The sequence below is a fragment of the Patiriisocius sp. 208BN25-11 genome (genome assembly GCF_058147145.1).
Map to the genome: position 1 here is coordinate 519,043 of NZ_JBYVJY010000001.1, position 94,337 is coordinate 613,379.

The window sequence follows — 94,337 nt, forward strand, 5'->3', positions numbered from 1 at the left end:
GCTAACCCTACTTTCTCTAAATAATGGTGGGCTTTTTCCATACGCTCTGCACGTTTTACGCCTTGATAATATAGCGGCATAGCCACATTATCTAATGCAGATTTATAATTTATTAAATTAAAGGATTGAAAAATAAACCCTAAAAACTGATTTCTGTATTTAGCCGCAACTTTTTCATTAAGGTTTTTGATGTGTTTCCCATCTAAGGTATAGGCACCTTGATCTGCTTCGTCGAGCATCCCTAAGATATTGAGCAGCGTCGATTTACCAGATCCCGAAGAACCCATGATTGATACCATTTCACCTTCTTTCACAGAAAAATCGATGCCCTTTAAAACGTGTAGCGAATTGCTACCCATGTGATACGATTTATGTAAGTCGCTTATTTCAATCATGTTGGTTGTGTTGAATTACAAAGTAACAGCCTTTAGGCTGCTTTTGTGTGAAAATCTTGTTAAGACTTGTGAAATTTTTAGCCCATAAAAGTCTTACTATAAGACTCGCCAATAGATAATTTGTTACGTTTTTTAGGAAAGAAAAATGAAACTATTGTTGTTTCGCTTTTTTGCGATTTCTGTAGACCATGTATCCAATAGTACCCACTAAAAGATAAGGAAATACCATTAGGTACATGATGCCATTATTAATACCCTTTGCTGCTGCTCCACTTTCTTCACTTTCTAACACAGCACGGCACATCGCACACTGCGCATCTGCTGGAAGTAAGGCTAACAAGAACAATAAAAGAAGGATCCCTTTTTTCATATTAGTTGGGATAATAAGGTGAAATCATTACAAATACAATCACTCCCGTGATGGCAACATAGAGCCATAATGGAAAAGTTATTTTTGCTATTTTTTTATGCATTGCAAAATCTCCTCTTAATGCTCTTACATAAGTCACCAATACAAACGGAATTACTGTAATAGATAACAAAATATGCGTTAACAGCAGAAAATAATACACGTACTTTATAGCACCTAGTGCTTGGGATTCGGCATCAGACACTAAACCATCTCCATTTACATCACCAAACTTTGTAGAGTCTGAAGTCATATGATAAGCAACATACAAGGCTAAGAAAACCACCGATAAACCAATGGCAATCTTCATAAAGACCTCATGTGATTTTCGGTTTCCTTGTTTAATTTGTATCAACGCCATGATTAGAATAAAAGCCGTAAGCGCATTGATACTTGCATATATAGGAGGTAAGAATCCTAGTCTTTCTACTCCTGGGATACGCACAGTAAACAATACTGCTACCACCACAGGAATGGCAATGGAGAGTATCCAAATCCAACGGTTGTATTTTTTTTGAGATGCGTTTGAAAGTGCTTCCATTATAGTATTTTTTTAATGTCTTCAATTAACATATCGATACCTTCTTGTTCTAGTCCGTTATAGTAGAACAAAGGGTTTCCGTGTTTGTCTTTTCTAGAGCGCACCGTTCCGCTTTGATCTATGAGTGCAAATAAGCCAGAATGTGAAAAACCATCTGCTTCATCTTCATCTTCTGCAGCAAATAATTTAAATCCCTCATTTGAAAGTTTAAAAATTTGGGTTTTATCGCCTGTTAAGAAATTCCAATTTGGGTGATTGGCACCATATTGATCTGCATAGGCTTTTAATATTTCTGGGGTATCGTATGCTGGATCTATGGTAATAGAAGCAATTCCGAAATTTTCTTGGTCGGCAAAGGCTTCCTGTACCTGTAACATGTTTCTGTTCATAATAGGGCAGATAGTGGTACAGCTTGAAAAGAAAAACTCAACAACATAGACCTTGCCTTTATAGAAATCGTTTGTAATGGTATCGTTTTTCTGGTTAACAAAGGAAAATGAAGGCACATCCTGTAAACCCAATAGTAAGCCAGAAGTATCCTTAATAATATCGGCATCTTGAGCTTTAAAATTACTCATCCTATCATTATCGACTACTGTACCTCTTAAAATTCTATCATGAATTCTTGGGATAAAAATGACCCCAAAGATTAAAATAACTGCCGATAAGCCTATGTACTTTGTTTTCATTTCTCTTGCTGTACTAAAATTTCGTTACGTCTACTATTTTCTTTGGTTTCTCTTCTGTACTCTGCCAATACTACTTTTACATCATCACTCATTCTGTTATTAATATCACCGATATCTGCAGAGTTGTAGCCATAGACCATTCCGTCTGGCACATCTTCATCATCGTTTCTTCCTCGTAAATTCACATCTTTATCTACAATGAATACATACTCACTAGATAGTGCAGTGTCTAATTGATACCCACTCTTGAGCGACGCAAACACTTCTTGGATTGCAGCTTCGGTTCCAAAAGCATATTTCCATGCTGTGGTGGGTGCAATTTCTGAAATTTTACTGGTTAGAATCTTGGCTCCGTTTCTTGCCTCTTCAGGCAGTAAAATCAAAAATTGGAACTCGTTGTATTCGTGATTCTTTTTGTAAATCTTATGAGCTAGATTATACGTATAGGCTTTTGTCTCAAGCGGTGTTTTTCCAAAAAACCCAAGGACAGTAATTTTATTATCTAATGTTACAGGGGCTCCATTTAGGTCTTTAAATTGAGAAACAGGATTTATATTTTCAACTAGTACAGGTAGTTTCCCGAAGTTGTTCACTCCTGTAGCAAAGAACATATAGATGGCGATGGGCAATAGAAATAACACCCCTAGCACTAGTTTCTTTTTAATAGTATTTTCGTTTGTTTCCAAAAGCTTTATTTAGTGTTGCAAAAATACGCTACAAAACAATGGTTGCCAAAGCAGCAAGGTTAATATTCATTTAAAATTTCAGCCCAAACAATACAGAGACAACATAAAAAAATCCCACTGAAACAGTAGGATTTTTTTTATATCATATTTCCGCTCACCTAGGCATGTAGTTTTAGTGAAGTATAAAGAAAATTAAAAGTCGAATTTTATGTAATTTTCTTTGTAAACCTCGAAGATATAATCTCCTTCAATAAGTAAGATTAATACTAGGTAACAGATTAAGAATATTGCGGTCCAAACTACCATACGACGTAACCCTTTTGTTTCGTCGCGCATGTGCATGAAATCCCATGTAATGTAATATGCTTTTACAATGGTAAGTAAAATAAAGATTAAGTTTAGAGGCTTCATGTAAATGAATGGAGACAAGAAAATGTTCCCCATGGTTGCAAAGAACCCTCCTTCGAAAGGAGACATAAAAGCAGTCATTAATGATGCAGGCTTTACAATACCTAACCAAACCTCAATAATGGTTACTATAGAAAGGAAGATAAAAACTCCCCAAATTTTTTGTTCGTTAGTTTTGAACTTGAGCTTTCCTTTAAAGATCGCTAAATTATGTTCGTGATGTGCCATTTTATAGTGTACTATATATTATTAAACAAGGTAGAAGAAGGTAAATACAAATACCCATACTAGATCGACAAAGTGCCAATACAATCCTACTTTTTCAACCATTTCATAACTCTTTCTACGTTCGTAGGTACCAATTACTACATTAAAGAATATAATGATGTTAATGATTACCCCAGAGAATACGTGGAATCCGTGAAATCCAGTAATAAAGAAGAAGAAATCTGCAAATAATGGATGTCCGTATTCATTGTGTTTTAGGTTTGCACCTTCTACAACCAGTTTACCGTCGTTTTGAATTTTCGCAATCGACTCTGCTCTTGACAATACCGTTGGATGACCATTCTCATCAAGGTATTGTGTACGGATTAATAAGTTATCGTTTGCTAAGAAACCAGCTTTCACTTCTTCGAAGTTATAGGATGTTTGATCATTTCCAGACATGTACCATACTCCTTCACTTGCTTCATGCGCAACGTCTGTAGAAGGTAATGTTTGTGCAAAACTACCAATAGCTACACGGTTACCGTCTGTGTCTAAGAATTGTAATATTTTACCTCCTTTGGTTTCTACAGCACCATAATCTCCTTTGATAAATGTTGCCCACTCCCATGCTTGTGATCCTACGAAAATAGCACCTCCAATAATGGTTAAGAACATGTACATGGCTACTTTACTCTGCTTCATTTTATGCCCAGCATCTACGGCTAATACCATAGTTACAGAAGAGAAAATAAGAATAAAGGTCATAAACGCTACGTAAAACATAGGCGCTGGTACTCCGTGTAAAAACGGAAAGTGTGTAAATACTTCATCGGCGATAGGCCAAGCATCTACAAACTTAAATCTTGAAAAGCCATAAGCAGCTAAAAAACCAGAGAATGTCAAGGCATCAGATACGATGAAAAACCACATCATCATCTTACCATAACTAGCTCTTAAAGGTCGGTTTCCACCTTCCCAAACACCGCCTTCTTGCGCTGTTGTTGCAACAGTAGTTTCCATAAAAAGAAATCAATTTTTAATTGGGTTCAAAAATACATTAAATTTTTATCTCACGAAATATAAAAACAAAAACAGATAGATCCATAATATGTCTACAAAATGCCAAAAAGTGGCAGCAAGTTCAATACCAAGGGTTTTTCCGTTTGTGTACTTTAATTTGTAATGATTATAAATTACAACTAGTATACAAATAAGACCAGCAATAATATGGGCTAGGTGTAATAACACCACTAAATATATAAAGGATGTAGTAATACTACTTTCACTTCCTGTAAAGAAATATCCATTTTCGATAATTTGAGAAAAGCCAAGAAATTGTAAATACACAAAAACTACTCCCAACACAAAAGTTGTTATTAGCAAGCCCATACCCATAGCATTTTGCTCGTTCTTCACAGCCTTTTTTGCCATGATAAACGTAATACTACTCAAAATCATTACCGCAAGACTGATATAAAACGCTTGTGGAATTTCAAAATCTGTCAACCAATCGGCGCGCTCTTTGCTAATGATATAGGCACTTGTTAGTCCAGCAAAACTCATCCCTAAACTAATCATCCCAAAAAGAAGCATGTTCTTTTTAGCGCTGCGTATTTTTTGTTCTTCTGTTCCTTGCGTGTAGTCCATTTTCTTTTCTGAAATTTTAAAGGGTATTACCTAATAAATTTATCTGCCACATATATAATTTGCAATAATGTAATATAACTCACACTTACCAACATGAGTTGTCGTGCTGCTTTATCTGTTTTTTGTTGGTACAATCTAATTCCGTAATAGATAAACCAAATTCCTAATCCACCAATCAACACTGCCGAAATTGGCGTGATATAAAAAGCTCCTGTAACACCAAATGCTGGAATTAAAGATGCCAATACAGTACATACACTATAAAATATGATTTGTACTGCAGTACCTTTATCTCTTTTTCCTGTAGGCAACATAAAGAAACCTCCTTTTTTGTAATCTTCAAATAAGAACCAACCAATGGCCCAAAAATGAGGAAACTGCCAGAAAAACTGTATCATAAACAAGGTGCCTGGCTCAATTCCAAAATTATTGGTTGCTGCTACCCATCCTAACATAAAAGGGATGGCGCCTGGAAAAGCCCCCACAAAAACAGACAAGGGTGTTTTTGTTTTTAATGGCGTATACAACAACACATACATAAAAATTGAAATCGCACCAAACATAGCGGTTTGTGGATTGATGGTATACAATACTGCAACCCCAATAATGGTAAGTACGATGGCAATAGCAAGTGAAGTATTTACAGACATCCTCCCCGCTGGTATAGGCCTGTCTTTGGTTCTGTCCATCAAGGCATCCAAATCACGCTCCATAATCTGGTTGTACACGTTGCTTGCTCCTACCATGCAATAACCTCCAATACAAAGTAGCAGCAAGGTCATAAAATCTACTGTGGTGGCACCTAATAAATATCCTGCAATAGAAGAAAACACAACACTTACAGACAACCTAAGCTTGGTGATTTCTGTGAAATTTTTAACCCATGAAGTGGGTACTGTTTGTGTTTGTGTAACTGACAATAGGTATGGTTTTAACCCAAAGGGTCATTTTCAGACTGCAAAGATACGGTACATCTCTATTTTTAACCAATTTATAACAGATTATCTACGTTAAAAATTACAGCTAATTTGTAATTTGGTGTGCTTATCAAAACACTCAACACATGCGTAGTATTATTTTCAGCCTAGTTGCCTTCTTTTCCTTCCCGATATTTTCTAGTGCTCAGGAAAAAGAGAGCATTTTTTCGATGCAGAAAATTTCAGAAAACATTTACATGCTAAAAGGCAAAGGAGGTAATATTGGATTAAACATTGGTCCAAAAAGCACCCTAATGATAGACGATCAATTTGCCAACCTTACGCCTGGTATTTTAGAACAAATACATACACTTAGTAAAAACCCTGTACAGTATTTAGTGAATACGCATCATCATGGAGATCATACAGGAGGGAACGCTAATATGAGTGAAGCAGGAGCGACCATTGTAGCGCACGATAATGTGTACAAAAGACTTACAGAGCAGCAAAAAGAAGCTGCCATGCTACCAAATATTACCTTTTCTGAAGATGTTACGTTTCACTTTAACGGCGAGCCTGTTATGGTGTTTCATGTTCACAATGCCCATACAGATGGGGATGCTATTGTATTTTTTACCCAAAGCAATGTGATGCACACGGGCGATGTTTTATTTAAAGGCAGATATCCTTATATAGATTTAAAAAGTGGCGGAAGTGTGCAAGGCTATATCAAAGCCTTAGAAAATATTCTCATGCTCACCGATGCAAATACTAGAATCATTCCTGGTCATGGGGATTTAGCTGGCCCTAAAGACCTTGCCATCACGATTAATATGCTGAAAGATATTCACAAAAAAGTATCAGACTTACATTCAGTTGGAAAAACCGAGGAAGAAGTACTTTCCTCAACAACAATTACTGAAGCATATGACGCCAAAGGCTTTGGGGATGGCTTTATCAATACAGAGCGTATGCTAAAAACGGTGTATGCAGATATAGCGAAACAGAAAAAGAAGTAACTTCTTTTAAAAATCGTAATACCAATTAAAAATATCGGTACGAATTCCAAAGTTTACCCAGGTGGTATTCTCGTCAAAGAAATTGGTTTGCTGTTGTTCTGGAGAAAAATCTCTAGCAATTAGACTTGCATAAATTTTTAGGTTGGTCGCTGGATTAATAAGATACCCCCCTTGTAATTCTGCATGAAAAAAGGTGGATGTATTTCCTTGTCCGACCTCATTTCCTAAATCACTTACTCGAACGTCTTCGGTACCGTAAATATCACCTCCATAAAATCTATCGTCGGTAGCAGTATCAAACTCCACTCCTCTTTTGGCAACGATCACTTTTAAGTCTCCAAAAATGCGACCGCGATTGTAGCGTGCTATCCCAATAAACTCAGAGAAATTAGCTCCTAAAGTATGTGCGAGTGATTGGTTGTTATGTCCGTAATTTAATATCACACTATTGTGTGAATAAGTATAGGGGCGCACTCTATTATATTCTGCTTGCAACATCAAGCCTTTCATATTTAGAGGTTCATAGTATTTTACCCCTAACTGAAATCCTGTTTTGTTTTTGTAACTCCCATTACCGCTAAATACATCATCGCCAGAAAATTCATCAATAATCCATTGTCCATACGCGTTTATCTTATCGGTGAACTTATACTTAGAACTCAAACCAATAATTGCGTTTCCACCACGAGAACCCACACTAAACTCTATTGCTCGGTAAAAAATAATGGGATTTATGTAGTTAAAGTCGAAGCCTTGGTTGTTGTCATTTTCCCAAATAACCGTTTCAAACAAACCAATATTCCAACGTTTGGTGATGTTATAACTCAGGTAATGATTTGCCATATACTTTGGCCTATAGGTGCCACTTTCGGTCACTTCTGGGCGCACATCACGTAAAAACATCCAGGTGTTGGTGTATTTTAATTTCCAGAAGGTGGTATTTAATTTTATAAATGGATACGGACTTGCATTGTCACTTAAAAACAAAGAACGGTACCCATCACCGATAAAGTTTTTACCATGACCTAATTGCGCATTGAACCATTTGCTTGGTGAGTATGACACATATCCAGTAGCCAAAGGATAATCATATGAATCTGTTCTAAAGTCTTTTGCAATACCAAAGCCAGGTATAATAGCTGGATTTCCACCATCGGGTTTAATCGACTCTGCATACCTATTAAAATAGCCCGCAAAACGCCCTTGACTTTCATAAACTACGGCATAAAAGCTTATGTTTTTTCCAATACCACCTTGCAATTGAGCTAAGCGTGTATTGTTGTAGGTATTTATATCATCTCCAATGTCTTTACCCGCTTGTAAATCTACTCCAGGATCTACCGTAAGCCAATAATCTTTGCCACGGAGACGCACCATATTTTCGTTCCAAAGCTTTCTTCCAAACCAAGATGTTTTATCAAAAAGGAGCGGGGCTTGTTGTTCTTTGAAATTGTAGTACTTGTTTACCTCGCTGTAGATATAAGGTTTTTGCGCAGTATGATTATTTGTTCCCACACGATTTAAAGCTGCATCAAAACGTGCGTATTCATGATGCGATAAAGGCACATTAATATTACTTTCAAACAATGGGTCATCGTATGCAAGATTTTCAATGGCATCATATTCATTTACTAACGAGTCGTTTTGCTTTTGTGTTTCTGAAATATTAGATGAATTTACATTTTTTTGGGTTTCTAAAATTTCCGAAGCAGTAAAAACAGCTTTTTGAGGTTGTTGCAAGGGGATTGCAATGGGCATTGTAAACTGCACATAGGTAGGATTTCCGTTATAGGTGGCAGGCGTGATTTTTGGAATGGCTTCAAACACTCTTTTTGTTTCAGTTTTCAACGCATCGTAAATAGCATCTACATATAATACTTTAAAATTTCCAGAAGTATTTACTTCAAAAAAGACCTTAATGCTTCCTTGATAGTTTTCTTTTGAAACAATTTCAGGTGTTTTAAACGTGCTATATACAATTTGTTGTAGTTCATTGTAAAAACAAGTTTCGAGTGCCTTTATTTCGACATTTTCGCAAGCAGCAAATACTGGGAATTTCTCAAATGAAGTAGCAGTATTTTGAGCAACTGCTATATATGATGCAAGAAAAAATACAATAAGAGCAGGAGTTTTCATGAAGGTAGATTTTGGTTTGGAAAGATACAATTTTTTAAACACAGCGTATAATTCCAAAGAAAAAGCCTGCTCGATAAAAGAACAGGCTTTTTTTGTTTGTGTCAATGATAAATATTTAATTTACTTTAAATGCAATTGGAACCATATAAGAAACTGGGACATTATGCGTCCCCATTTTTCCTGGAGTCATTTTTGGTAATTTACTTAATACACGTATTCCTTCTTTTTTCATGGCTGCATTTGGAGCACTGGCAACTACTTCTTCAACATCTCCATTTTTATTGATTGTAAATTGCACATAAATATTATGTGTTTTATTTTTCTCTAATCCAGAGAAACGATCTGATCTAAATTTTTTACTTATAAAAGCATTAATTTTTGAATTCATACAAGCCTTTTTCTCTTCATTAGTACCTAAAGACTCACATCCAGGAAATATAGGCACAAACTCTACTTGATTTAGATTTCTAGTTTTACCTGTATCTATTGGAGGATCTGACACCACAGGTGTAGTTGGTATTTCTGGGGTAGTTACGGCAGTTGCAACTGTTTTAACAGGCATATCTACTAGGCGTGCGGTGTTTTTAACCACCTTTACTACTTCTGTAATGGTTTGTACTTTCGGCCTTGCTTTTACTACCTTGGCTATAGGCTCAGATTTTGGCATTTGTTTCTCTACCGTGTAGACCTTTACAGGAAATTCATCTAATGTAATTCCTTCTTTGGGTGCAAAACTCCCAGGACTTCCCACATTAATTTCCATAGCAAAAATGGTTGCTATTAAACTAAAAATTAAACCTATTTGAAAAAAAATCACTCCGTGAGATTTACGGTTGACACTTTTTTTGGCTTCCCTTTTACTAAGCATTTTTGGTTGGTTGCTAGTTACATTTACTGATGGTTTCATAATATATGTATTTAAGGGTTCATAATACTATGTTAACATCAAGGGTCATGCCACGGTGTAGATCCCGAAAGCTTTCGGGACGAAAATGAAAAACCAAAAAAAATCCCATTCATAAAATGAATGGGATTTTAAATTCTTTAAAAACTAGTTTCCTAATTTTCTATCTGGAATCTAATTGGCAGCGAGTATAAAACCCCTACTGCTTGACCACGTTGCTTACCAGGTGTCATTTTTGGTAATGCATTAATGGTTTTAATAGCTTCTTGTTTTAATTTAGGGTGTGGTGCACGTGCTTGAACATTGGTAATGTTACCAGTTTTATCAATCTTGAACTGCACATAGATTTGTTGAATTCCTTCCAAACCTAAATCACCTGCTAAGTCTGTATTAAATTTCTTTTGTACAAACTTCTGAACTTTCTCAGACATACATTTTTTCTTAGCAGCATTGTTTCCAGCGCTTTCACATCCAGGGTAAATTGGCACATTTTCAATAACAGCAAAAGGTACATCATCAATTACTTCTTCTACAGCCTCTTCAATTTCTTCAATCTCAACGATCTCTTCTTCTTGACTTACCTCTGTAGATTCGATAATAGTTTCTTCAATTTCTTTTTCATCTTCTACTACTTCAATTACCTCTGGCGCTGGTGGCGGTGGAGGTGGTGGCGGTGGCGGTGTTAAGATTTCCGTAATTGGAATGTCTTCTTCAAGATCATCTCCTACGTTTAACGTATCTAACGATAAATCTCTGTCATAAGACTTCCACTCTACTGCTTGCCAAGACAAAAACAACATAAGCGCTAAGCCTGCTAAAAAGTAGACACCACTCCATTGCTTTAAATCTGCTTTTGGATTTTTTTTAGGTTCCATAATTGAAATTTTAGAATCGTTGTTAAAAATATAGAAAATCTATTATACTGTAAAACAATACTGCGTTAATTACTAAATAAATTTTCGGATACGATGTATTACAAACACTCCTAGGACTAGTCCGCAAAGATTTGCCATAACATCAAAAATATCTGCACCGCGTGTAGGTACAAATTGCTCTTGTAACACCTCAATAAGTATGCCGTATAATAGAGCTCCTAGGAATAAAAGAAAATAGATTGTAGTATCTGAAACACGTTTCTTTTTTGATACTGCATAACAGGTCCAAACAATAAAAAGAAACGCATGTATAAAAACATGCACAACTTTATCTACATGAGGTACTCCAATTTTTGGTGCTCCAGAAATTGGAGTTAATAATGCTATTGAAATTAGTATTGTATAGAGTGCTCCTGCAATAAATAGGTATTTAGGCTCCCACAAGTGCTTTATAGTCTGCCTCATCTAATAAGTCTTCTATTTCATCTGGATTTGAAATCTTAATTTTAATCATCCAGCCTTCTCCGTAAGGATCACTATTCACTTTTTCAGGCTCAGATTCTAAGCTATCATTAAACTCAATAATCTCTCCAGACAATGGTAAGAATAAATCTGAAACTGTCTTTACAGCTTCAACGGTACCAAATACCTCTTCGGCATCTAGAGTTTCATCTAATGTTTCTACTTCTACATATACAATATCACCAAGTTCTCCTTGGGCAAAATCTGTGATTCCAACTGTGGCTACATCACCATCAATAGCAATCCATTCGTGATCTTTTGTGTACTTTAAGTTTGCAGGAATATTCATTTTCAAATAATTATGTGTTATATATATTTTTAATTTCCGAAGTTATAGCGCAAGGTCAAACCACTACGAATTGTTGTTTGTGGAAACGCAGTAGAGATGGCATACTCTGAGAAGGTATGATCATAATAAAATGCTGCCGTTAAGTTTTTACTCAAAGCATAATCCATTAAGAACTGAATTCCATAAATAGTTTGTCCTGCAGTAGTTTGATTATTTTCAATATCCAAGTAACGAATAATGGTTCTGTTATCTCTTCTTGAAAGATCTAATTTGAAATTTAAGTCACTCTTAAGTACTTGCTTTTTACCCCCAAAATTAGTTCCGATACGTAGGTCTTTAATTCTATATCCAAGACCTAAAATAATTTCATCACCTTTTATTTCGGTTAAAAGGTTATTCGCAAAACTAAGACCTAAGGCTCTATCTTTTCTATACTCTGCACTAATTTTTACAGAGTTTTTCATTTCAAGATCTACTTTTAATAGTGGTGAAAATTGCTCTGTCAAGTTCACATTTGTCAAAAATTGTTCGCTCTTAAAATCACCTGCTTGATCTGTAGATGCTGTTGCTGGGTTACCATCTCTTGCTCTATCATAATCTAGATTGGTTTGGAACTGATTCACTGTATACCCAGCTCTATAACCATGTTGTAACGAGAATCTCTTAAAGCGTTTCTTAAACCATCCCAATCTCATAAAACCTGTGTACTTAATATCCCAGTTTGGTAATGGTACATCTCTAAAAATGCCTGTTTTTTCACTTCCTGCATCACTTCCTTTGTAGGCTGCTAAGAAAGAAGGCAATAATACATCCTGACTTGTAGGTCCAAAACCAATAGGATATCCCGTTTCTGGATCTACTGGGAAACTATCGGTACCATAAAAATCGCGTGCTAATCTATTTGCTACAATCAACCTATTGCTTCTAAAAGAATCAAAAGCTTCAGAAGCCTCATCGGTGGTGCTTTGAAATGCAGTACCAATTAACAAGGTCGAAATATTAAAGTTACCTCCAGTTACAGGAGTTAACGAATTATACTGACCGTCTTCTATGATATAGTTTTCTGAATAATTCTCTGCATAAATTCTACTACCATTAATATCTATCTTAAGGTCACGTATAGGCTCTAAGTTAATTTGAGCATCTAACTGTACACTTTCATTTTCTGTGTACTGTTCGTTGTATTCTGGATATAATGTTAACCAACCATTTCGAGCTGCCTCATCTCGAACCTCTGCTTGACTTCCAAAGGTAAATCCAGCAGTAGGCTTCAACGTACCAACAAAACCAATAGATGGTGTATATCCTGGCAAGAAAATACCATTTGTTTCTTGATAATTAAATTGCATTTTCTTGATCATGGTAGCTAATCCAATAACCGTATTCACTGCCTTATCACCAGTACTCAGACCTCCACTATTCATTGAGCCTCTTTCTCCTCCAGCACCTAATTTATCATCACTTTCTTTACTTGTTGCCCCTAGAGCGCCAGATCTACTGTCTTCGTTACCTACCTTACCATTTCTACCGCCATCTCTTCCATTACCATCAAGACCTGGTTTTCCATTTCGTCCACTACCATTTCTACCTCCACGAGCATTGGATTTTTTTGCTTTTTTCTTTGAAAGACCTATATATCTATAGAAAGCACTCATATCAAATGTAGAATTGATACGATGCGTACTTGCATTTTGAATAGAATTACCCAGATCATAGGTTTGAATCGAACCATCTTGTAATTCGATATCTATGTTATTGAATAAATCACTACCATCTTGCCATTGGAAATCACCTGTATACGAATACGTAGCTCTAATCCATTTTAGGAAAGGAAATTTCGCCGTAGGCAAATCATAATTTAATTGCAGTGATTGGAAGTGTTGATTAGGGTCTCCAACATCAAAGAATCCATCAAAAACTCCAATTTCATTATTAGCAACTCCTTCATCATTAATGTAGTTGGTCACAATTCTATTATTGGACGTTGTAAAATTAAATCGTAGTGACTTTGTTAAATTATAATTGATGGCATAATCCCAATCAAATAAATAATTTCTTTGATACAACACAGGTAAGCCTAGGTTGCCATCTTCTAAATCTAATTCTCTAAACTTTTGTTCATTATGCTGACGCACAATATTAGAGTTCACTGCAATACTTGTAGGTAAATAATTAAGATTTAAATCTTTTAAGAATTGCCAGTATTTACCTGTAAAAAGAGAATCATTCTTTTTAAACGGTTCTAATGTTTTAGGGGTGAAGTTGTAAGCATAAGTACCTCCCAAACGCACATTTTGATCGAGTGCATCTTCAATTTCAAAATCATTATGATCTACTTGATTATAGGACGCAGAAAGTGTTATGTTCTCAATATCATAAACTTTAGGCTTTCCTTCTCCCGTTCGCTCTTTACGAACACCAATTAAGTTAATACTCTGTCGCTTGGTATAATCAACAGATTGATCTAAAATAGCATCTCTTCTATCAGGATCGGTTTCATTATCCAATCTAGTTTGTAACTCAACATCTTGATATTCGGGATCAAATTGCGGAGTAATTAATTTTTCAGAACGACCATAATTAAAAGGTAGTTGAACCCCCCATTTTTTTGGTAACATTTGTCCAAGGTTCAAATTCGTTACCAAGTCGTACTCTTCTATATCTTCTCTGCTACGTTCATTAGGCCCTTGTTCTAGAGAACCAAAACCTATGGTGCTAATTCTACCCGTGGCACTCACATTTGCAAAATCGGCTAAGTTTGCGTCCATGGCAGCAACAGCAGCCCATCCTCCTTGATTTTGCAATTCAGACAAACGCAATTCATTAAACCAAACTTCACCACAAATATCTGTATTGGTTTCATTTCTAACTCCAATCATTGCCACACGTACATCACCAAAACTTGGATTTCCTTTCATACCTACTCGAAGGACATTTCCGGGTAACCCATCAATATCTCCTTCTTCAAAAAAGTGTAATTGATTAGGAGTATAGGTTGCCGGATCACCTAACACCAATGTCTTAACGTCTTGTAACAAACTAAGAGGTAAGTCTAATCTATTTTCGACTGGCCATATTTCTTCAGCACTCGTGGTTCCAAAAGGCGTAGGTCTTAACGGAATCTGAACTTCATAAAAACTTTCGGTTAAATCATTACCCATTCTAATAAAGGCTACCATATCACCATCTGCCAATGCAGTTTCGTTGGTAATAGACTCGGCATGGATAAACATTTCTAAATTTTTGTATTGACGCATATCAACACTAAAATTTTTATACACCCCTCTACCATCATTGGGTTCTAAACCACAAACACGTAATGCTAATGACTGCTCATCTTGTCGAATGATATTGTTATTATTATTAAGTTGTTCACGCACCACACCAGGAGGCAATCTATAGGGTATAGGTTGTCTGTTTTCGTTATCAATAATATTTACGGCTTCAACTTCAAATACGGTATCATCTAATGCTGGGTCTTCCAAAGTTCCTTCTTCAAGGGTTTGTAGGTATCTTCTGTAATCACCACGCACTAATTCTAAAGTTCCAAAACGAAGGGTTGTTGGTTGCTCAAACCCAGACATATACATACGCATAAAACGTATTGATCTAAAGTCTGATATCCCATTTACAGCTCTATCAAAATCGGCTACTGGGACTTTAAACTGCACCCAACGAACATCTAGAGAGCTATTGTCTGGTAATGTTAAAGTACTTTCACGAACATCTGTTACAAAATCATTGGTAGCAGGGGTTAAGGCATTTCTATTAATAGGGATGTTATATTCATAATAGCTATCTACCGTATTCATGGAGTTGTCACGGTTAATATCTTCCACATCAGGCTGTGTGGTAGAACCTCTGTCTGTATTGGTTACGTCTACAGGCGAATTCCCTTCTGTTCCATTGTACAATTTATAGCGGCTTCTAATATCACCCGTGGCTTGTAAGAAATATTGGTAATTATCGTTTGCAGGATCGGGTAAGCCACTAAATGCGGGAAACATTGCTGCTTCTTCAGCACTATTTAAACCATCGTATCCAACATCTTGATTGGTACGATCCTGGCCTTCTGTATCAAATGTGTATACTAACGATTGATTGGTAGGTACTTTACCCCAAACTGTTGGAGTTGTGTTTGTAGTAGAACCATCTTGAGGTAGTCCATTTTCGTATTGTTTACGACCATCTTTTAATACGTCTTCGGAAATATTACCTAAATTAAAACTTAGCGTACCTCCATTATTGGTATTATTTTCTTCATAAATGAAGGGATCCATTACCCAAAACTGAATAAACTCAACATTACTTCTCTCAAAATCTGTTGTTGTTAATTGTCTAGAAATACCGCCAAAATTATCTACAGGGTTTGGTAACTCATTCGTGCCAGCTGCAGCAGGATTAAAGTTATATTCGCCACGTTCACTAGGATAGAAAGAAAGGTCTAAAGAAAATAATGCCTGTGTTTGTCCTTGAATAATGTCCTGTTCTGGGAAAATTTCATCTCTAAAAACACGTCTTGTAAATGGATTTGATAAATCTTGATCTGTAATACCGTCTGGTCTTTGACTGCTATAAAAAACAGGGTCAATAGTATACCAGTTTAAACGTGCACGTTTGTAGTTAGAATCTAAAATACTATTTCCAATTTCCCCTCCAAAACCATCAGGAGGAGCAGCGAGATTCCAGGTAAGAGGTGAGCTAATATCGAACTCTGTTTGAGATGATTCAAAATCGTCAATATACACTGTTGTTCTTCCTCCAAAATCAGACACCTCTGGCGCGCTTGGTAACAAATAAGCAAATTCACCACGGATTGAGAAATTAGACTCTACATCGGTATCAATATTAGGAAGCTTATTAACCAAACGTGTTAAAAATGGAACTTCTGTTGCATAGTTAACATTCACACCAAAAATTTGGTTGTTTATAGGCTCGGCATCAAAATTTGATTTTTGAGTTAGCGGACGCTCATTTAGTTTTAAATAGGTACCTCCAATAATGAAGTTTTCATTAAACTTGTGTTCAATATTTAGTCCTGTAAAACGCTTTGTTTGCTGTCCGAATAAGGTATTATTTTCTACCGTAATATTTACTGGTGTATTAGAAGCCAATAATGCTGGATCTAATATTTGAACGGTACCTGCTTGATAATTTACAGTATAATCTACTCCTTCAGCTAAGGTTCTTCCCCCTGCAGTTACCACCACAGATCCTTGAGGAATATTGAAGGCTCCAATTGGAATACCATTTCCTCCACTTGATTTATAACGTCCTTTTAACTGAAACTTATTCTTGTCACTGTCTTCCTGTTCTGCCTGTATTTTTGTGGAACGATACATTGAACGGAATACATATTTTTCTTGGTTGGCATTATAACTTGAAGGCATATCATACTGAGTAGCTCCAGCATTTGTTTCATCTTCAAGTTTATCAAATAAGAACTCCCCAAAAGGCTCAACACTTGTAAAAATGATACGTCCATTTTGAGTATCAACGGTTAACCCTGGAATAAAATCGAAGAACCCATCTCCTCCTTGTTGTGGATCATTATTAAAATTCAACCTATCTAAATTAAACACTTTTAATAGGATGGTTTGATCTACATCATCTGGTAAAGCAATAGCAGGATTGGTGATAGAACCTTCAGAAGGTATAATATAATTTAATGGTGACGGATCTCTATATTGGATATCTAATCTAAAGTCTTCTTGTTCTAATTGAAAAGCACCTAAACTGTAGATGTTTTTCATCATTAAGTCCCAAATAGGTTCAGAAACATTTGTTATGTTACTCTTTAGTAGCTTAACGATTAAGTTTTGTGGTATTCCTTCAATATCATCCATCCCGGGATTTCCAGGCTCACCTGGCTCTACAATTCCTCCTGTGGCATCTACACCATCGGTAGAAAATTCTCCAACTTGAAATACTCTCCCGTTTACTGTATACTGGAAAGAAACAGCAATAACTTCATCGTTATTTAAACGCTGATTTAAAGAAATATACCCTAATTGAGAGTTAATGGTAAATTCATTAGGCTGTAACCTTCTTGCATTTTCTAGGGTTAAAAAATCTACCCCATCTTGAACTTGAACACCACCAAAACCTTGTTGTACTGTAGCAATATCACGAATTTGATCGCTTAAAATACTCTGCACACTTGGATCATCAATTCCAAAGGGGTTAAAATCATTATTTGCATTATCTGGAAATGCAGATGCAGGTCTATTTAAAAATCCTCCAGGGATGTTATCCAATCCCACATTAGAAATATCCGATTCTCCAATATCTTGAACTGCAACAATATTACGTACATCTTGTGTTTGGTTCCCACGATTGGTAATCCAAGCTTCTACACGTGTAATTTGAACATTGGAACGAATAAAAGGATACTGTTCTAAAACCCTATCGTAGTTATCTCTAAAATAATGTCCTAAGAAAAAGTGACGATTTTCGTCATAATCTAAAGCATATATCTCATAATCTGTAACAGTACCTCCACCCTCTGTGGTTACATTTCTAGTTTCAGATTGTTGTTCAGAAAACACTCCAGTAATGGTTGTCTTTCCAAACTGTAATTCTGTTTTTACACCAAATAAACTCTGGGCACCAGGAATTAATGTACTATTTAGGGGCATGCTTACATTACCCACTTCTATAGATCGAATAATATCGTCTTCGGTTGGGGTATACTCCAATTTCACTTGATTTTGAAAATCAAAGGTAGATTGGGTGTCGTAATTAGCAGTAACTTGTAGACGCTCTCCAACTTTACCTAATAAACTCAAGCTAATTCTTTGAGCAAAATCAAAAGAGAGGTTACTTCTGTTTCTTGGAGAAAATGCTGGATTGTCTTGTTTGGTATACAAAATACCTAAATCCATTTCTACCGTTCCTTGTGGTATTATCTCAATAGTGTCTCCTCCAAAAACCGATTCAAAAAAGCTAGATCTAACATAAAACTTGGGTAATAAGTTTTTTTGTGCTTCTTCAGAACCTTCTTTTCTACCATCTGCAGCATCGATTTTTTCTTTAAAATAATCGCGCATTTGCTCCTTCAATATCAAATCTCGGTACTCTTCTGGAGTTAAGATTACAGGCAAACCTATATTAAAATCCCCTAACATTTCGCTGTAATAATAGCGATCTGTAACAGGATCATAGGTGTATAAACTCTCTATGCTTGAAGACGGAGGAAGCTCAATACGCCCCATAGAAGCGCCTGTAGCTGTAGAATCCTGTGCAACTGCACTGGTAAACCCTCCAATAATGATACTTAAAAATACGAATTGCTTATAAAAGCTATTTTTAAACATGGTAAAATTTGTGCCCAATACTTATAATTTTTTTAAAGCCTGCTTTATAATTTCCTCAATAGTCGCCTGAGGGTATTCTTTAATCACTACATCACAAACTTTTTCAGCTTGTTTGCGTGAAAAACCTAAAGTCTCCAAAGCAGATAACGCTTCATTTTTGTTCGTATTGCTTGAAACTACAGAAACATCTTCCAAGCCATACACCTTTAAAATTTTATCTTTCAAATCCAGCAACACACGCTGTGCTGTTTTTGCCCCAATTCCCTTTACAGATTGAATGGTTGCAACATCACTTCCCGCAATTGCATCAATTACTTGTTTTGGAGACAATGAAGACAACATCGTTCGTGCTGTGCTTGCTCCAACACCAGAAACTGAAATTAACAACCTAAAAATCTCTCGCTCAGCCACACTAGAAAACCCATATAAAATATGCGCATCTTCACGCACTTGTAAATGGGTAAATAATGTAATGTCTTCTGAGGAGGGAAGCTGTGAAAACGTATGCAGTGAAATGTTTACAAAATACCCAACACCATGACAGTCTATAACTACATCGGTTGGTGATTTTTCAACAAGTCTTCCCTTTAATTGGGTAATCATACGTTATCAAAATGTTAATGCCGTCAAATATAGTATATTTTATCGGCTTAGATACACGGCTACATCCTAAATTTTCTTCGGAAATATTACTGGTTTTTAGCTGTTTTAGCTCTCTTTTCTTTTTGCTGAGCATCTACTACAGAAACGGCCGCCATATTTACAATTTCTTCAACACTCGCCCCTAGCTGAAGTATATGAACTGGCTTACGCATTCCTAACATAATAGGCCCTACAGAATCAACGCCGTTGATCTCTTTTAAGAGCTTATAATTACTATTGGCCGCAACCAAATTTGGAAAAATAAGTGCATTCACTTTCTTACCTGCTAATTTAGAGAACGGAAATTTGCTTTGTAACATTTCAGCATTTAAAGCAAAATCTACTTGTAGCTCTCCATCAATATGCATATCTGGATTGGTTCTATGTAAATACGCTACAGCATCACGCACCTTGGTGGCATGCGGATCTTTTGAAGAACCAAAATTTGCATAACTTATCATTGCTATTACAGGAGTTAACCCAAACATCTTCATGGTATAATTGGTCATCTGCGCAATCTTAGCCAATTCTTTTGCGGTTGGATCTATATTAATGGAAGTATCACTAATAAAAATTGGTCCGCGCTTGGTTAGCATCATGTTGGTTGTAGCCACTTTATTAACTCCGTCAAAACGACCAATGGTTTCAAGTACCGGACGCACTACAGCTGGATAGGCTCTTGAATACCCAGAAATCATGGTGTCAGCATCTCCTTCATTTACCATCATCGCAGCAAAATAATTACGCTCTCTCATTAATTTTTGCGCATCAAATAAGGTCACACCATTTCGGCGTCTATTAATAAATAATTTTTCGGCATAGCGCGCTAAGGTTTCTGCCTGTTCATCTGTTTTAGGGTCAATTATTTGCACATCGGCATCAAATTCAATTTGCTCCATGAGCTCCTCAATAATAGCTTTTCTACCTAGCAATATTGGAATTCCAATTCCTTCTTCATGTACAATCTGAGCAGCCTTGAGTACATTTAAATGATCTGCTTCTGCAAAAACAATACGCTTCGGGTTTCGTTTTGCTCTGCTGTACAATAAGCGAATGATCTTATTATCAGACCCCATACGCTCATTTAATTCGTCCCTATATTTTTGCCAATTGCTAATAGGCGCTGTTGCTACCCCACTGTCCATGGCTGCTTTTGCCACCGCAGGAGGAATATGATCAATCAATCTTGGATCAAAAGGTTTGGGTATGATATAGTCTTTTCCAAAAATTAATTTTGTTTCACCGTAGGCAATATTTACCTGTTCGGGTACCGCTTCTTTTGCAAGTGCTGCCAATGCTTTTACAGCAGCCATTTTCATTGCTTCATTAATCTTGGTCGCACGCACATCTAAAGCGCCTCTAAAAATAAAAGGAAATCCAAGCACATTGTTTACCTGATTAGGATGATCACTTCTACCCGTGGCCATAATAATATCTTCTCTAGAAGCTACGGCCTCCTCATAAGAAATCTCTGGCGTTGGATTTGCCATTGCAAAGACAATAGGGTTTTCCGCCATAGATTGCACCATAGCAGGTGATACAATATCTCCCACCGAAAGTCCGAGAAAAACATCAGCGCCTTTCATCGCATCTGCCAAAGTATTGTAGTTTTTATCTGTTTTAAATTGGGCTTGTAGAGGAGATAAATCATTACGACTCATGTCGAGTAATCCATCAATATCAAACATGGCAATGTTTTCAATGTTGGCGCCTAAGGCTACGTATAAATTAGCACAAGACACTGCTGCAGATCCTGCGCCAGAAATCACAATACGAATATCTTCAATAGATTTCTCTGCTAATTCGAGGGCATTTAACAAGGCAGCTGAAGAGATAATAGCAGTACCATGCTGATCGTCATGCATCACAGGAATGTCTAATTCTTCTTTTAGTCTTCGTTCGATTTCAAAAGCTTCGGGAGCTTTAATATCTTCTAGATTAATCCCTCCAAACGTAGGGGCTATGTTTTTAACCGTCTCTACAAAAGCATCTATGTCTTCTGTATTTACTTCAATATCAAACACATCAATATCTGCAAAAATCTTAAAGAGCAGGCCTTTTCCTTCCATCACAGGTTTTGAAGCTTCTGGACCAATATTCCCTAAACCTAGAACTGCAGTTCCATTACTTATTACTGCAACTAAATTTCCTTTAGCTGTGTATTTATAAACATTTTCAACATCTTTAGCTATTTCCAAACAAGGCTCTGCAACACCTGGAGAATACGCTAATGAGAGATCACGTTGGGTTGCATATTTCTTGGTTGGGACTACTTGTATCTTTCCAGGTTTTGGCTTGGCATGATACAATAGTGCTTCACGACGTTTACTTTGTTTGCTCATAACAACTAATTGTTTTTACTCGTAACCTACAAATGTAATAGAGTGGACTTAAAATGGGGTGTTAATTTAAAGATATTTCATGGGTTTTGCTCTTCGGAAATTGAACAACTCCACCTACATTCGCATCATCAATAATAGTGATTGATTCTTAGGGTTTCAGAAAGCTAATATTTCGGCGTAACCCTTCAAACTTAGTTCGCTTTACAGCACTTTTTTTAAAAATTTCTGAGAATACCTCTTGTGTAATTTCTTCCCACTCTTTTTTGGATTTGGAAAGTAATTCTGGATGTGGATGAAACAAAGGTTCTTTGTGTGCTTTGCTAAATCGGTTCCAAGGACATACATCTTGACATACATCACAGCCAAACATCCAATCCTCAAACTGACCACTCACATTCGTTGGAATTTCGTTCTTGAGTTCGATGGTAAAATAACTAATGCACTTGCTACCATCTACTTTGTATGGATCGACAATTGCTTGGGTAGGACAAGCATCTATGCATGCCGTGCAACTCCCGCAATGATCGGTCACAGGTGTATCATACTCCAATTCTAGATCGATAATTAGTTCTGCAATAAAATAAAAAGAACCCGTTTGTTTAGAGAGTAGGTTGCTGTGTTTTCCTATCCAACCCAAGCCGCTCTTAGCAGCCCACGCCTTATCTAACACTGGTGCGCTATCCACAAAAGCGCGTCCATGCACCGCGCCTATTTGTTCTTGAATGGTATGTAATAATTCTTTAAGCTTGTCTTTAATTACAAAATGGTAATCGGTGCCATAGGCATATTTTGATATCTTATAACTGTCTTCTCGTTGTTGCGTTTCAGGATAGTAATTGAGTAACAAAGAAACAACACTTTTAGAACCTTCTACTAGTTTGGTGGGATCGAGGCGCTTGTCAAAATGGTTTTCCATATACTGCATTTCACCATGCATGTTATTTTTCAACCATGCTTCGAGTCGCGGCGCTTCTTCTTCTAGAAAACCTGCTTTGCTAATACCACAAGACATAAACCCCAAGCGCTTGGCTTCGGCTTTGATAAATTGGGTATGATTATTTTTAAGAGAAATACTAGCTTCTTTTTACAAACTCCAAGATAGCATTTTTTGGTTTCAATGTAATCAATGGGTTTATTTCTATAGGTGTTGTTTTTTCTGAAATTTTATAGGTCGAAACTAATGTCGCAATACTCAAAATCATTTCATACATAGCAAAATTGTTCCCAATACACATTCTAGGTCCCGCACCAAAAGGAAAATAATGTGACGAGAAGTCTTTGGGTGCTTTTCCAGAAAATCTAGCTGGTATAAATTCTTCTGGAAAGTCCCAAAAGGTTTTATCTAAGTGAATTTCTTTAATTGAAAAAAGTAAATTAGAGTTTTTCAATAAATCCTTGCCTTCAAAATGATCCTCTTCTACATTAATTCTATCTATGAAATATGCAGGCGGATATAGACGCATGCTTTCTTCAACAACATTTTTTGTATAAGGACAGTTCTTTAAAAGCTCCATTAGATTTGAACTAGTTGCTTTGGCACTTTGCACTTCCCGAAATACTTTTTCTTGTTCTTCAGGATGTGTCGCTAAGAGCAAGGTTGTAAACGTAAGTGCATTTGATGTGGTTTCATGTCCTGCTACAAAAAGTATTAAAATTTCATCTATAAGCTGTTCTTCATGCATTGGACTTCCATCTTCATAACGAGCATCGAGCAGCATATCTAGCAAATCATTATGGCGTTTACCACTCTGTTTTCTATCCTGAACCAATTGTTTTAATATAGATCTAGACGCCTTGGTTTTAGACACATTCCTTCGAATCTTCCCACTAGCTTTAAACCACCAAGCTAAGTAAGGCTGTCGTAATTCTTTAACCAACATGTTTTGAGCTTCCTCGGTAATATGTTGTAATTGGCTAATTTGAGCTGCATCTGCCGCATCACTAAACAACGCTTTCACAACTGTTTGAAATGCCAGATCATTAAAGACTGGAAAAATATCAAAAGGAACGTTGGACTTAATTTTTAAAATTTCAGTAGTAATAGCCTCTTGAATAGTCTCTAAAAGTGAAACTAACTGCTTTTTATGAAACGCAGGCTGAATTAGTTTACGCTGTTTTTGCCATAGTTCACCTTCGCTAGTCAACAAACCTTTACCAACGTACTTAGCTAAGTCTTTTGTCTGGATGGGAGACTTTGTGTAATTTTTTTGATTGGATTGCAATACATGTTTCAAAAAACCAGCATCTCTTGAAAAAAACACTGCATTACCAAACCCCAAATTTAATTTAAAAGTATCTCCTTTTGCCTCAAAGTTATGATGATGAAAAGGCAAAGGATTTTTTAAAATCTTTGCTGCGTATCTCAAAAAAGTGAATGCAGAAATTTCAGGAATTTTATTTTGAGACATACATTTTATTTTTAAAGTAACATACCTAATTTTTAAAACAACCCACCCTGAACTGAACCCTTTATTTTACCAAGATGTCTATAGGCGGCTTCGGTAACTTCTCGTCCTCTTGGTGTTCGCATAATAAAACCTTGCTGTATTAAAAAAGGCTCATACACTTCTTCGATAGTTTCAGGGCTTTCGGAAACAGCTGTTGCTATGGTGGTAATACCAACCGGACCACCCTTAAACTTATCTATAATGGTATTGAGAATTTTGTTATCCATTTCATCAAGGCCGTGTGCATCTACATGCAATGCCTCTAATGAAAACTTAGCAATTGCAATATCTATGGAACCGTTTCCTTTTATTTGAGCAAAATCTCGTACTCTTCTCAACAATGCATTTGCAATTCGAGGCGTTCCTCTACTTCTTCCAGCAATCTCTATAGCTGCTTCCATAGATATTGGGACATCAAGAATATTAGCACTTCTTTGTATGATGGTGGTGAGTAGTTCTGTAGTGTAATATTGTAATCTGGATGCAATCCCAAAACGCGCTCTCATGGGTGCTGTTAACAGACCAGATCGAGTGGTGGCGCCTACTAAGGTAAAAGGAGCCAAATGTATCTGAACAGAACGAGCATTGGGTCCTGTTTCGATCATGATATCAATTTTGTAGTCTTCCATGGCAGAATACAAATACTCTTCTACAATAGGACTTAAACGATGTATTTCATCTATAAACAAGACATCACGTTCATCAAGATTTGTGAGAAGTCCTGCCAAATCCCCTGGCTTATCTAAAACGGGTCCAGAGGTAACTTTTATACCGACTTCCAATTCGTTTGCTAAGATATGCGCTAAGGTCGTTTTACCGAGTCCAGGAGGACCATGAAACAACGTATGATCTAATGCTTCTCCCCTAAGGTTAGCGGCTTGTACAAAGACTTGTAAATTCTCTAACGCTTGATCTTGACCAGTAAAATCATCGAAACTAAGAGGCCTTAGTTGCTTTTCAATTTCAACATCTTTAGATGATAAATGTTCTTGAGAAGGGTCCAGATGTTCGTTCATAACACAAATATACAAAGGGATTGGCTAGAAAGATACTACAAGATGGTAAGATATAAACAAAAACACCTTCAATATATATTGAAGGCGCTTTAATCATAATGCTCGAAATTCTCCTCAAAACTTCAAGTTAGTTTATAGTATCAAATGTAGGGGGATTCTTAACTTAAAGCAATACCTAGTAATGGGTATATTAGCAATTTAATAGATATTTAACATTTCAGAAAAACAAAAAACCCTCTCTAAAAAGAAAGGGTTTTGATTGTATTAATATCTAATGACTAGTGGTGTAATTCTTCTTCACCCTCTGCCATTGGTATGTGCTGAGGAATAAAGTCTTCACCAGGAATCATATAATCTGTTCCATCTGCATTAGGCTTACTGTAATCGTATGCCCAACGGTGTACTTCTGGAATTGGTCCATCCCAGTTTCCGTGGATATGCTTTACTTCTGCTGTCCATTCTAGTGTAGTAGATTTCCAAGGGTTTTTAGGTCCTTTTTTACCGTAATACATAGAGTGGATAAAGTTGTATAAGAATACCAACTGCGCTGCAGCGGTAATAATTGCAAAAATTGTGATGACAACGTTTACATCTGCTAAGTCATCGAAGTAAGGGAATGCCGTGTTCGTGTAGTAACGTCTTGGCAATCCTGCCATTCCAATAAAATGCATTGGAAAGAATACACCATAGGCTCCAATTATGGTTATCCAGAAATGAACAAAACCTAAGTTTTTATTCAGCATACGACCTTCAAACATTTTAGGAAACCAGTGGTATACCCCAGCAAACAATCCATACAATGCAGAGATACCCATTACCAAGTGGAAGTGAGCTACTACGAAGTATGTATCATGTACGTTAATATCTAAAGCACTATCTCCTAAGATAATTCCTGTAAGTCCACCCGTAATAAAGGTAGACACAAAACCAATAGAGAATAACATGGCAGGGTTCATTTGGAGGTTACCTTTCCAGAGGGTGGTAATCCAGTTAAATGATTTTACCGCAGAAGGAATCGCAATTAATAAGGTTGTAAATGTAAATACAGATCCTAAGAATGGGTTCATTCCTGAAATAAACATATGGTGACCCCATACAATGGTAGATAAAAATGCGATTGCAAGAATAGATGCTACCATGGCACGGTACCCAAAAATTGGTTTACGCGCGTTGGTTGCCATAATCTCTGACACCATACCCATGGCAGGTAATATTACAATATACACCTCTGGGTGACCTAAGAACCAGAATAAGTGTTCGAAGAGTACAGGTGATCCACCTTGGTTGTGCAACACCTCTCCAGCAATAAATATATCTGATAAAAAGAAAGAAGTACCAAAACTTCTATCCATGATCAACATTAAAGCTGCAGACAATAATACTGGGAAAGAAACAATACCAATAATAGCAGTTACAAAAAATGCCCAAATGGTAAGTGGAAGACGCGTCATACGCATTCCTTTTGTTCTAAGGTTGATTACTGTTACTACATAGTTTAGTGATCCCATTAAAGAAGATGCAATAAAGATAGCCATAGAAACTAACCATAATGTCATCCCTGCACCAGATCCAGGTATTGCCTGTGGAAGTGCACTTAACGGTGGGTATATAGTCCAACCTGCAGACGCCGGTCCAGCTTCAACAAATAAGGATAATACCATGATCAAACTTGATAAGAAGAATAACCAATAAGAAACCATATTTAAGAATCCTGAAGCCATATCTCTTGCACCAATTTGCAATGGTATCAAGAGATTACTAAAGGTACCACTCAATCCAGCAGTAAGTACAAAAAACACCATGATGGTACCGTGAATGGTTACCAGTGCTAAATATACACTAGGGTCCATTACGCCTCCTTCTGCCCATTTACCTAATAGTAATTCGAATACTGCAAACGGCTCTTCTGGCCATGCTAATTGCATTCTCATTAAAATAGACATTGCTATTCCAATGATACCCATAAACAAACCTGTAATTAGGTATTGTTTGGATATCATTTTATGATCTGTACTAAAAATGTATTTAGTAATGAACGTTTCTTTGTGATGATGCCCATGATCATCGTGGTGATCTACTGCGTGTACTTCTGCGTGTGCTGACATATCTTAGCTATTTTTTATTATTTTAACGATGTAGCAATAGTTGCTTGTTCTGCTATCCAAGCGTCGTACTCTTCTTGAGTTTCTACTACAATCTTCATCTGCATGTTATAGTGGTTGGTACCACAAATCTTGTTACACAATAACAAGTAATCAAATTCATAAGGCTCTAAAGCTTCTTCACCTTTAGCAGCCAATTCTAAACTATTTTCTCTACGAATGTTATTAATCTTTTGTACTTTATCTACTACATCAGAATCTAGTCTCATTTCTTCGGTAGTAATCGTCGGAGTAAAAGAGAATTGTGTGATCATCCCTGGCACACAGTTCATTTGCGCTCTAAAGTGAGGCATGTACGCTGAGTGCAATACGTCTTGTGAACGCATTTTAAATAATATTTTTCTACCTACTGGTAAATGCAATTCATTTACAACTACATCATCTTGCGCATTTGGATCTGCAGTATCTACACCCAATTGGTTAGCTCCTTCGATTAAACGAACGTTAGCTTCTCCCAAAGTGTTATCTGCTCCACTATATCGAGCTCTCCAATCAAATTGATACGCATACAACTCAATTACCATTGGATCATCTTCTTCACTTACATTCATGATGTCAGTCCAGGTAAACAATCCGTATAAGATTAATCCAGCTAAAACAATTACTGGAATGATGGTCCAAATAAATTCTAGTTTATCGTTATCTGCAAAGAAGGTCGCTCTATTATTTACATTTCCTCTGTATTTAAAAGAGAAATAGCTTAACAACCAAAGTGTAATGAAACCAACAAAGAAAATGATAATCATAGAGATTAACATCAAGTTATCAATCCCTGGTCCATGCTCTGAAGCAGCTTTAGGAAGTAATACATCTCCCCACAACCAAAATGAAACAATTAAAATACCATAGGTGATAAACACAAATAATAACATTAACCATCCGTTTGCGTTATTGTCTTTATCTGTAGCAATCTCTGAGGAGTCACCTAAATCTGCGGCAGCTTTTGACATTCCGAAAATCTTACCCATTTGTAACACGGTGATTCCGAAAAGAATAATTACTAATACAACTAAAAATGCAGTCATCGTTATCTGTCTTCTAAATAATTAATAATGGAAATTTTTACTTTCCTTCATGAATGGGTTATTCTTCACTAATAGTGGTGCTTTTGTCAATGCTGTAAATACAATAAAGATGAAAAGACCTAAGAAGAAAAGTACTGACCCAATTTCTGGCACACCAATAAACCAACTAGCTCCAACGGTACCAGGCATTACCATCACAAAGATATCTATATAATGTCCAACAAGTATTACAATACCTGTCATTACTACGAACCAATTTACACGTTTGTAATCGCTATTCATTAATAGTAATAATGGGAATATAAAGTTCATGGCTAACATGCCAAAGAATGGTAATTTAAAGTCTTCAATACGTGTTAAGAAATATGTTACTTCCTCAGGAATGTTTGCATACCAGATTAACATGAATTGGGAGAACCATAAGTAGGTCCAGAAAATACTAAATCCGAACATGAACTTGGCTAAATCATGAATATGACTATCGTTCACAAACTCTAAGTGCCCTTGAGATTTCAGGAAGATCGTTACCAAGGCAATAGTTGTAATAGCACAAACCATCATTCCAGCTAATACGTACCATCCAAATAAGGTAGAGAACCAGTGTGGATCAAAACTCATAATCCAATCCCAAGACATCATAGATTCTGTATATAAAAAGAATACTAAGAATCCAGCTGAGATTCTAAAGGTCTTCACAAAGTTACGGTGATCGTTTGCTTCTGCATTATCTCCTTGTCGAGAAAACTTAACAGCAAAGTGACGGTATAACATCCATCCTCCTAAAAAGATAGCCGCTCTAATGAGCATAGCCGTTCCGTTTAACCAACCTGCTTTTCCTTGTAATAAGGTATCATGCGCCACTACCTCTGCATCATTCCATACAAAAATGTGGTTCATGTGAAGCACACCAGACATAGCTAATAATACAAACATAATAATACCTCCTGGTACTAAGTATGCCGTAATTGCTTCCATTACTCTAAATAATACTGGAGACCAGCCGGCTTGTGCACAAAAGTTTACAGCATAAAATGCCAACGCACCTAATGCAATCATAAAGAAAAAGAAACAAGCAACATACAATGCTGACCAAGGTCTGTTTTGTAATTGATGCAACGTATGTTCTAAATGTTTTTCTTCATCTGCAGCACTATGAGAAGCTCGGTGTGCTTCATCGCCATGTGCCTTTGCAGTATCGTGACCTGCACTTGCATGAGCATCACCGTGATCATCACCATGTGCCGCCATCATTTCTTTTACCTCTGCAGTCGTACCAGGTGCAGACAAAAACCCTGCGCCAATACCAACAGCACCAATCACCATCAAAATGATTGCGAATAATTTCAGTTTACTAGGTAGCGTATAATTCATATCTAAGCTATTCTATTGTTCTTTTGATTAGTGTGTTTCTTCGTTATGTACTTCAGTAGCATTGTGAACTTCTTCCACTTCTACAACTTCAATAACTTCAACTTTCTTTGGTTCTGCCAATGGCTTTCCTTCAAGTGCTGCTTTCAAGTTCATTACGTGTTGTGTAATTTGCCATCTTTCTAACTCATTGGTCTGAGAAGCGTACGATCCCATAGAGTTTAATCCATACATCTGAACATGGTATACACCACCTTCTGTAATCACTCTACCTTCTGCAGCATAACTTGGAATACCCAGAATCTTTTCACGCTGCATTAAAATACCATTTCCATCTCCTTTATCACCATGACAAACTGCACAGTAAATAGTATACAATTCTTTACCTGCTTCTAGGTTTTCTTCTGTAACAACTAAAGGGTTTTTTAATTCTGCCTTCGCTCTGTTTAATTCATCGGTAGTATCCTTGTACTCATAAGGAGCATATCCTCTTGGCACTGTTCCTTCTACGGGTAACATTGCTTCTTGTTTTCCTGGGAAAATTTCATATTCACCATAGGTTTCATATCCTACTGGCTCATACATGTTTGGCATATACTGGTAACTCGGTGCAGTATCACCTCCACAAGAAACCATCACTATCATTGCTACTAAAGCAATACTTATATGGAGTATCTTTTTCATATTAATGAGCATCATCAGATTCTACTATACTTATTTCTACAGCTCCTGTATCTTTTAAGAAAGAAGCCATTTTATCTACATCGTGATTTCCTGCATCCACCGCCATTAAAAAATGGTCATCTGTCGTTCTTACGTCAGGATTTTCAGCTTTTTTAAATGGCCATAGTTTACTTCTCATATAAAAAGTAATCACCATTAAATGGGCTGCAAAAAACACAGTCATTTCAAACATAATAGGTACAAAAGCTGGCATGTTTTCGATGTAGCTAAAACTTGGCTTACCACCAATGTTTTGAGGCCAATCTTCAATCATAATGAAATTCATCATTGTAATTGCAACTGCAAGACCAACACAACCATACATAAATGATGTAATAGCTATACGTGTAGGCTCAAGACCCATTACTTTGTCTAGTCCATGCACCGGAAACGGTGTATAAACTTCTTCGATATGATAATGAGCTGCACGCGTTTCTTTCACCGCATGCATCAAGATGTCATCATCATTATAAATTGCATGTATCACTTTGGAAGCCATACTACTAGTTGTTTTTAAGTTTAGAAGCTTGTCCAGCCCAGTCGTCGCGCTTTGCTCTTCCTGGAAACTCGCCTATAATTTCATCAAATAAATGGTAATCCTCGTTGGTCATCCTACTTACTTGATCAAAAGTAAACAGTCCCATTGAGTTTAATTTCTTTTCCAATACCGGTCCAACACCGCTTATCTTCTTCAAATCATCTGCTGTTTGTGTTGCAGGATCAAAAGTTCCAAGTTTGTTCAGTAGATTCCCTACTTGTGCTTGATCGAAACCAGTGTCGGTTTTTAAAGTTTCCGAAGTACTTTTTTCTGAAATATTAGAAACCGTAGCTGTTGCTGTTACTTCATCATAATGCTTTACATCATCACCGTGTTCTGCACGTAAGCTCTTGTGGTATGATCCAGAACTTTTTAAGATAGATTTTACCTCTGCCTGTGCAATTACAGGGAATGTTCTAGAATACAATAAGAACAATACAAAGAAGAAACCAATGGTTCCAATAAAGATACCGATGTCTACAAAGGTTGGTGAGAACATCGTCCATGATGACGGTAAGTAATCACGGTGTAACGATGTTACAATAATTACAAAACGCTCAAACCACATCCCTATGTTTACTACAATAGAGATAATGAACGAGAACATGATACTTGTACGTAATTTCTTGAACCACATAAACTGTGGAGAGAATACATTACAAGACATCATCGCCCAGTATGCCCACCAGTAAGGTCCTGTTGCTCTGTTTAAGAATGCATACTGCTCATATTCTACTCCAGAATACCAAGCAATAAATAGCTCTGTGATGTACGCCACACCTACGATAGAACCTGTAATCATAATTACAATGTTCATTAATTCGATGTGTTGAATGGTAATATATGCTTCTAGGTTAGACACTTTTCTCATAATAATAAGAAGTGTGTTTACCATAGCAAATCCAGAGAATACAGCTCCAGCAACAAAGTATGGAGGGAAAATCGTGGTGTGCCATCCTGGTATTACCGAGGTAGCAAAGTCAAACGATACAATGGTGTGTACAGAAAGTACCAATGGTGTTGCTAAACCTGCTAATACCAAAGAAACCTCTTCGAAACGTTGCCAGTCTTTTGCACGTCCACTCCAACCAAATGAAAGGATACCGTAAATCTTTTTTGTAAAAGGTGTAATTGCTCTATCACGAATCATCGCAAAATCTGGAAGTAAACCTGTCCACCAGAACACTAGCGATACAGATAAGTACGTAGAAATTGCAAATACGTCCCAAAGTAGTGGAGAGTTAAAGTTTACCCATAACGAACCAAATTGGTTTGGAATTGGCAATACCCAGTATGCTAACCAAGGACGACCCATGTGAATAATTGGGAATAATCCGGCCTGGATTACAGAGAAGATAGTCATCGCCTCTGCAGAACGGTTAATTGCCATTCTCCATTTTTGACGGAAGAGTAATAGTACTGCAGAAATCAAGGTCCCTGCGTGACCAATACCTACCCACCACACAAAGTTGGTAATATCCCAAGCCCAACCTACGGTCTTGTTTAATCCCCAAACTCCAATACCGGTTGAGATGGTGTAAATAATACAACCTAATCCCCATCCAAATGCAACAAGAGCAATAGTGAATACTATCCACCATGATTTGTTGGCTTTACCTTCAACAGGAGCGGCTACATCGACAGTTACATCGTGGTAGTTCTTATCTCCTATAACTAAGGGTCTTCTAATAGGTGCTTCGTAATGCGACGCCATATCTTTATATACTATTTCTTAGTTAGTTACGATTCTTTTGAGTTTCTCACTTTGGTCTGGTAGAATACGTTAGGTTCTGTTCCAACGGCTTCTAACAAGTGATACATTCTCTTATCTTTCTTCTCTTTATATACTTGACTCTCGTGGTCATTAATATCTCCAAATACCATCGCTCCCTTATCACAAGCAGAAGAACATGCTGTTTGGAATTCTGCATCTTTTACAGGACGTCCATCACGCTTCGCTTCAAGGATTGATAATTGTGTTTTTTGAATACACATAGAACACTTCTCCATCACCCCTCTAGAACGTACGTTCACATCTGGGTTTAACACCATTCTTCCTAGGTCATTGTTCATATTGTAGTCAAACTCATCATTCTCGTTGTACAAGAACCAGTTAAAACGACGTACTTTATACGGACAGTTGTTTGCACAATATCTTGTACCTACACAACGGTTATATGCCATATGGTTCTGACCTTGACGACTGTGTGATGTTGCAGCAACTGGACAAACCGTCTCACATGGAGCGTGGTTACAGTGCTGACACATTACAGGTTGGAATGCCACCTGCGGATTTGCAGAAGGATCTTCCATTTCACCAAACTGAGAAAGAGACTCGCTCAATCCAGACATGGTTACTTTCTTATTCATATCTCCATCGAAGTTCTCTTCTGAAGAATAATATCTATCAATACGCAACCAGTGCATGTCGCGACTCTTACGTACTTCTTGCTTCCCTACTACAGGAACATTGTTCTCTGCATGACAAGCAATCACACAAGCACCACAACCGGTACATGCATTTAAATCGATCGCTAAATTAAAGTGATGCCCAACAGAACGATCAAAAGATGTCCACAAATCTGCCTCTGGAGATGTTACAGGAATTTCTTCGTGATCTCTAGAAACTTTTGGCATTGGGTTCCAGTCATATTCTCCTTCATGATTTAACTTCGTAGTATTAAATACCTCTAAAGAAGTTTCACGAATGATATCTCTACCCATCATGGTATTGTGTAACTGTACACAAGCAAACTCATGCATTCCAGCTACTTTTTCTAAGGACACATTAGTTTGTACCGAAGAAAAGTCATTATATAACGCATAGGCATTTACACCTGTTTGCATTTCTTCTTGAATGGCAGCTGTTTTACCATATCCAAGCGCTAGACCAACAGATCCTTTTGCTTGTCCTGGTTGGATTAAAACAGGTACGTTTTCAACAACTACATCACCCATCTTCACATTTACATAGCTACCGTTTAATCCACCGTTTGCTACGTTTTCGTTTACAAGTCCCATTTCTGCAGCATCCGCTTTAGAAACAGTCACGTAGTTATCCCACGATGTTCTTGTAATTGGATCTGGCATCTCTTGCAACCAAGGGTTGTTGGCTTGCTGTCCATCTCCTAAACTTGTTTTTGTATATAGGGTAAGTTCTAGTCCACCACCTTGAGAAGCCGCTAAAGCTCCGTTTGATGTTGCACTGCTTAGTGTTGTTGTTCCAGCTGAAATTTCCTCATTCGAAACACTTGCTGCAGATGTTACCACACCTGCCTCTAATGCTTTGTTCCAAGAAGTTCCACCTAGTACACCAGACCAAGTATCTTTAATATAATCATTGTACTTAGCAGTATTACCAGTCCATGTTAACAAACACTCTTGAAATTGACGTGTTGAGAATAACGGACGAATAGTTGGCTGCATTAAACTAAATGAACCTTTTTTGATTTGTGCATCTCCCCAAGACTCTAAGTAATGTGGTGCTGCAGCAACCATTTGTGCTAACTCAGCCGTTGCGTCTTTCTTCATTGCGAAGGCCAACGACATTTCTAATTTTTTATATGCTTCAGCAAATTTCGAACTGTTTGGGAACGAATACACAGGATCAACTCCTACCGTAATCAAACCTTTTACAGAACCATTGATAACACCTTGCATGACAGCAGCTACTTCTGCAGCGCTACCTTGACGTGTCATTCTTGGTGCAGCAGCATCCATAACAACACTGTTTGCATTTGCTTGCAATACCATTGTTTGTGCTTCCACACTTGGCAATCCGGTTACAATAACTCCTTTGCTACCAGCTTTTGCTAATTGCGCTTTGGCATTTGCTACTGCTGTTGCAACCTTCTCAGACAATCCTGAAGTACTTCCACCTGTTAAAGCTTTTAATACTTTTAGTTGATCAGAAGGCTTCACAGGCACACGCTTATCTGCGTTTGCACCTGTTAATGTCATATTTGCTTCAAACTGAACGTGGCGAGACATTTTACCATTTTTAGGTACACGCCCTTTAGCGTAAGCAGCATCATAGCCACCACCTTGCCAGTCACCTAAAAAATCTGCTCCTACAGAAACAATCACCTCAGCTTTGCTAAAGTCATAATCTGCCATCGCTCTCATTCCATATACCGATTGGAATGCATCCAAAGCTTCAGAAGAAGATACGGTATCGTATACTACGTGACGTACGTTTGAAAATTTTGTTGTAAACTCTTTAATAAGCTTAGAAGTAGAAGGACTTGCAAAAGTTTGTGTTAGTAACACCACTTCTTTTCCTTGCATTTCATTCATCTTTCCTGCAACAGCTGCATCAAAATCTGACCAAGAAACTTCTTTTCCACCTAGTAGTGGCGCTTTTACTCTATTGTTATCATACAAAGACAATACCGATGCATGCACACGTGCATTCACGCTTCCGTTGTGCATTGATAAGTCGTTACGCTCAATTTTGATAGGACGACCTTCACGTGTCTTTACTAATACGTTTGCAAAGTCAAATCCATCTGCAATGGTACTTGCATAATAGTTAGCCACACCTGGAACAATCTCGTCGGGTGCTACTACGTAAGGAATAGACTTAATTACTGGACCTTCACAAGCCGCTAACGATGCAGCAGCAGTTGTAAAACCAACATACTTTAGGAAATCACGACGTGTAGTTGAAGAAGCCTCTAACGTTTCTTTATCACCCAAAAATTCGTCTGTTGGTATTTCAGTAACAAACTCATTTTGTTGCAACGCCTCAACAATAGTGCTGTTTTCATTCAGCTCCTCAACACTTTTCCAGTATTTCTTGTTTGATGCCATAGTTATTATTTACGATTTTGATGTACGATTGACGATTTTTTGATTGACTCTTTATTTCGTCATTCGCATATCGTACTTCTAAAATTTTACTTTTATTCTTTTTTCTAAATTACTATCAAGATTTAATATTTCCGAAGAAACTAATCTCTTAATAGTGACACTTACCACATTCTAATCCACCCATCTGCGCAGCGGTTAACTGCTCAACACCATATTTCTTAGATAATTCTGCGTGAATTTTTTCGTAGTACTCGTTGTCTTGAACCTTTACATTGGTCTCACGGTGACAGTTAATACACCAACCCATTGTAAGCGGTGAGTGCTGATACATGATCTCCATTTCCTCTACCGGTCCATGACACTTCTGACAATCTACTCCGGCCACTGTTACGTGTTGCGAGTGATTGAAATAGGCAAAGTCTGGTAAGTTATGAATACGCACCCATTTTACCGGCTCTGTTTCACCTGTATACTTTTGGTTCTCTTCGTCCCAACCTACAGCTTTGTATAATTTTTGAATCTCTTTGTTGTAATCTACACCATACTCTGCCAAGCCTTCTGCTTGAACACTTTCTGCTACCTCACCAATGCTTTTGTGACAGTTCATACAAACGTTTAAAGAAGGAATTCCAGAATGCTTGCTCTTTCTTGCAGATGAGTGACAGTAGTTACAATCTATCTCATTTGATCCTGCATGAATTCTATGTGAATAGTGTATAGGCTGGACTGGCGCATACCCTTGATCTACACCCACACTCATTAAGCCTCCATAGATAAAATAACCAGAGCCGAGCAACGCTATAATTGCAGTTACTAATAATAAGAATTGGTTTTCTACAAACGACTTCCAGATAGGTGTGCTGTGTTCTTTTACTGGCAATGTTACACCGTTTGCTTCAGCAAATTTATTTAGGGTTCTAGTTACTAAGAACAACATGGTTACTAACAACAAGAATACTAAAGCTAAGATTCCTAGGATAATGTTGTTTGAAACCCCACTTCCTCCAGTTGATGCAGTATCAGGACCAGGGGTAGGAGGAGTAATTATTTTCTTCTCAGTGTAAGTGTAGGCGATTATATTATCAATATCTACATTCGACAATGCTGGGAAAGCCGTCATTGGAGACTTATTGTACTCCTCGTAAATAGCGTTTGCACGACTATCACCAGACGCGATGAGCTCTGCACTATTTTTTATCCATTTGTACAACCATTCTGCCTCGTACTTATCACCTACACCATACAAAGCAGGACCCGTTGCCTTCTTGTACAATTTGTGACATGCAGCACAATTTGCTTTAAATAGTTTCTCACCTGCGGCCATATCGCCACCATTTGGAGCAGCTACAACGGCATCTCCAGCTGGAGCGTCTTGCGCAAATACATTTGTAGAGAACGAGAGCATTACTGCTAACGCCATTACTGAGAAAATCGAGGAAAGCCTTCTTAAATTCACCTTTTGCATACTAATGTTAATTATCGTCAATAGTTTGGCACATAATTGGTTAGTTATTTATCGTAAAATATACGCCTTTTATGGTGCCATAAATAACTGTGCAAAAGTACCACATAAAGCCCAAATTTGAAATCTAAATAATTTGTTAATCACTAATTTATAATTATTCTAAATAATAAAACAAGGCTTCAGAAAGTTAAACTCTTGTACATTTGCACTAACAATTATATTCTATGAAAAAGCAAAGTCTATTCAACTTATTTATTACCAGTGTTTTACTAGTTGTTTTCACAGCAACATCCACTGCCCAGTCGGCCACAGTAACTGTAAATGCAGATGCCAAAATCGATGAATTACTCACGATAAAAAAGCGTTTAGAAAAGGAAAATAAATTGGATGGTGGCTATACCATTCAGTTGTTTTATGGAGACCTCACTAAAGCAGAAAGCACCTTAAAAAAATACAGAAGCACCTACGGTTCTTGGCCCGCTTCTATAGAATATGAAACTCCGAATTACAAAATATGGGCTGGTAATTTTAGCTCTCGTATTGAAGCCGATAGAGCCCTTATGGAGGTTCAAAAAGGCTTTCCAAATGCGTTTATTTTGGAGAAGAAAAAATAAGACCGCTTGCACCTTCGCAAAGCTATGGCGCACATGGTCGCTGTTAGAGGTTAGACCATTCGCTTTGCTCATTGATAGAAGATAGACTAGACCGAATGTTGAATCTTGAATGTTGAATGTTGAATGTTGAAAATTTAAAAAGTTTACTCCTAAACACCTACACTTTTAAACCTATAAACTCTTAACCTTATAAACTTCCTTCAACAACTAACATTTCCGAAGAAAATAGTACACAGTAGCAGTTGGTAGATGAAATAGTGAAAATTGAACTTTAAAAGCCCTTCGACAAGCTCAGGGTGACAAAAGGTGTTGAATGTTGAAAAAGTCTACTCCTAAACACGTACACTTTTAAACCCATAAACTCTTAACCTTATAAACTTCTTTCATCAACTAACATTTCAGAAGAAACACAAAGCACAAAAAAAGCCTCCATTCTAATGAATAGAGGCTTTGTATATATTGCTACTATGTCCTAAAAACTATTTCAGCTTTTTCTTTACAGCTACTTCATGGAAACTTTCAATGATATCACCTTCGTGAATATCGTTGTAGTTCTTTATTTGCATACCACAATCATATCCTTTGGCAACTTCTTTTGCATCGTCTTTAAATCGCTTTAAGCTTTCTAGCTCTCCAGTGTATACAACCACACCTTCGCGAATTAAACGTATTCCTGCGTTGCGAATAATTTTACCAGTCAATACCATACAACCTGCGATAGTACCCACTTTAGAAATCTTGAACGTTTCGCGGATTTCGGCAGTACCTGTAATCTCCTCTTTCATTTCTGGAGACAACATACCTTCCATAGCATCTTTCAGGTCGTTGATCGCTGCATAGATAATACTGTAGGTACGGATATCGATTTCTTCTTTATCTGCTATTTGACGTGCATTCCCCATTGGACGAACGTTAAATCCGATAATAATCGCATCCGAAGCAGAGGCTAATAACACATCACTCTCGGTAATAGGACCAACAGCTTTGTGAATAATATTTACTTGAATTTCTTCGGTAGATAATTTCTGGAAACTATCTGTTAAGGCCTCTACAGAACCATCCACATCACCTTTTAAGATAATGTTTAATTCTTTAAAGTCTCCTAATGCAATACGACGTCCGATTTCATCTAGTGTGATATGACGTTGTGTACGTACAGATTGCTCACGTTGTAATTGGGTACGGCGACTTGCAATATCTTTTGCTTCACGCTCGTCTTCAAATACATTAAATTTATCACCTGCCTGTGGCGCACCTGTAAGACCAAGTATCGATACTGGTGTTGAAGGTCCTGCTTTCTTAATTTTCTTACCGCGTTCGTCATGCATGGCTTTTACCTTACCACTATGCTGACCCGCGAGTACATAATCACCAATTTTAAGCGTACCGCCTTGCACTAAAATAGTAGAGACGTATCCACGACCCTTGTCTAAGAATGCTTCTACAACAGTACCGTTAGCCGATTTATTTGGATTAGCCTGTAGCTCTAATAATTCTGCTTCAAGCAATACTTTTTCTAATAATTCTGGAACTCCTTCACCTGTTTTTGCAGAAATATCGTGTGATTGTATTTTACCACCCCAATCTTCTACCAACAAGTTCATTGCCGCTAATCCTTCTTTAATTTTATCTGGATTTGCGTTAGGCTTATCAATTTTGTTTATTGCAAAAACTATTGGAACTCCAGCAGCTTGCGCGTGACTTATTGCTTCTTTTGTTTGAGGCATGATATCATCATCGGCAGCAACTACAATAATAGCTAAATCTGTTACTTGAGCACCTCTGGCACGCATGGCAGTAAAGGCCTCGTGACCAGGTGTATCTAAGAACGCTATTTTTTGTCCGTTTTGCAATTGCACTCCATAAGCACCAATATGCTGTGTGATACCACCAGATTCTCCTGCAATTACATTTTCTTCACGAATGTAATCTAACAAAGAAGTCTTACCGTGATCAACGTGACCCATTACGGTTACAATTGGAGCTCTGTGTTCTAAATCTTCTGGAGCATCTTCAACTTCTTGAATTGCTTCATCAATATCGGCAGTAATAAACTCAACTTCATATCCAAATTCTTCTGCAACAATAGAAAGTGTTTCGGCATCAAGACGCTGGTTCATAGTCACCATCATTCCTAGTGACATACATGCTGAAATAATTCCAGTTACTGGAGTATCCATCATCGTTGCCACCTCACTTACTGTAACAAACTCGGTTACTTTTAAAACCTTGTTGTCAAGTGCTTGTTGTGCTAGTTCTTCTTCTGTTTTTTGACGGTGAATATCACGCTTCTCTCTTCTATACTTGGCACCTTTTCCTTTTGAAGACTTTCCTTGTAGTTTTTCTAAGGTTTCACGTACTTGTCTTTGTACTTCTTCTTCACTTGGCTCTTCTTTTGGCACGTTAGTACGTTGCCCACCTCTGCGATTTCCTCCTCTGTTATCTCTATTATTACCACCACCGCCGGCTTTTGGAGATTCTTTACTAATACGTCGTCTACGTCCTTTTTTCTCTGCGCCTGGTGCTGGTTTTTTCTTTTCTGGTTTTTTAAATTGTGTTAAGTCAATTTTCTGTCCAGTAAAGTTAGGACCATCCAGTTTTTTATACTGCGTTGTTACCTTTTCACTATCTTCTGGTTTAGGCTCTTCAACTTCTGCTTCTTTTTTAGCAAGTGCTGCTTTTGGCTTTACTGCCTTTGCAGCCTCCTTATCAAGTGCTGTTGCGGTCTTTTTTGAAGCAGCTTTCTTAACAGGAGCTTGTTCTTTAACAGGCGTTTCTTCTTTTACAACTTCGGCTGTAGGTGTTTCTGCTACTGGCTCTTTTGCTGCCGGAGCTTCCTCTTTTGCAACAGGTGTTTCTTCAACAACTGGTGCTTCTTCTTCTGTTGCTTTTACATTTCCTTTAGCATCAAGCTCTACCTTACCTACTTGCTTAGGTCCTTTAAGCGTAGCTTTGGCCTCGATAACTTTTGCTTCTTCTGCAGCAATTGCGGCAGCAGCTTCAGCATCGGCTTTACGTTTTTCTTCCTCTTCACGTTCGCGTTCACGATCTTTAAAGAGTTCTTCTTTCTCTTTACGTTTTTCTTCACCGACCTCTTTAGATTCTACCTTTTTTTCTTTATCCTTTGCGAACTCTTCAGATAAAAGAGCGTACTCGGTATCAGAAATTTTGGTAGTAGGACGTGCCTCTATCTCCACGCTTTTAGATTTCAAAAAATCTACTGCACGATCTAGAGAGATATTAAACTCCTTAAGGACCTTATTGAGTCGTATCGATTTTACTTCAGCCATAAAAATGCTTGTCTGTTCTTTTTTTCTACTTTAGAATGAGAGGTTAAAAATACTAAATATGTACGCTAGTCCTCAAATTCTTCTCTTAATATATTGATAACTTCTTGAATCGTCTCTTCCTCTAGGTCGGTACGCTTTACAAGATCGTTAAAATCATAATCTAACACACTTTTGGCGGTGTCAAGCCCAATCTTATGAAATTCTGCGATGATCCACTCATCAATTTCATCACTAAATTCTCTTAATTCTACATCTTCTTCAGCTCCTTCACGCAACACATCAATTTCATAACCAGTCAATTGACCTGCCAATCTAATGTTATGTCCTCCACGACCAATGGCTTTACTCACCTCTTCTGGTCGTAAAATTACCTCAGCACGTTTTGTCTCTTCATTAATTTTTACAGAAGTAACCCTCGCAGGACTTAAAGCACGTGTAATAAAAAGTGTTAAGTTTTCTGTGTAGTTAATAACATCGATATTTTCATTTCCTAACTCACGAACGATCCCGTGAATTCTAGAACCTTTCATACCTACACAAGCACCTACTGGGTCGATACGATCATCGTAACTATCTACCGCTACTTTTGCTTTTTCACCAGGAATACGCACTACTTTCTTTACAGTAATTAAACCATCAAATACTTCTGGGATTTCTTGCTCAAACAATTTCTCCAAAAATATAGGATTAGCACGCGACATAACAATTGCAGGCTTGTTTCCTTTTAACTCAACACTCTCAATAATACCACGAACGTTGTCTCCTTTTCTAAAGAAGTCTGAAGGAATTTGCTTGTCTTTTGGCAAGATAATCTCATTTCCTTCGTCATCCAACAAAATTACGGCTCTGTGACGAATGTGATGCACTTCTGCTGTATAAATATCACCTTCCAAGTCTTTAAATTGCTTGTAGATAATAGTATTGTCATGCTCATGAATCTTAGAAATTAAGTTCTGGCGTAATGCCAAAATAGAACGACGTCCAAGATCGATAAGTTTTACTTCTTCAGAAACATCTTCTCCTACTTCAAAATCGTCTTCAATTTTCTGTGCTTCTGTCAATGATATTTCTTCATTTGGATCCATTACATCTCCATCGGCAACGACTACACGATTTCTCCAAATTTCTAAATCCCCTTTGTCTGGGTTCACAATAATATCAAAGTTATCGTCACTCCCGTATTTTTTCTTTAAGGCATTTCTAAAAACATCTTCTAGTATCGCCATGAGCGTTACTCTGTCAATTTGTTTATCGTCTTTAAATTCTGAAAATGAATCAATTAACGCTAAATTTTCCATATCATTTTAATTAAATGTTACCATAACTTTTGCTTCTACAATATCTGTGTAAGGCAGCACCGCTTTCTTTTGCACGGTTACTTTTCCTTTTCCAACGGGTTTTGGCTCACGTGCTTTCCACTCAAGCGTCACCTCATTGTCTGTTGTTTCTGTAATTTTACCCTCTAGTGTTTCCCCTTGTGTAGTCTTTACTTGCAAGGTTCTTCCTAGATTCTTTTTGTATTGTCTTGGCATACTTAATGGGCGTGATACCCCAGCCGACATTACATCTAATGAAAAATCTTCTTCCTCTCTATCTAGATTGTGCTCTACTGCTCTACTAATTGCAATACAATCTTCAACCTTCACTCCTTCATCGCCATCAATGATAATAGCAATTTTATTATCTGAAGTCATCTCCATGTCAATTAAAAACAAATGCGTGTGTTCTTCCAGCGCTTCGTTTAATAATTGGGTTACTTTTTCTCTCATTAAATTTTGGTTATAAAAAGAGGGGACTAGCTGTCCCCTCATCTTTTTCGTCATAAATTCGGTGCAAATATAGTACTTTATTTCATATTAAAAAAACCATAGTACGACACATTATTTTTTTGTATCTTCATAGTAAATTAAGAGCTTCGGAAATGTTAGCGATCTATATTATTTTCTGAAATTAAACTTCGTACAAACCTGTGCAAAAATTTCAATTTCTAATGTGATGGAACCGCTCCTATTTCCGAAGCATTTTTAACACTAACCTCAAAAAACAGCCTATGAAACGCATCCTCGTTCCAACAGATTTTTCATCACAAGCAGAAAACGCATTAAAAGTAGCCGTTGAAATTGCTACAAAACACGATAGTGAAATCTACTTATTACACTCACTTGACATGCCTTCTCAAATTAGAGGGATTCAAAACAATGCAAGCATGCCAGAGTCTTTATACTTTATAAAACTTGCCGAAAAGAGTTTTGAAGAACTTTTAGAAAAAGACTATTTAGGACCCATTGAAATTCATGAAGCGATTGGGCATGATGAAATCTACAACGACGTAAACCAAACAGTCGAAGAAAAAGACATCGACCTTATTGTTATGGGATCGCACGGTGCAAATGGCTTTAAAGAACTATTTATAGGTAGTAATACCGAAAAAGTAGTACGCACCGCCAAAGTTCCAGTTTTGGTGATTAAAAATGAGCACGACAAACTAGAAATAAACGACTTTGTATTTGCCACAGACTTTGGTGAGGAGAGCCGCTGGAGTTTTAATGAGGCTCAAAAATTTGCAAAGGCAGTAGATGCTAAAATGCACTTGTTGTATGTCAACACCCCTGCCGGATTTAAAACAACAGAAGATTCCATGGACCTCATGCAAAATTTTGTAAAAGGTATGGGAGCAGAGAACTACACCTTAAATGTGCACAATGCATTTTCTGTCGAGAAAGGGATTTTACAATTCACTAAAATGAAAGACGCTCAACTTATTGGAATGAGTACTCACGGACGTAAAGGCTTATCACACTTTTTCAATGGAAGTATTAGTGAAGATTTGGTAAACCATGCAAATATGCCGGTGATTACGTTTAAGATACAGTAAAAGGAGACCGCTGTCGCTGCTAGATGTTAGACCGCTGCGCTGTTAGACCGTTCACTTTGTTCACTGTTGGATGTTAGACTATTCGCTGCGCTCATTGCTAGAAAAAAGACTCACTTCGTTCGTTGTTAAAAATGGCTTTTATGAGATATAGTATTAGTATATGTTTGTTATTGTTATGTATTGCTTGTGGGACACCTACTAAGAATACCAAGCCTAGTACAAACTCAACTACTAGTAAAGAGCAACCCAATGAAATACCTAAGGTAGATCCTTCACAGGATGCGCCTAAAGAAACCGCTCCTATCCTTCCAGATGGAGCGGTTTTTGGTAATTTTAATGGGGATGACATTCCGTTTTTTACACATATCACTCGTGTGAATACTGCAAGAGAAGTTACAACTATTGGATTTCAAAATAGAAAATATCCTATCCTTGAAGTTCCCAAAACAGTAGGTGGAAAAGTAAACAAACTCACGCTCGACAATGATAGAGATCTATTGCTCTTCACAGCAAAAATTAGTGACCCAAATTTTAGCAAGTATTACTTGTATGTACTAAGAAACAATGAATGGAAATTAGTCATGAACGGGTTTGCCATTCATAAAAGTAATAGTCCTGAAACATTAGATGTAATTCGGGTGAATCCTAATAACCCCAACGAATTATTGCGCCACTATTCGGTCTTTGATATAGACCCAAACAGTGAAGAAGGTTATGTATGGAAATTGCAGGAAGAGTCTGTAGCGAAGCTGGCTTGGTGACTTATCTTAAGTCAATCAAAGTCACAGGCTTTCTGCTCATCTTCGGAAAACGCAATGTGTTTAAGATTTTCTTATCTTCAAATACGACACTAGGCGTTACCCGTAATTTAGCTCTAAAGTGATCTTTAATTTCTTGTAAAAAGGCATCGCTCTCTTTGGAAGTTGCAATCTTGATTAGAATCTCATCTGTCCCAACCTCGTTGTGCGATATTTCAATAACAAAAGCATCAATTCCATCTAGTTCGTTCATGGCATTAAACATGGCTGGAGGATAGATGGTCGTTCCTTTGTACTTAATCATTTGTTTTTTTCGTCCTACCACAGGTCCCAAACGCATGGTCGTTCTTCCACAAGAACATGGCTCTGTATGTGCTTGCACCATATCACCCGTTTTAAAACGCAGCAATGGCATGGCCTCTACACCTAGTGTTGTAATCACCAATTCTCCTATTTCACCTGGTGCTACAGGTTTGTTTTGATCGTCTACAATTTCAGCTAAAATAAGCTCAGGATGATGATGCCCACCTTGATGTGCACCACATTCATTAAAAGCAGTACTCATCTCTGTACTTGCATAGGTAGAATATAGTTGTATGTCCCAAGAAGCCTTTATTTTAGTTGCTAAAATGTTATGAGAGAAGTCTTCATTTCGAATAGGCTCTCCAATACAAATAGCGCCTTTTACACTACTTTTTGATAAATCAATACCATTAGACTGTGCAAACTCAATCATTTTTAACAAAAAGGAAGGCACGCAAATAAGATACGTGGGATGAAATTTTTGTATGCTATCCCATTGTAATTCTGGAATCCCACTTCCTACTCTAATAATACCTGCACCTAATTTTCTTGCACCTAAAAAATAAGCAAGCCCCGCCATAAAACGTCTGTCCATGGTGGTCATAAGTTGCATGACATCTTCTTGTTCTACCTCGGCGCAGGCAAAAGAAATAGCTTCGTTATATGCCAAACGCTCTAGGTCTTTTTCAGATAAGGCAAAGGTAACAGGAGCGCCCATGGTACCAGAAGTGGTTACATAATCAATTATTTTTCCTTTTGGAACACAAATAAAATCATCGTTATGTTCTTGCAATTGATCTTTGGTAGTAAAAGGCAATTGCTGAAGGTCTTCTAGTGTTTTAATTTCTGAAACCGCAATTCCTTTTTCTTGAAACACTTTTTTATAATAGGCAGAATGTTCGCCTACATAAGCAAGCATTTTTTGCATTTCAATTTCTTGAAAGGCTTTAATTTCTGACAAAGATGCTGTTTCTATGGTTGGGGTCATGTATTGATATAAAATTAAAACTGTCTACTAATTCTCGACTGCGCTCGAACAGACATTAATAGCGACCGTAAATGTAGGGATTTATCTTTTAGATTTTCTAGTCGCTTTTTTAATATACTTGGCTACACTTTCTTGATCTGGAAGCGTTGTAATTTCTTTGGTTTCTGAAATTTTAAAGGCCGCCAATGCTTTCTTGTACTCTTTATGCTCGTAATAATACCTTCCTGTTAGATAATGCGCCTTCCAATAATCTGGATTCTTTGTTTGTACCTCTTCTAAAAAGACTTCTGAAACATCGGTATCATTTTCCAGGGCAGCTTCTAGGGTTCTCTCCAAGACACGGTAGGCTTCGTAATCTTTATAGGTTTGCGTGTATAAAAAAGGGTCTTCTGGAATTAACAACCCCGTTTCAGCCAAGGTTTCTGTCTGTGGGTTTTCTTCTCTATTTGCAAAAACCTCATCCAAATCATAGGCGACAAAAGCCCCTATTTGATATGGATTTGAAGACACCCACACTTTTTTCTGTTCGGGTTTAAAGACGATACCGTGGTGCGCCAGCAATTGATTAAGAGCCTTCTCATTTCCGAAGCCAATAGAGGCGTCATCTTTTCCTTCTCTATTGCGCAATAATGCCACTGCATCTGCAACCGTTATGGTTCCTTCATCTTCTTGTAAGATTTCATTCATGCGCTCCAAACGGTATAAGCTATGACTTTCGGTAATTGCTTTTTCATTTCGTTTGTCATCTGCATAGACCTCACTTTGAAAGTGGTTGCTACAAACCAATTGATTGGTATTAGGAACTTCATACACCCCAAAGTTTTTTGGCGAAACCTCTATCAAGATAGCTTTTCCATCCTTAGCACTTCCCACCATGATACTTTCACTAACAAACACCTCGCGCTTTTTTGCAATGGCAATGGCTTCTTCAATGGTACTAGCATATTGCAAAATCTCTTTACTCAATAAAGAAATAGGGGTTTTGGCTATGAGCGGAATTTTAGATTTTGAAGCATTAATCGTTACAGTAAGCCCTTCGAGATTCATTCCAGAAGCTACTCCTGTAAATCCGCCCCAGGTTACACTCATGTAGGGATGTCCTTGATCAGGATTGATAAACGCGATGATCTTTTGTTCTGCAAATTCGTCGCCAGCATAAAAATCGAAGTTTCTTGCAATAATCAATTCTCCATCTTCTGTTTTATCTCCCCATGCCGCAAAAGAAGAACAACCTACCAAGGCTAAATCTTGTAACGCATGTCCAATATCGTGTGCGCCATGCATGTACAAGACTCTAAGATATGAAGGTGCTAAGTGCTCATAATCTTTGGACACGTATTGAGAGATTCCATAAATTTCAGATTTATATTCTGGAGTGACATGCAGGTACATTTTACGATTGTACCATTTTAAAAATTGTCGTAAAAAAGACTGCCATGTTCCTGGAGGTACTAGATCGTCAATTTTGGTTAAAAAAGTGCGCTCTTGAATTTCAATAAGTTCTTGGGTTAGGCTCCCCATGAGTAAGCCTCTTTCAAAAGGATCTCCTTCTACATAGAGTTCCCATTGTCCTTGTTTGTTTTTGGTAAGGAAATTATTCCCCGCATGGTAGGTGCTATCGTTTACTTTTTTTCTTGATGGAATATTAGCGTTATACTCACTAACATCTGGCAGGTCGTTCAGAGACTTTTTAGTGCCACATGAAACGCAAGATAGTAGGAAGAGGATATTTCCTATAAAGAAAAAAAGTCTTTGCTGTTTCATCCTTGCACTTTTACCAATTCATTGGCTTCTTCAACTTTAGACACCAAATATTCTTGTCCGAGAATAGAAGAACAAGTAAGCATCCCACTAATAGTCACTCCCAAAATGCCGTGCATATTTAGACTAGCGCCTGTAAAATAGAGGTTTTTAATTCTTGTCTTTGGAGAAAGCATGGCAAGCATAGCATTTTCTACATCTTTAACGTACCCATACATAGCGCCTTCGTTGCAGGCAATATAATCGCGATAGGAAAGTGGTGTAGAGGAATATACCGATTGAATACACTCGCGAATATTTGGAAATTTCTTTTCAATCTCAACTAAGAATTTTTCTTCCTTTTCTTTTTTAAACTGCTCGTAGGTTTGACCACGTTCATTTTTATCTGCTGCCGTGTTAAACGTATTTTCCCAGGGGCGTAACTCATCAAAATTCATGAAGGTCATTGCCGTAATGGTATCTCCAAAACCATCGCTGTTTTTTCGAATACTCATCGAAATCATATACGCTTCTGGCCAGTTTTCTTCTTTGTAATCGTGTAAATCCCAAACTTTATTGGCATCTTTATAGTGGTAATAGTTTTTATTGTGATACGGAAATGTTCCGGGCTTTAAAACTAGATATAAACTAAAGGCAGAGATGGTACTTTTTAAGCTCTCGATACGTTTTACATAACTCTTACGAAGGTTATCTTCACCCACCATTTTAATGGTTACTTTGGGCTCTACATTAGAGATAAAGAGATCGCCATATACGGTAGCTCCGTTGGCAGTTTTTACTGCTCTTACTTGTTTATCCTCTACGACAAAGTCTACTACTTCATGTCTCTTGTAGGCTTCCCCGCCATGTTCTTTTAACCTTCGCAACAATGCCTTGGTTATTTGAGAACCTCCATCGTAGCAACGATAGCTACTTTCTATATAACTATTTACAGACAAGGCATGCACAAAGAACGGTGTACTGTATCCGTTTCCTGCATACAATACATTTGAGCCAGACAATACGGCCTGTAATTTTTTATTTTCTGTAATAGATTCTATGTATCCCTTGGCAGACAAGGTAAATAAATCACTGTCTTCGTAATTGGGTGCGCCTGCTTGTACATTGTACAGTGGAAAACTATAGCAAGTATCCTTTAATTTTTTACAGTAGGTCCTAATACCCGCTTCTTCTTCTGGAAAGTCTTTTACTAGTTGCGCGATAAAGTTCTCATATCCTTGTCCGTGGTAGTATGATTTTGGGTCACCATCAAAAGAAATGACATCAAAACCATCATCGTCCAATCGTTTAAACTGGACATCTTTTAATATATCTAGATAGGTAAAATATTTATGCAGATTCTGACCTTCATCGAGGCCTCCTATGTAGTGAACGCCTGTATCAAAAATAGTTTTATCTCGAGAAAACGTTTGTAAGTTTCCTCCAAATTGGTTGTTCTTTTCTAGAACACAAACACTGCGTCCTTCTTTTGCTAGTGTAATAGCAGAAACAAGTCCGCCCATACCACTTCCTACAATAACAACGTCGTACTTTTCTTTCATACCTTAGGCATCAATTCTTTTTAAAATTTGCAATGTATTGGTTAGGTGCAGCGATTCAAAACTTGCAAAATGGTTGTTCATATTCTTGAAGTCTTGAGGAGTATTGCGCAAAATTACAAAATTTAATGCTTTTACATCTCTTTGTGAAAAGATGTCTTTTGAAATAACATTCCCATCAACTATAAGTGTATCATGCACACTATTTCTTACCTCTTCTAGCGTGATAATGAATTGAACTTTTCGATCTGTATTTGTTATAAAACTATGGTTTAACATCCTACATACCTCAACATCTTCAATAACAGAAGTAATTGATCTCCTTGCACTATCCAAAGCCAATAAAAAATCTAATTGCCCTTTACTTTTTGAAACATGTAACACTTTAGCATCTTTTGGAATGATGTTCAGTAATACATGATACTGTTCGGCATTGGTTTTTATATCTTGTTTTACTTCTTTGTATATCGCATTACCTTTGTACCGATAGTCTTCTAGAAGCGTTTTATGAAAATAGGTAGGACCTTCTATCTCGGTTCTAAAACGAGTAAATTCTTTTCTATAAAGTGATGTAATATTTTTTGTTCTAGCACTGTAATCTACTCCCAAAGAAGCATCTGCTGCTTCAATTCTTTTTAAAATCTCAAGGGTAATACTCCCATCGCGAATCGGAAAACTTCCCTTTGGCAACACCTCGCTATTACCGTGAATTAAAACGGGCACAATGTCGAGGTTTAATCTTTCGGCTAAAAAGAAAGAACCTTTATGAAATCTTCGCACTTTATTGGTGGTAGAACGCGTCCCTTCTGGAAAAGCGATTAAAGAAAACCCTTGATCTACTTTAGGTTGCAAATGCTCCAGGGCTTCGTCGATTCCTTTTGAGACAGGATAAAATCCAGCTTTTCTTACAGCTTTTCCAAATACGGGTGAGTTGTAGACCCAATCGTTTACTAAAAAAATAAGTTTGGGATGCAGCATCCCCATGGCAAGAATATCGAGAAAAGAGGTATGATTGGCAATTAAAAAAGCAGGCTTTTTAAAATCTTCATGATGCGGATTAAGCACTTTCTTTTTCACAAAAGGGTTGGTGTACAATACACTTTTCATGAGCTGCGATATAGCTTTTCTAAAAGAAGCGGGCGCTACTTTAAAAAACACAGAGCTACTCATAGATAAAATAAATCCGCCCAAACCAAAATAAGTAAAAGAAGCTACAGCATGCAAAAGATATCGCAGTGTAATAGGGCGTTTTTTAGGGCCCCCAATAAACAAAGTAAAGAGCAAGGGCTGCACTACAAACGCCAATAACATGGCCGAAAAAATTCCAATAATCGATACGACAGCAATGGTGTATAAGGCTGGGTGTTTTGCAAAAATAAGTACTCCAATTCCCAGTAAAGTGGTAAGTACAGAAAGCACAATAGAGGTCTTGTGAGTTCCCACGGCTTTTTGACCTGTTCTTAGTTCTGTAAGGAGTCCGTTGGTTATAAAAATAGCATAATCGATACCAAGTCCAAAAATAAAGGTCGAGATAATGATATTAAATATATTAAACTCCAAGCCAAATACCCCCATCATTCCCACCGTAATCATCCATGTTAGAAATACTGGAAGAAGCGTTACTATGGTTAATGACAAGCTTTTATAGTACAAGAGCAGTAATACCAGTACCACCGCCATAGAATAGCCAATTAATTTATTGAAATCTGTTTTAAGCGACCCTAGCAAAGACTCGTTCATTTGCTTTCTATCAATGAGCAAGATGTTAGGATTCTCTTTAAATGCTGCCTGTACTTTTACTGCTTGACCCTCTTCTAGTTTAATAAGAGAGGTCACCGTAGTAATATCTTCTTTTACTGTGATAAAATCTTCTAATGTAATTGCCGAAAGACTTCTATAATCCTCTAAAGTAATGGGCTCAAAATCTTTTGACAAACTATTGTAAAATTGCCTAAATGTGGTGGGCTTAAAACCTAAAGCACTGCCACTGTTTATCATATTTTGTTGTAGTGCTTGCTGCTTTTCTGAAGACCAAAATTGGTTCCATTTCTGGTTTAAAACTTCTTGTTTCTTAGTAGCGTGAACCAAAGCTCCTATCGAACTAAAACTCAAAATTTCATCCTGTTGCGATAAACTACCTAGCTTTTGATATACAACATCGTTATACTGAAGGGCATCCTCTAAAGTGCTTGCATGCGCAATAACATACATCGATTTAGACTCCAAATTCGTGAGAGCATCTAAGTTTTTCTTTGCTACAATGCTCGCTTCCGGCTCAAAATTGAGTTTTGCAAGATCATTATTAAAAGTAACCTTGTTATAGGTAAACAGACTTACCACAAACAACGCAACAACGCCAATAATCAATCCTTTGTCTTTATGGAAATCATACTGAGACAAACGATCTAACAGGGTGCTTTTTTTAACTTCGGAAATGTTAGTGCCTTGATACACTTGCGGAATAAACAACAAAGCAAACACCGAAGCTCCCAAGACACTTACTGCAGCAAATATGCCCAAATCCTGCAAGGCTTGAGAATCTAAAAACAATAAACATAAAAATGCCAAAGCAGTAGTTAAGGCACTCATTACAATAGGCTTTGCAATATCTCTATAGAGATGAGCTACACCAGCATGATTGCGAATGTGTGTTAAAATATGAAGCGAATAATCTAAGGTAACCCCCAATAGTACCGATCCAATTCCTAAAGAAATAGCAGATATTTCTGTTCTAATAAGATACAATACCGCCACAGAAAGAAGAGCCCCTAACACTGTAGGAGTAAATAAAATAAGAGGAACCAACAACTTTTTGTAGAAAAGCATAAAAATGACCATCAATATCGTTACTGCAATACCAATGGTTAGCTGTATGTCTCCCTTAATTTGTTGTGCATTTGCAACAGCAATGAGTAAACCTCCAAAATATTCACTGGAGGCTTTGGTTGCAAAGTTGGTATTTAGGCTATTTTGAATGGCATATAATAGTTCAGCAAATACCTCATTATTTGCAGCATCTGTAGCGGGAAACGTGGGAGTAATAAACAACAACAGGTGTTGTTCGTCTTTGCTTACAACAAATCCATCTTTTAAAGTGAAATTTTCATCTACACCCAAACGCTGTAGTTTTTGAAGCCCCATTAAAGATATGCCTAGCGGATCTCTTAAAATAGTTTTTCGCGCTACAATTCCAGAGGGCGACACTAATGTTTTGTAGTTCGCTTCGGTAATCTCTGCAATGCTATCTGGATGTAATTTTTGACCAATATTTTTATAATCATCGGCAGTTAGAAATTGCGGCAAATTGTTGTAGACAAAATCTAAGGTAGCATCAATTCCCTCATCACTCACATTTCCTTGGATGTCCTTTACATAGCTACTTGCCTGAGCATCTAAGCTATCTAAAAAAGCACTTGCATAGTGCGTAAGATCGTTCACTGTACCAGCCTTATCTCTTGTAATATGTACAATGATTTTATCTGTAAAATTTACAGACTGTAATACTTTTTGAAGTTCACGTGTTTTTTCATTGGCAGGTAACAGCTTGGTAATATCTTCTTCAAAGGTGATGCGAGAAGCCACATATCCTAGTGCAGCAACGAAAAGCAATAAAGCAACCACAGCAAGTATCTTATGCTTCTGAATGGCAAGATATATTTGATACAAGCCTTTAGCCATGAGCGATGTCTTTTTTCTTAGAAAACAAAGAGAACAGTAAAAGGCCAACAGATCCAGCTAATACCGAAGCCATAAGGGCTAACGAAAAACTGCCTACTACATAAACCTTTAGATGAGAGACCACATCAAAATTTTCGGTGATGCTTTCTTTGGTGAGCTTGAAAGGTTCATTTAGCAACCAACCTCCAACTTTTAAGCTTCCATAAATTACCAAGGGAATAAAAGGAGGCAAACTCACATTAGAAAAAGCAAAGGCGATAGCCTTATTTAATTTTAAAGCAACCGAAAGAAAAATCACCAAGGCGGTATGAAATCCCCACAAAGGAGAAATACCAATAAAAACCCCTAATGCAATGGAGAGTGCTTTCTTGAGCGGACTATCATGTACACCAAATAAATCTTCGGCTATGAATTTCTTAAACCCCTTTTTTTTAAAACGTCGAAACAGGTCGCGAGGTTTTATGTAAAACAAGGTAACTATGACAAACCAAGTATTTAAAATACTGATGCGGGTAAAATCTTTAAAAGGTCTAAAGTGCGATACACGCTCGCTTTCATCGTACAATACTTTTACAGGGATATTTTTAACCGCAACCCCTCGCCAAGCCGCTTTTACAATCACTTCTATTTCAAACTCAAATTTATTGGTCCAAAAAGTAAGGTCTTTTATCTCCTCTAAAGGATATAAGCGAAAGCCAGATTGGGTATCTTCCATTTTAATCCCTGTTTGAAACCAGAACCAAAAGTTTGAGAATTTATTTCCAAAACTACTCTTTTTAGGCACTCCTTCTTGTTCCATATTTCTGGCGCCAATAAGCAATAGGTTTTTATCTTCGGAAGCTTCAAGATATTGGGTAAAGTTTTCTATATCACTTGCAAAATGTTGCCCATCACTATCAATAGTGATAGCATACGTGTTTCCTTTTTCGATGGCTCTCTTAAAACCAACTTGAAGCGCATTTCCTTTTCCTTTATTTTCTGGAAGTGTAATGATATCTAATGCGGGGTAGTTTGCTAAAATTTCAGCAGTACCATCGGTAGCACCATCGTTTACAATAATAAGATTTTGGGTGATTTCTACTACACTATCAATGACACGCACCAAAGTTTTAGCGTTATTATACGTAGGCATAATAACACAGCATTGTGAGTTTAATAAAGATTGCGTAGTAGTTGAATTCACCTAGCGAAATTGTCAAACAAAAGTAAGAAAATGCTGAACAACAACATACTAGAATTACATTAAAAAAGTGCCTTTTCTGCTGCTGTAAAATTTGAAGATTGTTGCACAAAACCATTTACAAAATCACGAACAGCTCCAGAGTCTATGGTCGAAAACTTTTTGAGAATGAATTCCTTATCCTCATCAATATGTTTGTTATATTTTAGAATTTTAGGAGCATTTTCCTGCACACTTATACGCAGGGTGCGCAACTCTATATTATCTGGGTGCTCTTGAATTGATTGCTCTAAGATGGCAGCACCCTCTTTAAACAACTTCTTTTTGTTTTTAATTCCTTTTACATGCTTTGCTTGCAACATAAAAACAGCGCCTTTGTAACCTGATAATAGGGTTTTCTCTTCGGAAATATTCTTCAAACGTTCAAACAGCACTTGGGTAGCTAAGGGGTCTTTTTCTAAGCTCCCGTATTGGTTTCTCACTTCAGAAACTTTTTGAGCCTTCCCAATTGTTGCAACAAAAAATAATATGTAGAAAAGATATTTCATTTAAGATAGGACAGTAAACGTTGCATTCATTTTTAATGCCAAAGTATCATTAAAAGAGGACGTGTTTTTTACTTTGTAACCCGTTTCTGTTTTAGTGATCGTAATCGTTAAAGTTAAATCTGGCGTAGCATCTGGATTGATAATAGCCATAAATTTAATATTAGAGGTCTGAGAAAGAAACAAGCTAGTTGCTGTGGCTTTCTCTGTGAGTTCTTTAATAATTTGAATCATACAAACTCCTGGCATTACAGGATTGCCTGGAAAGTGACCCCTAAAAACTTCGTGATCTTTGTTTAAGTGTATTTCAGCTTTTACTAGATCTTCTGTAGCATTAAACTGAGAAATGGTGTATAAATCTTTAATGAGCATGTGCTTACTTCTTAAAATAATTTAGCGCAATGTCTAAACTAATATTTTGGTGGTTGATTGTTATTGTATTTGCAACTTCTTGGTACACATCTTCAAACAAAAACACGACCTTCTCTTTTGAAGAAGAGGCATGAATGATTTTTGTGAGTTGGTTCGTGTCTCCAAAAAAATAATAATTATATCTTTTAGCTGCTGGCACTTTATAAATAGTTGCCTCAATTCCATCTAATTGAGACTGTACCAACACGGTTTCTTGAATTATTATTTTAAAATCTTTTTTAAGGGTATTGACAATAATTTTCTTGTCTAAATCTTCTAAAACAAAATTCTTTGTAAAGGTATCACCTTCATACTCAAAATCAAATATTTTACTACCAAATTCGGTAGTAAAAACAACCCTATGCGTTTGGTCTCCAGTTTTTTTAATCACTAAAATTCCACCAAAATACCTGCCGTAGATATCAATTTTCGCTTTGTAAATATAATCTTGACTGGCATCTGCAAAATAAGGGTTTCGTATTTCAGTTTTTGTTGGAGGCACTTCTGTGAGACCTTTCGTGAAAGCTGGTGCACAAGAGGCGAACAAAAGCAATAGACAACTACTGATTAAAAACCGAAGCATCGATGGGAGTGTTTAGTTTTCGGTTTGAAAAAGCAATACGCGTATAATCTAATGAAGGTTCTATCATTTTCACCTCGGTAACAGCACCATCTTTAGTATCAAACAAAAGTTCGAAACTGGCAATATATCCTGCTATTTTTGAATCTTTTGGAATAAACACTGCTTTGTTTGCCCCTTTTACTTTAAAATAGCTCACGCTAAAATCGGCATCGTTAAATAGATCTCCTTTGACACTGTTTACAATAAGTTCATTGAGTTTTTTAAACATTTTACTGCTTCCAATGTCAATATCGCTTTTGGTGCCCCCATCATTTATGAGCAGCTTGTCTTCTTTAAAAATCACGGTATACTGATAGGGTTTTGTGTATTCCCAGCGTACCAATCCAGGCGCTTTAAATTGAAGTTTCCCGAAGGTCTCGATATCATTGTCTAGGAAGTCTAGATGCTTGTATTGTACAAAATCACTTTGTATGGTTTGAGACGCCTTTGAAGTGGCTTTTACCTGCTCCTGAAAAACTAAAATTTCCGAAGCACTCATGGCCGCCTCTTGTGCCATTAGAAGCGATGAAGTTATCGCAAATACAAAAAGAACCAATAGGTTACGCATAAGGTTGAATATTTAACAATGTGTCTACTGTGACAGACTGCATTTGTTTTGTTTCCAAAAATAGCAATAAGCGTTCCAAAACAGCAATAGATTTTTCACTAGTATCATGTAATAAAATAACATCCCCTTTTTTGAGGTTTTTGGTCACTCGATTATAACAGAAATTTTCGGAATACGGTAAGGCATCTAAAGAGCGTTTGTTCCAACCCACCGAGGCATGCTTTGTAGTTTCTAACGCCTTCTTAATTTTAGGATTCGTTACCCCAAAGGCAGGACGATACATGAGTGGCGTATGACCAGAAACTTCTTGCATTAAGGTATCTGTAACTTCAAGCTCTTTAATGACCTGTTGGGTTTTAAAAAAGCCGAAGCTCTTGCTATGACTATAGGTATGATTCCCAACAGTATGGCCAGCTGCCAGTATGTTTTTAAACACTTCTGGATGTGCCTCTACTTGGCTTCCAATACAAAAAAAAGTAGCTTTAGCTTGGTACTTTTCGAGTAAAGCTAACACTTTTGGCGTGTGTATAGGGTCGGGACCATCATCGAAGGTGATTGCCACATGATTTTCTTGTACATCGGGATTGCTATGCAAGGATGTAAAAAAATAATTCCATTGTATTAAGCCAGATCCACAGACCGTAAGTAAAAGCCAAACAGCGCCTAACCATATAAAATATGTAAGTGGAAAGGAAACAAAAAAACGTGCGATAATGAGACCTACAAAGGCAGTAATAAAAAAGTATTTAACTGTTTTGTGGTTTAGCATGAACAAAGCATCACGAAGGTGTGATTCTCTCCACGATACTGATTATAGATCAAGATGTTTTTTATAGGTTTTGCAGCTATATCGTTTAAACGAATAACGTCTGGCACCTCTTGTGTTTTTAAAATTTTAGCACCCAACCAGTTTCCGAAACCAGAAACCGTTAAATGTTCGCCAGACAAATGTTTGTAATACAACTGCTGTGTATTGGCAAATATTCCTTGTGTAAGAGTGTCAAAATATCCATCAAACTCAATATCTCCATTATTACCCAACAACACAGCATCTACATCATTGACCGTCATATTATTTTGAGCTAAAAAAGCAGTTGCCTTTGCTTCGAGGGTGTCTTTTGATAACGTGTTATAAATATCTACATCGACCAATTCTGCATAGGAACCCTCTTGTTTGGTATTTGAGAGCACCATAAAGGTAGCACCTTCGCTAAAAACAGCGCCTTTTGTATTAGATTGTAAAATATCTAAGTTATCTACAACTTCTTCTTGTTTTACATGATCAATAGCAGAGTACACATGAATCATGTGCGGCCCTAACTCGTCAACTCCACCTACCATGATGGTATTTGCTTCTTCTAACATAAGTTGTAATCTTGCATCTACAAGGGTAGACTCAAAAGAACTGCTAGAATGCACGTAGGTAAAATTATATCCTTTGCATTGCATGCCTAAGGCTATTTGTCCGCCCACAGTATTATGTGTTGACTGTATAAAAGAGGTGGGGGTTAAAAACTGTTCCTTGTTATCGATAATACGTTTTACAAAACGCTCAGACTCTACAACGCAGCCCATTCCGGTTCCTGTAATAATAGCATCTACCGTTTCAAGGCCTGCTTCTTCTAATGCAATTTTTGAAGACACCACACCCATTTTAATACCCTTTGCCATTCTTCGGGCTTCTCCAGCAGAAAAATATTCTTTGTAATTAGGTGCAAGGGCATAAATACCAGGCTCGGTATAATTTGTGATCTCGGTTAAAAACTCACTATTGTCGAATGTTTTTTGGGTAGAAATAGCCCCTACTCCATTGATATATACCTTCTTCATTAGGGTTGCTTTGTGTATAAAACCGATGTACAGTTACCGCCAAATCCGAGTGAATTTGACAAAACTGTGTTTAATTCTTTTTTTACCAAACTCGTTTCGGGAGTAATATTGAACTCCTTCATTTGGGTTTTAAAATTAAGATTTGGGAAGATGATATTGTTTTGTAAAGCTAACACAGAGAATACTGCTTCTACAGATCCTGCAGCCGCTAAGGTATGTCCTGTAAATGCTTTGGTAGAGCTAAAAGGAGGTAACTCATCTCCAAATACTCTTATAATAGCACGTCCTTCACTTAAATCGTTGTTTGGAGTTGCCGTACCATGCGCGTTAATATAATCTACATCGCTTGGCTTCATTCCAGCAACTTCTAGTGTACGTTCCATAGCCGCTGTAGCACCATCTCCATTTTCTGAAGAAGCTGTTTGATGGTAAGCGTCATTGGTATTGGCATAGCCCTTAACATAGGCTAATATTTCTTTGTTTTCGGCTTTAGCGATTTCTTCAGACTCTAGCACGATGTATGCCGCTGCTTCGCCAAGGTTGAGTCCTTTTCTATGTTCATCGAAGGGTGTGTTGTAGGAGTCACTTAATATCATCAAAGTTTTAAACCCATTGATGGTAAATTTTGACATACAATCGGTGCCTCCCACAATGGCTCTATCTAGCTTTCCAGCTTTGATAAGTCTAGCACCTAACATGATTGCATTTGCAGCAGAAGAGCAAGCTGTACTTATGGTCGTTACCATACTCTCATCTAGTCCAATACAATTGGCTATTTTTTGAGTACCATCGCCTAGGGGATGACCAGAGATGAATTTTTGATACTCAGGATCGTCTAAGTAGTGGTAGTAATGGTCTTCTGTTTTGTCCATTCCGCCTACAGTACTCGCAGAAATCAATCCTGTTTTATAGGCTCCCATGTCTTTAATATTGGCATTTGCAACAGCTTGTTTTGCAGCTACAGCACCAATAAGACTGGTTCTAGAAAAATTATGTGTTGGAGGCAACGCTAGCATTTGCTCCAACTGTTCATTGCTATACTTAATTTCACCCACCAAAATTTCATTTTCATGAATGGTGTTGATGTTCTTTATCTTGGCAATTCCTTTTTTGCCTTCGATTAAAGAACTAAAGTTTTCTTCCACATTGTTTCCAATTGCAGAAAGAATTCCCATACCAGTAATAGCAATTGCTTTACTCATATTATCTATTTGATTCGATAAATGCAGCCATTGTATTTACAGATTCGAAGATGGCTTTACCGTCTTTAGGATCTGTTAATTTAATTCCGTAGTCTTTGTCTAGCATTACGATAAGCTCTAGTGCATCGATAGAATCTAGCCCTAAGCCATCACCAAATAATTGCTCATCATCACCAATCTCTTCAATGGTTAAATCTTCAAGATTTAATTGCTCAATAATTTTTCCTTTCAGTTCTTCTTTTAATTCGCTCATAAGGATGTATATAATCTATTTATTTCGTTAGTTGTATGCGTAATCTCACTATGCCCTGGTTGCACCAGATACATAAAAGCTTCATAATTTTCTCCATCTACATCTACCCATCCGCACAGTACTTTATGTGCTTTATTTGAATTTATTAACACGCTTGCATAGTCAAATAAATGCTCGGCGTTAAAAGTGTCAAAGATAAAAAAACTATTCTCAGAAAACAGCCTATGTTTAATACTAATCTCACCTATACAAATGTTGGGTAAGGTGTACACAAAAACCGCCGGACTCGGGTAAAAGTTGGCAGCATCATCAATCGATTCTTGATGCTTTCTATCGGTATCCAAACTCGATGCTTTATTAGAAAGCACCACAGCAATATTATTATCTTCAGGATCTAAACCAGCTTCACGAAATAAAATTTCAGAAGTAAGCATCGCCGCTTTGCTCAAGGCATCCATCTTAAAAAATTTTCTATAGCTAAGATCTATTTTTTTATAGAGTTCTTTAAAGGCTTCGGAAATATCCGTCTCCAATGTACTCGCTATTTGTTTCCCATTAAGAGAAAGTTCGCCATTTTTTAAATGAGCATACTGCTGAATATAGTGTTGTTTCAAGTTCACTAGTTTGCTTTTTTACATACAAGCATGGTATGATATTCTCCTAGGGCAATGTCTTCGTCCACAACCATCCCAGCCTCTTCAACAAGTGATATCAACACTTTTGATGGGTACATTTTACTATTTCCATTTGCCATTACTGTAAAATAAATAGAGGTTGCTTCCAAAATGAATTTTGCATTGTCAAATTTCTGCCTATCAGTATACGTTTCAATTATAATAAGTCTCGTTTCTGGACTCATTGCCTCTACGGCAGTTTTTAAAATCGTTCCAATTTCTTGTTCTGAAAAACAATCTAAAAACTGGCACATCCAAATAACATCTGCTTCTTTAGGCAATGTTTTTTCCTTTTTAGAGAGCCAGTCTATTTCTTGTCCGGCAACTCTGTTCTCAAAACCAGCAGCCTCTGTGTTTTTTAATGCTTTATTTAATTGCCCAGGCAAATCAACTAGCGTCATTTTTACTTCAGGATCTTGGTGTAAACATTGCAAGGCAAACTTTCCTGTATTTGCACCAACATCTGTGACTTTTTTGGGATTGTAAGTAAACAGCTTTTGAAGCGCTTCATTAAAGATATCATCACTGTAATGATGGTCAAATTCAAACCAAGATTGTTGTACTTGAGAAGGCAACTGCGATAAGCCTTCGTAAATTGTTGGCCAAGAACCTAATTCTTTTAATCCAGCCGGAGTTCCTTCTTTTATAGCTTCTGGCAAATGAGACAAGCCTTTATAACACACATCGTTCGTAAAATTAATATTTACGTTTACCGTTTCATTATAACTTAAAAAATAACCCGTTTTTGTTAATTTAAAACGATGTTGCTCATCTTGTTCAACGATGTTTGCACTTTCGGCTATTTCTAACAAAACTCCAACTCCATATGCTGTCAAAGAGAGTTCTTCTGCAATTTGCGCAATAGTAACGCCTCCTTTTCTCCTTTTTGCAAATATAAAATCGAAAATACCCAAGGTACGTAATGAAACTGTTGCTTGGAAAACAAAGGGTGCAAATGCAATTTTTTGCGCCTCTTGTATAGCATCTACTGCGTGTTGTTCTTGTGGCATACTTTTATTGGTTAGTTGTAAGATTGTATTTCTCAAACACAACTGCTGTATTACAGCCTCCAAAACCTGAGGCAGTTTTTAAGAAGGTGTTCAATTTTTTTGTGGTTGTTCTTTGTATAATATTCATTGGTTGTGACACCCCCAAGGTTTCAAAACCCAAAGAAGCATATAGTTTATTGCGATACAGTGAGTGCATCCCAACAATGGTTTCTAATAACCCAGAGGCCCCTAATGTATGTCCAAAATATCCTTTTAAACTATGCACTGGTGTTTCGCTTAAGCCAATTCTGCTAAGTGCGATAGATTCCATTTCATCATTAAAACTTGTAGCAGTTCCATGAGCTGAGATAAAATCAACCTCGGCAGCTTCTAGTTTGGCTTCTTGCAAAGCATTTTTAATACTGCGATATAAACCCTCACCTGTTCTAGACGGACCCGAAATATGATTGGCATCATTACAAGAGCTATCTCCCAAAATGGTAACTGCTTCGGGTGCTACATTTTTTGCATCTTTGGTGACCAATACACTTGCGGCTACTTCTCCAATATTAATTCCTGTTCTGTTAGCATCGTAAGGCTTGCAAGGTTCTTTACTAAGCGCCTGAAACGAATTAAAACCACTCAAAATAAACTGCGTGACCAAATCGCCACTAGTGACAATCACGTTATCGAATCTACCTGCCTCAATGTATCTCTTGGCAACAGCAATTGCTAAAATACCAGAAACACAAGCATTCGAAACTAAAATAGGTTCGGTTTTAAAACTAAAATGGTTTTTTAACGCTACTCCTAAACTAGCTAAGTAACTTCTACTTTCTGGAAATTTGCTTCCCTTTTCTAACACATCGATATTCCCTTTCGTGGTAGAAATGATAAGCCCAGTTTTTTCGGTTAAAGAAATACCACTTTGAGTCAGCACATCTTGGACAGACAAGACCATCATTTTCTCGAGCTTAGTGTGGTTTTGGGCTGCGGAAATTTCCGCGAAAGCGCTATCAAGCAAAGCATCTTTTACAATAGATGCATAAAAAGGATCTGGCAAAATTGCTGAGTTCTTTATTTTAGACATCCCACTTTTCTCTTGCTCAATAGCATCGATTACAGCAGTACTGGTAAATCCCAATGAAGAAATAATATTGTTATATGAAGCGTAGGTTTTAGTCATCTAGTAATCCTACTTTTCGTTTCCATTCTATAATAAAATCGGGGATGGTTAACCAAAGATCCCCTTTAAGTTCTACAAATACTTGTACCGTTTCTCCTGTACATGCCAGCTTACCTTCCGGATTAAATATCTTGTACTTAAAAATTATTTTGGCTGCATCGCAATCAACATAGGTAGTTTCTACGGTAGCTACATCTCCATAGTACAATGGTAACTTATGCTCGCTACTCGATTTTATGATAGGAGTAGAAAAGCCTTTGTCTGCCTGATCTAAATAGGCAATGCCATGTTCTCTACCAAAAGATTCGCGACCGTCTTCAAAATACTGGATATAGTTTCCGTGCCAAACAATTCCTAAGGGATCTGTTTCCACAAAACGCACCCGAATTTTACTCGTATGTGTCAATGTCTTTTGATTAGACGGCTTGTTTCTTTTCATTGTATAGGATAGCGATTAATGTCGTTGCGAGGAAAAACAAAAATAACAAAGAGATTTCAGGAATTATGTTAACGAAAGAAGCATTTCTTAAAAAAACATCATAGAACCCATTTAGACCCCAATTCATAGGCGATATTTGAGAGAGCGTTTGCATAAATGACGGCATAATAAACACAGGAACCCAGACACCTCCAAGCGCTGCTAAAATCACCACAAAGGTAGCACCAAAAGGAGCCGCTTGTTCTTGGGTTTTTGCAATTGTTCCTAATAATAATCCCAACCCTATGGCCGCAAGACCGGCAAAAAATGCCATCACAAAAAGCATAGGAATCCTTCCAGAAACATCCAGTGAAGGTAGGTCTAATAGTGGAAATACAAACAAGCCTACCAATACCATCAATGCAAACTGCACCAAGCATACTGCTAAATACACAAGTGTTTTTCCTCCTAATACAGTAGCATAGGATACGGGTTGCGCACGAAGTCTCACAAAGGTACCTTGGTGTTTTTCTTTTACCATATTGATAGAGAGCGGCACAATAATAAAAAAGATAGCAAATAAGGCCCAAGCTGGCACATTGTGTTGCGCACTATTAGGAATCAATTCTTCGGCATCCTTTTTAGGCATTTCTTCTTTGTAGGTGATAAAAGGTTCTGTCTCAAACGCCATGTCGTCCTCTCCAATCTCATCTTGAAAGGCTTTATACAGGGTCTGCATCTCTATCATAGAGATCATTTTATCAATCCCATTCTTTACTTGTGTTTTAAAAGAACCTTGGGTTGCAGGATCAAAATACAAGGTAACTTCTTTGGATGTTACGCTTTCTTTTGTCACCGTAATATCATCTTCTTCAACGCCAAATGCCATGAGCATCTGAGCCACATTGTCCTGTACTTTGGTTTGTAAATCTTTAGAAAGGTCTTTGGGAATCACTACTGCAAGTTGATACTCCCCAGTAAACACCAAGTCTCTTGCTGCTTCCTGATTTGGATTGCGAATAATTTCAAAGCTATCTGAAGACGCCAATCCCTTAGCAATAGATTGGGAAACACTTCCATTATCAAGGTCTACCAACAAGATTGGAATTTTAATACTATTTACAGCTTTAAAGCTACTATCCTGTATAAGGGTAATGGTAATAAGCAATGCTAAGGGCATTAAAAACAAAATCAAGATGCCTCCCAAATCTCTTGAGAGCAACTTAAATTCTTTATGTGCAGAGGCTAGCAGTTTATGCATCTCTTAAGGCTTTACCGGTTAATGCTATAAACACATCCTCTAAGTTATGTGCATCTGCTTGTTTTTCAATTAATGCTTTAGGGGCTCCCTTGGCAACAATAACGCCTCTATCAATAATAGCAACGCGAGTACAAAAGTGTTCGGCTTCATTTAAATGATGAGAGGTGTAAATAATGGTTGTTCCTTGGACATTTATTTTCTGTAGATGTTCAATAATAACATTCTTAGACTGCACGTCTACGCCAACCGTAGGCTCATCAAGAAACAACACCTTGGGTTTGTGCAGCATACTCGCTATTAAATTTACACGACGTTTCATACCACCCGAAAAGGTTTTAATACGTTTGTGCGCAAAAGCATCTAAGCCTAATATTTCAAGCTCTATAAGTATGTCTTGTTTTAAAGAGGTACCCCTACGACCGTACATACTGCCAAAGTAATACAAGTTTTCATAGGCAGTAAGCTCTGGATACAGCGCGTATTCTTGAGGAACAATCCCTAAAATTTGCTTTAGTTCGTTTTTGTTTTCTTTAAAATTGAGGTCATTGATTGTAAAACTTCCCGAAGTTGGTTTTATCAGAGAACTCAACATAGAAATGAGGGTGGTTTTTCCTGCTCCATTCGGACCTAGGAGTCCGAAAATTTCTCCTTCTTGTATTTGTAAATCCAAGTCTCTCACCGAGAAGTGATCGGCACCTTTGTATTGTTTTGAGAGTTGGTTTATGGCAATCATGAATGATGATCTTTAAATAGCTTTCTTCAATTTTCTAAAGAAATCTCTTTCTTTGTAGGCGATGTTCTCTAATTGCGTGGCTACAGCATCATATTTATCGGTGGCTGTGCTCGTACTTCTATTTCTGTAAATTCTTGAAGCTTCTAGGGCAAAGTCCCGCCATTCATCTCCAATAGCTGTCATTTCTTTTGATAAGTTCATCAGTTCATCATTCCCCATTAACTTTCCTGCTTCTTGCAAAAAGGCACCATAAATATATCTAAAACCTCCACCACCAGTTCCAATCTCTTCCTGCATACGTACAATTTGTCCTAAGTAGTGATTGGCTTTTTTGGCACCGTTCTTTGTGGGCCACTTGCGTATTAATTTTGCCACGGTTCGAATGCCTTTCCACCCCACTATAGGAACTGGAGCCAACATTTCTCTACAGGTATGTTTGATTCCTTTGGTAATCGCCTTTTCTAATTCGAATGTCTTCGGAAATGTTATTGGGTAGTAGATGTGTCCTTTTGGCGGCAATGCTCCCTTAGCAAAACGTACACGTTCAAGCTCCTTACTAGTGAGCGTTGTAACATGCTCCATTACAGGATCGCTAATAAGGTAGGTATCCTCTTTTTTTCCATACACCACTAAATTATGGGCATTGAAATGAAAACGATACTCATCTGGGAAATAGGTAAGATTATATACGCCAACTTGTAAGCCTACAGGATTGTTATTGGCAAGATTTTCATCCAATCTAGCTTTAGCCTTTGCAGGATCTTTAAATTTTTCACGCTTCACTTTTACACCCACGCGTTTTGCAAAACGATTGAATATAAACCCAGGCATGGCACGATAGGTTACTACAGGCGCATAATTCACTTTCAAAAAAGGAATGTAGCAAAACAGTAGCCCAGAGCCAATTCCAAACACCATAGGTTCGCTAATATCAAAACCATTGTGTTTCATTAAGTTTGAAACCACTCCATTCTCACAATGTGCAGATTGGTTGTGCGTAAAATCAATTTCCATAGTTATTGTGAGATATTTTGTAGTTGATCTAAAGAAATATCAAAAACCTCAGCATATTTCTTGAGTTGCTTTTGAGATAGTTTTTTAAACACCGAAGGTTTAAAATGTCTTTTCACACGCCATTGCCAAGTACCTACATAACTTGCAAGAATAGGAAGGTCCATTTTACATACTTCCATGTAGTATTCTATCGGACTCGTTTTACCGGCAAGCACTTTTTGTTTTGCAGCATCGATACGTTTTGTTATTTCTTCGATAGCATTATCAAGTGCAATTTTTTTGGGATCCCATCCAGAACTTAAAGCAGTGGTGTATTCGCCATTTTCATCAACAGCGTAGCATAACTCTTTAGAGTTTACTTTAGCAAGGCTACTTTCGTCTTGTGGTACTTCTTTTTTTCTCAAACTTCTTGAATGATTAAATTCATCGTACAATCTACGATTAATTCTTCATTGTTAAAAGTACTTGTTTGCATGGTACACATAATAAATTTACCTGTATTTAGTCTACTTAGCAAAGAGGCTTTTGTAATTATAGTATCTGAAATTTTAGGGACTGCATAAATTGTTGCCTTTTTAATCACACTAATAAACCCTAATACTTTAGCGCTAGTCCCCTCAAGGTCGTCTTCGGCAAAGAATTTTTGCCCAACGATAGAAGAACAGGTTTGTGCATTGTTTTCAATAAGTCCGCTTTCAGATAAGTTTCCAGAAGCATCCACAAAAGGACAATCCTTATCAACTATAAAACTAGAAGACACCGTATCTCTTGTCAATGTTAACAATTCATCCACCATAAGCATAGGCGGCCTATGAGGTAAAAAATTATGTACATCAAGCTCATGTAGGTTATCTTTCATAAAAAGTTAAGCTAAAGCAGTTTTCATTTCTCCAGTTGAAATGAGTTCTCCATTACAATAGGTCTGTATTTCTACAAGTGTAATCCCCATAAATTCCTGAACAATAGTCACAGTAGTTTCTAAAGTATCTTGAATTTTTGGAAGTTTTTCAATACTAATTTTTTTAATGGCTCCAATATATCCCGTAGGAGCTGGTTCTTGTTTTAAGAAAAAATCATAGCCAGTGTGTAATGCAACACTTTGTGCCATGTGTTCTATAATACCTGGTTCTCTAAAAACGCCATTATGAGTAAAAAGATTGTCTTCGGCAATTGTTAAACCTGCGGTAATAGTTTCGGGAGTAAAAGAAAGTAATGCATCTACCATCACAAAAGGTTTTTTTTGAGGAATCAAACCTTCAATTTTGGTTTTGTCTGTTATTTTTTCAAAAACCATAGGCATTAGCAAACAGTTAATAGTGCATTAAAGTAAGAGAAACGTGCACTCTCTGGTATAATGAGCCAAATTTTTTGACCCTTTTTAAGCTTTCCGCTGCTCATTAATTCTTCTAACATCAAATAAATAGAGACAGATCCAACGTTACCCACTTTATTGAGATTCATAAACCACTTATCCCATGAAATTTCGACGTCTCTACTTTTCATTTCATTATACAAACGCTCTTTAAAATAATAGGATGATATATGCGGTAAATAATAATCTATATCATCTACAGAAACATTGTGCTTTTTCATACTTCGCACCATACTCTCTACGCCTTTCACTAAGATATTATCTCCTAAGATTCTAGTATCTTGTTTTAGAGCAAAAACAGATTTTTGTGTCCATTCATCAAGAGGAATTTCATTCCAAGAGGTTAAGGTACCATCTTCATTCTTATCGGAACCAGAAAACATACAAGCATCTAACTCGTTTGCGAATGAATAACCATCCATCCATTCTATTTTTAAGTTCACATCACCAGTTGGAGTGTTCTCTAATAATGCAGCTCCAGCTCCATCGCTTAGCATCCAACGTAAAAAATCTTTGTTAAAAGCCAACATTGGGTTTTCTTCCAGTGTTTTTAAGTGCTCTACTTCATCTTCATAAATATCACCACGAAGCCATCCAGATACACGTTCGGAAGCACCACAAACTGCATTCTCAACATCTCCACTTTTCAGGGCCATAAAGCCATACTTCAATGCATTCATACCACTACAACATGCACCCGTTGGAGAATTAATCTCCATATTACTACCTTCTAACTCACCATGTACCATAGCTGCATGAGAAGGAAGTGTTTGGTCTGCACTACCGGTACCAAATGAGAGTAACTCAATATCTTTTGCAGTAAAATCTTTATCGAATAATTGCACTACAGCTTCTTTGGCTAATTGTGCGTTGGTGTGTGTAGGGTTTCCTTCTGCATCTAGAGCATAGAAACGTTGTTCGATTTTATTATTACGTAATACAATGCTTTTTGCTCTAGAAGCTTTGCCATTTATAATACCTAAACGTGACTCCATAGTCGCATTATCAACAGGGGTATTCGGCAAAAACTTACTTATCTTAGTAATGTAAACGTCTTTCATCAATCTTACTTTGTAGCTACAGAAGCGTAGTATTTCTTTTCTTGTTTAATTTTCCCATACAATGGGAGATAAGTAAGCAAAAATACAATAAAAACTATAGGAGCAATAACCCAAATTGCAAATATCATGTAATAATTAAAATAAGGCAGTAGCTTCTGTCTTTTAGGTGTATTAGGGCCTCCTCTTTTAATAAGCATGTTGGCCCATTTAGAGAATATTACATTCCCTCGTTTATCGGTAGCAACTAGATAAGGATTTACATGCACAGCATCCAATTCTAACAAAGAATCTTGCAGCTCATTGAAGTTGTTATCAAGTATAGAATTTTGAATTGGTTTTGCAAACCTAGCAGCATCTTTAATGTCGTTATCTGAAATACCAGGTTTTGGAAAAACACCCCATTTTCTATCTTTTTTACCCCCTAACAACCAATACTCGATAGTAATAACGCTAATATTATTAGGAGCCTTATCTACCAATGCAATATTCCCTACAAGATTTGCCTGACAGTCAAGCAATAGTTTTTTCATCTTCTCTTGCGCCATAATCCACATATTTCTAGCTCCAATAACCGTAACCACAGGGGTATTTGCTAGCAATTGCTTGGCTTCAGGAGATTTCAGAAAAGAAGTGACTGGAATAGAGGGAGTTAAAAACCAAACTTGATAACCTAAAATTACAAGGTCGTATTTCTTTGATAACACCTCTTGAGATACGGGTTGCAATTCGCATGGTATTTGCAAAAAAGACTCTGGAAATGTATCAAAGAAAGCGATCCTTCCCCAAGGAAACGGATAAGGAGCAACTGGTTTTATTTCATGGTAGGTTAGGTTTATTGTATCAGTATCCATGGGTGATACAATATTATCTACAATATCGTTTAACTGCCCTGTTTGCGAATAATGAACTACCAGTACTTCTTTCATTGTTTGTTATTAGTATTCCAAAAGTCGAAATAGTTAAACCATTGTTTAGGGTACATCCCTAAAATCCATTCTAGGCTTTGGGTGTATTGTTTTAACAACCCTTGCGCATCTCTATGCTTTACTTCAGCATCTCGCGCATATAAGTTATAGGCTTTCTTTTCACCTTTCATAACATACACAAATAATACAGGAACTTTCAATCTTGAAGCAAGCTGATAAGGCCCTGCAGGAAATCTTGCGGGAGCTCCAAATAATGCTTCTTCCATGTATTTGGTATTTTGCACATAACGGTCACCCGTAATGCATACAATTTCATTTCTTGCTAAAGCAGCATTAATTTCAAATACATGCGAAAAATCTTCTTTTAAAACAATAAAATTAGTTCTTGAATTGCGTGTATACTTCTCTAAATAATCCTGAATTTCCTGATGCTCACTATTCGAGACTAATAAACTCACGGTAACCTCAGAGTCTAATTCTGCAAAGAAGTATTCAGATATTTCAAAGTTACCTACATGTGCACTTATAAGTACAGCTCCTTTTCCTTTGTCGTAGGTGTTTTTAATATATTCACGTCCATCAAAATGGTACTCAAAAGAATTTTCTAGACCCGAGGATATAGCAACTTTATCAATAATAGTTTGTCCAAAAGTAAAGTAACTTTTATAGACATGTACTACACTCTTAAACCAAGAGTAGTGTAATCTTCTTCGGAAATAATAAAAAATTGATTTTGTGTTAGAAGGCGCAAAAATGCAATAGTAGAAAACAACAAAAAACAATAAGGAATATGCTGCTGTAACTCCAAATGTTTTAATTAGAAAAACAAATATGCGATAACCTAAAACCGACCCCTTAGATTTACCTTCCCAATCTGAACCCATATAAAAGTTCTTTTTTAACTTACTTTTTTCTCGATAAGATCATAGAAATCTTGCAATTTCACAACGCCTTGAAAATCTTCACCGACAAGTTTTACCCCAAAATTTGATTCAACAGCTACCACCAAATCAACAAAATCCAAGCTATCCAACTCAAGGGTTTCTTTTAAGTCGGCATCTGGGGCAATGTCCTCTTCTTCTACTTCAAACTCGTCTACAAGAAAGTAGTTGATTTTTTCAACAATTTCTTCTTTATTCATAACTTGGTATTAATCTATTTTTTTAATAACTAATGCTGAATTTGTTCCACCAAATCCAAAAGAATTTGACAAAAATACATCTATTTTTTTATCTACAGTTTCCTTTACAAGATTTAACTTTTTAGAATCTTCATCTGGTTCATTCAAATTAATGTTAGGTGCTACAAATGAATGCTGCATCATTAACATAGAATAGACCACTTCACTTGCTCCAGCCATCCAACATTCATGACCTGTCATAGACTTGGTTGAACTTACCAAGGGACCATTTTCTCCAAATACTTCAAAAATTGCTTTGGCCTCATTAGCATCACCTACAGGAGTTGATGTAGCATGAGCATTCACATAATCTACAACACTTGGGTCCATATTTGCCTGATTTAAGGCTTTTTTCATGGCAACAGAAGGTCCTTCCACATTAGGTGTAGAGATATGATCTCCATTTGATGAAAATCCGTACCCAACAATTTCACCTAAAATTGGGGCTCCTCGCTTTATGGCCGATTCGTAACTTTCAACAATGAGTGTCGCTGCACCACCGCTAGGTATTAAGCCATTTCTATCTTTATCGAAAGGTCTAGATGCTTTGGTTGGATCTGCCGCTTCGGTTGCAAAAACGCCTAAGCCATCAAAACTAGCAACTGCAAGCATATTCACTTCTTGTGCACCCCCACATATCACCATTTCTTGTAAACCACTTTTTATTAGGTGATACCCAACTCCAATAGAGTGAGATCCACTTGCACAAGCCGCACTTATGGAGAAGTTAACGCCTCTTAGTTTAAAGATCGTTGATAAATTCATGGTAACTGTAGAATTCATGGCTTTAAAAATAGAACCTGAACCTACCAATGTAGTATCCTTTTTTACACGCACAATATCTATGGATTCGATCACAGATTTTGCGGTACTATCATTTCCGAAGAGAATCCCTACTTCATTTGCATCTAAGTAGTCTTGATCAACGCCTGCATTTTTTAAAGCTTCTAACGTAGAAACATAGGCATACATTGCTTCTTGGCCCATGCTTACACGTTGTCTTCTAGTCAATAATTTTTTTAGATTAGGGTCCTCTACCTTTCCTGTATAACAAGATCTATAGCCAAATTCTTCCCTACTCTTATCGTATACAATTCCTGAGGTGCCATTATACAATGACTCCTTTACCTCTTCTACATTTTTCCCAATGCAAGAGTACACACCCATACCAGAAATTACAACTCTCCTCATAGTTATGAATAAATTCCTCCGTTAATATTGATGACTTCTCCTGTAATATACGAAGCTTTTTTTGAGACTAAAAATGAAACCGCATGCGCTACTTCTTCTGCTTCCCCAAACCTATTGGCAGGAATCATTCTCTTTAGTTCTTTTTCATCAAGATTTGCTGTCATATCACTTTTAATAAAACCCGGAGCAACAGCATTGACTGTAATTTTCCTTTTTGCAACTTCTTGTGCCAGAGCTTTCGTTGCAGCTATTACAGCGCCTTTGGCTGCAGAATAATTGGTTTGTCCAGGGTTTCCTTTTAATCCAGAAACAGATACCATATTCACGATACGTCCATATCGATTTACAAGCATTTTTTGGATTAAGTGGTTGGTTACATTAAAGAATCCATTAAGACTTGTGTTTATGACGCTATTCCAATCTTCGGGTTGCATCCACATAAACATGCCATCTTTGGTAATTCCTGCATTATTTACAATGACCTCAACAATTGCATTTTCATTTGCCTCGTGCCATGAATCAAGCGCCTGTTTCACACTCGCTGCATCCCCCACATTAAACTGCATAATGGTTCCTTCGGCACCTGCTTCGTTTACTTCTTTTAGCGTTTCTTCTGCAGCGGCTTTGTTGCTATTATAATTAATCAATATATGATAGTCACTATCTATGGCCAATTGCTTGCAAACAGCACGCCCTATTCCTCTAGAACCACCAGTAACTAATGCGAATTTCATTTTCTCTTTTTTATCTGCCATTTTTTAGTCCTACTTATTTAGAAAATACCTCAACATTTTGATACCATTTTCCTCCAAGTGGATTTCCTTTAGTATCGATAAATGCCCATTGTTTTTCTTTCTTAACACGTGCCAAGCCATTATTAAAGCCAACAACATTGTTTTTAAAGATAAATCCAAATTTTCCTCCAGCAGAAATACCGTACTCTGCAGGAATGATCATTTTACCTGTTTTATCGATAAAGCCCCAAAGCTTTTTCTCTTTAATTGGAGCAAGATTATTATCTCCGAAAACTTCGGCATCTCTAAACTGGAAAGGAATCTTCACCTCTCCTTGTTCATTGATATACCCCCACTTCTCTTCTTCTTCACTCATCACTGGAGCCAATCCATCATTAAAAGATTTTGCCTTGAGATACTTTGGTGGTACTACCCATGTTCCTTTTGAATCTACAAAACCAATTCTCTTTTCTTTTCTGGCATACGTAAGTTTTCCATTCGCTGGAAAATCCCAAACTTTATCTGCTCCAGAAATAATATTTAATTCTCCATTTTCTAAGATCCCAAAAGAGTCTCCTCTTCTAACTCGAACCCCTTGAGCTCTGTAGTTACCCATTTCATTATAGTCTACAGGAATAAATTCTTTTCCTGAAGTATCTATCATACCCCACTTGTCTTCAATCCTTACTCTAGCGTATCCATTTACAAAAGTTTTAATCTCATTGTAAAAAGGCTCTAAAACCACTTCTCCTTTTGTATTGATGAGTCCCACCTTTTTTTCTTTCGTATAAAATGCTACACCATATTCATTGAAATCGTAGTATTTCTCTGTCACTGGAGTTTGCAGTACATTTCCTTGCTTGTCAATATAATTCCAATGCTTATCTGCTAACACTAAAGCATAGCCAGCATTAAAAGGCTTTACTTTATCATACTCAGGCTCTATTACCCAAGCACCTGTTTTGTCTATAAATCCCCATTGCTTCCTTTTCATGGCCGGCGCTAGCCCATCTGAAAAAGATTTAGCTTTTGGAAATTGAGGGTTAATAACAAATGCGCCTGACTTGTCAATATATCCAAATTGATCATTATCTCTTACCAAGGCCAATTCTTGAGCAAAAATAGCTGTTGATACAAATAAAATAGCTAGTAAAGAACATAGTACTTTTTTCATAATAGAGTGTATTTAGGTTGTTTAACTTTCTTTATTAATGATAAAATCTTTCACAGCGTTAACATAGGGATACATTACTACATCTTCTTTAAATGCAGGAACAATAGCACGAATTTGATCGTACATCTCTTTTGTCTTAGAAGATACCTTGTCTTTAACACCTAAATATTCTATGGCTTGCACGATAGTGATGATATGAATTCCCATTACCTCAAAACCATTCTCGATAACCTTCTTAGTCATCAACGCCGCATTGGTTCCCATGCTTACAACATCTTGGTTATCGTTGTTATTAGGAATACTATGCACATACATTGGGTTTGATAAGGTTTGGTTTTCTGCGGTGGTAGACGTGGCCGTAAACTGCACACCCTGCATTCCAAAGTTCAATCCTAATTCACCTAAATTTACGAAAGGAGGCAAAATATCATTCAACTTTGAATTCAGTAAGTAATTTAACTGTCTTTCGGCTAGCATCGTCATTTTAGTCACCACAATTTTCAACTTATCCATTTCAAGAGACACATAGTCGCCATGAAAATTTCCGCCGTGATACACATGCTCCTTTTCTACATTTACGATTGGATTATCATTCGCAGAATTTACTTCTTCTATCATGATTTTCTCCACCATGTTAAGCGTATCGTATACCGGACCTAAAATTTGTGGTACACATCGTAAAGAGTAGTATTCTTGTACTTTCTCCTCAAAGACTTTTACTTCGTTATTCCCTTTGTATAAATGATGTTCTCTTTTCCTTGTAAGGGTACTATCACTTAGGTGTTCTCTCATTGCCTTAGCAATTGCTCTTTGTCCTATGTGTTTTTTGGTTTGATTAATCTCTTGTGACAAATGATCATCATAGGCTTCTACAATCTCATTAATTGCTGAAGAGCATTTAATCATCCAATCCAAAAGTCTTCTTGTATACATTGTATTTACAATCCCTATTCCAGTCATCACAGAAGTTCCATTCATTAAGCCAAGACCTTCTCTTAGTGCTACTTTGATGGGTTCTAATCCTTCTGCCTTGAAGACATCCTTTGTAGCCAAGCGCTCCCCTTTATAAAACACTTCTCCTTCTCCAATAAGTACTAATGCCAAGTGCGCTAGTTGCACTAAATCACCACTAGCACCTACGCCTCCATGCTCATATATTAATGGGACAATCTCTTTGTTGATGAGCTGTGTCATTAGTTTTATAACTGAAGGGTGTACCCCAGAGTTACCAAGAGCCAAGGTATTTAATCTAGCCAACATAGCCGCTCTTACATACTTTGGTGCAATTGGATTTCCTGTTCCTGAAGCATGACTTCGAATTAAATTGTATTGTAGCGCAATTCTTTCAGAATCTTTAATCTTGTATTGTGCCATGGGGCCAAAGCCCGTGTTTACACCATAAATAACTTTGTTTTCTGAAAATTTCAGAAGAAAATCAAAACTTTTTTGGACAGTGTTCAGTACATCTTCGTGAAGTTCGATTTTTTCATTATTAAAAATAACATCGTAAAATTCTCCTACTCCTAATTCTCCTTTTATTGTTAGCATGAAATCTAAAATTTCTTTTTTTAGTTAGTTCTTTTATTTTTCAAAAATTATATCGTTATTTTTGAAAGAACAAATTTAATCAAATTTAAATATAACAGAAACAATGAGGAGGGATGAAACTGTAGACGTATTAATCATTGGTGCTGGGCCTTCTGGGTCTGTGGCATCTTCGTATTTACATAACCAAGGACTAAATGTAAAAGTAATAGAAAAAAGCAAATTTCCAAGGTTTGTCGTAGGAGAAAGTTTACTTCCAAAATGCATGGAGCACTTTGAAGAAGTGGGGCTGTTAGATTGTTTGTTGGAACAAAATTTTGAGAAAAAATACGGTGCTCGTTTTATACGTGGAGAAGAAACCTGTGAATTTGATTTTGGTGTAAAACACACCGAAGGTTGGGACTGGACTTGGCAAGTACCCCGTGCAGATTTTGACAACACCCTTGCACAAGAACTTATCAAACGTGGTGTAGACATTACCTTCGAGCATGCTGTTGTAGATGTTTCTTTTAACGAAGATGGATCTTCTATCACCACCATTGAAGACAATCATGGAAACACATCTCAAGTACATGCAAAGTTCATTATTGACTCTAGTGGACATGGAAGGGTTTTACCAAGATTATTAGACCTTGATAAACCAGCGCAACGTCCAAAACATTCTTCAATATTTACGCATGTTGACGATTTAAAAAGACCTGAGGGCATAGAAGGAACTACGATCACATTTGATGTCGTTAGTACAGAAGTCTGGTTATGGGTCATCCCATTTTCTAATGGAAAATGTAGCTTAGGATATGTGGGTCCTTCAGAATTTATAGAAGAATTTGAAGGAGAAACCAATACCGAGAAGTTGCAAAACATGATGAAACTATCTGAATATTACAACGATAGATTTGAAGGTATTGACTATGATTTTGATCCTATTATGATTAAAAACGTATCAAAATCTGTAAAACAACTATATGGAAACGGATTTGCCTTAACTGGAAACAGTGCCGAATTCCTAGACCCTGTATTTTCTAGTGGTGTTACCTTTGCCACCGAATCTGGATTATTATCAGCCAAGCTTGCCACAAGGCAATTAGCGGGCGAAAAAGTAAATTGGGAGCAAGAATACTCTGAACATATTTTAAGTGGCGTAGACGTATTCTCTACCTACGTTAAAGAATGGTATACTGGAAATCTACAAAAGATTTTCTTCCACTACCAAGACAATGAAGATATTAAAAAACAAATTTGTGCTGTATTAGCAGGATATGTTTGGGACAAAACAAACCCTTTTGTAAAAAACCACAACAGACTTGTAAAAACAGTAGCTCATATTACTGATATGGAACGCGAAGCGAAAGCAACTGCTTAGTTTTTCTTCGGAAATTTTATACATCAAAAAGGTTTCCTAACGATTAGGAAGTCTTTTTTTTACTTTAACTACTTTGCCTTTCTTTTCAAAAACCAAGAAATGTTCATACTTAATCTAGCGTAAGCAGCAGCAATTCTCCATTCTCTTTTATAAGGAGCTACATCTGCCTCAATTCTTAGAGGAGATATTGATTCCCAAAAAATAGTATCTGGGTTTCCAACTTCATGCAACGTAAGCGCCACCTCAATTTTGGATGGCTTCGAAAATCCAACATTGTAGCCTGGATATGTCCAAAGTGTTTTTACATGAAGATTATAGCTAGCCTTCGGGTTATTTTCTTCCACATTAAGCTATCTTTTCTTTGGAAGCTTATCGTTAATATATTCTATAAAAGTAGGCTCATATACTGTATCCCTATCAGCAAACCAAGAACCTCTAAATTGTTCTGGGGTATCTTTGTATTCAGTTCGTTCACGAATCTCCATCTTGGCTTGCAAAAAAGCTTCTTCAGAATCGAAACCATGCACTTGCATATCTGTATAATCAAAGGTCACCGATAATTCCTTTTCACCTGCCAATACAGATATATCTCCACTTTTGGTTTTTACGCGTTGTGCTGTTATCGAAATTGTCAACAATAGCAAAAACACTAACACTAGTTTTCTCTTCATAGATTTTCATTAAAAAAGCCCAGATATAAGGATATCTGGGCTTGCAAATAAGGTTGAATATGCTTTTAATTTGGCATATTATTATGTAATGTAACTGTACCGTAGTTTCCAATATTTACTTTTGGAACGGTAGCATTGTACTTTCTGTTAATTACGTCAATAATTAGGTTTGCAGTAAACGCATAACCTCTTGGTGTTGGATGAACTCCATCTAGAGAGAAAGCACCACCAGTAACATAAGCAGAAGTAATTGTACCACCATCAAAACTAGCTCCAGTAGCTGCAACTTGTGCTAAGGCACCTCTTGCATCTACTAAACCAAGATCATTCTCTATCGCTAATGCTTGAATCGTTGCATTAAATGCTTGTGCAGCAGCACTAACACGCGCTTGCTCTGCAGCTGTCAACACAAACTGGTCTGCTAATGGAATCGAAACCCCAACAACACCTAATGGGTTAGATGGGTCTGGAACTGTTCCTAAAACACTAGATGCTGGTAAAACGATTAAATCGTTATCATTCGCCTGGCGTAATTGTCCTAGTAAATTTGCCAATTCTGCAGGTAAGTTAGCAGGAGGTCCTTGAAGCACTCCACTAACATCTGTTAAATCATCGTCCATTATTATTGGGTAGTTCAATCCTGCCACAAAGTTAATTACTCTGCTGTCTGCCTCTTCCTGAGTTAGTACTCCAAATTGAACTAAGCCTGGTAAAATTTGATTGTTATACTGAGCAAACTGAGCATTTACAGCACCAGCTGTTTGCGCATCTAATGGAATTGCTTGTAATGGTACCGTTGTAAAATATGGAATTGATGTTACATCTGGAAGATTTACTAAAACACCTTGAGCACCACCTGCAGTTAACGCTTCTACTTGAGCGCTATACGCATTTGCAAACACTAGAGGGTCTGTAATATCATTTCCAGCATAAGTACTAGGGTCAAAATTCCCTGATTGATCTACACCAGAACCACCAGAGGTAGCATATCCTAAGATATCATTATTTCCAATCCAAAGACTAAAAAATGTTGGCGCTAAAGAAGCAGCATCTTCAATCACAGTAGAAGAACCACTTGTTGCAAATCTTGCATAGTAAGGGTTTGCTAGTCCATCTAAAATACCGCCAGCATTACCATATCCAGGTGCTACTAAATGGTAACTTTTTGCTCCAGGAACCCCCATATTATTGAAAGGTCCTGTTGCGCTTGTAGAAACATCTGTTGTAGGAGTACCTTCTAGCACTGTAGGTGCTGGGTTCCCCATTTCGTCAAAAGATAATACCAATCTATTTCCAAATCCTGGAAGCGGTTGACCTCCTAATAACAATCCACCTAAATTATCACTCATTAATGGCTGCGTAAAATCACCTCCACCAACAAAATCAAATTGTTGTGCCATGATATTTGGGTACGAATTTTCTTGTCCTGTTATGTATAATGCTCCATCTGCATATCCAGCAGTTAGGGAGTTACCAACAGCAACATAGTTTGAGAAGTTTGCATCTCCTGCATCGTAAAACCCTTCATCATTCACAGAGTTTTCGAATTCTGGCTCACAACTTACCAATCCAATGGCAAGTGCACCAATCATAAATTTTATAGTATTTTTCATCTTATTGTAGCTTTTTAAAGATTATAGTTTGTACGTGATACCTAGACCAGGTACAAATGCACTTGATTTGTAAGTTCCTTCAAAAGGAGCTGCTTGTCCATTTTCAAAGTAGAAATCGTAAGAAGCATCAACCTCTTTGAAGTTTAGGTATAAGAAAGAAGCATCGATTTCAAAACGACTTCCAACATTAAATGTTAAACCAGCTGTATATCCGTTACTATCGTTACGAGGTGTCTCCGGCGCAAAATATCCAGCTTGTACTGGAGACTCATCAAAGTAGTATCCTGCTCTCAATGTAAATGCGTTTGTTGCCTTGTACTGTAAACCAAATCTATATGTAGAAGAGTTTTCGTAGTTACGTGCGTTTTGAGAATCTGGAATTTGATCATTTGCAAAATCAATATCTAAAGACTCGTACTCACTCCAAAACTGTCTGTTGTAGTCAAAAGCAAATAAGAATTTTCCTGTTTCATAAGAAATCCCTGTAGTCCACTCTGCAGGTAATGGTAATTCTGCATCAAATGTTGTATCTGAAAAAGGAACTGCTGGAGAATTTGGTACATTCTCAAATGTAGCATCACCATCTTCAGCACTTAAGATAATTTTAGAACGGTAGTTCATTCCAATGGTTACTCCTTTTACAGGTTTTAACATCCAACTTGCAGTCCAACCCCAGTTACTAATACCAGATTGATCTAACGTTACTTCAGATCTGTTTCCATTAAGATCAGATAAGGTTCTATTTAAGTTACGGTTAAAGTTTACAGATCCCGTAGCATAGATAGGTCCACCACCAATACTAAATACATCTGCTAATTTCAAAGAAATTGTTGGCTGAATAAAAATGGCTTGTAAATCAATATTGTTAACCAAGTGAGATCCTGCCCAATCATCTTCATACGTTACACCACTTCCATAAGGGGTGTATACTGCTAGACCAAGCGCTAACCAGTCTGTTGCTTGGTAAGAGATGTATGCGTAGAAAGGGGTTCCTACACCGCTATCTGTAACAGCACTCTCTCCAGTTGCGTTATTTTGGTATGCTACATCAGCAAACACACCATGTGCACCAACAGATACACTTAATTTATTTTCTAGGTACACTAATCCAGCTGGATTAAAAAATGCAAGTTCACTGCTGTTTACCACAGCAACACCTGTATGACCCATTGCCAAGGATTTATTTCCTTGAAGACTCACCCTATACCCACCGGCATAGGTTACTGCTGTTGCAAGAAATAGCACAGCGAGGAGTAACACTTTTTTCATAATAGTTTTACGTTAAGTTAAAATTAATTGTTGTTCAAAATAGGTTAAAATACGCATAACAACTTAATAGTTTAGGCTGTTGCTATGCATACATAATAAATTTGTATCTGCAATGTTATAAAAAATTCATTACAAATTGGTAAAATTGAGCAGGATTTTCTGCGTGCAACCAATGTCCAGCATTTAAAACAGTCTGTATTTTGCTTTTTGGAAACTGCTTGTAAATATTCATTTCATCTAATTGTGTGATATATCCTGAGCGTTCACCTCTTAAAAAAAGCGTTTCTTTTTCAAACATAGCCATACTGTCAAGTGCCTTTCCAACCTGTTCAATTTCTTTTGTTACCACAGGAAGGTTAACACGTAATGCTAAGACTCCTTTCTCAATCCAATACAAATTTTTAAGTAAAAAAAGTCGTGTCCCAGCATCTTTAATATACACCGATAAGGCTTCTTCTGCAGCAGTTCTTGATTTTAAAATTGAAAAATCTAATAGCGACAAGGCTTTTAAAATATCTTGATGATGTTGCGGATATGCCTTCGGACCAATATCTGCAACGATCAATTTGGATACTCGTTCGGGATGTTGTGTAGCAAACTCCATAGCTGTTTTTCCTCCCATAGAATGTCCTAACAAACGTATCTCTTCTAAATGATGATGCTCGCAGTATGCTAACAAATCAGCTGCCATAGCCTCATAGGTAAATACAGGGTCATGAAAACTTTTGCCATGATTGCGCTGATCTACAAGATGTACTTGATTGCCTTCCTGCGCAAATTTTTTACCCAAAGTCTTCCAATTATCGCTCATCCCCATGAAGCCATGAAGAATAACGAAGGGCTTCCCTTCCCCAAAAATCTGAGAATGTAACATCATACTATGCTAATTTTGATAAATATGCTTCAATAATTGGCTGCAAACCTTTGTAGATGGCTTCAGAAATAAGCGCATGCCCAATACTCACTTCGGCTAGATGCGGAATGTTTTGCGCGAAAAATTCGATGTTTTCTAGTGATAAATCATGTCCCGCATTGACTCCTAATCCTAGTTCATGTGCTTTGGTTGCACATGCAGCATACGGTTCAATGGCACTAACATTTCCGAAGGAATACTCCTTAGCAAAAGCCTCTGTATACAATTCTATTCTATCGGCTCCCGTAGCAACAGCTCCTTCAATGATGTGTAGCGATGGATCTGTAAAAATAGAGGTGCGAATACCATTTCTTTTAAATTCTGAAATTACCTCACTCAAAAAGGCTTTATGTTTCAAGGTATCCCAGCCAGCATTTGAAGTAATAGCGTCTACACTATCTGGCACCAAGGTTACCTGTGTGGGTTTAATTGCCAACACCATATCCACAAATTTTGGAATAGGATTCCCTTCAATATTGTACTCTGTTGTGACCACATCTTTTAAGTCGTAGGCATCTTGGTAGCGAATGTGACGCTCATCTGGTCGAGGATGAATGGTGACACCATGGGCACCAAACAACTGAACATCTTTTGCAACTTGCACCACATTGGGGTAATCTCCACCACGCGCATTGCGTAACGTGGCAATTTTATTAATATTTACACTTAATTTTGTCATCATGCTGTATTTGAAACAAAAATACAATGCTTAAGCGCAGTTTTGAAACTATATTTTAAGTATTTTGCATAAAAACTACTGCTGTGAAAACACACCAATACATTATTAATGACATTCTACCCTTTGAATTAAGCACAAAGGTAAGTGAGGTACAAAATACTTTTAACCAGCTTACCTATTCTCATATTCCAGTCACTAAAAATGGAGCATTTGTGGGTTCCATTTCAGAAAATGACATTCATTGTTACGAAGCCGATAAAAGTTTAGAAGACTATCAATATTCTCTTGAAGCTTTTCATGTAAACAAGCTTACCAACTGGCTTGATATTTTAGAGGCATTTGCATTGCATAGCAGCACTATTATGCCAGTACTTTCAGAACAACATGACTATTTAGGATATTACGAACTAAGCGATATCATGAATATCTTTAACGACACCCCATTTTTAGGTGAAGCTGGGGGTATTATTGTTGTTGAAAAAGGAATGACAGATTATTCGTTTTCAGAAATATGTCAAATTGTTGAAAGTAATGATGCAAAAATACTAGGCTTGTTTGTTTCAAAAATGCAAAACGACATGGCTCAGATTACCATAAAAATTGGTCATAATGGCATGAACGCTATTGTACAAACATTTAGGAGATACAGCTATAATGTTATTTCTAATCATGAAGAAGATCGCTTTGTTGAAGATTTAAAAAAACGATCTAATTATCTTGACAAATACCTAAACATGTAGTCATGAAGATAGGAATCTACGGTCAGTTTTACCACAAAAATTCTGAAACTCATATTCAGTCTATCCTCAATGCACTGCAGCAAAAAGAGGTAGAAATTTTAGTGGAAGAAAATTTCTTGTCACTCATGAAAGAACACCAATCTTTCCACACCGATTTGTCGAAGCTGGGTTCTTTCACAAAATTAGACAACAGTTATGATTTATTTTTTAGCATTGGTGGCGATGGCACAATTTTAAAATCCATCACCTTTGTTAGAGATTTAAACATTCCCATAGTAGGAGTAAACACAGGACGACTTGGCTTTTTAGCTACCATACAAAAAGAAGATGTTGCTGCAAGTATTTCTGAAATATTAGAGGGTGCCTATGACATCTCTGAACGATCTCTTTTGGCTATTGAAACAAGTCCATCTCATGATGAAATAACACCGTTGAATTTTGCTTTAAACGAAGTGGCCGTTAATAGAAAGAATACCACATCGATGATAAAAGTTGAAACTACTGTAAATGACAAGTACTTAACCTCTTATTGGTCTGATGGTTTAATTGTAGCAACCCCAACAGGTTCTACAGGATATTCCTTAAGTTGTGGAGGCCCCGTAATAGACCCTAGCAACGAAAGTATTGTCATTACACCTATTGCGCCGCACAATTTAAATGTAAGACCCTTAGTAATTCCAGACAACAGTGTGGTGACCCTTAAAGTTTCAGGAAGAGAAAACACACATCTTGTATCATTAGATTCAAGAATTCTCACCCTTGACAACGAAACAATTATTACCATTAAAAAAGCACCTTTCACGATTAAATTGGTGCAACTCACCAATGAAAGTTTTATAAAAACACTTCGTAAAAAATTATTGTGGGGAGAAGACAAACGAAATTAGGCAATAAATATCTTCAAAAAATGTTTATCACACTAGACTAATGGGATATCAATGAGGTAGTGCCAAGTTTATTGTTATATTTGCAAACTTTTTAAATTTTATGAGGTATTTAATAGCCGTATTTTTATTGGTATGTTGCTTACAAACAGCAACTTCACAAACATATGAATTAGGTGGTTATGTTGGTGGAGCCAATGTTATTGGAGATGTTGGAAGTACAACCTATCTCAATCCAAATTCAATTGCTGTAGGAGGTGTTTTTAAATGGAATAGAAGCGAGCGTCACTCCTTTCGTTTTTCAGCAATTGTGGCTGGCGTATCTGGAGAAGACACGGAGAGCAACGAAGAAAGAAGACAAGAAAGAGGTTATTCTTTTACGAATAACATCATAGAATTTTCTGCAGGGATGGAATATACCTTTTGGGAATTCAATTTAAACTCAGGAAGTCCAACTTCTGCTCCTTATTTGTATACAGGTATCACCTACTTTTTATACGATGCTACTTTTATCAATCCTTCAGGAAATAGCACTAGGTATGACAACGCAGGTTCATTTGCAATTCCTGCTGTTATTGGATATAAAGCAACCGTTAGTACAAATTTAATCGCTGCTCTAGAAATCGGAGCACGATATACATTTACAGATGATTTAGATGGAAGTAACCCTATTAAAGGGCTTTCAAACGATCAAGCTTTAAAATTTGGAAATCAAAATAATAATGATTGGTATGTCTTTACAGGCATCACTTTCTCATTTACTTTTGGCAGACAACCTTGTTACTGTAATTTTTAAAAAAATGGATCGTCTCTTAGAGCATATAGACAAAAACAGACTGCCAAATCACTTGGCTATTATCATGGATGGTAATGGTCGCTGGGCAAAAGCAAAAGGTATGTTTCGATCTATGGGGCATGAAAGTGGTACAAAAGCAGTTCGTGAAATTACAGAGGCATGTGCAGAAATAAACATCCCTTATTTAACATTATATGCTTTTTCTACCGAAAATTGGAACCGTCCAAAATTAGAAGTAGAATTATTAATGAAATTACTAGTTTCTTCCTTAAAAAAAGAAATCAAAACATTAAACAAAAACAATATAAAATTAAATGCTATTGGTAATCTAGAAGCGCTCCCTAAGAAGGCTCATAAAGAGCTTTTGGATGTTATAGACAAAACCAAAGACAACACAAGAATGACCTTAACACTCGCATTAAGTTATGGGTCTAGAGAAGAAATTACAAAAACCATTCAAGAGATTAGTCTTAAAGTTAAAAAAGGACTAATTTCGCCGTCAAATATTGACGAAAAACTGATAAACAATCATTTATACACACAAGACCTACCAGATGTAGACTTATTAATACGTACAAGTGGTGAACAACGCATAAGCAACTTTTTGTTGTGGCAAATAGCATATGCCGAATTATATTTTACCGATATCCTTTGGCCAGATTATACAAAAAACCATCTTTTTGAGGCAATATTAAATTATCAAAACAGAGAACGACGATTTGGAAAGACAAGTGAGCAATTATAAAGAACATTATTTTTTTAGCAATTTCAGAAAGATATTTAGCATTGTATGTATTACAATGCTTTCAGTTTTTACAGCAGAAGCACAACAAAAAGAGCTTGATGCTGGAATCAAGTATGAAATAAATGAAATTACGGTAAGTGGAGCACAAAGCTTTAATGAACAAACTGTAATTGCCTTTACGGGACTTAAAAAGGGAGAGCGTATTTTTATCCCGGGAGAGCGCCTTAGCGAAGTCACCAAAAAATTATGGGATCAAAACCTCTTTAGTGATATTGCTATTTATGTAACAAAAATAGAAGGAACTATTGCCGACCTTGAAATCTATATCGAAGAGCTTCCAAAACTAAATGAAGTTACGATAGAGGGGAAAGGAATGCGTAAAGGTGTCGTAAAAGAGATTTTAAAAGAAACAGAATTAAAACCTGGCCTTAAAATCACCAAAAACTTAATTACTACTACTAAAAATTTCATACAAAACAAGTTTGCTGAAAAAGGGTTTTACAATACAGATGTCATCATTAGCACCGTACCAAAATTAGATTCTACGGGTACAGAGATTGCAAAAGACATGAATATTCTTGTAAATAAGAATAAAAGAGTAAAGGTTTCTCCTTTAGAATTTGAAGGAAATGAAAACATAAAAGACGGAAAGCTTAGGCGTTCCATGAAAAACACGAAAAGAAGAAATCCTATTCGTCTCTGGAAAATGTCAAAATTTACAGATGCGGGGTATGAAGAAGATAAAGTTTCTCTCATCCAAACCTATAAAGAGAACGGTTATAGAGACGCCAGAATTGTTCGTGACAGTGTATTCGACAAAAACGAACGCAATGTTGGTATTCATATAGATATTGATGAGGGTAAAAAATACTATTTCGGAGATATACGTTTTCTAGGAAACAGTGTTTACACAGACAGTCAATTGCGTCAAACCTTAGGTATTAAAAAAGGAGAAGTATACAATGGTACACTGATGGCCAAGCGCATAGAAGACAACACAGATCCAGAAGCATTTGACCTGACCAACTTGTATCAAAACAACGGGTACTTATTTTCCACCATCAACGCTGTAGAGGTTGCAGTTCGCCAAGACACTATAGATTATGAAATTAGAATTAGAGAAGGGAAGCAAGCGTATTTTGATCATATTACCGTGGTTGGAAACGACAAAACAAATGATCATGTAATCTATAGAGAACTTCGTACAAGACCGGGTCAGAAATACAGTAAAAGAGATGTTGTTAGAACCATAAGAGAATTGAGTAATTTAGGATTCTTCGATCCTGAGCAAATTTCTCCAAACTTTAAAAACGTAGATCCAAATAACGGTACCCTAGACATGGAGTACTCTGTGGTAGAAAAAGGCTCTAGCCAAATAGAACTCCAAGGAGGATATGGAGGTGGAGGTTTTGTTGGTACCCTAGGGCTCTCATTTAACAACTTCTCACTACGTAACATTTTAAATTTTGATGCATACAAGCCACTCCCTATGGGTGATGGTCAAAAATTATCATTAAGAGCACAAGCTAGTACAAATTTCCAAACATATAGTTTATCACTTACAGAACCATGGTTAGGAGGTAAAAGACCCGTTCAACTTAGTGCTTCTTTTTCTCACACAGTTCAGTATCGTTTTGACTTTCAAAATAGAGAAGTAAATAGAGACCAACGTTTCTTAATTACAGGAGGATCTCTAGGACTTGCCAAAAGATTAACGTGGCCAGATGACAACTTTACATTCTCAAATGCTATTAGTTACCAGCATTTTAATCTAAAAAATTATCAATCACCACTTTTTACATTCGGTAATGGTTTTTCTAATAACTTAGCCTACACTATTGGACTTAGTAGAAATAATGTGGGTAATAACCCTATTTATCCTAAATTTGGTGCAGAATTTAAAATTTCAGCAAAAGTAACCTTACCTTATTCATTATTCAATGGTGTAGACTATGATGCATTAGCAATTGAACGCGATGAAACAGTTGGGCTTTTACTTGAGGATCAATCAAACGTAGATCTTCAAAATAGAATTTCCGAGATTGACCAAGAACGTTTTAAATGGCTAGAATACTATAAAATTAAATTTGATGGTACTTGGTACAATAAAATATTTGGAGATTTAGTATTGCGTTCTAAAACAGAGTTTGGATTTTTAGGAGCATACAATAATAGTAGAGGAGAAGTACCATTTGAACGATTTTTCGTGGGTGGAGATGGTTTAGGAGCATTTAGTTTGGACGGAAGAGATGTTGTGCAATTGCGTGGATATCCAAATCAATCATTATCTCCTCAAGATGGAAATACCATTTACAATAAATTTTCGTTAGAAATGAGACATCCTATTACATTGAAACAATTAGCCTCCATATATGTATTGGCTTTTGTAGAGGGAGGAAACTCTTATGACGGGTTTAGAGATTACAATCCTTTTAATCTAAAAAGGTCTGCTGGCGCAGGATTGCGTATATTTATGCCGGCATTTGGATTATTAGGTATCGATTTTGGGTATGGATTTGATCCAACAAATATTGGGACCGAGCGTAATGGCTGGGAAACCCACTTTATAATAGGACAACAATTTTAATTTGGCACGATATTTTCTTAACATCAACCATCACTATGAAAACTAAACAAATTCTTTTAGTAGCGATTGCATTTTTTTGCATATCATTTTCAGCACAAGCACAAAGAGGTGTTCGTATTGGATACATTGACATGGAGTACATTCTTGAAAATGTACCAGAATATAAAGAAGCATCTACGCAGCTAGATGGAAAAGTACAACGCTGGAAAGCAGACATTGAAAAAAAGAATAAAGAAATTGAGTTAATGAAACTTAATCTCACAAATGAGAGAGTACTATTAACAAAAGAACTTATTGAAGAGCGCGAAGAAGAAATTAAAATCAAGGAAGATGAAATGATCAAATACCAACAAGATCGTTTTGGCCCTGGTGGAGATTTAGTGATTCAAAGAAGACAATTAGTACAACCTATACAAGACCAAGTATTCAACATCGTGCAAGAGGTAGCAGAAGGAAAAAAATACGACTTCATCTTTGACAAATCAGCAGATGTAGTGATGTTATTTGCTGCCAAAAGAAACGACATAAGCGATATTGTTTTAAGAAGCATTAACAGAGTTGAGAAAAGAAAAGAGGCAAAAAGCAGAAGAGAGCGAAGAGAAATAGAAAAAAGAGATGATCTTTCTCTAGAAGAAGACAAAGAAGTTACCGAAAGAGAAGCTGAAAATGAAGCCAAAAAAACAGCACGTGAGCAAATCATGAATGAGCGTAAAAGAGAACGTGATTCTGTGAGAGCTGCAAAAAAAGCTGCTTACGAAGCTAAAAGAGCTAGACTGTTGGCAGAACGTCAAAGAAGAAGAGATTCTATCCAAGCAGTCAGAAATGGATTGCCTTGGCCTCCAGAAGGAAATGACGAAGGAGGAACACCTCAAGGCGGAGGTGTAGCGCTTCCAACTGGTGATGACGATGGCGACAACGGAAATTAAAAAAGTATAGTAAACCCGAAATTTTATATAACACTTAATTACAATTACAATGAAAACAATGAAGAATTTAATGATAGCTATCGTATTATTTGTAGGAGCTACAAGTTTTATGAATGCACAATCAAAAACTGCACATATTGATACTCAAGCTCTTGTTGAAGCAATGCCAGAAATGAAAGCAGCTCAAAGCCAGTTAGAGAAATTGCAAAAAACGTATGACACTGCAATTAAAGATATGGCTAAAGAATTTGAAGCCAAAGTAAAGCAATACGGAGCTGAAGAAAGCACAAAAACTCAAGAAGAGAATGCAAAACGTGTAGAAGAAGTTCAAGGTATGGAGCGTAACATTGCTGCATACAGACAACAGGCATTACAAGACTTACAGAAAAAAGAAGTAGACGTATTTCAGCCAATCTTAGAAAAGGCACGTACTGCTATTCAAAAAGTTGCAAGAGCAAAAGGATACCAATATGTTTTAGACTCTGCTACAGGTAACGGAGTGATCTTAGCTGATGGATTTGACCTTATCAACGACGTGAAAAAAGAATTAGGAATTTAATCCTAAGTACACATTCATATCTCTACTGCCCGCTACATAGCGGGCAGTTTTGGTTTTATACATCTTACAACAAAATTGTTTGTACTTTTATACCATGAATACCACAGCACCCATAGGCATCTTTGATTCTGGCGTTGGAGGCACTTCGATTTGGAAAGAAATTCACAAATTAATGCCTCACGAAAACACTATTTATTTAGCAGATAGTGCCAATGCTCCCTATGGTAATAAATCTAAGGAAGAGATTCTAAACCTATGCATCAAAAATACTGAACACCTTATTGCATTGGGCTGCAAAATTATTGTTGTGGCTTGTAATACTGCTACAACCAACGCTATTTCATACTTAAGAAATCATTATGACATTTCGTTTATAGGCATTGAACCTGCCATAAAACCTGCAGCACTTCAGTCTAAAACAAACAGTATTGGAATATTAGCAACTAGAGGAACTTTAAGTAGTGATTTGTTTCACGAAACCTCCAGGTCTTTAGATCAAGATATTTCAATTACTGAAATTGTAGGAGAAGGGTTGGTACCACGTATAGAAAAAGGGGATATTAATACTCCTGAGACTATAGCACTACTAAAAAAATACATGGAGCCCATGCTTGCTGCGAATATAGATTATCTGGTTCTTGGATGCAGTCATTACCCATATGTACAAAAAGCACTTCAAGAGCTCCTTCCCGACCATATAACCATAATTGATAGCGGAGAGGCTGTAGCAAAGCAAACACAGCACATATTGGCTTCTAAATCACTTTTAAATGAGGCGACAGAGGCTCCAAGTCTTCAGTTCTTCTCAAACACAAATACAGATACGCTATATTTTCTGTTAGAAGATTACCTAGCAGCTATTAAAATTTCAGAAAACAACTTTTAAAGTACTAACATTTCAGCTAAAAAAAGAAAGCAACTCTTTTTTACGAGAAGGGCTTACCATGATTTCTTTGTTGTTATTTAAAACAACACTCCCTCCTTTTCCTTTCTTGTATTCGGTGATAGCGTTTACGTTTACCAAATAGGATTTGTGTACTCTTGCAAAGCCATTTCCGGACAAAATATCTTCAAAATATTTTAAGGTTTTACTAACCAATTTTTTAGTGCTTTTCGTATAAATATGGGTATAATTATCGTCGGCCTGACAGTACAAAATATCTTGAATTTCTAATACTTCGAAGCCCTGAGCAACGGGAATGGTTATTTTACCTTGAACCTGATACACCTGAGGTTTTAAAATAGCATCTTGTAACTGATGCTCTTTTTCTTTTATTTCGTGCACATAATCTACAGCCTCTATTAATTTATCTATAGAGATAGGTTTTAGCAAATAGTAGGAAGCATGGGCATTAAGCGCATCGATGGCGTATTGGTTATATGCAGTAACAAATACCGTTTCAAACTGTCTATCGCCCACTTGATCTAATAAATCAAAGGCATTACCATAAGGCATTTCAACATCTAAAAAAACGAGATCTAATTTGTGATTGCGTATGAGTACCAATGCTTCTTCAATGTTTTCGGCCTCACCGACAATGGTTACTTTTGGGCAATACTTAGCCACATAATTTCGTAATATTTCACGACTTGTTTCTTCATCCTCAACTATGATAGCTTGTAAATTCATGGTGTTTAATCTTTTTTAATTAGCAAGGTAACTCTTGTCCCTGAAGTATCTGGTTGCGCATCATTAATGAGTACATCTACCTTGTCTTTATACATTTCATTTAAAATAGAAATTCGCTTTTTGATATTTCCCATCCCTTTCGATTTCTGTTTTTTTTGATTTTCAGTTTTCATCGCAGCAGATTTTGCTCTACCAATTCCATCATCTTCGATACAAATTTTTATGGTTTCGTGATCAATTTTTTGAAAGGTAATTGCCAAATGTCCTTTTTCTTTTTTATAGCGTAAGCCGTGCCATACTGCATTTTCAACATAGGGCTGCAATAGCATGGGTGGAATCACAAAATCGGTTAGTTCAATACTCGGATCAACATCAATTGTGTATTCAAACTTATCTTTAAAGCGGAAATGCTCTAACTTGGTATATATTTCTAACAATTCGACTTCCTTGGCCAACGAAATAAAATCTTGTTCGCTATTTTCTAGTACAGAACGCATTAATTGAGAAAATTCACTTAGATATTTATTTGCGGCACGCTCATCATTACTAGCAATAAAGCTATTTACAGAGTTAAGCGCATTAAAAATAAAGTGAGGATTCATTTGTGTGCGCAATGATTTTAACGCCAATACATTATTGGCAAATTTTTGTTGTTTTATATTTTTAAACTGAGTGTATGCTGTAAATAATAGTAAGAGTGCAATACAAATTAAAGAACCAATGATCCATTTTTGGGTTCGATTATTCTTCTCAATAAGTTCTTGATTTTCGAAGGCCAATTTATACCTGCTAGCATTTAACTCTCGTTCATTTTCTAAGCCGGCAATCCTGTTTTGCTTTTCAGCAATTTGACGTGCAAATCGAGCCGCCTGTGAGATTTCTTGTTCTTTTTTAATATATAGCTCATCTACCACTTCTACGTATCGCTCATAGCCTTCTGCAGCTTTATCAAATTCTCCAATATCTCTAAACACCTCAGACAACTTTCGACGCGCATCTTTTTCTACATTAAGATCCTCTTTCCTATCGGCTTCTGCAATACTTTTTTCTAAATAAGGTATGGCTTCTTCGTATTTTTCTTGTCCTATAAAAGCATTTGCAATTTTATAATTTTGTCGTTGAGGAGTTAAAGGAGATGCCACATCATCCTCCATACCCGAATTATTTTCTATAATTTCTAGATCATCTAACGTTTCTTCACGCAATTGAATTTCTTTTTCATAATCCCCACTCCTATTGTAATAATCTGCAACTGTATTTTTAGCTTCTGCAGCACGTTTCGGGCTTTCATTTTTAGATAACTCTAGGGTATTACCATAATAATCTTCTGCTTCTGAAATATTACCAGCTCTAGCATATGCATCTGCAATTTTCTCATTTAGGTTTGTAACCTTATTCGTCATACGCTCTTTACTTGCAATTTCTAGTGCAGCTTGATAACTTAAAACACTATTAGAAATATCTCTCGTGGCCTTATAGGCATCTCCCAATCCTTCATACAGAAGCACCTTTTGAATGGGTGACTGTGAGACATCCTTTAAACTCAAGTATAATGTAAGAGCCTCTTGGTAATTTTTGTTTTTTACAAATGCATCAGCCAATTTAAGTTGTTTTGAAATACTAGATTGATTTGCAATACTTCGCTTGTAATTATCAACTGCTAAATCGTAAATACTCCAAAACAGATAGGTATCACCTAGGGTTTCAAATGCCATACTTTTTTGAAGTAATGTAGGTCCTTTTTCTGCATTAGACTCTAGGGCTTTCGTTACGTAATCAATCGTTTTCTTGGCGTCTTTTGTAACAAACTGTTTCGCAGAATCCAGATACGTAATAAAATTATCATGAGACCGAAACTCTCTTAATCCAGAAATAGCCGCTCCATCAAGATGGGTCACTTTTATAGTTACAAATTCTCGTGTATCCACATCATAATATACTGTAGAAAAAGCATCACTTTTTACAACCAATTCATCACCCAAAACCGCATTAATTGCAAATCTCCCGTCTCGAGCAGTGGTTGTATAATCTCCCTTACTAATTTCTATATTAACATTAGGAATTGGTGTTTTGGATTTTTCATCAATCACAACTCCTTTTAAAACAAAAGAATTTGACGACGTTTTACGTATTTGAGAAGTCACGATTTCTTGACCCAGAAAAAACAAACACAGAAAAAATATATAATTACCTAGTTTCATTATTCACTTAAAAGAGTAAACATACACACTTTAAAACAAGATAAAAAATACCTTTTCCTTTGCAAACACCTATTTAACTAGAAAAAAAGATGCTTTACGAACTCAACTATAGTATTCACTCAATGAAACGACATGTTACGTCATTGCAATTAAAATATGAATTAAGTTTAGCGTCTCAATTCATATACTGTTAAAATACTATAAAAAGGTACCCAACAAAAAAGCCTTCAAAATTTTGAAGGCTTTTTATTAGTTAATCGCTGGACAATTACAATCATAAGGTTCTTGTCTATTTCCTAGGAAATCGTATCCCAATGTAATTTGATGAAATCCACCTCCATTATTAAATTTCACATCTCCAAGTTGGAAACTATAGGTATAAGCGAATAAAAAGTTTTTATAATTAGCACCAAACACTGGTGTAAGTAACTGTTGTTTTTGCGCATCAATCACTCCTCCATCTAAGAACTCTGCTCCATCAAAACTTCTCCTATATGACAAAGCTGCCCATAGCTTACCAAAATCCATGGTTCTAAACGCTTTGAAATTAACGTCTAAGGCTTGCTCACCCGTTGCTTCAGAAAATTGAAATAATATAGAAGGCTCGTAGGCCCAATCTGTGCCATAGCTACCAATAGCATACCCAGCAGAAATTAAATACCTTCGTTGATTATTTGATTCATTTCTTGGATCATAGATATCTCTGTTCTGAAATATTAAATTCTTCACAGTAAAGTGAGAAGAAAAATTCAAGAAATTATAAGACATACTAGCATCAATATTAAAATAAGAAGCAGATTGTGTATCTCCAGTAATTCTTGGATCAAAACTATCTTCTACAGGATAAGAAAGTAAAAAAGTACTCTCATCCAATCTAGACTGAGAAAGACCTGCACTCAAACCAAAAGATAATTGATTTAAATCTGCATTTGTTCTTGAAAACATTAAATGATACGCATAGGTTAAATATCCTCCAGATTGTGAATGAAATCCATTTCTATCATTATATACAATAGCTCCAAGACCAGACTTTTCTCCTAGTCTAGCATTAAAACTTAATGTTTGCAAATTTGGAGCTTCTTCTTGTCCAAACCATTGCTGACGCGCTGTTAATCTCACTTGATTGTGAGACGCTGCTCCAGCCATAGAAGGATGTATTAAATATAAATTATCACTTAAGTAATCCTGATAAATAGGAATACCATCTTGTGAAAATGAAAATTGGGTTACTAGCAATACTAGTAATACAAAGTAGGTTTTTTTAAGCTTCATAATGTTTTATCGTCTTATTTCTTATCTCTTTAGGGTAAAATGTCCTTTTAGCTCTTTGCGCACTTCTTGTTCAGTGTATTCTACCCTAAACCAGTAATCACTTGATGGTAAG

84 protein-coding genes (1 of these 84 running past the window's edge) are annotated in these 94,337 nt (G+C 36.8%); 13 read left to right on the forward strand and 71 right to left on the reverse strand.

All coding sequences use genetic code 11. The features are described from left to right. The 9 genes from ACY2RS_RS02415 to cyoE all read right to left on the reverse strand — a co-directional run. Positions 1 to 395: the 5' portion of an ABC transporter ATP-binding protein gene (locus ACY2RS_RS02415; RefSeq protein ID WP_490097002.1), read on the reverse strand. It extends 328 nt beyond the left edge of the window; 395 of the gene's 723 nt are visible here — the first part of the coding sequence; it begins with the start codon at positions 393 to 395; its stop codon lies off the left edge, out of view. A 151-nt stretch (positions 396 to 546) separates the two neighbouring features. Further along, positions 547 to 765, reverse strand: coding sequence for a hypothetical protein (locus ACY2RS_RS02420; protein WP_490097003.1), 219 nt, complete (start codon positions 763 to 765; stop codon positions 547 to 549). A 1-nt stretch (position 766) separates the two neighbouring features. Then, on the reverse strand, positions 767 to 1,345 hold the full coding sequence (locus ACY2RS_RS02425; RefSeq protein WP_490097004.1) for a DUF420 domain-containing protein: 579 nt from the start codon (positions 1,343 to 1,345) through the stop codon (positions 767 to 769). After that, positions 1,345 to 2,034 (reverse strand): SCO family protein, encoded by a 690-nt coding sequence (locus ACY2RS_RS02430; RefSeq protein WP_490097005.1) that lies wholly within the window; start codon positions 2,032 to 2,034, stop codon positions 1,345 to 1,347. The genes ACY2RS_RS02425 and ACY2RS_RS02430 overlap by 1 nt, the downstream gene beginning before the upstream one ends. Continuing rightward, complete coding sequence (locus ACY2RS_RS02435; protein ID WP_490097006.1) at positions 2,031 to 2,720, reverse strand: hypothetical protein; 690 nt, start codon at positions 2,718 to 2,720, stop codon at positions 2,031 to 2,033. Before ACY2RS_RS02435 ends, ACY2RS_RS02430 begins: the two co-directional genes overlap by 4 nt. 192 nt (positions 2,721 to 2,912) lie before the next feature. After that, positions 2,913 to 3,356: a cytochrome C oxidase subunit IV family protein gene (locus tag ACY2RS_RS02440; protein WP_490097007.1), complete on the reverse strand. Its 444-nt coding sequence runs from the start codon at positions 3,354 to 3,356 to the stop codon at positions 2,913 to 2,915. A 21-nt stretch (positions 3,357 to 3,377) separates the two neighbouring features. Beyond that, positions 3,378 to 4,358, reverse strand: coding sequence for a cytochrome c oxidase subunit 3 (locus tag ACY2RS_RS02445; RefSeq protein ID WP_490097008.1), 981 nt, complete (start codon positions 4,356 to 4,358; stop codon positions 3,378 to 3,380). Between the two features lie 45 nt (positions 4,359 to 4,403). Then, complete coding sequence (locus tag ACY2RS_RS02450) at positions 4,404 to 4,985, reverse strand: cytochrome c oxidase subunit 3 (RefSeq protein WP_490097009.1); 582 nt, start codon at positions 4,983 to 4,985, stop codon at positions 4,404 to 4,406. Positions 4,986 to 5,011: 26 nt separating this feature from the next. Continuing rightward, positions 5,012 to 5,905 (reverse strand): heme o synthase, encoded by an 894-nt coding sequence (cyoE, locus tag ACY2RS_RS02455; RefSeq protein ID WP_490097010.1) that lies wholly within the window; start codon positions 5,903 to 5,905, stop codon positions 5,012 to 5,014. A 143-nt stretch (positions 5,906 to 6,048) separates the two neighbouring features. Between cyoE and ACY2RS_RS02460 the strand changes: the two genes are divergently transcribed. Further along, entirely contained in the window at positions 6,049 to 6,921 is an 873-nt protein-coding gene (locus tag ACY2RS_RS02460) for an MBL fold metallo-hydrolase (RefSeq protein WP_490097011.1), read from the forward strand. Between the two features lie 6 nt (positions 6,922 to 6,927). Here ACY2RS_RS02460 and ACY2RS_RS02465 read toward each other — a convergent pair whose 3' ends face one another. The 19 genes from ACY2RS_RS02465 to ACY2RS_RS02555 form a co-directional block, all read right to left on the reverse strand. Continuing rightward, positions 6,928 to 9,057 (reverse strand): gliding motility protein RemB, encoded by a 2,130-nt coding sequence (locus ACY2RS_RS02465; protein WP_490097012.1) that lies wholly within the window; start codon positions 9,055 to 9,057, stop codon positions 6,928 to 6,930. 115 nt (positions 9,058 to 9,172) lie between these two features. Then, positions 9,173 to 9,964, reverse strand: a complete 792-nt coding sequence (locus tag ACY2RS_RS02470; RefSeq protein ID WP_490097013.1) for an energy transducer TonB — start codon at positions 9,962 to 9,964, stop codon at positions 9,173 to 9,175. 152 nt (positions 9,965 to 10,116) lie between these two features. Continuing rightward, complete coding sequence (locus tag ACY2RS_RS02475; RefSeq protein WP_490097014.1) at positions 10,117 to 10,836, reverse strand: energy transducer TonB; 720 nt, start codon at positions 10,834 to 10,836, stop codon at positions 10,117 to 10,119. Between the two features lie 72 nt (positions 10,837 to 10,908). Beyond that, positions 10,909 to 11,301: a VanZ family protein gene (locus tag ACY2RS_RS02480; RefSeq protein ID WP_490097015.1), complete on the reverse strand. Its 393-nt coding sequence runs from the start codon at positions 11,299 to 11,301 to the stop codon at positions 10,909 to 10,911. Then, the gene (gcvH, locus tag ACY2RS_RS02485; protein ID WP_490097016.1) at positions 11,267 to 11,647 is read right to left on the reverse strand and encodes a glycine cleavage system protein GcvH; all 381 of its coding nucleotides are present in this window, start codon (positions 11,645 to 11,647) and stop codon (positions 11,267 to 11,269) included. The genes ACY2RS_RS02480 and gcvH overlap by 35 nt, the downstream gene beginning before the upstream one ends. A 29-nt stretch (positions 11,648 to 11,676) precedes the next feature. Next, positions 11,677 to 18,963: a T9SS outer membrane translocon Sov/SprA gene (sov, locus tag ACY2RS_RS02490; RefSeq protein ID WP_490097017.1), complete on the reverse strand. Its 7,287-nt coding sequence runs from the start codon at positions 18,961 to 18,963 to the stop codon at positions 11,677 to 11,679. Between the two features lie 21 nt (positions 18,964 to 18,984). After that, positions 18,985 to 19,566, reverse strand: coding sequence for a Holliday junction branch migration protein RuvA (ruvA, locus tag ACY2RS_RS02495; RefSeq protein WP_490097018.1), 582 nt, complete (start codon positions 19,564 to 19,566; stop codon positions 18,985 to 18,987). An 86-nt stretch (positions 19,567 to 19,652) separates the two neighbouring features. After that, complete coding sequence (locus ACY2RS_RS02500; protein WP_490097019.1) at positions 19,653 to 21,947, reverse strand: NADP-dependent malic enzyme; 2,295 nt, start codon at positions 21,945 to 21,947, stop codon at positions 19,653 to 19,655. 148 nt (positions 21,948 to 22,095) lie between these two features. Continuing rightward, on the reverse strand, positions 22,096 to 23,019 hold the full coding sequence (queG, locus tag ACY2RS_RS02505) for a tRNA epoxyqueuosine(34) reductase QueG (RefSeq protein WP_490097093.1): 924 nt from the start codon (positions 23,017 to 23,019) through the stop codon (positions 22,096 to 22,098). A gap of 1 nt (position 23,020) precedes the next feature. Further along, positions 23,021 to 24,355 carry a cytochrome P450 gene (locus tag ACY2RS_RS02510; RefSeq protein ID WP_490097020.1) on the reverse strand — a complete coding sequence of 445 codons (1,335 nt, stop codon included), beginning with the start codon at positions 24,353 to 24,355 and terminating at the stop codon, positions 23,021 to 23,023. A gap of 32 nt (positions 24,356 to 24,387) precedes the next feature. Then, positions 24,388 to 25,410 carry a Holliday junction branch migration DNA helicase RuvB gene (ruvB, locus tag ACY2RS_RS02515; RefSeq protein WP_490097021.1) on the reverse strand — a complete coding sequence of 341 codons (1,023 nt, stop codon included), beginning with the start codon at positions 25,408 to 25,410 and terminating at the stop codon, positions 24,388 to 24,390. 278 nt (positions 25,411 to 25,688) lie between these two features. Continuing rightward, positions 25,689 to 27,515 carry a cytochrome c oxidase subunit I gene (locus ACY2RS_RS02520; protein ID WP_490097022.1) on the reverse strand — a complete coding sequence of 609 codons (1,827 nt, stop codon included), beginning with the start codon at positions 27,513 to 27,515 and terminating at the stop codon, positions 25,689 to 25,691. Positions 27,516 to 27,532: 17 nt separating this feature from the next. Next, complete coding sequence (locus ACY2RS_RS02525; protein ID WP_490097023.1) at positions 27,533 to 28,597, reverse strand: cytochrome c oxidase subunit II; 1,065 nt, start codon at positions 28,595 to 28,597, stop codon at positions 27,533 to 27,535. Between the two features lie 21 nt (positions 28,598 to 28,618). Further along, positions 28,619 to 29,968 carry a quinol:cytochrome C oxidoreductase gene (locus tag ACY2RS_RS02530; RefSeq protein WP_490097024.1) on the reverse strand — a complete coding sequence of 450 codons (1,350 nt, stop codon included), beginning with the start codon at positions 29,966 to 29,968 and terminating at the stop codon, positions 28,619 to 28,621. A 27-nt stretch (positions 29,969 to 29,995) separates the two neighbouring features. Further along, positions 29,996 to 30,649, reverse strand: a complete 654-nt coding sequence (locus tag ACY2RS_RS02535) for a c-type cytochrome (protein WP_490097025.1) — start codon at positions 30,647 to 30,649, stop codon at positions 29,996 to 29,998. A gap of 1 nt (position 30,650) precedes the next feature. Then, positions 30,651 to 31,187 carry a DUF3341 domain-containing protein gene (locus ACY2RS_RS02540; protein ID WP_490097026.1) on the reverse strand — a complete coding sequence of 179 codons (537 nt, stop codon included), beginning with the start codon at positions 31,185 to 31,187 and terminating at the stop codon, positions 30,651 to 30,653. A 4-nt stretch (positions 31,188 to 31,191) separates the two neighbouring features. After that, a complete protein-coding gene (locus tag ACY2RS_RS02545; RefSeq protein WP_490097027.1) occupies positions 31,192 to 32,940 on the reverse strand; it encodes a helix-hairpin-helix domain-containing protein in 1,749 nt (582 codons plus the stop codon). 26 nt (positions 32,941 to 32,966) lie between these two features. Then, the gene (locus tag ACY2RS_RS02550) at positions 32,967 to 36,038 is read right to left on the reverse strand and encodes a TAT-variant-translocated molybdopterin oxidoreductase (protein WP_490097028.1); all 3,072 of its coding nucleotides are present in this window, start codon (positions 36,036 to 36,038) and stop codon (positions 32,967 to 32,969) included. 148 nt (positions 36,039 to 36,186) lie between these two features. Beyond that, positions 36,187 to 37,503 carry a c-type cytochrome gene (locus ACY2RS_RS02555; RefSeq protein ID WP_490097029.1) on the reverse strand — a complete coding sequence of 439 codons (1,317 nt, stop codon included), beginning with the start codon at positions 37,501 to 37,503 and terminating at the stop codon, positions 36,187 to 36,189. A 224-nt stretch (positions 37,504 to 37,727) separates the two neighbouring features. Here ACY2RS_RS02555 and ACY2RS_RS02560 point away from each other — a divergent pair, with 224 nt between their 5' ends. After that, positions 37,728 to 38,117 (forward strand): SPOR domain-containing protein, encoded by a 390-nt coding sequence (locus ACY2RS_RS02560; RefSeq protein WP_490097030.1) that lies wholly within the window; start codon positions 37,728 to 37,730, stop codon positions 38,115 to 38,117. A gap of 479 nt (positions 38,118 to 38,596) precedes the next feature. Here the strand turns inward: ACY2RS_RS02560 and infB are convergent, their stop codons facing one another. The 3 genes from infB to rimP form a co-directional block, all read right to left on the reverse strand. Beyond that, positions 38,597 to 41,407, reverse strand: a complete 2,811-nt coding sequence (infB, locus tag ACY2RS_RS02565) for a translation initiation factor IF-2 (protein WP_490097031.1) — start codon at positions 41,405 to 41,407, stop codon at positions 38,597 to 38,599. Positions 41,408 to 41,472: 65 nt separating this feature from the next. Continuing rightward, positions 41,473 to 42,705, reverse strand: coding sequence for a transcription termination factor NusA (nusA, locus tag ACY2RS_RS02570; RefSeq protein ID WP_490097032.1), 1,233 nt, complete (start codon positions 42,703 to 42,705; stop codon positions 41,473 to 41,475). Positions 42,706 to 42,711: 6 nt separating this feature from the next. Beyond that, positions 42,712 to 43,176: a ribosome assembly cofactor RimP gene (gene rimP, locus ACY2RS_RS02575; protein ID WP_490097033.1), complete on the reverse strand. Its 465-nt coding sequence runs from the start codon at positions 43,174 to 43,176 to the stop codon at positions 42,712 to 42,714. Between the two features lie 281 nt (positions 43,177 to 43,457). Here rimP and ACY2RS_RS02580 point away from each other — a divergent pair, with 281 nt between their 5' ends. Together ACY2RS_RS02580 and ACY2RS_RS02585 are read left to right on the forward strand one after the other, a co-directional pair. Next, complete coding sequence (locus ACY2RS_RS02580) at positions 43,458 to 44,282, forward strand: universal stress protein (RefSeq protein WP_490097034.1); 825 nt, start codon at positions 43,458 to 43,460, stop codon at positions 44,280 to 44,282. Between the two features lie 140 nt (positions 44,283 to 44,422). After that, positions 44,423 to 45,043 (forward strand): hypothetical protein, encoded by a 621-nt coding sequence (locus ACY2RS_RS02585; protein ID WP_490097035.1) that lies wholly within the window; start codon positions 44,423 to 44,425, stop codon positions 45,041 to 45,043. 1 nt (position 45,044) lies between these two features. Here the strand turns inward: ACY2RS_RS02585 and flxY are convergent, their stop codons facing one another. The 31 genes from flxY to flxA all read right to left on the reverse strand — a co-directional run bounded on the left by flxY (position 45,045) and on the right by flxA (position 75,380). Next, a complete protein-coding gene (gene flxY, locus ACY2RS_RS02590; RefSeq protein ID WP_490097036.1) occupies positions 45,045 to 46,331 on the reverse strand; it encodes a flexirubin biosynthesis putative acyl-CoA ligase FlxY in 1,287 nt (428 codons plus the stop codon). Positions 46,332 to 46,412: 81 nt separating this feature from the next. Next, complete coding sequence (locus ACY2RS_RS02595; RefSeq protein ID WP_490097037.1) at positions 46,413 to 48,095, reverse strand: C45 family autoproteolytic acyltransferase/hydrolase; 1,683 nt, start codon at positions 48,093 to 48,095, stop codon at positions 46,413 to 46,415. Then, positions 48,092 to 49,633: a phytoene desaturase family protein gene (locus tag ACY2RS_RS02600; protein WP_490097038.1), complete on the reverse strand. Its 1,542-nt coding sequence runs from the start codon at positions 49,631 to 49,633 to the stop codon at positions 48,092 to 48,094. The genes ACY2RS_RS02595 and ACY2RS_RS02600 overlap by 4 nt, the downstream gene beginning before the upstream one ends. A gap of 3 nt (positions 49,634 to 49,636) precedes the next feature. Then, positions 49,637 to 53,308 (reverse strand): MMPL family transporter, encoded by a 3,672-nt coding sequence (locus ACY2RS_RS02605; RefSeq protein ID WP_490097039.1) that lies wholly within the window; start codon positions 53,306 to 53,308, stop codon positions 49,637 to 49,639. Continuing rightward, entirely contained in the window at positions 53,301 to 54,440 is a 1,140-nt protein-coding gene (locus tag ACY2RS_RS02610) for a DUF2062 domain-containing protein (protein ID WP_490097040.1), read from the reverse strand. Before ACY2RS_RS02610 ends, ACY2RS_RS02605 begins: the two co-directional genes overlap by 8 nt. Positions 54,441 to 54,550: 110 nt before the next feature. Then, positions 54,551 to 55,036, reverse strand: coding sequence for a hypothetical protein (locus ACY2RS_RS02615; protein WP_490097041.1), 486 nt, complete (start codon positions 55,034 to 55,036; stop codon positions 54,551 to 54,553). Next, on the reverse strand, positions 55,037 to 55,405 hold the full coding sequence (locus tag ACY2RS_RS02620) for an ApeI family dehydratase (protein ID WP_490097042.1): 369 nt from the start codon (positions 55,403 to 55,405) through the stop codon (positions 55,037 to 55,039). 4 nt (positions 55,406 to 55,409) lie between these two features. Further along, on the reverse strand, positions 55,410 to 56,027 hold the full coding sequence (lolB2, locus tag ACY2RS_RS02625; protein ID WP_490097043.1) for a flexirubin biosynthesis protein LolB2: 618 nt from the start codon (positions 56,025 to 56,027) through the stop codon (positions 55,410 to 55,412). Further along, positions 56,005 to 56,634, reverse strand: coding sequence for a flexirubin biosynthesis/transport protein LolA2 (lolA2, locus tag ACY2RS_RS02630; protein ID WP_490097044.1), 630 nt, complete (start codon positions 56,632 to 56,634; stop codon positions 56,005 to 56,007). Before lolA2 ends, lolB2 begins: the two co-directional genes overlap by 23 nt. Next, complete coding sequence (locus ACY2RS_RS02635) at positions 56,627 to 57,403, reverse strand: polysaccharide deacetylase family protein (protein WP_490097045.1); 777 nt, start codon at positions 57,401 to 57,403, stop codon at positions 56,627 to 56,629. Before ACY2RS_RS02635 ends, lolA2 begins: the two co-directional genes overlap by 8 nt. Beyond that, positions 57,397 to 58,464 carry a beta-ketoacyl synthase N-terminal-like domain-containing protein gene (locus tag ACY2RS_RS02640; RefSeq protein ID WP_490097046.1) on the reverse strand — a complete coding sequence of 356 codons (1,068 nt, stop codon included), beginning with the start codon at positions 58,462 to 58,464 and terminating at the stop codon, positions 57,397 to 57,399. Before ACY2RS_RS02640 ends, ACY2RS_RS02635 begins: the two co-directional genes overlap by 7 nt. Continuing rightward, complete coding sequence (locus ACY2RS_RS02645) at positions 58,464 to 59,666, reverse strand: beta-ketoacyl-[acyl-carrier-protein] synthase family protein (protein ID WP_490097047.1); 1,203 nt, start codon at positions 59,664 to 59,666, stop codon at positions 58,464 to 58,466. The genes ACY2RS_RS02640 and ACY2RS_RS02645 overlap by 1 nt, the downstream gene beginning before the upstream one ends. Before the next feature lies 1 nt (position 59,667). After that, positions 59,668 to 59,919, reverse strand: a complete 252-nt coding sequence (locus ACY2RS_RS02650) for a phosphopantetheine-binding protein (protein ID WP_490097048.1) — start codon at positions 59,917 to 59,919, stop codon at positions 59,668 to 59,670. Continuing rightward, positions 59,916 to 60,539 carry a 3-oxoacyl-ACP synthase gene (locus ACY2RS_RS02655; RefSeq protein ID WP_490097049.1) on the reverse strand — a complete coding sequence of 208 codons (624 nt, stop codon included), beginning with the start codon at positions 60,537 to 60,539 and terminating at the stop codon, positions 59,916 to 59,918. The genes ACY2RS_RS02650 and ACY2RS_RS02655 overlap by 4 nt, the downstream gene beginning before the upstream one ends. Continuing rightward, positions 60,539 to 61,639, reverse strand: coding sequence for a methyltransferase (locus ACY2RS_RS02660; protein ID WP_490097050.1), 1,101 nt, complete (start codon positions 61,637 to 61,639; stop codon positions 60,539 to 60,541). Before ACY2RS_RS02660 ends, ACY2RS_RS02655 begins: the two co-directional genes overlap by 1 nt. Next, complete coding sequence (locus ACY2RS_RS02665; RefSeq protein WP_490097051.1) at positions 61,608 to 62,768, reverse strand: beta-ketoacyl synthase N-terminal-like domain-containing protein; 1,161 nt, start codon at positions 62,766 to 62,768, stop codon at positions 61,608 to 61,610. Before ACY2RS_RS02665 ends, ACY2RS_RS02660 begins: the two co-directional genes overlap by 32 nt. Next, positions 62,761 to 63,207, reverse strand: a complete 447-nt coding sequence (locus ACY2RS_RS02670) for an acyl-CoA thioesterase (RefSeq protein WP_490097052.1) — start codon at positions 63,205 to 63,207, stop codon at positions 62,761 to 62,763. The genes ACY2RS_RS02665 and ACY2RS_RS02670 overlap by 8 nt, the downstream gene beginning before the upstream one ends. Beyond that, complete coding sequence (locus tag ACY2RS_RS02675; RefSeq protein WP_490097053.1) at positions 63,185 to 64,447, reverse strand: ABC transporter permease; 1,263 nt, start codon at positions 64,445 to 64,447, stop codon at positions 63,185 to 63,187. Before ACY2RS_RS02675 ends, ACY2RS_RS02670 begins: the two co-directional genes overlap by 23 nt. Further along, positions 64,440 to 65,180: an ABC transporter ATP-binding protein gene (locus tag ACY2RS_RS02680; RefSeq protein ID WP_490097054.1), complete on the reverse strand. Its 741-nt coding sequence runs from the start codon at positions 65,178 to 65,180 to the stop codon at positions 64,440 to 64,442. The genes ACY2RS_RS02675 and ACY2RS_RS02680 overlap by 8 nt, the downstream gene beginning before the upstream one ends. Positions 65,181 to 65,192: 12 nt before the next feature. Continuing rightward, positions 65,193 to 66,194, reverse strand: a complete 1,002-nt coding sequence (darH, locus tag ACY2RS_RS02685; RefSeq protein WP_490097055.1) for a BtrH-related acyltransferase DarH — start codon at positions 66,192 to 66,194, stop codon at positions 65,193 to 65,195. A 2-nt stretch (positions 66,195 to 66,196) separates the two neighbouring features. Beyond that, on the reverse strand, positions 66,197 to 66,598 hold the full coding sequence (gene DarG / locus ACY2RS_RS02690) for a flexirubin biosynthesis protein DarG (RefSeq protein ID WP_490097056.1): 402 nt from the start codon (positions 66,596 to 66,598) through the stop codon (positions 66,197 to 66,199). Then, positions 66,595 to 67,053 carry a hotdog family protein gene (locus ACY2RS_RS02695; protein ID WP_490097057.1) on the reverse strand — a complete coding sequence of 153 codons (459 nt, stop codon included), beginning with the start codon at positions 67,051 to 67,053 and terminating at the stop codon, positions 66,595 to 66,597. Before ACY2RS_RS02695 ends, DarG begins: the two co-directional genes overlap by 4 nt. A gap of 6 nt (positions 67,054 to 67,059) precedes the next feature. Beyond that, positions 67,060 to 67,488 carry a hotdog family protein gene (locus ACY2RS_RS02700; protein ID WP_490097058.1) on the reverse strand — a complete coding sequence of 143 codons (429 nt, stop codon included), beginning with the start codon at positions 67,486 to 67,488 and terminating at the stop codon, positions 67,060 to 67,062. Between the two features lie 5 nt (positions 67,489 to 67,493). Then, positions 67,494 to 68,627: a dialkylresorcinol biosynthesis protein DarB gene (darB, locus tag ACY2RS_RS02705; RefSeq protein ID WP_490097059.1), complete on the reverse strand. Its 1,134-nt coding sequence runs from the start codon at positions 68,625 to 68,627 to the stop codon at positions 67,494 to 67,496. Between the two features lie 5 nt (positions 68,628 to 68,632). Then, positions 68,633 to 69,553 carry a dialkylresorcinol condensing enzyme DarA gene (locus ACY2RS_RS02710; RefSeq protein WP_490097060.1) on the reverse strand — a complete coding sequence of 307 codons (921 nt, stop codon included), beginning with the start codon at positions 69,551 to 69,553 and terminating at the stop codon, positions 68,633 to 68,635. After that, positions 69,550 to 70,437, reverse strand: a complete 888-nt coding sequence (locus ACY2RS_RS02715; protein WP_490097061.1) for a lysophospholipid acyltransferase family protein — start codon at positions 70,435 to 70,437, stop codon at positions 69,550 to 69,552. Before ACY2RS_RS02715 ends, ACY2RS_RS02710 begins: the two co-directional genes overlap by 4 nt. Before the next feature lie 14 nt (positions 70,438 to 70,451). Next, complete coding sequence (locus ACY2RS_RS02720) at positions 70,452 to 70,694, reverse strand: acyl carrier protein (RefSeq protein WP_490097062.1); 243 nt, start codon at positions 70,692 to 70,694, stop codon at positions 70,452 to 70,454. A gap of 9 nt (positions 70,695 to 70,703) precedes the next feature. Continuing rightward, a complete protein-coding gene (locus tag ACY2RS_RS02725) occupies positions 70,704 to 71,924 on the reverse strand; it encodes a beta-ketoacyl-[acyl-carrier-protein] synthase family protein (protein ID WP_490097063.1) in 1,221 nt (406 codons plus the stop codon). A gap of 2 nt (positions 71,925 to 71,926) precedes the next feature. Then, positions 71,927 to 72,658: a flexirubin biosynthesis SDR family reductase FlxB gene (flxB, locus tag ACY2RS_RS02730; RefSeq protein WP_490097094.1), complete on the reverse strand. Its 732-nt coding sequence runs from the start codon at positions 72,656 to 72,658 to the stop codon at positions 71,927 to 71,929. 34 nt (positions 72,659 to 72,692) lie between these two features. Next, a complete protein-coding gene (locus ACY2RS_RS02735) occupies positions 72,693 to 73,832 on the reverse strand; it encodes a WG repeat-containing protein (RefSeq protein WP_490097064.1) in 1,140 nt (379 codons plus the stop codon). Positions 73,833 to 73,853: 21 nt separating this feature from the next. Next, complete coding sequence (gene flxA, locus ACY2RS_RS02740; protein WP_490097065.1) at positions 73,854 to 75,380, reverse strand: flexirubin biosynthesis tyrosine ammonia-lyase FlxA; 1,527 nt, start codon at positions 75,378 to 75,380, stop codon at positions 73,854 to 73,856. A gap of 103 nt (positions 75,381 to 75,483) precedes the next feature. Here flxA and ACY2RS_RS02745 point away from each other — a divergent pair, with 103 nt between their 5' ends. Then, on the forward strand, positions 75,484 to 76,740 hold the full coding sequence (locus ACY2RS_RS02745; protein ID WP_490097066.1) for an NAD(P)/FAD-dependent oxidoreductase: 1,257 nt from the start codon (positions 75,484 to 75,486) through the stop codon (positions 76,738 to 76,740). 68 nt (positions 76,741 to 76,808) lie between these two features. Here ACY2RS_RS02745 and ACY2RS_RS02750 read toward each other — a convergent pair whose 3' ends face one another. The 6 genes from ACY2RS_RS02750 to ACY2RS_RS02775 all read right to left on the reverse strand — a co-directional run bounded on the left by ACY2RS_RS02750 (position 76,809) and on the right by ACY2RS_RS02775 (position 81,885). Next, on the reverse strand, positions 76,809 to 77,084 hold the full coding sequence (locus ACY2RS_RS02750; RefSeq protein WP_490097067.1) for a hypothetical protein: 276 nt from the start codon (positions 77,082 to 77,084) through the stop codon (positions 76,809 to 76,811). 6 nt (positions 77,085 to 77,090) lie between these two features. Continuing rightward, complete coding sequence (locus ACY2RS_RS02755; protein WP_490097068.1) at positions 77,091 to 77,411, reverse strand: hypothetical protein; 321 nt, start codon at positions 77,409 to 77,411, stop codon at positions 77,091 to 77,093. A 65-nt stretch (positions 77,412 to 77,476) separates the two neighbouring features. Next, complete coding sequence (locus ACY2RS_RS02760; protein WP_490097069.1) at positions 77,477 to 79,024, reverse strand: SGNH/GDSL hydrolase family protein; 1,548 nt, start codon at positions 79,022 to 79,024, stop codon at positions 77,477 to 77,479. Positions 79,025 to 79,045: 21 nt separating this feature from the next. Continuing rightward, positions 79,046 to 80,293: an OmpP1/FadL family transporter gene (locus ACY2RS_RS02765; protein ID WP_490097070.1), complete on the reverse strand. Its 1,248-nt coding sequence runs from the start codon at positions 80,291 to 80,293 to the stop codon at positions 79,046 to 79,048. Positions 80,294 to 80,408: 115 nt separating this feature from the next. Continuing rightward, positions 80,409 to 81,170: an alpha/beta fold hydrolase gene (locus ACY2RS_RS02770; RefSeq protein ID WP_490097071.1), complete on the reverse strand. Its 762-nt coding sequence runs from the start codon at positions 81,168 to 81,170 to the stop codon at positions 80,409 to 80,411. 1 nt (position 81,171) lies between these two features. Continuing rightward, positions 81,172 to 81,885, reverse strand: coding sequence for a pyridoxine 5'-phosphate synthase (locus ACY2RS_RS02775; RefSeq protein WP_490097072.1), 714 nt, complete (start codon positions 81,883 to 81,885; stop codon positions 81,172 to 81,174). A gap of 83 nt (positions 81,886 to 81,968) precedes the next feature. Here ACY2RS_RS02775 and ACY2RS_RS02780 point away from each other — a divergent pair, with 83 nt between their 5' ends. From ACY2RS_RS02780 to murI, 8 genes are all read left to right on the forward strand, one after another. Beyond that, positions 81,969 to 82,625, forward strand: a complete 657-nt coding sequence (locus ACY2RS_RS02780; protein WP_490097073.1) for a CBS domain-containing protein — start codon at positions 81,969 to 81,971, stop codon at positions 82,623 to 82,625. A 2-nt stretch (positions 82,626 to 82,627) separates the two neighbouring features. Then, a complete protein-coding gene (locus ACY2RS_RS02785) occupies positions 82,628 to 83,512 on the forward strand; it encodes an NAD kinase (RefSeq protein WP_490097074.1) in 885 nt (294 codons plus the stop codon). 100 nt (positions 83,513 to 83,612) lie between these two features. Beyond that, positions 83,613 to 84,305, forward strand: coding sequence for a type IX secretion system protein PorG (porG, locus tag ACY2RS_RS02790; protein ID WP_490097075.1), 693 nt, complete (start codon positions 83,613 to 83,615; stop codon positions 84,303 to 84,305). 4 nt (positions 84,306 to 84,309) lie between these two features. Continuing rightward, complete coding sequence (gene uppS, locus ACY2RS_RS02795) at positions 84,310 to 85,050, forward strand: undecaprenyl pyrophosphate synthase (protein ID WP_490097095.1); 741 nt, start codon at positions 84,310 to 84,312, stop codon at positions 85,048 to 85,050. Continuing rightward, complete coding sequence (locus ACY2RS_RS02800; RefSeq protein WP_490097076.1) at positions 85,025 to 87,637, forward strand: BamA/OMP85 family outer membrane protein; 2,613 nt, start codon at positions 85,025 to 85,027, stop codon at positions 87,635 to 87,637. Before uppS ends, ACY2RS_RS02800 begins: the two co-directional genes overlap by 26 nt. A 35-nt stretch (positions 87,638 to 87,672) precedes the next feature. Next, positions 87,673 to 88,563, forward strand: coding sequence for an OmpH/Skp family outer membrane protein (locus ACY2RS_RS02805; RefSeq protein ID WP_490097077.1), 891 nt, complete (start codon positions 87,673 to 87,675; stop codon positions 88,561 to 88,563). A 49-nt stretch (positions 88,564 to 88,612) separates the two neighbouring features. Next, positions 88,613 to 89,122: an OmpH/Skp family outer membrane protein gene (locus tag ACY2RS_RS02810; RefSeq protein WP_490097078.1), complete on the forward strand. Its 510-nt coding sequence runs from the start codon at positions 88,613 to 88,615 to the stop codon at positions 89,120 to 89,122. A 94-nt stretch (positions 89,123 to 89,216) separates the two neighbouring features. Further along, positions 89,217 to 90,008, forward strand: coding sequence for a glutamate racemase (murI, locus tag ACY2RS_RS02815; RefSeq protein ID WP_490097079.1), 792 nt, complete (start codon positions 89,217 to 89,219; stop codon positions 90,006 to 90,008). Between the two features lie 12 nt (positions 90,009 to 90,020). Here murI and ACY2RS_RS02820 read toward each other — a convergent pair whose 3' ends face one another. The 3 genes from ACY2RS_RS02820 to ACY2RS_RS02830 all read right to left on the reverse strand — a co-directional run bounded on the left by ACY2RS_RS02820 (position 90,021) and on the right by ACY2RS_RS02830 (position 94,225). Further along, a complete protein-coding gene (locus ACY2RS_RS02820; RefSeq protein WP_490097080.1) occupies positions 90,021 to 90,752 on the reverse strand; it encodes a LytR/AlgR family response regulator transcription factor in 732 nt (243 codons plus the stop codon). Between the two features lie 5 nt (positions 90,753 to 90,757). Beyond that, entirely contained in the window at positions 90,758 to 92,896 is a 2,139-nt protein-coding gene (locus tag ACY2RS_RS02825; protein WP_490097081.1) for a histidine kinase, read from the reverse strand. A gap of 306 nt (positions 92,897 to 93,202) precedes the next feature. Beyond that, positions 93,203 to 94,225, reverse strand: a complete 1,023-nt coding sequence (locus ACY2RS_RS02830; RefSeq protein ID WP_490097082.1) for a PorP/SprF family type IX secretion system membrane protein — start codon at positions 94,223 to 94,225, stop codon at positions 93,203 to 93,205. Positions 94,226 to 94,337 lie beyond the last annotated feature (112 nt).

Excerpts from the sequence above, each read along its gene's own strand:
- ACY2RS_RS02760 (WP_490097069.1), bottom strand. The coding sequence starts at position 79,024 with ATGAAAAATACTATAAAATTTATGATTGGTGCACTTGCCATTGGATTG.
- porG (WP_490097075.1), top strand. The coding sequence starts at position 83,613 with ATGAGGTATTTAATAGCCGTATTTTTATTGGTATGTTGCTTACAAACA.
- infB (WP_490097031.1), bottom strand. The coding sequence starts at position 41,407 with ATGGCTGAAGTAAAATCGATACGACTCAATAAGGTCCTTAAGGAGTTT.
- ACY2RS_RS02820 (WP_490097080.1), bottom strand. The coding sequence starts at position 90,752 with ATGAATTTACAAGCTATCATAGTTGAGGATGAAGAAACAAGTCGTGAA.
- ACY2RS_RS02645 (WP_490097047.1), bottom strand. The coding sequence starts at position 59,666 with ATGAGTAAAGCAATTGCTATTACTGGTATGGGAATTCTTTCTGCAATT.
- ACY2RS_RS02720 (WP_490097062.1), bottom strand. The coding sequence starts at position 70,694 with ATGAATAAAGAAGAAATTGTTGAAAAAATCAACTACTTTCTTGTAGAC.
- ACY2RS_RS02715 (WP_490097061.1), bottom strand. The coding sequence starts at position 70,437 with ATGGGTTCAGATTGGGAAGGTAAATCTAAGGGGTCGGTTTTAGGTTAT.
- darB (WP_490097059.1), bottom strand. The coding sequence starts at position 68,627 with ATGAAAGACGTTTACATTACTAAGATAAGTAAGTTTTTGCCGAATACC.
- ACY2RS_RS02640 (WP_490097046.1), bottom strand. The coding sequence starts at position 58,464 with ATGAAGAAGGTATATATCAATGGAGTAGGGGCTATTTCTACCCAAAAA.
- ACY2RS_RS02420 (WP_490097003.1), bottom strand. The coding sequence starts at position 765 with ATGAAAAAAGGGATCCTTCTTTTATTGTTCTTGTTAGCCTTACTTCCA.
- ruvA (WP_490097018.1), bottom strand. The coding sequence starts at position 19,566 with ATGATTACCCAATTAAAGGGAAGACTTGTTGAAAAATCACCAACCGAT.
- ACY2RS_RS02665 (WP_490097051.1), bottom strand. The coding sequence starts at position 62,768 with ATGACTAAAACCTACGCTTCATATAACAATATTATTTCTTCATTGGGA.
- gcvH (WP_490097016.1), bottom strand. The coding sequence starts at position 11,647 with ATGAATATTCCTGCAAACTTAAAGTACACAAAAGATCACGAATGGATT.
- ACY2RS_RS02600 (WP_490097038.1), bottom strand. The coding sequence starts at position 49,633 with ATGAAAGAAAAGTACGACGTTGTTATTGTAGGAAGTGGTATGGGCGGA.
- ACY2RS_RS02725 (WP_490097063.1), bottom strand. The coding sequence starts at position 71,924 with ATGAGGAGAGTTGTAATTTCTGGTATGGGTGTGTACTCTTGCATTGGG.
- ACY2RS_RS02680 (WP_490097054.1), bottom strand. The coding sequence starts at position 65,180 with ATGATTGCCATAAACCAACTCTCAAAACAATACAAAGGTGCCGATCAC.
- lolB2 (WP_490097043.1), bottom strand. The coding sequence starts at position 56,027 with ATGCTTCGGTTTTTAATCAGTAGTTGTCTATTGCTTTTGTTCGCCTCT.
- ACY2RS_RS02755 (WP_490097068.1), bottom strand. The coding sequence starts at position 77,411 with ATGAAGAGAAAACTAGTGTTAGTGTTTTTGCTATTGTTGACAATTTCG.
- ACY2RS_RS02775 (WP_490097072.1), bottom strand. The coding sequence starts at position 81,885 with ATGACAAAATTAAGTGTAAATATTAATAAAATTGCCACGTTACGCAAT.
- ACY2RS_RS02510 (WP_490097020.1), bottom strand. The coding sequence starts at position 24,355 with ATGTCTCAAAATAAAATTCCTGAAATTTCTGCATTCACTTTTTTGAGA.
- ACY2RS_RS02560 (WP_490097030.1), top strand. The coding sequence starts at position 37,728 with ATGAAAAAGCAAAGTCTATTCAACTTATTTATTACCAGTGTTTTACTA.
- ACY2RS_RS02445 (WP_490097008.1), bottom strand. The coding sequence starts at position 4,358 with ATGGAAACTACTGTTGCAACAACAGCGCAAGAAGGCGGTGTTTGGGAA.
- ACY2RS_RS02650 (WP_490097048.1), bottom strand. The coding sequence starts at position 59,919 with ATGAGCGAATTAAAAGAAGAACTGAAAGGAAAAATTATTGAGCAATTA.
- ACY2RS_RS02610 (WP_490097040.1), bottom strand. The coding sequence starts at position 54,440 with ATGCCTACGTATAATAACGCTAAAACTTTGGTGCGTGTCATTGATAGT.
- ACY2RS_RS02695 (WP_490097057.1), bottom strand. The coding sequence starts at position 67,053 with ATGAAAGATAACCTACATGAGCTTGATGTACATAATTTTTTACCTCAT.
- ACY2RS_RS02605 (WP_490097039.1), bottom strand. The coding sequence starts at position 53,308 with ATGGCTAAAGGCTTGTATCAAATATATCTTGCCATTCAGAAGCATAAG.
- ACY2RS_RS02450 (WP_490097009.1), bottom strand. The coding sequence starts at position 4,985 with ATGGACTACACGCAAGGAACAGAAGAACAAAAAATACGCAGCGCTAAA.
- flxB (WP_490097094.1), bottom strand. The coding sequence starts at position 72,658 with ATGAAATTCGCATTAGTTACTGGTGGTTCTAGAGGAATAGGGCGTGCT.
- ACY2RS_RS02540 (WP_490097026.1), bottom strand. The coding sequence starts at position 31,187 with ATGGCTTCCAAAGTGATACATGCAATTTATAATGATGATGACATCTTG.
- ACY2RS_RS02675 (WP_490097053.1), bottom strand. The coding sequence starts at position 64,447 with ATGCATAAACTGCTAGCCTCTGCACATAAAGAATTTAAGTTGCTCTCA.
- darH (WP_490097055.1), bottom strand. The coding sequence starts at position 66,194 with ATGGAAATTGATTTTACGCACAACCAATCTGCACATTGTGAGAATGGA.
- ACY2RS_RS02460 (WP_490097011.1), top strand. The coding sequence starts at position 6,049 with ATGCGTAGTATTATTTTCAGCCTAGTTGCCTTCTTTTCCTTCCCGATA.
- lolA2 (WP_490097044.1), bottom strand. The coding sequence starts at position 56,634 with ATGCGTAACCTATTGGTTCTTTTTGTATTTGCGATAACTTCATCGCTT.
- ACY2RS_RS02830 (WP_490097082.1), bottom strand. The coding sequence starts at position 94,225 with ATGAAGCTTAAAAAAACCTACTTTGTATTACTAGTATTGCTAGTAACC.
- ACY2RS_RS02530 (WP_490097024.1), bottom strand. The coding sequence starts at position 29,968 with ATGAATTATACGCTACCTAGTAAACTGAAATTATTCGCAATCATTTTG.
- ACY2RS_RS02785 (WP_490097074.1), top strand. The coding sequence starts at position 82,628 with ATGAAGATAGGAATCTACGGTCAGTTTTACCACAAAAATTCTGAAACT.
- ACY2RS_RS02585 (WP_490097035.1), top strand. The coding sequence starts at position 44,423 with ATGAGATATAGTATTAGTATATGTTTGTTATTGTTATGTATTGCTTGT.
- ACY2RS_RS02440 (WP_490097007.1), bottom strand. The coding sequence starts at position 3,356 with ATGGCACATCACGAACATAATTTAGCGATCTTTAAAGGAAAGCTCAAG.
- ACY2RS_RS02765 (WP_490097070.1), bottom strand. The coding sequence starts at position 80,293 with ATGAAAAAAGTGTTACTCCTCGCTGTGCTATTTCTTGCAACAGCAGTA.
- ACY2RS_RS02545 (WP_490097027.1), bottom strand. The coding sequence starts at position 32,940 with ATGGCGTCGCATTACGAAGCACCTATTAGAAGACCCTTAGTTATAGGA.
- ACY2RS_RS02620 (WP_490097042.1), bottom strand. The coding sequence starts at position 55,405 with ATGCTCATTAAAGATTTATACACCATTTCTCAGTTTAATGCTACAGAA.
- ACY2RS_RS02710 (WP_490097060.1), bottom strand. The coding sequence starts at position 69,553 with ATGAAAGAAGTACTGGTAGTTCATTATTCGCAAACAGGGCAGTTAAAC.
- ACY2RS_RS02580 (WP_490097034.1), top strand. The coding sequence starts at position 43,458 with ATGAAACGCATCCTCGTTCCAACAGATTTTTCATCACAAGCAGAAAAC.
- ACY2RS_RS02500 (WP_490097019.1), bottom strand. The coding sequence starts at position 21,947 with ATGAGCAAACAAAGTAAACGTCGTGAAGCACTATTGTATCATGCCAAG.
- ACY2RS_RS02555 (WP_490097029.1), bottom strand. The coding sequence starts at position 37,503 with ATGCAAAAGGTGAATTTAAGAAGGCTTTCCTCGATTTTCTCAGTAATG.
- rimP (WP_490097033.1), bottom strand. The coding sequence starts at position 43,176 with ATGAGAGAAAAAGTAACCCAATTATTAAACGAAGCGCTGGAAGAACAC.
- ACY2RS_RS02635 (WP_490097045.1), bottom strand. The coding sequence starts at position 57,403 with ATGCTAAACCACAAAACAGTTAAATACTTTTTTATTACTGCCTTTGTA.
- nusA (WP_490097032.1), bottom strand. The coding sequence starts at position 42,705 with ATGGAAAATTTAGCGTTAATTGATTCATTTTCAGAATTTAAAGACGAT.
- ACY2RS_RS02470 (WP_490097013.1), bottom strand. The coding sequence starts at position 9,964 with ATGAAACCATCAGTAAATGTAACTAGCAACCAACCAAAAATGCTTAGT.
- uppS (WP_490097095.1), top strand. The coding sequence starts at position 84,310 with ATGGATCGTCTCTTAGAGCATATAGACAAAAACAGACTGCCAAATCAC.
- flxA (WP_490097065.1), bottom strand. The coding sequence starts at position 75,380 with ATGCTAACAATAAAAGGAGAATTAGGAGTAGGAGAATTTTACGATGTT.
- ACY2RS_RS02550 (WP_490097028.1), bottom strand. The coding sequence starts at position 36,038 with ATGGCATCAAACAAGAAATACTGGAAAAGTGTTGAGGAGCTGAATGAA.
- ACY2RS_RS02430 (WP_490097005.1), bottom strand. The coding sequence starts at position 2,034 with ATGAAAACAAAGTACATAGGCTTATCGGCAGTTATTTTAATCTTTGGG.
- ACY2RS_RS02480 (WP_490097015.1), bottom strand. The coding sequence starts at position 11,301 with ATGAGGCAGACTATAAAGCACTTGTGGGAGCCTAAATACCTATTTATT.
- ACY2RS_RS02745 (WP_490097066.1), top strand. The coding sequence starts at position 75,484 with ATGAGGAGGGATGAAACTGTAGACGTATTAATCATTGGTGCTGGGCCT.
- ruvB (WP_490097021.1), bottom strand. The coding sequence starts at position 25,410 with ATGAACGAACATCTGGACCCTTCTCAAGAACATTTATCATCTAAAGAT.
- ACY2RS_RS02595 (WP_490097037.1), bottom strand. The coding sequence starts at position 48,095 with ATGAAACAGCAAAGACTTTTTTTCTTTATAGGAAATATCCTCTTCCTA.
- ACY2RS_RS02615 (WP_490097041.1), bottom strand. The coding sequence starts at position 55,036 with ATGAAATATCTTTTCTACATATTATTTTTTGTTGCAACAATTGGGAAG.
- sov (WP_490097017.1), bottom strand. The coding sequence starts at position 18,963 with ATGTTTAAAAATAGCTTTTATAAGCAATTCGTATTTTTAAGTATCATT.
- ACY2RS_RS02475 (WP_490097014.1), bottom strand. The coding sequence starts at position 10,836 with ATGGAACCTAAAAAAAATCCAAAAGCAGATTTAAAGCAATGGAGTGGT.
- ACY2RS_RS02520 (WP_490097022.1), bottom strand. The coding sequence starts at position 27,515 with ATGTCAGCACACGCAGAAGTACACGCAGTAGATCACCACGATGATCAT.
- flxY (WP_490097036.1), bottom strand. The coding sequence starts at position 46,331 with ATGACCCCAACCATAGAAACAGCATCTTTGTCAGAAATTAAAGCCTTT.
- ACY2RS_RS02735 (WP_490097064.1), bottom strand. The coding sequence starts at position 73,832 with ATGAAAAAAGTACTATGTTCTTTACTAGCTATTTTATTTGTATCAACA.
- ACY2RS_RS02810 (WP_490097078.1), top strand. The coding sequence starts at position 88,613 with ATGAAAACAATGAAGAATTTAATGATAGCTATCGTATTATTTGTAGGA.
- ACY2RS_RS02670 (WP_490097052.1), bottom strand. The coding sequence starts at position 63,207 with ATGAAAAGAAACAAGCCGTCTAATCAAAAGACATTGACACATACGAGT.
- ACY2RS_RS02465 (WP_490097012.1), bottom strand. The coding sequence starts at position 9,057 with ATGAAAACTCCTGCTCTTATTGTATTTTTTCTTGCATCATATATAGCA.
- ACY2RS_RS02700 (WP_490097058.1), bottom strand. The coding sequence starts at position 67,488 with ATGGTTTTTGAAAAAATAACAGACAAAACCAAAATTGAAGGTTTGATT.
- ACY2RS_RS02425 (WP_490097004.1), bottom strand. The coding sequence starts at position 1,345 with ATGGAAGCACTTTCAAACGCATCTCAAAAAAAATACAACCGTTGGATT.
- ACY2RS_RS02805 (WP_490097077.1), top strand. The coding sequence starts at position 87,673 with ATGAAAACTAAACAAATTCTTTTAGTAGCGATTGCATTTTTTTGCATA.
- ACY2RS_RS02535 (WP_490097025.1), bottom strand. The coding sequence starts at position 30,649 with ATGAAAAAGATACTCCATATAAGTATTGCTTTAGTAGCAATGATAGTG.
- ACY2RS_RS02770 (WP_490097071.1), bottom strand. The coding sequence starts at position 81,170 with ATGATGTTACATTCTCAGATTTTTGGGGAAGGGAAGCCCTTCGTTATT.
- murI (WP_490097079.1), top strand. The coding sequence starts at position 89,217 with ATGAATACCACAGCACCCATAGGCATCTTTGATTCTGGCGTTGGAGGC.
- ACY2RS_RS02525 (WP_490097023.1), bottom strand. The coding sequence starts at position 28,597 with ATGACTGCATTTTTAGTTGTATTAGTAATTATTCTTTTCGGAATCACC.